Source organism: Nonomuraea harbinensis (genome assembly GCF_019396385.1).
In the GTDB taxonomy this organism is placed as follows: Bacteria; Actinomycetota; Actinomycetes; order Streptosporangiales; family Streptosporangiaceae; genus Nonomuraea; species Nonomuraea ferruginea.
Genome location: NZ_JAHKRN010000040.1, coordinates 1 through 81,949 on the forward strand (window position 1 = coordinate 1; position 81,949 = coordinate 81,949).

Sequence of the window (81,949 nt, forward strand, 5' to 3'; positions counted from 1 at the left end):
GGGGGGGGGGGGGGGGGCCCCCCCCGGCCCCCCCGTCGTGTCACGAGCAGCCCTCGAACTGCGGCACCGCGACCGTGCCGAAGTCCAGGCCGGTGCCGCCGAACCACTCGCGCAGCAGCTTGGCGGCGGTCCCGTCCTGGTACATGTCGGTGATCGCCCGGTTGACCTCTTCGCATCCGGCCACGTCTCCCCGGCGCATGCCGATGCCGGTCCGCTGCTCGTTGAACTGGGCGTTGGCCAGGCGCAGCCCGCCGCCGTCCTGCTTGGCCAGCCCGGCCAGGATGACGTCGTTGGTGGTGATGGCGTCCACCTGGTTCTGCTTCAGCGCCACCATGCACGCCTGGTAGTCGGGGAACGGCTTGACCTCCGCCGCCACCCCGCGCTCCTCGACCACCCGCTGGGCCGCGTTCGCGCCCTCCACCTCGCAGATGCGCCGGCCCCGCAGGTCGCGCACGTCCTTGATCCGGCTCTCGTCGGGCCGGATCAGGATGTCCTGGTAGGAGATGTGGTACGGGCCCGCGAACAGCACCTTCTGCTTGCGGTCCTCACTGATCGTGTACGTGGCCACGACCAGGTCGGCCTCGCCGGAGAGCACCGCGTCCTCACGCTCGGCGGCCAGCACCGGGATCAGCCGGTAGTCCTTGCCGAGCCGCTCGGCGACGTAGGCGGCCACGTCGACGTCGAAGCCCTCGAACCCGTTGCCCTTCCTGAACCCCACCGACGGCAGGTCGGGCCGGACGCCGATGACGATCTCGTCCTTGTCGAGCATGGACTCGGGCGTTCCGGCGCCGCATCCGGCGGCCACCAGCGCGACCGCCGCGAGCATCACGATCATCAGCCGCTTCAACGGTACTCCCTCAGTCGTGGCCACACGCCCAGGGCCAGCAGCACGCCGATGCCGCCCATGGCGAACGGCAGCACGGTCCACAGCTCGTCCAGCGCCCGCTCGCCGCGGTCGACCGCCGAGGCGAAGACGCTCTGCTTGCGCTCGGCCACCTTCACGAGCTCCTCGTCGTACGTCGCGAACGCCTGCCGCACCTCGCCGAGCCTGATCGCGACCGCCTCACCGGTGCGGCCCGTGGCCGCCCGCGCGCGCATCAGGCTGTCGGCCTCCTGGTAGCGGAGGTAGGCGTCGAGCACGGGCTCGGCGGTCGCGCCGGCGAGCTCGGGGCCCAGCATGCCCCGGAAGTCCTCGGCCCTCTGCACCGCGGTCTGGTACTTCGCCAGGCTCCCCGCCTCGACGTACATCAGCCGCTGCGACTTGTCCAGGAACCGGTGCTCGTAGGTGTCGGCCCGCTCCTTGTCCAGCAGGAAGCGGCTCTGGTCGCCCTGCATGCTGTTGCCGATGGCGCGGGCCCTGGCCAGCGTCACCACCGAGTCGAAGCCTTCGAACTTGGCCGTCCGCAGGAAGTCGATGTCCCGCTGGATCACGCTCAGCCCGGCCGCCATCGCGCCGGCGGTCGCCAGGGTGGCGCCGACGAGCGCGAGCCCGAGCACCCGGCGGAACCGCCGGGCCAGGTACACCTGCAGGTACAGCAGGCACCCGAGCGCGAGCAGCCCGGCCACGATCACCGCGGCCCGCACCAGCGGCAGCATCCCGGCCGTGTCGTCGTAGGTGCGGCGCACGATGGTGCCGCTCTCCAGCGTCAGGTTGTAGGCCTGCGGCAGCAGCACCTGGCGCATCAGGTCGGTGGCGTCCCGGTAGACCCCCAGGACCGAGGCCGGCGGGTCCCCGGCGGCGTGACTGGACTGGCTGTCGAGCAACAGCGCCCGCGCGACCAACTGCTCGTAGCGGCCCAGCCCGTCCAGCACGGACTGGATGGTACGGCGCTCCGCCTGGTCGTCGCCGGCCAGCTGGAACGCCTCCAGCAGCGCCAGGTTGGCGGCCGAGCGCTGCTGCTCGTACCGCGCGAGGGCCTTGGCCCTGAGTCCTCCGTCCTCGGGGCCCATCACCAGCACGTCGGCGATCAGCGCGTCCATGTCGCTCAGCCCGAAGTACAGGCCGGAGGTGGCGACCACCTGGGGGCCGGCGTCGCGGCCGATGACGCGCAGGCCGTCGCCCGCGGTGGTGCCGCCGGCGGCGACGGCGGCGAACAGCAGCGCGAGCGCCGCGGCCGCCACCCCGGTGAGCACCCGGACCCTGCCGGGCACGCTGCGCGCGGCCCGCCGCCTGACCGGAGGCGCGGCCTGGCGCGGGGCGGGCGGCGCGGGTGAGATCGGTGTCACCGTCAAGGCGTGCCCTCCCTGATCGTGATCACGGTCCACGCGCCGAGGTGGATGCGGTCGCCCGGCCCCACCGGGACCGGCACGTTCACCGTGACGGGCTTGCCGTTGACCTGGGTGCCGTTCGCCGAGCCCGGGTCGACCAGCATCCAGGTCCCGCCGGGCGTGGCCAGCAGCACCGCGTGCAGGCCCGACACGCCCGGATCGGTCGGCGGCCCGGCCAGATCGATCTCGGGCGTCAGGTCACGGCCCCTGCGGCTGCGCCCGATGCGCACCTGCTCGCCGATGAGCGGGAACGAGCGTTCCGGGCAGTACGGGGGGAAGGCCATGGCTGCGGCGTCCGGGCCGTTCTGGGCGATGACCTGGTCGTAGTAGGCGCGGTCGGCGGCGGTCACCGCCTCCCAGCGGGCCCCGGCCACCGAGGTCTGCGCGGGCAGCGCGCCGCCGTCGAAGGAGTGGCCGCACACCTCGCAGAACTGGCCGACGCGCGGGGTGGCGCAGATCGGGCAGCTCTCCGCCGGCCGCGACCCCTGGGGCTGGGACGGGGCCGGCTGCTGCGGGGCGGGCGCGGACATCTGCGTCCCGCACACGTCGCAGTAGTCGTCGGTGCTCGACGCGTGCCCCTGCGGGCAGGTCGCCATCAGCTGCCCTCCGTCCTGCGGAGCCTGCTCGTGCGTACGGAGCCGGTGTCCAGCTCCAGTTCGTCGGCCTTGTCGACGTTCGTGACCAGCCGGGCGGTGCCCTGGACGGGATCGACCTCGACCACCTTGTCCAGCAGCCGCGCGGTGTCCTCGCGGCCCGAGTCGGCGGCGATCTTCCTGGCCTTGGCCAGGCGGGCGGTGGCGGCCTCCACGTTGCCGGCCGCGCGGTCGCTCAGCCCGTCCTGGATCAGCTGGTGCAGCTCGGCCTGGCCGGTGTAGTGGATGACCTTGGGGTTGATCCGGGTGGACTGGGCCAGGTCGTCGGTCCACTGGGCGAGCACGTTGCCCGAGGCCAGCACCTCGTCCGTGTCGGGCCGCACCAGTTTCACCCATCCGGCCCTGATCTCCTGGCCGATCTGGCCGGGGGCGACCTCCACGCACAGGTGGTACTCGCGCTCCTCCTGACCCCACGAGCCGGTCGGGTAGTCGCCGGTCATCGGGTTGACGTCGGCGCGCTTGCCGGTCAGGTCGAGCAGCGTGGGCGAGACCTGCTTGACGAACTTGAGCGTGGCGGTCTGCGGCACCCACACGCGCAGCGACAGGTCGGGCACGGTCTTGGCCATCGCCGTCTGGGTGATCCGGCGGAAGAACTCGGCCAGCTCGTGCTGGTTCCTGACGAACTCGAAGCTGCCGAGCAGCGCCTCCGACACCATGCGGAGCTGGGCGGGCACCCAGTCCGCGCCGACGCCGAGGCTGTCGCAGACGAACTTGCCGCTCCAGGCCCGCAGCACCTGTTGGAACGTCTCCTCGCGCTCGTTGTTCTGGCCGTCGGTCATGAGGAGGGCGTGCCGGACCGCGTTCGGATGCGCCGACAGCAGGTGGCCGGCCAGGTTGAGCCACTCGCCCATCGCGGTGCCGCCGCGCGCGGTCAGCCTGGAGATGGCCTGCTGCGCCTCGGCCCGGGTCGCCGGGGTGGCCCGGACCAGGCCGTGGCCGTGCGGGTAGACCACCTTGGCCGTCGAGGTGCCGGAGACCACCGCGAAGTACGCTCCGTCGCGCAGCGTCTCCACGGCCGTGGCGGCGGCCGTCCGGGCGTCACGGATCTTGCTGCCGCTCATCGAGCCCGACGTGTCCACGATGATCACTTCGGCGGCCTCGGCGGCGGTCTCCGCCACGGCCTGGCCGGTGGAGCCGATCGTGAGGATGGCGTGCACCTCCCGGCCGTCCACCGAGAGGAATTTGTTCTGGTCGATCTGCAAGGTGAAGGTGGGCTGGTCACCCATGCGTGCCTCCTAGAGGGATCAAGGCGATGGTCACGTTGTCGTGGCCGCCGGAGTCGAGCGCGTGGCGCAGCATCTGGCGGGCCTGGTCGAGCGGGGTTCCCTCGGTGGGGAAGCGGTAGCCGGCGAGGTAGCGCCACAGCCCGTCGCTGCACACCAGCAGCAGGCCGGGTCCCGGCGGCGTGAAGACGCGCGTACGGGGGCGCACGTCGGGGTAGTCGGCCCCGAGCCAGGCGGTGATCTCCCCGGTGGGCGCGACGTCGTCCTCGGTGAGCAGCGTCCCCTCCCGCCGCACGCCCCCGTCGGCGGGGACGTCGGCGAGCCAGTACGCGCGGGTGTCGCCCGCCCAGCAGAGCGTGATCTCGCCGGGGCGCGCCACCGCGGCCACGTACGTACAGGCCGGAGCATGGTCGGGGGAGCCGGCGAGCTTGCCGACCGCCAGGCCGGCCAGCCCGAACGCCTCCTCATGCGGCCGCCCCTCCGCCAGCGCCGCCGCTGCCGCCGCCACAGCCGCTGCCGCCGCCTCATCAGCCCGCGGCGAACTCCCCACCCCATCACAGACCACAGCGATCGTCCCCGAACCGACCGCCCCCAACGGGACCGCCCCACCTGCTGGAGTCACGCTGGGAGGAAACGTCCCTGACGGGACTGTCCCCGCCGCGCCGGAAGTGGCCGTGCCCGACGGGACCGGCCTGCCTGCTGAGGTCGCGCCGGGAGGAGGGAAAGTGTCCGCCGGGTCTGCCGGGGTCGCGCCGGGAGGCGTCCCTAGCGGGACAGCCCTCGCCGCGCGGGGAGGGGGTGTCTCTGGCGGGATTGTCCCGCCTGTTCGGGGCGGGCCGGGTGGGGGTGTTCTTGGGGCTGATGTGGTTACCGGGATGGTGGTCGCTTCTGGTGGGATCGGGTTCGGCGGGGGTGGGGTGAGCGTTAGCAGGGTTACCGCGTCCTCGTTGCGGGCGCGGCGCAGGCCGCGGTCCGTGACGGCGGCGGCGCCGTGGGGGAGGACGGACTCGGCATGGTCCCTGGCCGTGGGCTGGCGCACGCCGCAGCGTTCGCAGTAGCCCTCCGCGTCCACGGCGGCGGCGCCGCAGGACACGCAGGAGGGGGAGGCGAGCGGGTGGCCGCAGGCTTCGCAGAAGGAGTCGCCCCGGGCCACGGGCGCCTCGCACAGCGGGCACATCACAGCCACGTCCGGGGCCGGACGGTGTTGGCCAGGTCGACCAGCGCGTACCGTTCCTGCCGCGAGGACGCCGCGCCGGCGAGCTCGCGGTAGATCGACTCCAGCCGCCCGCGCACGCCCCGCTCCGTGAAGGGGGTGTCCGCAACCCGCGCGCCGGGCGCCGGCTGGTTGCCGTCGAGCCAGGTGAGCGCGGCACGCAGGATCTCGGCCGTCAGTCGCTTGCGGCGGCGCGGGTCGAGGTCGGCCAGCTTGCCCAGGCGGTCGGCGGCGGCGGTCAGCTCGCTGGGGTGCAGCGCCCGCGGGTCCCGCCGGGCGGCGGCGGCCACCAGCGCGAGCTGCGCGGCCACCCGGTGACTGGAGGACGCCGGCACCTCGTCGAGCACCGCCGTCCGGCCCGTCCTGGCCAGCCCGAAGGCGGCGCTGACGTAGGCGTGGTCGGTCCGCCACACGCTCTCGTACCAGGGGACCGGATCGCGACCTGCGAGCTCCAGCGCGAAGCCGAGCGCGAGCTTGGGCGCCCGCTCTCCCGGCATCATCGACACGCACCGGTCGAACGACCTCACCGCGAGATCGGGGTCGCGGACGGCGAGCCCGGCCACGCCGCGGTACCAGGTGACGCGCCAGTCGCCCGGCAGTGCCCGGTCCAGGTCGTCGAGCATGTCCCGTACTCCCGCGAGGCCGTCCTCCGCCGCCAGTCTGGCCAGCGTCAGCCGGGTCTCCGGCGTCTCCGGCATGGCCCCCACCTGGGCGGCCAGCTCGTGCGGGTGGCTGCCGGCCAGCCCGGCCAGCGCCCCGGCCGCGGGGTCGGCGGGGTCGGCCAGCGGCACGGGCAGCGACGTCACCGCCGCCATCGGGTCCAGCGCGTCGAACACCCGCTGCGGGTCGTCGGACAGCGCCCTGCCCACCGCGTCCCGCTCGGGCCCGAACAGCGCGGACGGCGCCGGGTACGGCACGCCGTCCTCCAGCGCGGAGATCTCGCGCAGCACGCCGACGAGCTGCTCCTCCATCTCCTGCGCGCTGTGGAACCTGGCGGCCGGGTCCGGGTCGGTGGCGCGGCGCAGCAGCCGGGCGAACGACTCGTGGCCGCAGTCGTCCGGCAGCGGCGCGGCCACCCCGCCCCTGGTGGGGCTGAACCCGGGGACGGCCAGCGCCGCCAGGGTCCTGGCCACCGTGTAGAGGTCGGAGGCGACGGACGACGGCTGGGTGTCCAGCTCGGGCGCGTGGTAACCGGTCGTCACCCAGGAGGACCCGGGCGGCGAGCCGACGCGCTGCACCGCGCCCAGGTCGATGAGCTTGAGCCGCCTGCCGACCCGGATCACGTTGGCCGGCTTGAGATCGCAGTAGACCAGGTCGTGCTCGTGCAGGTAGGCGAACGCGCGCAGGATCTCACGCCCGTACATGAGCGTCTCCCGCAGCGGCAGCGGGCCCTGGCCGCGCAGCTCGTGCAGCGACTGGCCGCCGACGTACTCCATGACGATGTAGCCGAGGCCGCCGGAGCGCTGGAAGTTGAAGATCTTGACGATGTTCGGGTGGTCGACCATCGTCAGGAAGCGCCGCTCGGCCTCCGCCGCCGCGAGCGCCTCGGCGTCGGCGGTGTTGAGCAGGCCCTTCAGGACCATCCAGCGGCCGTCCAGGTTCTCGTCGGAGGCCAGGTAGATCCAGCCGAGGCCGCCGTGGGCCAGGCAGCCGAGCACCCGGTACTGGCCGCCCACCAGGTCGCCCTTGGCCAGCTTGGGAGAGAAGGAGTACGGCGTCCGGCAGTGCGGGCAGAACCCGTCGGTGCGGCCTGGCCGCCCGTCCACCGACCGGCCGACCGGCTTGCCGCAGTCGAGCTTGGCGCAGAACCGCTTGTTCTCCGGCACTTGAGGGTCGGACTGCACCGCGGTCGCGGGGTCGCGGTACGGCACGGACGGCAGATCGGCGATCTCCGCGAGCACACCGGCGCGCGACCGGCCGCTGCTCATCGGCCCCGACACGCCCCTGCTGGAGGGCCCCGTCCCGCGTACGGGCCGGGTGACGCCGGCGGGCTGCGACACGGCCGGGTGCCCGGTCCACACCCCGACCGAGCCCTCCGCCGGGCCGCTCGCCTGCGCGGCCACCGGGGGTGAGACGGCGGCGTGACCGCACAGGTCGCAGTAACCCTCGTCGATCGTGCCCGTGCAGCCGGGCTGCGCGCACGACGTCATCGCCCACCTCCGTTGATGGCCCGCTTGTACTCGTCGACGGCCGCGGCCGCCCTCGTCAGGTCGCACGGCGAGCTCCACAGCAGCAGCCGCGCCCGCTCGTACAGCCGCATCGCGGCCGGATCCTCGACCATGCCGGTGCGCGCGGCCTTGGCCTGGCAGGCGCCGAGCAGGCCGCGCAGCTCGTCGCGCCTGTTCAGCAGCCCGCGCAGCGCCCGCGCTGCCGCCCCCGCCTTCGCCTCGGCCTCCTCGGCCTGTCGCTCCAGCACCGTGAGCCGTCTGGCCCGCTCCAGCCACGAGCCGGCCGAGGCGTCCAACGCCGCCAGCGCGGCCTCCAGCTCCGGCACGCCGCTCCTGGGCTGCGCCTGCGGCGGCAGCGCTATCTTGACGACGACGGCGCCGTGCGCCAGCCGCGCCTCGCTCTCGGCCGCCCGTACGAGGTCGAGCGCCGCCTTCAGGTTCTCCCTGCGCGCGCCGTACTCGTCCTTGACCGTCAGCGCCTGCTCCAGGTCGGCGCGGACGTTCTCCAGGTGGCGGACCAGCGTGTCGAGCTCCTGCTTGACGTGTCCCGATCCGAGCGGGTCCGCCAGCACGGCGGCGCGCAGGCGGGTCAGGTCGGCGTCCTGGCGGGTCAGGTCGACCGGCTCGCCCAGCCGGCTGCCCAGCTCGCGCGCCCCGGCGAGCGCGGCGGCGGCCGAGTCCACCCGGGGGAGCAGCGCCGACCAGACGGAGTCGATCTCGGTGAGCGCGTCGGTGGCGAGCTGGAAGGCCGCGTCCATCCGCAGGACGGTCTCGTCCAGGGTCAGCCGCTCCTCCACCGGGGGAAGCAGGGAGCGCTGCTCGACGGGCTTGGCCGGCGCCTTCAGCAGCACCGACCGGCCCGACAGCAACGCGGTCAGCGCCTCCAGCTGCTCGCCGCCGAGCCGGGACCGCTCGGCCCTGACCTGCTCCGCGTCGCGCAGCACCCCCCGGTACGCGTCGTACAGGGACCAGAGCCTGGCCAGCGCGGCCTGCGCCTCCTCCCAGCGGAGCCGGGTCGCGTCGCGTAAGGAGGCGCCCTTGAGTAACTGGTAGGTCGTGTGCGACTCCAGATCGAGCAGGTCGCCCGAGATGCGGTCACGCTCGGCCGCCCTCGCGCGCAGCGCGTGCTCGGCGCCTTCTCTGCTCATGGGTGGGCCCTGGCTCATCACGCTCCCGATGCCATAGGGGGGACCCTGACTTGTCCCTGATTGAACCCTGTCTTACCTGCAATCCGCTTAAAAGATCTCGTACCGTTCAAGTTATGGGACGAATACTTCTGGTCATCGCAGCCATCATCGCGGCATTTATCCTGCTCGGGCCACTTGTCGGATTCATCTTCGACCTGCTCAAGTGGGCGCTCATCATCGGCGCCGTCGCGGCCGGCGTCATGCTGCTGACGAAGCGGAGCAGCGGGACGTAGCGTCCTCGGGCTTACCGGCGCATAGTGGGTGGATGGAAGCGCGGCCGGCGGTCGACGACGCCGCGCTCGGGCGCGAAGCACTGTCCGTGCTCGAGGCGAACTGGACGGGAAGCGCCACCGTGCCCGCGCCCGGCCTCTACCCGCACCAATGGAGCTGGGACTCGGCGTTCGTCGCGATCGGCCTGGCCAGGCACCGCCCCGACCGGGCCCGCGCCGAGCTGCTCGGCCTGCTGGACGGGCAGTGGGCGACCGGGATGATCCCGCACATCGTCTTCCACACGCCCGAGGCGTACTTCCCCGGCCCGGCCGTATGGCGCTCCGAGGACCACCCGGCGGCGCCCCGGGTGCTCACCTCGGGGCTGACCGCGCCGCCGCTGCACGGGCTGGCGCTGTGGTGGCTCTACCGGCACACCGGCGACGACGCCTTCGTCAGGCGGGCCTTCCCTGCCCTGGCCGCGCAGCACGCCTACCTCGCCGGCGCCCGCGACCTCGGCGGCGCGGGGCTGGCCGCGATCGTGCACCCCTGGGAGTCGGGCATGGACGACAGCCCGGCGTGGGACGGCGCGCTCGCCGCGCTCCCCGAGATCCGCTACGGCTACCGCAACGTCGACCTGGACGAGCGGCACCCCGACAGCGACCACGACCGGTACGTGTGGCTGGCGCTGCGCTACCGCAACGCCGGCTACCAGGCCGGATACCTGCGCGACGAGCACCCGTTCGCCATCGAGGACCCGCTGTTCAACGGCATCTGGCTCGCCTCGTGCCAGGCCCTGGCCGAGCTGGCCCCGATCGCGGGTGCCGACCCCGTGCCGCACGTCGAGCAGGCCGAGCGCATCAGGAGCGCCCTGCTCGACCGGCTGTGGGACGGCTGCTTCTACGCCCGCGACCTGCGCGACGAGCGTCTCGTCCGCATCTGCACCGTCGGCGGGTTCGGGCCGCTGCTCGACCCCGGGCTGCCCGCCCTGCAGGTGAACACGGCCGTCGAGGTGCTGGAGTCGGCCCGGTTCATGGGCGCCACCGGCTATCCGGTGCCCAGCTGCGAGATCCGCGCCGTCCAGTTCGACCGCACCCGTTACTGGCGGGGCCCGTCCTGGGTGAACACCAACTGGCTGCTGCGCCGCGCCGCCGCCGTGCACGGTCTGGAGTCGCTCGGCCGGCAGCTCACCAACGGCACGCTGCGCCTGGTCAGGCAGGCGGGGTTCCGCGAGTGCTTCGACCCGTTCGACGGCAGCGGCCGCGGCTGCCGGGACTTCTCCTGGAGCGCGGCGCTCACCCTGGACCTGCTCGCCGACACGACCGATGACACGGTGGATACGGTGGAGAGGTGAAAGTCTTCCGTCGCCTGCCCGCTAGCGTCCGCGAGTCCCTGACCACCGAGCCGGGGGAGCGCGTGCTCGCCTTCACCCCGTCAGACGACGGCCACCTCGTGGCGACCACACTGGCGCTGTTCCTGCCCGACGGCACGAGAGTGCCGTACGAGACCATCGACAAGGCCTCGTGGGACGAGGACGGCCTGCGGCTGGTCACCGGCGACGGCACGATCCACGCCGTGCGGGTGGCAGAGCCGCGGCTGCTGCCCGAGACCCTGCGCGAGCGCGTCAACGCCACCATCGTGGTCAACAAGCACGTGGAGCTGCCCGGCCGCGGCGGGGTGCGCCTGGTGGCCAGGCGCAGACCCGGCGGCGAGGTCGTCGGCTGGAAGCTCGTGTTCGACGAGGGCCTCGACCCCGACGACCCGGGCCTTCGGGCCCAGGCCGAGCAGGCGCTCGAAGGGATGCGACGCAGCATGGGCGTGTGACGAGTCACACGCCCATGCTCCCGTCAGTAGGGAATCCCCGTCCGGTCGGCCGTGGCCGGCTCGGTGACCTTCTCGTCCGGCCACCCGGTGCCCTGGTCGGCCTTGTGCTTCTTGCCGAACGGCATCTTGTCCTGCATGGACCCGCTCATCTTCGACCGGGCCATCTCGCCTACCTTGGACGCCTTCGCGCCCATCACCCCCGCGGCCTCCTGGACCCGGGGGTCGTCGGCGACACGCTGGGCCGTTCTCTTGATCTGTTCGTACCGTTCACGTCCGGCCCGGCTGCCGAGCACGTACCCGACGGCCAGTCCCATAACGAATGGCATTCGATACCGCATATTGCACCTCCGCTCTCACGGCACTACCCGGATCACGATGCGACACGCACTCCAGGAGTGCGCTAATCTATTCCTGCGCACGACGGGCGGCCCGACAGGCCCTCCGATCAGCGCGGATCCGATCGATCCCGCGTAGCTCAACGGCAGAGCAGCCGGCTGTTAACCGGCAGGTTAGAGGTTCGAGTCCTCTCGCGGGAGCTTCGGCAAGACGCAGATCAGGCCCCTCTCCTGGATCAAGGGAGAGGGGCCTGAGTTGTTTCCCGGAGCCGGTCAGGGATCACCGGCCCGAGGAGATCGGTGTTGGATCCGGGTGTTGGATCCGTGCCGGTATGTCATTTTCCTCGGCTCAGGGCCTGCACCTGATGTTGAGGCACTGGGCCGGGTTGCCGTTGCCGCTGGCACGGTTGCCGCCACCGTCGGTGACCCCTCGTTCGGCTCGGATGCCGAAGTCGTCGTTGTTGCGTGCGCGGTTGTCCCTGATCACGGTGGCCGCATCGGTCGCGGTGACGTTGATGCCGCTTCCCCCGTCGTTGCCCTGGCCATTGCCGTTGGCGTCGTTGTCGTCGATGAGGGTGGCGGTCGAACTGACCGTGACGAAGATGCCCGTGCCCCTGTTGTTCACCACGCTGTTGCGGTGGAGCACGGTCCTTGTGCTCGCCGTGACGACGATTCCTTCATCGCTGCTGTTGAGGGCGGCGTTGCGCTCGACGCGTGCGTTGGTGACGGACTCGATAAAAATCCCAAAACGGGCGCTGTCGGTGGCGCTGTCACTGATATGCGGGCGATCCACGTCCCGGGCGACGATCCCGGCGCCGCCGTTGTCGGTGGCGAGAATGTTCCGGACGTGGTTGCGGTCAGCCCCATCCCCGAGACTGACCCCCGCCCCGAATTCGGTGACGGTGCCGTTCTTGATGGTCACTCCGGAGTGACCGGTGCGGGACGATCCCTCCGGGGTGTTGTCGATCCCGCTGAAGGGCAGGGCGCTCCCGCTGCCGTCGATGGTGTGGCCGTTGAGATCGATGGTGATGTTGCGCGCGCCGACTTCCAGCCCTATGCCGCGGCAGTCGTGCAGGTCGTTGGCCAGCTTGATGGATCTGGTGATGACCTGTCCGCAGGTCACGGTGGTCTCGCCTCTGTGGTGGCCGTCCTGCGCCGCCCAAGCGGCCATCGGCAGGGCGCAGGCGAGCAGAATGCCCCCCAGGCCGCCGACGAGCAGAGTTTTTGCATACATGAGATTCCCCCATAAGGACACAGATTAGTTCTGTGGCACAAATATCCTCCCACTCGGGTGAAGGGCTCAAACTCTGGGTGAATTGCACAGCATTACGAGCTAGAGGAACGTAACGGCTTTAATTATTACAATAGAGATAATGTACGCTATATCGCTTCTAACAGAACAAATAGGGCATATGCGCCTCACGCTGCCCACTTTCCTGTTTTGCCGGACAGAACCGGTACCGACGGGTCAGGATGAAAGCTGCCGCGGACAAGCCGTCACGGCGGTGCGGAGAGGGCGCCGCCACCAGGACGTACTGCCGGCCCGGAACCGGCAGGGCGATCCGTGACCGGAAAAGTGCTGGTTACTGCGTTGCCTACCTGGATCAGAACGCTGCGACCCTTCGACGCCCTGCCCGTACCGACCCTCATCGAGCGCACCACCGACCATCGCGAGGCCGAGCGCTTCATCAGGCTCTTCCACGAGGAGCACCCGGAAGCCGGCGACCCGGCCGCGCGGCTGCGGGACGTGGCCAGGGAGATCGCCCGGCGCGGCTCGTACACGCACACCTCCGAGGAACTGGAGTTCGGCGCCCGGGTGGCCTGGCGCAACAGCAACCGCTGCATCGGCCGGCTGTACTGGAAGTCGCTGAAGGTGCGTGACCGCCGCCGGACCACCAGCGCCGAAGGGGTGGCCCTGGAGTGCGTGGAGCACCTGCGGGAGGCCACCAACGGCGGCAAGATCAGGCCGGTCATCACCGTGTTCCCGCCCGACCTGCCCGCCCGCAGGGCGCCCCGGGTGCTGAACGACCAGCTGATCCGCTACGCCGGATACCGCGAACCCGGCGGGTCCGTCGTCGGCGATCCCCGCCACGTCGGCCTCACCGAGCTGGCGACCTCGCTGGGCTGGCGGGGCGGGGGAGGCCGGTTCGACGTGCTGCCGCTGGTGATCCAGCCGGGGATGGGCGAGCCCCTGCTGTGCAACGTGCCGGGCGACGTGGTGCTGGAGGTGCCGATCGAGCATCCGGAGTTCCCGTGGTTCGCCGAGCTGGGGCTGCGCTGGCACGCCGTGCCGGCGATCTCCGGCATGTGCCTGGAGATCGGCGGCGTGTGCTACCCGTGCGCGCCGTTCAACGGCTGGTACATGGGGGCGGAGATCGGCGCCCGCAACCTGGCCGACGCCGACCGCTACGACCAGCTGCCCGTGGTGGCCGCGCGGCTCGGGCTGGACGTCTCGTCCGAGCGGTCGCTCTGGCGCGACCACGCGCTGGTGGAGCTGAACGTGGCCGTGCTGCACTCGTTCGAGAAGGCCGGGGTGACGATGACCGACCACCACACCGAGTCCCGCCGGTTCCTCACCCACCTGGCCAGGGAGGAGAAGGCGGGGCGGGTCTGCCCGGCCGACTGGTCCTGGATCGTGCCGCCCATCTCGGGCGGCGTCACCCCCGTCTTCCACCGCTACTACGACAACCCCCTGCTCACGCCGAACTTCGTGGCTCGTCACTGATGGGCGTTGCACCCCGCTCTAGAACATGTTTCTGTTGGCCCATGGCAGAACTCGTACTCTCCTCGCTCGACCGAGGCGTGCTCACGCTCACCTTCAACCGCCCGGACCGGCTCAACGCCTGGACCGACGCCCTCGGCCGCCGCTACTTCGACCTGCTGGCGGAGGCGGAGAAGGATCCGCGGGTGCGCGCCGTCGTCGTCACGGGAGCCGGCCGGGGCTTCTGCGCGGGGGCCGACTTCGAGGCGCTGGCGTCGATCCAGCAGGGCACCTACGAAGGGGAGCCGGACCCGCGGCCCAACACCTTCCCCGTCACGATCGCCAAGCCGGTGATCGCGGCGGTCAACGGCGCCTGCGCCGGGCTCGGGCTGGTCCACGCGCTCATGTGCGACCTGGTGTTCACCGCCGAGGACGCCAAGTGGACCACCGCCTTCGCGCGCCGCGGCCTGGTCGCCGAGTACGGGCTGGGATGGGTGCTGCCGCGCATCATGGGACAGCAGCGGGCCATGGACGTGCTGCTGTCGGGCCGGACGTTCACCGGGCGCGAGGCGTGCGAGATGGGCCTGGCCCTGCGGGCGGTGCCCGGGGACCGGCTGCTGGAGGAGGCGCGGGCGTACGCGGGGGAGCTGGCCGCCCTCAGCTCCCCGGCCTCGATGGCGGTGATCAAACGGCAGGTGTGGGGCGACTGGGTGGCGACGCTGGACGAGTCGTACCAGCGGGCGACGGAGGAGATGCTGGCGTCGTTCGGCCGTCCGGACTTCGCCGAGGGCGTCGCCAGCTTCGTGGAGCGCCGCGACCCCGACTTCCCCTCCCTCTGACCCGGCGCGCCCCGGGGGCCCGCGGCGTCAGGTGAGGGGGTGGGCGCCGGGGGCCGGGGTGGCGGGCAGGAAGCGGGGCGGCTGCCAGGAACGCTCCTCGTAGGCCGAGGACACCGCCTGCCGGACCGTGTCCAGCCGGTCCTCGGCCACCAGGGCGATGGCCGAGCCGCCGAAGCCGCCGCCCGTCATGCGGGCGCCCCGCGCCCCGCCGCGCACGGCCGCCTCCACCGCGACGTCCAGCTCGGGCGACGACACCTCGTACTTGTCGCGCAGCGACAGGTGGGAGGCGTTGAGCAGGGCGCCGATCTCCGCGGGCCGGCCGGCGCGCAGCAGGCCCACGACCGCCTCCACCCGGTGGCTCTCGGTCACCACGTGCTCGACCCGCTTGCGCTCCTCGCCCCGCAGCCGGGCCAGCGCCGCGCCCAGGTCGGTCACGTCCCGCAGCGCGTCGACGCCGAGCGCGCGGGCGGCGGACTCGCACTCGGCCCGCCGCTTGGCGTACTCGCCGCCCGCGTGCTCGTGGTGCACCCGGGTGTCGATGATCAGGATGCGCAGCCCGTGGGCGGCCAGGTCGAGCGGGACGTTGCGGGAGCCGAGGGTGCGGCAGTCGAGGAACAGCGCGTGGCCCTCCCGGCACAGCGCCGAGGCGGCCTGGTCCATGATGCCGCACGGCATGCCGACGAAGTCGTTCTCGGCCCGCTGGCCGAGCAGCGCCACCTCCATCGGGCTCATGCCGAGGCCGTGCAGCTCGTTGAGCGCGGAGGCCACCGACACCTCCAGCGCGGCGCTGGAGCTGAGCCCGGCGCCCTGGGGGACGTCCCCGTCGACGGCGATGTCGGCGCCGCGCACCCGGTCGCCCAGCATGGCGAGGACGCCGACCACGTAGCGGGTCCAGCCGCGGGCGTCGTCGCGGGCCGCGAGGACCACGGGCTCGGGCGAGGACGCCTGCAGCGACAGCAGGCGGATCGTCTGGTCGTCGCGCGGGCTGACCGCCGCGGTGACGCCCCACGGGACCGCGAACGGCAGCACGAAGCCGTCGTTGTAGTCGGTGTGCTCGCCGATCAGGTTGACCCGGCCGGGCGCGCGCCAGACGGTCGCCGGCTCGGCGCCGAAAGCGGCACGGAAAGCTTCAACAACCCGCATATTCCAACACCCTTCAACAAGGACCCGACCGTAGACTAGCGGCACGAGCGGTACGAGCGGCACCAGGAGGAGCGTGGAGGAGCTGCTGGATCCCGCGCTCGGTTCGGTGCGGGTCTTTCTCATGCACGACGACAACAAGGCGCGCAAGCTCCGCCACAACCTGGGCCACCCGCGCGTGCTCACCTTCGGCGGCGCCTACTCCAACCACATCAGGGCGGTGGCGGCCGCCGGGCACCGCCACGGGTTCAAGACCGTCGGCGTGATCCGCGGCGAGGAGCGACTCCCGCTGAACCCGTCACTGGCCTACGCCGTCGCCTGCGGGATGCGGCTCGACTACCTCGACCGCGACTCGTACCGGCGCAAGGACACCCCCGAGGTGGTGGCGCGGCTGCGCGAGCGCTGGGGCGACGTGGCGATCCTGCCCGAGGGCGGCAGCAACGCCGCCGCCGTCCGCGGCTGCGCCGAGCTGCCCGCCGACATCCCGGTCCCGTACGACGTGGTCTGCTGCCCGGTCGGGACCGGGGGCACGCTCGCCGGCATCGCGGCCGGGCTGCCCGAGGGCAAGCGGGCCCTCGGGTTCGCCGTGCTCAAGGGGGCCGCGTTCCTCGCCGGCGAGGTGGCGAGGCTGCAGCGCGAGGCGTACGGGCGAGTATGGGACAACTGGGCGATCGACCTCGGCCACCACTTCGGCGGCTACGCCCGCACCACGCCGGAGCTCACCGCGTTCGCCGCCGAGCACCGGGTGGAGCGGGTCTACGTCGCCAAGATGCTGCTCGGCATCGTCGGCCTGGCCCGCCGCGGCGTCTTCCCCGCCGGCGCCCGCGTCGTCGCCGTGGTCACCGGTCAGCCCTCGACGCCGGTGGCCGCGTGGGGCGCGCCGACCGGCTTCGACTCGGGCGAGCCGCGCTGACGCAGGTAGATCGAGAGCACCACCATCGACAGCACGGCGAGCAGCTCCGACTGCCAGTTCTGCAGGCTGCGGTTCCAGAAGTCGGGCGAGGTCACGTACGAGCCCCAGCCGACCGGGTCGCGCAGGTCGGTCAGCCGCTCGGCGTTGTACGACGCCAGTCCCGCCACCGACTGCGCCCCCCACGACAGCAGGAAGATCGAGCCCATCACCAGGCCCAGCGAGTTGCTGTAGAGCCACAGGCGCGCCCCCTTCGCCCTGGCCCAGGCGGGCGAGCCGGGACCGGCGTATCGGCCGATCAGCTGCTGCTCGTCGGACTCGGCGCCCGCCTGGCCCGGCTCCTTCGACTCAGGCGAGCCCCGCTGGACCAGCCAGACGGTGAGCATGATGAACATGAAGAACTGCAGGTACTCCGACTGCCAGTTCTCCGCGACGTCCACCGCGTAGTCGGAGGAGAACACGTACCGCAGGAAGGAGACCGGCTCGCCGCCGTCGACGAGCTGCCGCTCGTTGTAGTCCAGCATCCCGGCCAGGGCCTGCCCGGCCAGGCAGACGAGGAACAGGACGAGGAAGGCCGCGGACAGCGCGTTGTCCTTGAACCGCCTCAAAGGTGGGACCATCCGATCGCGTAGAAGAAGGCCAGCCCGGACCCGATGACGAGCAGGGTGAGCGTGAACATCACCTTCATCAGTTCTCCACCTCGCACTCGTACGGGAAGTCGCGGACCGGCGCGCAGCCCGCGGCGACGACCCGCCAGCCGTCGGCGAAGTGGTGCAGGAACAGGGTGTCGCCCTCCAGGCGCACCTGCGCCTCGTCACCCCAGACGCTCACCTCGATGACGCCGCCGCCCGGCCCGAGCGCCAGCTCGCGCAGCGCGTCGGCGCACGTCTGACCGGGATCGGGCAGCTTGTCGGCCGTCTTGGGGGCGAGCATGCCGCAGGCCGCCTCCAGTTGGCGGTCGGCGAGTGCGGCGTGGAAGCGCTCCGCGGCCCTGGAGGGCCCGGCGGTGTCGGCGACACAGCCGGTGGCGAGCACCGCGAGCATCACACTCACGACGAGTCTCATGACCGTGGGCTACCCGGAAGACCATCCGGCATGCTCAGGGGCCGAGCTGCTCCAGGATCGGCGCGACCAGCGCGTTCAGCTCTCGGGCGAGCACCGTCACGGCCCGCCGGGCGCTCTGCTCCACCTCGTCGTGCGGGCCCTCGGGCTCCGGCGGCAGGTCGTCGAGCGGCACCGGCGCCTCGACGAGCAGGCTCGCCCGCAGGAACGGGTGGCGGGCCAGGTCGGACTGCGAGGGCTCGACGTACTGGCCGAACGTCTCCTGCCAGCCGAGCCAGCCGCGGTCGCGCCACCAGGCGCGCGAGCGGGTCAGCTCCGCGGGCGGCGGCGAGGCGAGCCTGATGCGCGCGTTGAGCGTGCCGTCCCAGGTGTTGCGGACGCAGGCCGCCTCCAGCACCCGCCGGTCCCAGCGTACGTAGCCGGGCGACAGCGACGGCGGCGTGGCCAGCTCCCAGGCCGCGCACGCGAAGCGCACCGGCGCGATGTCGCCCCACTCGAACGCGTCGAGGTTCTTGCGCACGTGCACGGCGTAGCGCCCGTCACGGTCCCTGTCGAACTCCTGGTCGATCCAGAACGCCTTGCCCATGAGCTCTACCGTACGGCGCGGGCCGGGCGCCGAGTATCACCGAATGGCCTGTGACGCAGGTGACAGATGTGTAGTTTTTTCACTTCAGTGGTTAAACAGGGAGCGTAAATGACGTCAGAACAGCTCGGGCCGGCCATGGACCGCTGGGAAGCGGGAGATCTCGAAGGGGCCGCCGCGCTGTTCAGGGAGGTGGCCGCGACCGGGGACGCCCAGGCGTCGCACCTGCTGGCGTGCCTGCTGGAGGAGCAGGGTGACCTGGACGGCGCCGAGGCCGCGCACCGCGCGGTGATCCAGTCGGGCGACCCGGTGTACGGGCAGCGCTCGGCGATGGCCATGGGCATGATGCTGATCAACGCCAGGGAGTGGCCCGCGGCGCACCGGGTGCTGTCCATCGCGGCCGACGGGGCCGACTTCGAGGTGGCCGCTCTCGCCGAGACGGCGATGGTGCTGGTCTGCACAGAGCTGGGCGACGAGGCGGGCGCCGGCCAGGCGCTGGACCGGGCGCGCCGCTCCGGCAGCCCCGCGGTGGCCGAGCTCGCGGCCCGGCTGCGGCTGCCGGACTTCCCGCCGGCCGGCTCCGCCAGGGAGCTGTACGAGCAGGCGCGGGACGAGGACGACTACCGGGAGCTGCTCACCGGCGGCGACCCCGAGGTGGTGTCGCTGTCGGCGTTCCGGCTCTACCGGCAGTACGCGGACGAGGAGCGGTTCGAGGAGGCCAGGGCCGTCTGCGAGCACGCCGTCGCCGCCGGTCACCCCGACCACCTGTCCATGGCGTACAAGCTGCTCGGCGCCGTCCTGGTGGACCTGGGCGAGTACGCCGAGTCGGTGGCCGCCTACGCCCGCGCCGCCGAGGACCCGCGGCCGGAGATGCGGCTGCCCGCGCTGCTGGAGCAGGCCAAGGTCATCGGCCATCTCGGAGACGAGGACCGGACCAAGGCGATCTTCCGCCGGGTGATCGCCAGCGGGCAGCGCGAGTACGCGCTGGAGGCGCAGGCCTGCCTGGCCCAGCTGCATACCGAGGCCGGCGAGGTGGCCGAGGCGCTGGACGCGCTGCGGGTCGTGCTCACGGCGGGGGAGAGCGAGTGGGCCTCGGTGTCGGTGACGCTCCTCGCCATGCTGCTCGAACGGCACGCGGAGGCGTACGAGGAGATCATGGAGCTGGTGTGCGCGGCCTCCCGCCACCCCGACCCCGACGCCGCCTTCAAGGCGGCGCTGCTGCTCGACCACGACGCGCGGCGGGAGCCGCTGTCGGACCCCGTCGAGGAGCAGGCGCTGCAGGACGCCGACGAGGGGCTGGCCCAGCTGCGCGCCGGAGACCTGGCTGAGGCCAGGCGGCTGCTGCGGCGGGCCGCCGACTCCGGCGCGGGCGCCCAGGCGGTGCGGGCCATGATGGCGCTCGCCGAGCTGGAGCTGGGCGAGGGCGACCGGGAGCAGGCGGACGAGCTGCTCACCTACGTCGCCGAGGGTGAGGACGTGCCGCAGGGCTTCACCGCGGCGTTCCTGCTGTGCCTCCTGGAGCGCTCCGGCGACGAGCCGCACCCGGTGCTGCGGGCGGTCGTCGCCCATCAGCGGCTGGGGCGGGAGGAGGGGCTGGCCCGCTACCGGGAGGCCATGGACGCCGCCGACCCTGGCGTGGCGGCCGTCGGGACCGCCGTGTTCGCGCAGGTGGCGGGCTCGCTCGGGCTCGACCTGTCGGAGGCGGCCGGGCTGCTGCGGCGGGCCGCCGGCTCCGGCGACCCGCTGGCGCTGTCGTACGCGGCGGTGATCGGCAGGGACGTGCTGCGGGAGCGGGACGAGGCCGCGGACCTGCTGCGCCGCGCCCGGCTCGGCGGGCATCCCGCGCTGGCGCCGTGGGTCGCGCACGCGCTCGCGGGCATGACCGACGAGCTGGCCCTGGCCCGTGAGGCGTACACCGAGGCCCTGTCGTCCACGCACGAAGGGCTGCGGCGGGAGGCGGCGGCGGGGCTGGCGCGGGTGTACGAGGAGCAGGGTGACCTGCTCGCGGCCTGCCGTCTGCACGAGCGGGTCATCGCGCACGGCGGCCGGGACGCCGTCCGCGCCGCCTGGCTCCTGGGCCTCACCCGGGTGCGGCTGGACGACCTGGAGGGGGCACGGGCCGCCTTCGAACTGGTGCCGGACGGGGCGGGTGACCGTGCGTCCGGGGGTCGGGTCGCGTCCGAGGGCCAGACTGCGTCCGAGAGTCGCTCCACGTCCGGAGATCGGTCCGCGTCCGACAGTCGGTCCGTGTCCGACGTTCCGTCCGTGTCCGAGAGTCGGGTCGCGTCCGGGATGGTTTCGGAGGGGCGGGACTCGTACGGGGAACTGGGGTCGGACGCGGCTGAAGATCGGGCCGTCGGGTTCGAGGGGGCTGCTGCGTCTGGGGTGGTCTCGGACGGGCGGGACTCGTACGGGGAGTTCGGGCGGTACGGGAGGGCGCTGCTCGATCGGGAGTTCTCGGCGGCGGGGCGGGCGCTTGGCGGGATCGGCGGGGAGGTGCGTGGGCTCGCGGCGATGCTGGCGATGCAGAGCGCGCACGCCTGGCAGCGGCGTGGCGACCGTGAGGCGGCCGACAGTGCGCTGACGCTGGCGCTGGACTCCGGGCACGCCGGGGTCGTCCAGGAGGCGGCCTGCTATCTGGGGGCGCTCCGCCAGGAGTCCGGCGACCTGGCGGGGGCCGCCTCGGCATGGGAACTTGCCGCCGAAGGTGACGACGACAGGCTGGCCGCGATGGCGCTGCGCCACCTGGGCGCCGTGCGGCAGTCCGCCGGTCGCCACGACGACGCGGCCTCGGCGTACCGGCGCGCGCTCGACCGTGACCCCGCCGACGTCCGTGCGGCCACCCGCCTCGCGGACGCCCTGGTAGCCGCGGGCCGCCTGCCCGAGGCCCACGCCCTCCTGCCGGCGCACTCCCCGCACGACGCCGCCCTCCACCTCGCGCGCTCCCTCCGCACCCACGGCCACCTCACCGAAGCCATCACCACCCTCCAAGCCGCCCGTGCCCGAGGCGCCCAGCCGGACATCCCACTGGGTGCAGCGTCCGGGGAGGTGGGCACCGCTCTCGGCGGTGAGGACCCCACCCCAGGCGAGCACGTCGGCGCCGTTGGGGAGGCGGCCCCCGGCGAGCGCGCCGCCATCGTCGGTGAGGGGCGCACCGGTCTCGGGGGTGACCACGCCTTCGGTGAGCGCGCTGCCGTCGTTGGGGTGCTTGGGGGTGAGGGGGAGTTGTTGCTGGGGGAATTGCTGGCTCAGGGTGGGGACTCTCGGGGGGCGTGGGAGGCGTTCGAGCGGGCTGCCGGGGGTGCGGACGAGAGGGCGGCGGCGGTGGCCAGGGCTCGGCTGGGGAGGGCGAGTGCGGAGGAGTTGCCGTGGGCGCTGGCCGCGCTGGGGGAGCGGGAGGCGGCGTTGACGGCGCTGGCCGGGGTCGCCGGGTCGGCGGAGATGGCGGAGCTGCTGCTGGCGCTGCATGAGGACGACGTCGCCGAGGTGCGGCACCTGCTGGTGGAGCGGCCGGCCGCGGAGTCGTACGACGAGGTGCTGGCGGCGGCGCGGGGGCTGGACGGTGAGGAGCCCGCGGAGGAGCTGTACCGGATGCTGGTGGAGCTCGGCGAGCCGAGGGTGTCCGCGCAGGCGAGGCTGGGGCTGGGCGGGGTGCTGGCCGGGCGGGGCGAGCATTGCCGCGCCGAGCTGTGCCTGTTGCCCGCCACCGGGGACGAGGACGCCGCCGCCCACGCCTGGGAGGGCATCGGCCGGGCCAGGCGCGCCAGAGGTGACCTGGACGGCGCCGCCGAGGCGCTGCACGCCGCCATGCCGGGCTCCGCCGTACAGCTCGCCGAGCTGCGGCGGGAACGCGGCGACGGGGAGGGGGCGCGTGCGGCGCTCGCCGCCGGGGTCGCGGCCGGTGACCTGGAGAGCCTGCGCCACCTGCTCGTGGTGCTGCTGGAGCAGCAGGCGTACGAGGAAGTCAAGGAGCAGGCGGAGCGCGCGGCCGGCACCGGCGACCAGGAGACCGTCACGATGGGCTACTGGGCGTGGGGCGAGGCCTGCCGGAGCGGCGGCGACCTGGCGGGCGCGGTGCTGATGCTGCGCAAGGCCGTCGAGGCCGGATACCGGCGCGCCGTGCCCGCCGTCCGCGGCGACCTGGCCAGGGCGCTGCGCGCGCTCGGCGACGCGGCGGGCGCCGCCGAGGAGGCCCGGCTGGCGATCGAGTCCGAGGACGCGGACGCGGCCGCGCAGGCGGCCCTCGACCTGGGCTGCTGGCTGCACGAGGACGGCGACCCGCTGGGCGCGGCCGACGCGTTCGCCGTCGCCGTGGGGGCGGGCGGCGGGTCCGAGGCCGCCCGGCCCCACGGCGACGGGGCGGGCGGCGGGTCCGAGGCCGCCCGGCTGGCCGTCGGCAACCTGACCGTGCTGGCGCGGCAGGCGTGCGGCCGCGGCGAGCACCGGCTCGCCCTCCAGGTGCTGTCGCGGATGGGGGAGCACGCCGCCGCGGCCGGCCGGGAGATCGGCGAGGAGTGCGAGGACCCGGAGGCCGTGCGCGCCTACTACGCGCTGGCGGGCGACCCGTTCGCCGAGCTGGAGGCGGCCGCGCGGCTGGCCGCGCTGGGGGAGACCGGGCAGGCCAGGGAGGTCTACGAGCGGCTGAACGAGGACGACGACCCCGAGGTGCGGTTCGTGGCCGGGAGCAGGCTGCTGGAACTGCTCGACGCCCAGGGCGACGCCGACGCCTTCTACCGGCTGGCCGAACGGCGGGCGGGCGACGCGGACAGCCCGGCGCGGCCGGTGTTCGGCAGCCTGCTCGGCATGCTGCAGGAACGGCAGGGCGACACCGAGACGTCGCTGCGCACGCTGCGGGAGGCGGCGGAGAGCGGCGAGCCGACGGCGCTGACCGTGTACGCGCAGGCCCTGGTCGCCGCCGGCAAGGAGGCCGAAGGGCGGGCGGCCTACCGGCGGGTGCTGGAGGCCGGCGACCCCGAGGCGGCGGCGCGGGCGATGGTGGCGCTCGGCAACACCTACCACGACGAGGACGAGGCGGCCGCCCGTGCCTGGTACGTGCAGGCGGTGCACGCCACCGAGGGGCACGTGAGCGCGCTCGGCGCGATGTACCTGGGCGCGCTGGCCAAGCGGCGGCGCGACTTCCCCGAGGCGCTCGGCTGGTACCAGCGGGTGATCGACGCCGGCGATCCCGAGGCGGGGATGGCCGCGGCGCATCTGGGCGAGCTGGCGTACTGGCTGGGCGACCGCGACGGGACCGTGCGGTACTACGAGCTGACCCTGACGCTGACGGACCGGCCGGAGCTGGTGGCCGAGGCCGCCTGCCGGCTCGGCGAGGTCCGCATGGCCGACGGCGACCCGGACGCCGCCCGCCGCCTGCTGGAGCGGGCCGTGGCGAGCGGCGACGAGACGTTCACGCTGGAGGCCAAGACCTTGCTCGCCAAACTCCCCTAAAAACCGACATTTCGCCGTACGAGAGGAAACTTGTGGTGAATAAAATGACCGGATAAGCTCATCTGGTCAAACATTTGGGGGAACGGATGGCCAGACCAGGACGGCCGCCGCAGGACCCGGCCCGCCAGCTGGAGCGGGCGCACCGGATCCTCGACGCCGCCGCCGAGCTGATCCTGCGCTGGGGGTACGACAAGACGACCATCGAGGACGTGGCCCGCGCGGCGGGTGTCGCCAAGGGCACGATCTACCTGCACTGGAAGACCCGCGACGCGCTCTTCGTCGCGCTGCTCCGCCGCGACCGGGTGCGCATGGTGCGGCAGGTGCGCGCGGCGGCGCCCGGCACCCTGCCCGAGCTGATCGGCGCGCTGACCACGGCGCTGCTGCGCCGGCCGCTGACGCGGGCGGCCGTGGTCGGCGACTCCCAGATGCTCGGCAAGCTGACCCGGCAGAAGCTGGAGAGCGGCGGCGCCACCGAGGGCGCCGCCGCCTTCGACCGTTACCTGGACGAGCTGGCCGCGCTCGGCGCCGTCCGCTCCGACCTCGGCGCCGACGAAGGGCTCGCCCTGGTCACGGCGCTGTTGTACGGGTTCCTGGTCCCCCAGGGGATGCGGCCTGAGGAGTGGCGGCTGCCGGACGAGCGCGTCGCCGAGCTGGTCGCCGACGCCGTCGGCCGGACGCTCGGCACCGGCGCGCCTCCGGATCCGGGCGTCGCCCGCGCCACCCGCGCCTGCCTCGACGCCATCGAGGAGATCGCCTGCCGCAAGCTCGCCGGCTCCCTCGGCGTCGCGGCCCTCCCCGAGCCGAAGGAGACGTGATGAAGAAGACCGCCCGTCGCGGACTGACTGGCGCGGCCCTTCCCGAGCTGGCGAAGACCGCCCGGCGCGGGCTTCCTGAACCCAAGGAGGCGTGATGAAGGCTGTTATCCCGCTCGACGCCGCGGGTGATCTCGCCACGGCCGGGGGCAAGGGCGCCTCGCTGGCGCGGCTGGCCGGGGCGGGGCTGCCGGTGCCCGGCGGGTTCGTCGTCACCACAGAGGCCTACCGCGCGTTCACCGCCGGCTTCCGGGACGAGATCCTCGAAGCCGCCGAGGCCGGCGACGCCGAGCGCATCGCCGGACTGTTCGCCGCCCGGGACGTGCCGGGCGACCTGGCCGCCGAGATCCTGGCCGCCTACGAGGCGGTCGGGGCCCCGGTGGCGGTGCGCTCGTCGGCCACCGCCGAGGACCTGCCGGACATGTCGTTCGCCGGCCAGCAGGACACGTACCTGAACGTCCGGGCCGACACGCTCCTCGACGCGGTCAGGCGCTGCTGGGCTTCCCTCTGGAACGCCCGCGCCATCGCCTACCGCGACCACAACCGGGTCCCGCACGCCGAGGTGGCGCTCGCCGTGGTGGTGCAGGAGCTGGTGGACGCCGACGCGGCGGGCGTGATGTTCACCGCCGACCCCGTCACCGGGGCCCGGGACGAGACCGTGATCGACGCCGCCTGGGGTCTCGGCGAGGCGGTCGTCGGCGGCCAGGTCACCCCCGACACGGTGGTGGTCTCGCAGGGGCGGGTCACGCGCTCCCGTACCGGTGACAAGGCCGTCATGACCGTGCGCACCGGGGACGGCACCCGCGAGCGGCCCGTCCCCGCGGAGCTGCGCCGCGCGCCCGTGCTGGACGAGCGGCAGGCGGTCGAGCTCGCCGCGCTCGGCGCGCGCGTCGAGGAGTTGTACGGGACGCCGATGGACGTGGAGTGGGCCAGGCGCGACGGCGCGTTCGCCATCCTCCAGGCGCGCCCGATCACCGCGCTCGGGCAGCGCTACGAGGAGTGGAACGACGCGGCCGAGGGCGGCCACTTGTGGAGCGGGGGCAACCTGGGGGAGGCCATTCCCGACGTGATGACGCCCGCCACCTGGTCGTTCGTGCGGCTCTTCATCCGCGAGGCCATGTACGCGTCCACGCTGCCCGGGTTCCGCCTGGTGGGCAACATCGGCGGCCGGTTCTACATGAACCTGAGCATCGCCTACTCCGTGGCCCACGCCTTCGGGCTCCAGTCCCGGCTCAGCGCGCTGGAGGAGGTGTTCGGCAAGGTCCCGGCCGGGCTGGACGTGCCGTTGCTCGACGTGTCCCGCTGGGAGCTGTTCAGGCGGGTCCTGCCGGTGGCCGTCGAGGTGCGCAGGCGGGTGCGCCGCAACCTCAAGGGCATGCGGGCGTTCCTGGCCGAGGCGCCGGAGCGCGCCGGCGAGCTGCGCGCCCGGATCGCCGCCGTCGATTCCGGGCCCGAGCTGGCGGAGCTGGGGGAGCGCGAGATCCTGCCGTACCTCGTCACCGCCTGCCGGATGCTGGAGGCCGCCGGGCGGCAGGGCGGCGCGGCGCTGGTGCTCACCCGCGTGCGGCTGCGCAAGCTGGCGGGCGAGGTGGACGCCGACGCCATGCTCACCGGCGTGAACGCCGACGGCGAGCTGGCCAGCCTCGGCCTGCTCACCGGGCTCGGCAAGGTCGCCAGAGGCGAGATCACCCGCGAGGAGTTCGCCCGCCGCCACGGGCATCGGGGCCCGCACGAGTTCGAGATCTCGATGCCGCGTCCGGGCGAGGACCCGGCCTGGCTCGACGCCCAGCTCGCCGGGCTGCGCGACCTGCCCGAGGACACCGGGACGCTGCTGGAGCGCCAGCGCGAGGCGGCCGGCGCGGCGTGGGCCAGGTTCGCCCGGAGTCACCCGCGCAAGGTCGCCGGGATGTGGGAGAAGGTGCGGCGCTGGAACGCGGTGGTGCGCGACCGGGAGACCGCCCGCTCGGAGGTCGTCCGCGCGTTCTGGGTGGTGCGCGCGTACGTGCTGCGCGCCGGGGAGCTGACCGGGCGCGGCGACGAGCTGTTCTTCCTGGACCGGGAGGAGATCGCCGCGGTGCTGCGCGGCGACACCGGCCCGCTGGCCGAGGTGCCCGTGCGGCGCGCCACCTACGAGCGCTACGCCGCGCTGCCCGCCTACCCGGCGCTGATCGTCGGCCCGTTCGACCCGGTGCGCTGGGCAGCCGGCCCCGACCGGCGCGCCGACCTGTTCGACGCGCGCGGCGGCGTCCCGCCCCAGGACACGGTCACCGGCTTCCCCGGCGCCCCCGGGGTGGTCGAGGGCGTGGCCCGGCTGATCGGCGGGCCGGAGGACGGCGACCGGCTCAGGCCGGGCGAGATCCTGGTGACGACGCTGACCAACGTGGGCTGGACGCCGCTGTTCCCGAGGGCGGCGGCGGTGGTGACGGACATGGGGGCGCCGCTGTCGCACGCCTCGATCGTGGCCAGGGAGCTGGGCATCCCCGCCGTGGTGGGCACGGGCAACGCCACGATGCGGCTGCGCGACGGCGACCGCGTCCGCGTGGACGGCGAGCGCGGCACCGTCGAGGTCCTGACCTGACGGCCCGGCCCGCCGCGTCGCGGGAGCGCTCCCGCGACGCGGCGGCCGATGCCCTTGCTGATAGTGCCTACGACGCCGGGGAGGCCGCCTCGGCGGGGAGCGCGTTGGCCGCCACCACGTCGTGGTACCAGCGGGCGCTGTCCTTCCAGGTGCGCTCCATGGTGTCGCGGTCCACACGGACGATGCCGAAGCGCTTGCCGTACCCGTGGGCCCACTCGAAGTTGTCCATCAGCGACCACAGGAAGTAGCCGCGCACGTCCGCGCCGCCCTCGATCGCCTCGGCCACCGCCGTCAGGTGGCGGCGCAGGTAGTCGATCCGGTCGTCGTCGTGCACGCGGCCGTCGGCGGAGACCTCGTCGGGGAAGGCCGCGCCGTTCTCGGTGATCATGACGGGCAGCGACGGGTAGTCGCGGCGCAGCCGCAGCAGCAACTCCGTCAGGCCGGTCTCGTCGATGTTCCAGCCCATCTCGGTGTACGGTCCGGGCTGCTGGACGAACTCGACGTCCGCGCAGTTGATCCACGGTGAGGCCGCGCCGTCCGCGTGCCCGTCGGCCGTGTCGCGGGCGCTGGTCCCGTCCCACTGCCGCACCAGGATCGGGTTGTAGTAGTTGACGCCCAGCACCTCGATCGGCGCGGCGGCGGTCGCCTCGTCGCCGTCCTTGACGAACGACCAGTCGGTGACCGAGGCGGTGTCGTCGATGAGGTCGCGCGGGTAGGCGCCGTCCAGCATCGGGCCGAGGAAGGCCCGGTTGGCCAGCGCGTCCACCCGGCGCACCGCCTCCGCGTCCTGCTCGGAGACGCCGCGCGCGTGGTGCAGGTTGAGCGTGACCGACACCTGGGCGGCCGGGTCGACCACCTCGCGCAGCGCGCGGGCGGCCAGCCCGTGGCCCAGGTTCAGGTGGTGCACGGCGGCCAGCGCCGCGGCCGGATCGGTGCGGCCGGGGGCGTGCACGCCGGAGCCGTAGCCGAGGTAGGCCGAGCACCACGGCTCGTTGAGCGTGATCCAGGTGCGCACGCCGTCGCCGAGCGCCTCGCCCGTCTGCCGCGCGTACTCGGCGAACCGGTACGCGGTGTCGCGGTTCGGCCAGCCGCCCGCGTCCTCCAGCTCCTGCGGCAGGTCCCAGTGGTACAGGGTGGCCACCGGGGCGATGTTCCTGGTCAGCAGTCCGTCGACCAGCCGCCGGTAGAAGTCCAGCCCGGCCTGGTTCACCCGGTCGCCGCCGCCGGGCAGCACGCGCGGCCAGGAGATGGAGAAGCGGTAGGCGCCGACGCCCAGCGCCGCGAGGAGGTCCAGGTCCTCCTCCAGCCGGTGGTAGTGGTCGCACGCCAGGTCGCCGGTGTCGCCGCCGGTCACCAGGCCGGGCGTGTGGGAAAAGGTGTCCCAGATCGACGGCCCGCGGCCGTCCTCGTTCCAGGCGCCCTCGACCTGGTAGGCGGCCGTGGCCGTGCCCCACAGGAAGTCGTCGGGGAAGGTTGTCATCGGGGAGTCACTCCTCAGTGTTCGATGCTTCGTGCTCCGGGCTCTGCAGGGCGACGGCCTCCCGGGGGGCCAGGGTGACCGCGCCGTCCACGACGGCTCCGGTCAGCAGGTCCCGCGCGGGGCCGGGGATCGGCACGCGGGCGGTTCCGTCGCCGTGGTTGAGGAGGAAGAGCGCGGGGCCGCGCCGGACCGCCTCGACGCCGGGCGGCGGCGGGCCGGGCAGCGCGCCGGTGACGCCCGCGTCGGCGAGCAGGCGCCCGGCCAGCGTGGCGAGCGCGTCGTGCTCGGGCCGCGTGGCCACGTACCACGCGGTGCCCGCGCCGCAGGGGTGCCGCAGCACCGCCGGATCCCCGCTCCCGGCGAAGACGGCGACCGCTTCGGCGCCCTCGGCCCGTACCAGCTCGGTCCAGAGGCGGGCGGTGAACGCGCCGCCGTCCGTCCACGCGCAGGGCACCGCCCGGTCCTCCGGCACGGGCAGCCACTCCTCGCCGGACAGGCCCAGCACCTCACGCAGCGGCGCGGGGAACCGTCCCCGGTGGACGCGCGCGTCCCGGTCGGCGATCCCGGAGAAGGGGCCGACCGCGAGAGTCCCGCCGCCGCGCACGTACGAGGTCAGCGACGCCGCGTCGTCCTCGCCGAGCAGGAACAGGCTGGGGGCCACCACCAGCGCGTAGCCGGAGAGGTCGGCCGAGGGCGGGGCGAGGTCCACGCTCACCCCGCGCTCCCAGAACGGCCGGTAGTAGCGGAACAGCTCCTCCACCGGGTCGAGCCGGTCGCTGGGCAGGCCGCGCTCGGTCGCCGCCCACCAGCTCGGCCAGTCGAACACCAGCGCCACCCGCGCGGGCACCCGCGTGCCCGCCACCCCGGCGAGCGCGCGCAGCTCCGCGCCGTGCGCGAGCACCTCGCGATGCAGCCGCGTGTCCGGCCCGGCGTGCGGGACCATCGCCGAATGGAAGCGCTCGGAGCCGGAGCGGGAGGCCCGCCACTGGAAGTAGCAGAGCCCGTCCGCGCCGCGCGCCACGGCCTGGAAGGACTCCAGCCGCAGCTGTCCGGGTGGTTTGGGCAGGTTGTGCGGCCGCCAGTTCACGGCGGAGACCGCCTGCTCCATGAGCATCCACGGCCCGCCGGCGAGCGAGCGCATCAGGTCGTGCGTGAGCGCGGCCCGCACGTGGGACAGCGGGTCGGCCGGGTCCGGGTACCAGTCGTCGGAGACGACGTCCTCCTCGGGCGCCCACGACCAGTAGTCGACGAGGTTGAAGAACCCCATGAAGTTCGTGGTGACCGGGATGTCCGGGGTGTGGGCGCGCAGCACGTCGCGCTCGGCCCTGAAATGCGCGAGCAGCGCGTCGGAGCAGAACCGCCGGAAGTCGAGCCGCTGCGCCGGGTTGACCAGGTAAGGAGCGCGCCGGGGCGGCAGCACCTCCTCCCAGGCGCTGTAACGCTGGCTCCAGAAGGCCGTGCCCCACGCGTCGTTCAGCGCGCCGAGGTCGCCGTGCCGCTCCCGTAACCAGGTACGGAACGCCTCGGCGGTGGTGTCGCAGTGGCACACCTGCCCGTACTCGTTGCCCACGTGCCACATGGCCAGCGCCGGATGCCCGGCGTAGCGGCCGGCCAGGTCCTCCACCAGGGCCAGCGCCCGTTCCCGGTAGACCGGCGAGGACGGGCAGAACTGGTTGCGCGAGCCGTACCAGAGCCGGTGCCCCGACTCGTCCACCGGCAGCGTCTCCGGCCACCGGTGCCCCAGCCAGGGCGGCGGCGAGGCGGTGGGCGTGGCCAGGTCCACCGCGACGCCAGCCCCGGCGAGCAGGTCGAGCACCCGGTCCAGCCAGCCGAAGTCCCTGACGCCCGGCTCCGGCTCGATCCGCGCCCAGCTGAACACGCCGACCGTGACCAGGTTGACCCCGGCCTCCCGCATCAGCCGGACGTCCTCGGCCCAGACCTCCTCCGGCCACTGCTCGGGGTTGTAGTCGCCGCCGAACAGCAGCCCGTGCCGCCGGGTCAGGTCGCGCAGGCCGGGACTCACCGCGCGGCCCCGCTCCCGCGCGGCGGCGCCGAGCTGTCGCCGATCACCAGCCGGCACGGCACCAGGCGCTGCGCCGGCGGCGAGCCGGGGGACTCCAGCCGGTCGATGAGCATGCGGGCGCCCAGCCTGCCCAGCTCGGCCCCGGGCGGCTCCAGCGTGGTCAGCCGGGGCCGGAACATCTCCGCCACCCGGGCCGAGGCGCTGGCCAGCAGGAGCGACAGGTCACCGGGGACGCGCCAGCCGCGCTCCTCGACCGCCTGGAGCACGCCGACCGCCGCCTGGTCGCTCATCGCGGCCACCGCCGTCACCTCGGGGTGCTCGGCCATCAGCCGCTCGAAGGCGAGCCGGCCCTCGCCGGCCGTGTCGGCGCGCACGTCGCCCGCGTACCACAGGCCGGCCTCGCGCGCCGCGGCCGCGAACTCCTCGCCGGCCCGGACGGCGGGCCCGTACCCGGGGGAGTAGGCGCCGGTGGAGTGGTTCAGCAAGGCGATGGCCCGGTGGCCCAGCCCGGCCAGGTGCGCGACGGCGTCCCTGGCGGTGCGGGCGAAGTCGATGTCGGCGTAGTCGAGTGAGCCGGGCTCCCGGGTACGGCCGATCATGGCGAACGGCGTGCCCGACTCCAGCAGGAAGTCCGTCCGCTCGTCGGCCAGCCGGACCTCCATCAGCAGCACCCCGTCGACCAGGCCCATCCCGGTCAGGTAGCGCAGCTCCTCCACCGGGTCGGCGCTCTCGGGCGACAGCAGCAGGTGGTAGCCCAGCTCGGCGGCGGCCTCGGCGGCTCCGGTCGCGAACTGCATCTCGGTCAGCCCGAACCCGCTGCCGGGCGGGGGGAACAGCAGTGCCAGGATGCGGGTCCGCTTGGACACCAGGCCGCGGGCCAGCAGGTTGGGCCGGTAGCCCAGCTCGGCCGCGGCCCGCTCGATGCGGCGCTTGGTCTCCGCCTTCACCGGACGGGTCCCGTTGAGCGCGGCGGAGACCGTGCTGACGGCCACCTGGGCGCGCTCGGCCACGTCGCGCAACGAGGTCATGCCCCTCCGGTTCCTGCAGGACGCGGATCGAAACGTTTCGCAAAACGTATGGGGCGGTTTGTCGGGATGTCAACGGGCGGGAGCTCAGGGCTCTATGAGACCCGCTCTTATCGCGTACCGGGTCAGCTCCAGCCGGTCGCGCATGCCCAGTTTGGCCAGCACGTTGGCGCGGTGCCGGTCGACCGTCTTGATGCTGATCACCAGCATGTCCGCTATCGCTTTGGACGAGTGGCCCTCGGCTATGAGCTTGACGATCTCCTCCTCGCGCGGCGTGAGCAGGCTCCCCGGCAGCTCCTCGCCCCGGGTGTCGCGCTGCAGGAAGTCGCGGATGAGCGCGGTCACCGCGCCCGGGTAGAGAAAGGGCTCGCCGCGCATCGCCGCGCGGCACGCCTCCAACAGGTCGCGGTCGGCCACCGACTTGAGCACGTAGCCGGACGCCCCGGCCTTCAGCGACTCGAACAGGTACTGCTCGTTGTCGTACATGGACAGCATCAGCAGGCGCACCTCGGGGGCGCGCCGGGAGATCTCGCGCGCCGCCTGGATGCCGGTCATGCGCGGCATGGCGATGTCGAGGATGGCCAGGTCGACTCCCTCGCCGGCCAGCTCGACGGCCTCCGCGCCGTTGCCGGCCTCGGCGACCACGACGAGGTCGGGCTCGGCGTCCAGGATCATCCGCAGCCCACGCCGTACGAGGGCGTGGTCGTCGGCGAGCAGGATGCGGGTCCGTTCCAACCTGATCAGTTCCTTTCCGGCCGGACCGGTATGGCCAGCCGCACGGTCGTTCCGCCGCCCGGTGGGCTGGTGATGGTCAAGCGGGCGCCGATCAGCAGCGCGCGCTCACGCATGCCGCGTACGCCCGTGCCCTCGGTCATCGGGCCGCCCCGGCCGTTGTCGGCGATCTTCAGCACCACGCCGTCCGGCCGGCGGCAGAGCGAGAGCTCGACCTTGGTCGCCCTGGCGTGCCTGGCCACGTTGGTCAGCCCCTCCTGCGCGATGCGGTAGACCACCAGCTCGGCCTCCTCGCCCAGCTCCGGCAGGTGCGACTCCAGGCGGCGGGTGACGTGGGCGTCGGACATCTCGCCGAAGTCGGCGGCCAGCGCGTTCAGCGAGGCGATCAGCCCCAGGTCCTCCAGCATCCCCGGGCGCAGCCGCCTGGCGACCTGGCGCACCTCGTCCAGGCTGCCCCGTACCGTCTCCTGGATGTTGTGCAGCTCCTCGCGCAGCTCCTCCGGCGCGAGGTCGACGGCGCGCTTGAGGCCGAGCAGCACCACCGTCAGGCTCTGGCCGATCTCGTCGTGCAGCTCGCGGGCGATGCGCTGCCGCTCGCCCTCCTGGGCGGCCAGCGCGTGCGCGGCGGCGGTGCTGCGCTCGGCCTCCAGCCGGTCCAGCATCGCGTTGAAGGTCGCCACCACGTCGGTCAGGTCGCCGTTGCCGCTCTCGGCGAGCCGGTCGCGGGAGCGCAGCAGGTCGACCCGCTGCATGAGCGCGGTGAGCGCCACCAGCGGGGCCAGGCTGCGGCGCAGCAGCACCGCGTTGGCGCTCAGCATCAGCGCCAGGCCGATCGTCAGCACCGGGATCTCGGTGAGCAGCACCGGCGCGGACACCGTGGCGGGTGACACCGCCAGGACCAGCGTGCCGACCGTGAACACCAGGCCGTTGATCACGATGAGCCGCCGGAACAGCGCCTGCGCAGGTGAGCGGGCGGATACCGGACGTCGCTCTTTCATATCCTCAGAGTCGCCGCCGGACGGCGTGCGTGTCCATCCGTAGCAGCACCCATCTCCTTGTGCGTGCCTACATGGTTTCCCCCACCGGAGATGGGTGTCAGACCCGATGGCGTGGTTACCGGTCCGTTACCGAAACTGGAAACCATGAGACATCCCGCCATATCTGCACCGTATCTGTTGCCCGTTTGCCGTCCGGCTCGCACCGGCCCGCCGGGGCACGCCCGATGAGCGGTGTCATCGCCCTGACCGTCTTCGTGGTGGCCTACTACTTCATCGCCACCGAGAAGGTGAACAAGGTCAAGGTGGTGCTCGTGGCCGCCGGCATCATGGCGGTGCTCGGGCTGATCCCCGGCGCGGAAGTCTTCTACTCCGAGCATGAGGGCATCGACTGGAACGTCATCTTCCTGCTGCTCGGCATGATGATCATCGTGGGGATCATCAAACAGACGGGACTTTTCGACTTCCTGGCCATCTGGGCCGCGAAGAAGTCGCAGGGGAAGCCCTACCGGCTGATGGTGATGCTCATGGCCATCACCGCGATCGCCTCCCCCTTCCTTGACAACGTCACCACGATCATGCTGGTCGTGCCGGTGACGTTGATGGTGTGTGAACGTCTTGACATCCCAGCCCAGCCCTACATCATCGCCGAGGTGCTCGCCTCCAACATCGGCGGCGCGGCCACCCTCATCGGCGACCCGCCGAACATCATCATCGGCAGCCGCGCGGGCCTGACCTTCAACGACTTCCTCGTGCACATGTCGCCCATCGTCGTGGTGGTCTTCGTGGCCTTCCTGCTGCTGACGCGGGTGATGTTCAGGAAGTCGTTCCAGTACAACCCCGACCGGGTCGCCGAAGTGATGAAGCTGCAGGAGAAGCGGGCCATCACGGACCCGAAGCTCCTGGTCCGGTGCATGATCGTACTCGCCCTGGTGATCGTCGGGTTCGGGCTGCACGCCATCGTGCACGTCGAGCCGTCCATCGTGGCGCTGGTCGGCGCGGGCGTGATGATGCTGGTGGCGCGGGCCGAGACGTCCGAGGTCATGGCCGAGGTCGAGTGGCCGACGCTGGTCTTCTTCATCGGCCTGTTCGTCATGGTCGCCGGGCTCGTGCACACCGGGGTCATCGAGACCATCGGCGTCTGGGCGGTCGAGGCTGTCGGCGACAACTTCTTCGGCGCGGCGACCGCGCTGGTCTGGGGTTCGGCGATCCTCGGCGCGTTCTTCGACAACATCCCCTATGTGGCCACCATGGCACCTATCGTGGAAGGGCTGGTCGCGCAGGCTCCCGATCCTGACACCGGGCAGGCGTTGTGGTGGGCGTTCGCGCTGGGCGCGGACTTCGGCGGCAACGGCACCGCGGTGGCGGCCAGCGCGAACGTGGTCGCCATCGGCCTGGCTGCCCGCTCCGGCCACAAGATCACGTTCTGGCAGTTCACCAAGTACGGCATCCTCGTCACGGCGATCAGCACAGCAATGGCCTGGCTCTACGTCTGGCTGCGCTATTTCGTCTGAGTGAGGAGGGGCGACGATGACGTTGCCGCAGCTGTACATGGTGTTGCTGGTGGGCGGCCTGGTGCTGCTCGCCAGCATCGCCGCGGCGCGCACCGCAGCCCGCCTCGGCCTGCCCAGCCTCCTGCTGTTCCTCGGGCTGGGCGTCCTGGTCGGGGAGGACGTGCTGGGCATCCCCTTCGACGACGCCCAGCTCGCCCAGACCCTGGGAACGACGGCGCTGGCCGTCATCCTGGTCGAGGGCGGGCTGAGCACCCGGTGGGCCGACGTCCGCCGGCTGCTCGCCCCCTCGGCCATGCTGGCCACCGCCGGCGTGGTCATCAGCGTGCTCGTGACCGCCACGGGCGCGCACTACCTGCTGGGCATGGACTGGCAGCTCGCGCTGCTGCTCGGCGCCATCGTGTCGTCCACCGACGCGGCGGCGGTCTTCGCCGTGCTGCGGTCGCTGCCGCTGCCGCGCAAGCTGGCCAGCATGGTCGAGGCCGAGTCCGGCTTCAACGACGCGCCCACCGTGATCCTGGTGCTGGTCTTCAGCGCCTCCGGTGGACTGCCCGGCCCGTTCGCCATCGGCGGGCAGATGGTCTACCAGATCACCACGGGCGCGCTCATCGGTCTGGGCGTGGCCCTGGTCGGCGTGGTGACGCTGCGCTACGTGGCGCTGCCCGCCACCGGGCTGTACCCGCTGGCCTCCTTCGGTTTCGGCATCTGCGCCTTCGCCGCGGCGGGCGCGGCCAACGCCTCCGGCATCATCGCCGCCTACCTGTCGGGGATCGTGCTCGGCAACGCCGTGCTGCCGCACCGGGCCGCCACCCGGTCCTTCGCCGAGGGCGCGGGCTGGCTCGCGCAGATCGGGCTGTTCGTCATGCTCGGCCTGCTGGTCGACCCGAGCGAGCTGCTCCACGCGCTGCTGCCGGCGCTCGTCATCGGCGCCTTCCTGCTGCTGGTGGCCCGGCCGGTCTCGGTGCTCCTGTGCCTGGTGCCGTTCCGGGTGCCCTGGCGCGAGCAGGCGTTCATCTCCTGGGCGGGGCTGCGCGGGGCGGTGCCGATCGTGCTGACGACGTTCCCGATCGTGGCCCAGGTGCCCGGCGCGCTCGACCTGCTGCACATCGTCTTCGTGCTGGTCGTGGTGTTCACCCTGATCCAGGGGCCCGCCCTGCTCGGGATCACCCGCCTGCTCGGCCTGGTCAGGCCGGAGGAGGCCCGGGAGGTGGACATCGAGTCGGCGCCGCTCGACGTGCTCGACGCCGAGCTGCTCACGGTCTCCGTCCCCGAAGGATCGATGCTGCACGGGGTGGAGGTGTCGGAGCTGCGTCTGCCCCGTCCGGCGGTCATCAGCCTGGTCATCCGCGGCAGCTCCGCGCTCGTGCCCCTTCCAGAGTCCCGGCTGTACGAGGGCGACCAGCTGCTGATCGTCGCCACCTCCCGCACCCGCGACGAGGTCGAGCGGCGCCTGCGAGCCGTCGGCCGCCGCGGCCGGCTGGCCCGCTGGCACGGCGAGAGCGGCGATCCGGACCCCAGACCCGACCGACCCCACAAGAACAACGGAGGCAGAGGGAGATGGAGATCACACCGGCGACGGTCCCCGGAACCGGCCACATTTACCAGATCAGAACCAGAAGAGGTGACCGGCTCGCCTTCATCGATTACCACGACGGCCGACGCGCGCTGACCTTCTACGGCGAGAACGACTCCGACGACGTCGGCCGCACGGCCGAGCTGGAGCCCGACGAAGCCGACCGGCTCGCCGAGCTGCTGCACAGCCGGTCGCTCGACGACCGGCTGGCCGCGATCGAGCGCCGCCTGGCGGAGCTGGCCGCCGGCCGTTGACGGCGGCCGGTCCGGCCGGGAGGGCCCGGGTCAGGCGGGCCCTCCCGGCCGCGCATCCGCTGCGCGGCCGGTCACGCAGACCAGCGCGTGGCAGGTTTCAGCGGATGCGTCCCGCGCCCGCACCGGCGGGAACCAGGGCGCGCAGCGCCCGCGGCGGGTGGACGCGGGTGTACAGGGCCGGCGTCCAGCCGGCGTCACCGCCGAGGCTCGCGCCGGCGGCGGCGTTGTGGGCGGCGACCAGATCGACCGGCCGGCCGTCGACCAGGTTGTCCTTCGCGGTGATGGCGGTGCCCTTGAACACGGTCAGCACCTTCTCGGCGGCGATGCCGTCGAACGCGTTGGCGTTCGCGTACACCTGCGACTGGAAGCCGACGCCGATGCTGTACACGTACGGGCCGCCACCCGTGAAGTAGTTGTTGTAGACGTGCACCTGGCCGAAGCGCACCCGCGGGGTCCGCTGGCCGAGCCCTTCGAAGTAGTTGTGGTGCACGGTCACCTTCAGCTTGTCCGCCTCCTGGTACGAAGCGGGGTTGTCGGTGTTGCCGATCAGCGTCACCTTGTCGTGGTCGCTCAGGTGGTTCCACGACAGGGTCACGTAGTTCGAGCCGCGCACCACGTCGAGCAGCCCGTCGTGCACCTGGTACGGCCGGCCGAAGTACAGCGGCTGGTTCGCGTCCGGGTTGTCGCCGTCGTTCAGCGTGTTGTGGTCCAGCCACACGTGGGTCGAGCCGGAGATCTCGACGTTGTCGAAGGAGGCGTTCCAGTTGCCCTCCTCGCCGTCCGTCGGGTCCCATTGCGGGAAGCAGTCGGCCGTGTCGCTGATCGTGAGGTTGCGCACGATCACGTTGTCGGCGTTCCTGATCCGCAGGCCGAAGCTCTTCAGCGCGGCGTCGCGCCCCAGGCCGGCCAGGGTGACGTTGGAGCCGACCGCGATGCTCACGTACTCGCTCATGGCGTTGTACGAGGCGCGGCGCGCGTCCTCCAGCGGCCCTGACGGCGGGCTGGAGCGGCCCCACACGGCCGGGTCGTAGGCGGCCAGGTACGCCTCCAGGCTGTAGCCGCCGACGGCGTAGTCCGCACAGGTCAGCGGGTTGCCCGCGGCGTCGGTGTCGGCGTCTATCGCGCCCTTCACGTACACGATCCGCGGCCGGTTGTCGGCCGGCGCGCCGAGCGCGGCGATCAGCCCGGCCCTGGTGGAGACGACGTGCACGTCCTCCGGGCGGGCGGCGGAACCGCCCGTGGTGCCGGTGCCGGCCGCCGCCCAGCCGTCCTTCTCGCCGAGCGTCTCGCGGCCCAGCCGGTACGGGTCGGGCCGGTCGTGGTGGTGGCGGACGGGGTTCCAGCCGTCGCGGCCCCTCAGGTAGTGGTGAGGAGTGAGGCGGGCGGCGTCCCGGGTGGAGAGCTGCGGCCGGTCCTCGCCGGCGGTGGCGCCGGGGCCGTGGTTGCGGTACTCGGACAGGCGCGCGTCCCGCCAGCTCAGGCCCGACATGTCGGTCCACGGGGCGTCCTTGAACTGCTGGCCCAGCCACGACTCGCGGACGAGCACCTGCCCGCGCGCCGTCGGCGACCCGCCCGCCGGCCACGGCCGGCCCAGGTGGTACGTCCCGGCGGGGGCGTCGCTGACCAGGTGGCTGCGGTGGATCAGGAACCCGTACGGGTTGGCCACCTCGGTGCTCGCGGCGGTGACGTAGCCGTTGTTGGCGGCGTCGCCCCGGTCCAGTGCCTTGATGACGCACCGGTCGAAGACGGCGGTGGCCCGGCCGAAGATGAAGTCCACGTCGCCTTCCACGTAGCAGTCGTGGAAGTACTGCCGGGCGGTCGCGCCCGCGCTCTCGGTGTTGGCGTAGAGCGTGTCCTGGTTGCCGATGAACCGGACGTTGTCGTACACCTGCCGGTCGCCGGTGGTGCGGACGGCGACGGCCTGGCTGGGGCCGTGCGCGGCCTCGTCGTAGGAGTTCTCGAACGTGAGGTCGCGGGCGGTGAAGTCGGGCGCGCTGATCACGTACGAGGCGCTGCCCGAGGTGCCGTACGGCCCGGAGCCGTCGGGCCGCTGGATCGTGGCGGCGGCGTCGAAGGTCAGCACCACCTTGGCGGGGTCGTCGGTGTCTCCTGCGAGGGTGATGTGCGGCTTGTCGGCGGGGATGACGACCTGCTGCTTGTAGGTGCCCTCGCGGACGAGGACGGTCACCGGCCTGGCGTTGCCGGAGGGCACGGCGTCCACGGCGTCCTGCACGGTGGTGTGGTCGCCGGAGCCGTCGGCGGCGACCACGATGACGCTCCTGGGCGGGGGAGCGGCGGCGGCGGGGGCGGCCGCCGCGATGATCATGACGGCGATCACCGGGGGGAGTGACAGAAGTCGCATGCGCAACCTCTCGTGAGGGTGGCAATCGGTTGCACGAAACGTTGACGTAGCTCTCCTGAAACGTCAATGGTTCCTAGTAAAACTGCACTGTTGCTGCGGCAAGCGGTTGCAGTCAAGGCGCGACAAAGCCCCCGCGCGGACGCGGGGGCCGGTGACGCTAGGGCCGCGGGTAACCGAGGGCGGCGGACAGCTCCTGGGCCGACTCCGCCACCACCTTGCCCATCTCCTCCAGGCGCGACTCCGGGGGCACGCGGGTCAGCGACATGCTGATGGCCGCGACGATGAGGCGGCGGTGGTCGCGCACCGGGGCCGTGATGCCCCCGGGGAGGTCGTCCAGCTCGACCGCGCTCACCACGTACCCGAACTCCCGGACGTGCGCCAGGTCGGCGAGCCACTGCTCCTCGTCGGCGATCGCCGAGTCCAGGCCGCCCGGCAGGGAGGCGTGCAGCAGCTCGCGCACGTGGTCCTGGTGCCAGTCGGCGAGCAGCGCCCGCCCCGCGCCCGCCATGAGAACCGGCACCGCGACGCCTTCCCAGACCCGGTGGTACGCCCGTGACGAGGGGGCCGACAACAGGGTGAGCACCTGCTCGCCGCGGAGCACGCACAGGTGGGTGTCCTCGTCGAAGGTGGACGCCAGCCGCCGCAGGCACGGCGCCGCCATCTGTGCCAGCCGGGCCTGCTGGGTGCGGGCCGCGAGCGCGAACAGCCGCCAGCCGAGCCGGTAGCGACGGGTCAGCGGGTCGCGTTCGACCATGCCCTCGGCCTCCAGTGCGCGCAGCGCCCGTGACACCTGGCTCTTCTCCCGCCCCAGGCGTTGCGCGATCCAGCTCACGCCGAATCCCTCGGCGTCACGTTCAGCGCCGTGACCAGCGAGAACGTCAAGGATCTCCAGGTCTCGGCGGAGACCCGCCGACGACACTGCCGGCCTCTCGGTCATGCTCATCCGTTCATAACAATGGTGTTGCGCTAAGTGCAACAGATTTTGCAATCACCGCAACACGGTCATACGTTTACATGCCAGTGCAAGAGTAAGCGAAGGCGGTTCTTTCATGACTTTCGGCGAGTACGTGGTCTCTCGATGGGGGACTCTCTCGCTGGCCGCTGCCGAACACGCCCTGGTCGTCGCCATCGCGATCGGCATCGCGACCGTGGTGGGCGTCGGCATCGGACTCCTCGGTTTCCAGGCGCCCAAGGTGCGCGGAGCCTCGCTGGCGCTGTCCGCGGGCATCCTCACCATCCCCTCGCTGGCACTGCTCACTCTGCTCATCCCGATCACCGGACTCGGCTGGGGGCCCACGCTCGTCGCGCTCACCGGGTACGCCTTCCTGCCGATCATCAGGAACACGGTGACCGGGCTGGACGGCGTCGACGCCGCCACCGTCGAGGCGGGCCGCGGGATGGGCCTGAGCGCCGCGAGGGTGCTGCTGAAGGTGCGGCTCCCGCTGGCCTGGCCGCTGATCCTGACCGGCGTCCGGGTCTCGGCCCAGATGCTCATCGGCATCGCGGCCATCGCCGCCTACGTCGACGGCCCCGGCCTCGGCACCCAGATCTTCGAAGGACTGGCCAGGCTCGGCTCGGTGAACTCGCTGAACGCGACGCTCGCCGGAACGCTCGGCATCGTGGTCATCGCGGTGCTCTTCGACGCGTTCTTCTTCGCCGTCCGCCAGCTGACCACCCCTAGGGGGCTTCGTGTTCGACCGTGATCCCGCAGGCGTCCGCATCGAGTTGCGGGGGCTGACCAAGCACTACCCGGGGCAGCCGGCTCCAGCGGTCGACAACGTCAACCTCGACATCCCGGCCGGTGAGCTGGTCGTCTTCGTCGGGCCGTCCGGCTGCGGCAAGACCACCACGATGAAGATGATCAACCGGCTGGTGGAGCCCACCTCCGGGGAGATCCGCATCGGCGGCGAGGACGTGCTCAACCTGCACCCCGACGAGCTGCGCCGGCACATCGGGTACGCCATCCAGCAGGTGGGGCTGTTCCCCCACCTGACCGTGGGCGAGAACGTGGCCCTGGTGCCCAAGCTGCTCGGCTGGCCCGCGGCCAAGGTCGCGGACCGGGTCGAGGAGCTGCTCTCGCTGGTCAACCTGGAGCCCGGCGCGTACCACGACCGCTACCCGCGCCAGCTGTCCGGAGGGCAGCAGCAGCGGGTCGGCGTGGCCCGCGCGCTGGCCGCCGACCCGCCGGTGATGCTGATGGACGAGCCCTTCGGCGCCACCGACCCGATCACCCGCGAGCACCTGCAGAGCGAGTTCGCCAAGCTGCAGAAGAAGCTGCGCAAGACGATCATCTTCGTCACGCACGACTTCGAGGAGGCGATCACGCTCGGCGACCGCATCGCGGTGCTGCGCGAGCGCTCGCACATCGCCCAGTACGACACGCCCGCCAACATCCTGGCCGCGCCCGCCGACGACTACGTGGCCGGCTTCATCGGCCAGGACGCCACGCTGAAGCGGCTGGCGCTGCTGACGGTGGACGACGTGCCGGCCGTCGGGCCCGTACCGTCGAGCAACGGGCTGCCGCGGGTGGACGCGGGCACCAGCCTGCGCGAGGCGCTGGACACCATGGTCGCCCACGGCAGCGACAGGTGCGCCACCCCGTCCGGGGTGCTCACCTACACCGCGCTGTGCGAGGCCGTGGGCACGGACGGCGCGAAGACCGGCCACGAGGAGGTGGCGGCCGGTGACCGCTGACACGATCGCCATCGGCCGGTCCGGCGCGCCCGTCCGCGCCTCCGGACTGCGCCACGTGCTCACCCCGGCCGCGATCGCCGTCGTCCTGGTCGCCCTCTACGCCTGGGTGAGCACGCTGGAGCTCGACTCCATCGAGCGCCGCAGCCTCAACCGCGAGGTGATCGTCGCCAAGGTGGTCGAGCACCTGCAGATGACCGTGGCGGCCACCGCCCTCGTGGTGATCATCGCGGTCCCGCTGGGCATCGTCGCCTCGCGCTCCAGGAACCGGTTCATCACCCCGGTGATCCTCACCGCGGGCAACCTCGGGCAGGCCGTGCCGTGCATCGGGCTGCTCGTGCTGGCCACGTTCGTGCTGGGCGTGGGCTTCCAGACGGCGCTGGTCGGCCTGGTCATCTACGCCGTGCTGCCGGTGCTGCGCAACACCATGGTCGGGCTGCAGCAGATCGACCCCGCGCTCGTCGAGTCCGCCCGCGGCATGGGCATGACCAAGGGCCAGGTGCTGCGCCGGGTCGAGCTCAAGCTCGCCGTGCCCGCCATCCTCGCCGGTCTGCGCACCGCCCTGGTGCTGACCGTCGGCGTCGCCACGCTCGGCGCCTTCGTGGCCGCGGGCGGGCTGGGCGAACTGATCATCAACGGGCTCAAGCTCAACCGGATGCCCGTCACCATCGTCGGCGGCGTGCTGACCGCGTGCATCGCCTTCTTCATCGACTGGCTGGGCAGCCTCGCCGAGAAGCTGCTCAAGCCCCGGGGCATGTGACCCCGCCGACTTCCCATCCCTCGAATCCCGATTTTTCGTAAGGCCCCCACCGCGAGAGGTGTTTTCACGTGTTTTCCCGCCCCGTCCGCCGTAAGTTCGCCGTGCTAGCAGCAGCGGCCCTGACCCTGACAGCGGCCGCCGGGTGCGGTGGCGGCGGAAGCGCCGTCGAGGCGTCCAGCGCAGGCACCGAGCTGGAGGGCGCCTCGTTCGTCGTCGGCTCCAAGGACTTCACCGAGAACATCGTGCTCGGCAAGATCGCCGTGCAGCTGCTCAAGGCGCACGGCGCCGAGGTCGAGGACAAGACCAACCTGGGCGGCACGGTCACCAACCGCAAGGCGCTGCAGGCCGGTGAGATCGACCTCTACTGGGAGTACTCCGGCACCGGCTGGATCGAGCACCTGAAGAAGACCGAGCCGATCCAGGACTCCGCCGAGCAGTTCAAGGCCACCGCGGAGGCCGACCTGGAGCAGAACCAGATCCGCTGGATCGGCCCGACGCCGCTCAACAACACCTACGCCCTGGCCATCCGCTCGGAGAAGGCGCAGGAGCTGGGCGTCAAGACGGTCTCCGACGTGGCCGAGCTGGCGAAGACCAAGCCGGAGGAGGTCACGATGTGCATCGAGACCGAGTTCTCCACCCGCGACGACGGCCTGCCCGGCCTGACCAAGAAGTACGACTTCGAGATGCCCAAGGACCGGATCGCGCTGCTGGACACCGGCGTCGTCTACACCGAGACGGACAAGGGCGAGACATGTAACTTCGGCGAGGTGTTCACCACCGACGGCCGGATCGCCGCGCTCGACCTGACCGTGCTGGAGGACGACAAGAACTTCTTCCCGATCTACAACGCCGCGGTCACCGTCAAGGACGACCTGTACAAGAAGCACCCGGCCCTGGAGCAGGTGCTGAACCCGGTCATCGCCAAGCTGGACGACGCCACCATGCAGGCGCTCAACGCCCAGGTCGACGTGGACGGCAAGGAGCCCGGCACGGTCACCGCCGAATGGCTGGAGCAGAACGGCTTCCTGGGCAGCAGCAGCTGACCGGCCGACCGCACCGGACGTGAGCCGGGGCGGTCGTACGAGTGATCGTCTCACCGTGAAGGGCCCGGGCGCGCGCGTCCGGGCCTTCGGCGTTCCCTCCCGGCTCCGAAAGTTTCGGAGCCGCGGCGCATCCCTTACCCTCGTGAGTCGGCGTCGCGGAAGAGCCGGCCCGCATGGGCGTCGGCTCCGGCCGCGCCGCCGTGAGTCGGCGTCGCGGAAGAAGGGAGCCGGCCGAATGCCTCACGCGGCGAGACGTACGGTCACGCTGCGCGACGTGGCGGCGGCCGCCGGGGTCTCGGTGGCGACCGCGTCACGGGTGCTGGGCGGCAGCTCGCGCGCCGTCGCCCCTGAGTACGAGCGGCGTGTCCTGGCCGCGGCGGAGGCCCTGCGCTACACCGCCGACGCGGCGGCGCGCGCCATGCGGCGGGGGAGCGAGGCCATCACCCTCGTCACCGACGACCTGACCACCCCCGCCATGGGCGTCGTCGTGTCCGCGATGGAGCGCCAGGCCAGGATGACCGGCGTGTTCGTGACCGTCTCCGCCACCCACGGCGCCCTGGAGCGGCAGCTCGAAACGGTGCGCCTGCTGCGCGCGCTGCGGCCGCGCGCGCTCGTGCTGACCTCCTCCCGGTTCCGCGCGAACGCGCTCGGCGACCGCCTGACGGACGAGTTGCGCGCGTACGAGCGAGCGGGCGGACGGGTGGTGATCGTCGGCGTGACGGACCGGGCGTTCGACTCGATCGCCTTCGACGACCACGGCGCGGGCCGGGTGATGGGGACCCACCTGGCCATGACCGGCCACCGGCGGGTGGCGATCCTGGCCGGCCCCGAGGACCGGGCGAACTTCGCAGCCCGGGTCGCGGGCTGCGCCGAGGGCCTGCGCCGGGGCGGGGTGCCCGCCCGCCAGGTGCGCGTCGTGCCCTGCGAGGCCGGCAGGGACGGCGGGTACGCGGCGGTCCGGCGGCTGATCAGGAGCGGGCCGCCGGATGCGGTCGCGGCGGTCAGCGACGTCCTCGCGATCGGCGCCCTGGCGGCCCTCCGCGAGGCCGGGGTGCCCGTCCCCGCCGAGGTGTCGGTGGCGGGCATCGACGACATCCAGCTCGCGGAGGACGTGACGCCGAGGCTGACGACGGTCGCGCTCCCGCTGGCCCACGTCGGCGCCGAAGCCATCCGCCTGGCGCTCAGGGAGACCCCCGAACCCGAACACCTGACGGTCCAGGGCACTCTCGTCATCCGCGGAACCACCCGCCCCTGACCCGCGGGAACCGTTCCCCGCCGAGGCTTCCACCCGCCCCGAGGCGGGCGTCGCCGTCCGGCTGAAAGCCCCTTGACGGTGAAGTCCGGGAAAGGCAGACTGCGGAATGCGTTTTCCCGGCGCGCGCCCCCACGCCCCCGAAGGGTCACATGTCTCAACGCAGCTACCGGTCCGCGATCGTCGGCACCGGCGGGATCGCCACCGCCCACGCACAGGCCGTCGCCGGGTCCGGCGGGCGGGCCCGCCTCGTCGCGGCCGTCGACGTCGACCTCGGCAGGGCCGAGACCTTCGCCGCCACCTGGCAGGTTCCCCGCACCTTCACGACTCTGACCGAGCTGCTCCGCGAGGAGCGGGTCGATCTGGTCCACCTCTGCACCCCGCCCCTCCTGCACGCCCCGCTCGCGCTCGAATGCCTCGAAGCGGGCGTCACGGTGCTCGTCGAGAAGCCGCCCACCCTCTCCCTGGCGGAGCTCGACACGCTCGCCGAGGCCGAGAGCCGCTCGACGGCCCACATGGCGACCGTCTTCCAGCACCGCTTCGGCCCCGGCGCGGCCCGGCTGCGCCGCATGCTGGCCGGCGGCGAACTGGGCCGCCCGCTGCTCGCCACCTGCCTGACCCAGTGGTACCGCGGCGACGCCTACTTCGAGGTCCCCTGGCGCGGCACCTGGGCCTCGGAAGGCGGCGGCCCCACCATGGGCCACGGCATCCACCAGTTCGACCTGCTGTTCTCGGTGCTCGGCCCGTGGCGCGAGGTCAGCGGCCTGGCCGTCCGCCAGGCGCGCGACACCGAGACCGAGGACGTGTCGATGGCCATGGTCACGTTCGAGAGCGGCGCGGTCGCCTCGGTGGTCAACTCGGTGCTGTCGCCGCGCGAGACGTCCGTGCTCCGCTTCGACTTCGAGCGCGCCACCGTCGAGCTGGAGCACCTGTACGGCTACACCGACGCCGACTGGAGCGTCACCCCCGCCCCCGGCTGCGAGGACGTGGCCAAGCGCTGGTCGGCCGAGGGCCGCAGCGCCGATTCCAGCGGCCACCACGGCCAGCTCGCGGCGGTGCTCGACGCGCTCGACCGGGACGAGGCGCCGCCGGTCACGCTGGCGGACGCCCGCGTGACGATGGAGTTCGTGGCCGCCCTGTACGCCTCCGCCTTCACCGGCGAGCGGATCACGCGCGGGCAGGTCGGCCCCGGCAGCCCGTTCGCCCGGCGCATGGACGGCACCGGCGCCCCCTGGGAAGGAACGGACGGATGACCACCCTCCAGGCCGTCCACACGCTGGGCCGGTCCGTCGCCGTCACGGCCGGGGACGTCGAGCTGTTCGCCTACGTCTACCGTCCCGACACGCCCGTCCTGGAGTCGCCCAAGCCCTACCTGCACCCGGTGCGCACCCTGGGCGGCGACGTGGTCTCGCTCTACCGGCCGCACGACCACGTCTGGCACAAGGGCATCGCCTGGTCGCTGCCGCACGTGGGCGAGCACAACTTCTGGGGCGGGCCCACGTACGAACGCGGGCGCGGCTACGTACAGCTCGACAACAACGGCAGCGCCGTGCACCGCGAGATGACCGCGCTCGGCGCGGACGGCGGGCGCGCCGGCCTGGCGCACCGGCTCGACTGGATCTCCCAGGAGGGGCGGCCGGTGATCGAGGAGCGGCGCTCGCTCACGGCCACCGTGCTGGACGAGACGGCCTGGGCGCTGGTGTTCGGTACGGCCATGACGAACGTGTCAGGCGGGCCGCTCGACTTCGGCTCCCCGACCACCAAGGGACGCGAGAACGCCGGTTACGGCGGGCTGTTCTGGCGCGGCCCGCGCTCGTTCACCGGCGGGATCATCCAGTCGCCGTCCGGGGCGGGCGGCGACGAGCTGCGGGGGACGCGGGCCGAGTGGTTCGGCTTCCGCGGGCGTCACGACGAGACCGGCGGCTGGTCCACGATCGTCATGGTGGACGACGCGGCCAACCCTCAGCACCCGCCGCGGTGGTTCGCCCGCAGCGAGATGTTCGCCTGCCTGTGCCCGGCGCCGTTCTTCGACGAGGAACTGCGGGTGGAGCACGGCCGCACGCTCGGCTTCCGGTACGCGGTCGTGATCGCCGACGGAGACCGGGGCGACGAGGGCAGCGCGCTGCTGGCCGAGCGGGGCCGCGCGGTGCTGGCCGACGTGCCGGCCGACGTGCCGGCCGACGTGTCCGCCGCCTTGGCGCCGCCGGGCGGGGCCGTCGCATGACGGCGTTCCCCGGCGGCACCTCCGTCTCCCGGTTGTCGGTCTACACCGGCGCGTGCGCCGACGGGCTCGAAGGCGGCACCCCTCACTTGCACACCGCCTCCACCGAGGCCTACGTCGTCACCGGCGGGCGCGGCGCGCTGCAGACGCTCGACATGAACGGCCTGCGCGAAACGGAGCTGACCGCGGGGACGACCGTGTGGTTCACGCCGGGCACCATCCACCGGGCCGTCAACCGGGGCGGCCTGGAGGTGGTCGTCGTCATGCAGAACGCCGGGCTGCCCGAGGCGGGCGACGCCGTCATGACGTTCCCGCCGGAGGTGGTGTCCGACCGGGACGCCTACCAGGAGGCGGCCGGGCTGCCCGCTGGCGGGGAGGAAGCGGCCGTGGCGCGGCGGCGTGACCTCGCCGTCGAGGGGTTCCTCCGGCTGGCCGAGAGCGCCCGCGCGGGCGACTACGGGCCGCTGCTGCGCTTCTACGACAGCGCCGTCGCCCTGGTCCGGCCCAAGGTCGCGGGGTGGCGGCGCATCTGGGAGACCACGGTCGCCGCGGGGACCCGCGACACCGCCGAGGTGCTCGACGCCCTCGGCCGCGGCGACGGCATCCACCTGCGGCACGCCATGCTCCTGGAGGCGCCGCCGCAGGAACGCTGGGGCATGTGCGGCCACCTGCGCGCCCACGACGTCACCCGCCCCATCGTCCACGCCCCCGTCTCTCCCTCCGCGCGCCCGGCGTCCGGCCGTGATGCCTGACGGGGCCGAGGGGCCGGGCGCGGTGACCCTGCATGACGTGGCGCGGGAGGCGGGGGTCTCCGTCGCCACCGCGTCCCGCGCGCTCAACGGCAGCGCGCGCAACGTCCGCACCGAGAACGCCTCCCGGGTCCGGGCCGCCGCGGCCAAGCTCAACTACCGGCCGCACCTGTCGGCGCAGGCCATCGCCAGGGGCCAGACCAGGACCGCGGCCCTGGTCGTGGGCGACGTGGCCGACCCGTACTTCTCCGCCATCGCCGCCGGCGTCACCGAGGCCGCGGAGGCGGCCGGGCTGATCGTCACCATGGCGGTGGCCGGCCGTTCACCCGAACGCGAGCTGGAGATCATCCGCACGCTGCGCGGCCAGCGCCCCCGCCTGATCGCCGTCGCGGGCAGCCGCATCGACGGCGCCGCGACCAGGGCCGCGCTCTCCGGCGAGCTGGAGGCGTACCGGTCCGCCGGCGGCCGGGTCGTCATGATCAGCCAGCGCGACCTGCCGTTCGACACGGTGACCATCGACAACGCGGGCGGCGCGTACCAGCTCGCCCGCGCGCTGGCGGCGGCCGGTTACCGGCGGTTCGCGCTGTTCCGCGCGCCCGTCACCGTGCGCACCTCGCGTGACCGGTGCGCCGGCTTCCTGGCGGGACTGCGCGAGCTGGGCCTGGCCGTCGAGGACCGGTTCGTGGTCGAGACCGAGTTCACCCGCGCCGGCGGCTACGAGGCCGCGCGCCGCCTCGCCGAGCGCGGCCTGGACGGGGTGGAGGTGGTCTTCGCCGTCACCGACGTGATGGCGATCGGCGCCATGTCCGCCTTCCGCGACGCCGGCCTCGTCCCCGGCAGGGACATCGGCGTCGCGGGTTTCGACGACATCGACTCCGCCGTGGACGTGACGCCCGCGCTCACCACCGTGGCCGTGCCGCTGCGCGAGGTGGGGCTCACCGCGATGCGGGTCGCCCTGTCGGACGACCCGGGGCCGGTGAGCGTGCAGACCTCGACGACGGTGCTGCTCCGCGAGAGCACCCCGTTACGCCCCCGGACCCGCTGACGTCTCCGGCCGTGCTGCGAGAAATTGGGTACGGTGCCCTGACGGTGGCAGAAAGGCAGACATGCGGAAATTCGTGATCATGGGGGTGCAGGGGAGCGGTAAGGGGACGCAGGCGGCGATGCTCTGCGACGATCTCGACCTCGTGCACATCAACGTGGGCAACATCTTCCGCTGGCACGTCAAGAACCACACCAAGATCGGCGCCCAGGTCCGCCGCCTCGTCGCGGCCGGTGAGCTGGTCGGCGACGACCTGGTGGAGGACGTCGTGCGCGAGCGGCTCCAGCAGCACGACTGGAACTTCGGCTTCGTCGTCGACGGCTTCCCGCGCAACCGGCGGCAGACCGAGTTCTTCCTGGAGAGCTACGACATCGACGGCGTCATCCTGCTCGACCTGCCGGACGACGAGGTGCGCCGCCGGGTGCTGGCCCGCCGCCTGTGCTCGCGCTGCGGCATGGACTACAACCTCATCGCGCACCGCCCCGAGACCGAGGGCCGGTGCGACGTGTGCGGCGGCGAGCTGGTCACCCGAGCCGACGACACGCCGGAGGCCCTGGCCAGGCGGCTGCGCGACTACCACGGCAAGACCGACCCGGTGATCGACCTGTTCCGCCGTAAGGAGTACGTGGTGGTGGTCGACGCGCGCGACGACCAGGCGACGGTCCAGCAGACGATCAGGGACCGCCTCGGGCTGCCCGCCTACCGCGCCGGTTCGAGGACCTGAGCCGGGAACGTCATCAGGTGGCCGCGCCGGGCGCGCTCTCGTGCCCCGGGAGGCCGCGGGTGCGGCGGCGGGCCTTCATCTCGGCCTCGTAGACGTGCGTGCGCCCGCCCACCAGCCGGTCGCGGGCCTCCGCCTCCAGCCGCTGGAACGTCGCGTAGTAGCCGGCGTCGTACTCCTCGACGACCTGGAACGTCCACCGGCCTTCCAGCACGTTCAGCCCGATCAGCTCCCGTTCGATCCGCCCGGCCAGCTCGCCGTGCCCGGCGCCGCGCAGCAGCTCGGCCACCTCGTCGAGGGCGTTGTCGGCGCCGCCGGTGAGCTGGTGGAAGGCGTAGAGGTGGCCACGCGCCCGGTGGATCTTCTCCAGGGCCTCGCTGAACAGGCCGAGCGCCTCGACGACCTCGTCGGTCACGCCCGGCGGCCGCCGGTGCGCGGGGTCGGGATCTCCGCTGACGTGCTGATCTGCCATGTCCTGGCGCTACCCGCTAGAGGCCCGCCAGCACGTCCGGCCGGTTGGTGATGATGCCGTCCACCCGGTACGAGACGAGCCGCCGCATGATCTCCGGGTCGTCCACCGTCCAGGTGAAGACCTGCATGCCGAGCTCCTGGACCGCCTCCACGTAGCCGGGGGTGAGGTCCCGGTACGGCGGGTTGACCTGGCCGGCGAACTCGGCGAGCCCCGCCAGCTCGTCTGCCGTGGGCGTGCCGAGCAGGCCGACCGGCACGTCCGGCATCAGCCGGTGGAAGGTCCGCATCGAGTCCCAGTCGAACGACTCCACCACCACCGGGCCCGGCCACGAGCGGCGCAGCTCCAGCACCGTGCGGCGCTCGATGCCGGGATAGAGCTCCGGGGCCTTGATCTCCAGCAGCAGGCCGAGGCCGGTGCGGTTCATCGCCTTCAGCGCCTGCCGGAGGGTCGGCACCCGCGTGCCCGCGAACGAGGGACCGAACCACGAGCCGGCGTCCAGCCGGCGGATCTCGGCCAGGGTGAAGTCGCCCACCCGCCACGGCGACCGGTCGGGGAACACGGATTCCACGTCGGTGGTGCGGGTGAGCGTGGTGTCGTGCATGAGGATCAGCGCGCGGTCCTTGGTCTCCTGGACGTCGAGCTCGAACATGTCGGCGCCCTGCCGGGCAGCCAGCTTGAGAGCGCCGATCGTGTTCTCGGGAGCGTAGGCGGAGGCCCCGCGGTGGGCGACGTTGGAGACCCCGGCGGGCGGCGCGGCCCCGGCCGGGACGGTGAACGGGCTGGTGACCAGGCTGGTGACCATGGCCAGGGCCACCAGGACGGTCATGAGGACGGTGCGTGTGCTTCGGGACATGGGTCTCCTCGATAGCGGGGAGTCGCCTACGCACCGAACCTGACGTGCCGTCATGACGAAGTGTTGACGCGGAAGTGGACGTCCGATGGACCTTGCGGATCAGCTCTCCGTCAAGAGCGACCGCACCACGTACCTCATCGTGGCCCAGACCACGTACAGCAGGGGCGCGAGCGCCAGCAGCAGGCCGAGCACCGGCTTGAGCAGCACCACCGCGACCGCGAGCGCGAGCACCGCGAGCGTCGGCGCCGTCAGGTACCAGCGGCGGGCCACCAGGTACAGGCACGGCCGCACCAGCTCGCGCACCCGGCGCGGCGACTCCGCCACCACCACCAGCACCGCCACCGTCACGGCCACGACCAGCGCGGCCCCGGTGGCGAAGAACGGCACCAGGGCCGCACCCCACGAGGTGCCGGCGACCACCACCGCGTCGAGCGCGAGCACGCTCACCGCTACCGTGCCCGCCAGCCACGCGGCCAGCGCGCGCGTCGCGGCCCGCCGGTAGCCGGACCAGAAGGCGCGCAGCACCGCCGTCGAGCCGTCGTCCAGCAGGGCGAAGCACCGGAACGCGCCCGCCAGCGCCGGCGCGCACACCGCCGACAGCACCGCGAAGAACGGCCACGACAGCAGCGGGTCGCGCACCAGCGCCAGCGCGGCCAGCAGCGGCGCGCACGACAGCGCCAGCAGCACGTTCGTCATCAGCCCGACGTAGACGGTGCCGAAGACCTTCTCGTACGTCTCCTGCCGAGCCGGACGCAGCAGGCTGGTCCGATCAAGGCGCACCGCGCTCATCCCTTCAGCCCGCTCGTCGCGATGCCCTGGATGAAGTAGCGCTGCCCGAACAGGAAGATGACCATGACCGGCAGCACCGACAGCACCGCGCCCGTCATGATCATGGCGTAGTCGGCCTGGTACTGCCCGACGAAGGAGCGCAGGCCGAGCTGCACGGTCCACAGCTCGTTGCTCGTCAGGTAGATGAACGGCCCCATGTAGTCGTTCCAGGTGCTGACGAACGTGAGCAGGGCCAGGCTCGCCAGCGCCGGCTTGGAGAGCGGCAGGATGATCCGCCGGTAGATGCCGTACTCGCTGAGCCCGTCGATCCGCGCGGCCTGGCACAGCTCGTCCGGGATCGACATGTAGTACTGCCGCATCAGGAAGACGCCGAACGCGCCGAACGCCTGCAGCAGGATGATCGACAGGTGCGTGTTGATCAGGTCGGCCCGCTGCATCATGATGTACTGCGGCACCATGTAGGCCTGCCACGGCACCGCGATCGTGGCGATGTAGGCCAGGAAGAGCCCGTCCCGGCAGGGGAAGCTCACCTTGGAGAAGCCGTAGGCGGCGAAGCTGCCGGTCAGCACCTGAAGGAACGTGATGACGACCGACAGGTAGAGCGAGTTGCCCAGGTAGGTCGCCATCGGGATCTGCTCCCAGATCTCCACGTAGTTCGACCAGCGGAACTCCCGCGGGATCCACTCGATGGGGATCGTGAAGACCTCGTTGTTCCGCTTCAGCGACGAGGTGACCATCCACCCGAGCGGCAGCAGCACCAGCAGCGTCACCGCGACGAGCGACACGTACGCCAGCGTCCTGCGGAAGATCCGGGGCCCGCGCGGCGGCGGGCCGGCCTGGCTCGGGCCGGGGCCGGCGGCCGGGGGAGCCTCGCGCAGCGTGGTCATCAGGAGCTCCTCCGTTCGTTGATGCGGAACTGGACGACGGTCACGGTGAACACCAGGAGGAACAGCACCAGCGCGATCGCCGAGGAGTAGCCGAACTCGCCCTCCCTGATGCCCTCCCGGAAGATGAGCTGGGCCAGCACCAGCGTGCTGCGGCCCGGCCCGCCGTCGGTCATGACCACGATCAGGTCGAGCACCTTGAAGCTCTGGATGGTCAGCATGACCAGCACGAAGAACGTGGTCGGCCGCAGCGACGGGATCGTGATGCGCCAGAACCGCTGCCAGGCGTTGGCCCCGTCGACCATGGCGGCCTCGTAGTACTCCTTGGGGATCGTCTGCAGACCGGCCAGATAGAGCACCATGTAGTAGCCCATGTCACGCCACACGCTGGTGGCGATGACCGCGGGCATCGCCCAGTCGGTGCTCGCGACCCAGCGCGGCGGGTCCTGGACGCCGATCGCCTCCAGGAACAGGTTGACCGGCCCCGCCGTGGGGTTGAACAGCATGTTCCAGACCACGGCCACCGCGACCAGCGAGGTGACGTACGGGAAGAACGCCGCGGTGCGGAAGAACTCGACGCCGCGCAGCCTGCGGTTCAGCGCCATGGCCAGCCCGAGGGCGGCGGCGAGGGTCAGCGGGATGTGTCCGGCCGAGTAGTAGATGGTGTTGCGGAGCGCCACGTGGAAGTTCTCGTCGTTCCACAGCCGCGCGAAGTTCTCCAGCCCCACCCACTCGGGGTCGTTGGCGGAGTCCCATTCCATGAACGCCAGCGCGAACGCGGCGAGCACCGGGACGAGCGTGAACAGGGCGAAACCCAGGAAGTTCGGCAGGATGAAGCTCCACCCGATCAGGGTGTCGCGCCAGGCCCGCCGGCGGCGGGGCGTCTGCGATCCGCCCGGCGCCGGGTGCGTCATTACGTGCGCCATGGTGTCCCTCTGTGAATCCTTTCGCGAAAGACTCCTCGCGAACCTGATGCGGGAGCGGCGGGCGCCCCCCTGCGCCCGCCACGGCGTCCCTTAGTTGAGGACTTCGCTCTTGACGCGGTCGCTCATCGACTTGATCCCCTCGGTCACCGACTTGTCGCCGACCATGATCAGCTGGTGCTCCTCGTTGAGGATGGTGTCGACGTCGGAGGTCTTGTCGCTCACCGGCATCTCCAGCACGACCTTGTCCGGCTCGAACGCCTTCTTCGACAGGTCGTCGGCCGGCATGCCCTTGAGGCCGAAGTACGCCTCGGTGATCGCCGGGTCCTGCAGCGCGGGCACCACGCCCACCTTGGTGATCGCCTCCGCGCCGGCCTTGCTCGCGGCGAACTGGACGAACTTCCTGGCCAGGTCGGCGTTCTCGCTCCGCTTGTTCACCGCGAACGCCGTCGGCGAGCCGAACGTGGTGACGTCGGTGGCGCCCGGCCGCTGCGGCATCGGGGCCAGCGCCCAGTCGACCTGGCTCTCGCCCTTCTCCTTGGCCTCGAGGATGCCGGAGATGTACCAGGTGCCCATGGGCATCATGGCCGTCGCGGCGGTCTCGAACATGGTCCGGTAGTCGGCCTGCTGGGCCGTCGCGGTGCCGAAGTCCAGCGCGTTGCCGCCCTTCTGCAGCCCCAGCGCCATGTTGTACTGGTCGGCGAAGAAGTTGTAGTCGCCGCTGAGCTGGTCGCCGCCGGTCTGGGCCGCCGAGATCGCCTGGATCACCGACCGCCAGGTGTGGTGGTAGGTGCCGTAGACCTTCTGGTTGCCGTCGCCCTGGCTGAGCTGCTGGGCGTACTTGGCGTAGTCGTCCCAGGTGATGGGGCCGTCGAGCTTGATGTTCGCCTTGTCGAACATGGCCTTGTTGTAGTAGAGCAGCCAGAAGTCCTGGCGGTACGGCAGCGCGAAGTAGCTGTCGTTGACGTTGAAGGCGTCCAGGCCGGCGAGCTTGGAGGTGTCGGTCGACTTGACCATGTCCGTGATGTCGAGGAGCTGCCCGCGGGCGGAGTAGCGCGAGTAGTCCGTCACGTTCTTCATGGTGATCACATCGGTCTTGTCGCCACCGGCCAGCATCGTGGTGACCTTCTCGGGATAGTCGTCCGCGAGAATGTCGGCCGGCTTCACCGTGACCCCGGGGTTCGCCTTCTCGAAGGCGTCGAACAGGGCGGTGAACTCCGGCGTCTTGGCGAGGTTCCACACGGTGATCGTGAGGGTGGTGCTCCCGCCGCCTTCGGCGGTCTCACCGGAGCCGCCGCCACCGCACGCGGCGACCGCGAGGGCGAGCGCGGCGGCCACTCCCGCGGTCTTCACAAGATGGCGGCGCACTCTGGCCTTGGGGGGGTTCGAAGGGATCATTGATCCGGTCTCCTTCCATGAAGCCGGGCTCAGGCGCTCACGCTGATCTCGTCGGCTGTGACCGGCGCCCGTGGCGGCAGGCCGGACAGGTAGCGTTCGAGCTCGTCGAGGGCGCTCTCACTCATCCGCCGGGTCTCTGATCCCAGAGATCCGGCGACGTGGGGGGTGATCATGACGTTGTGCAGGTCGTACAACGGCGAGTCGGCGGGCAGCGGCTCCGGGTCGGTCACGTCGAGGATCGCGTCGAGCCGCCCCGTCACGCACTCGCTCTCCAGAGCGGCGGTGTCGAGCACGGACCCACGCGCCGTGTTGATGACGGTCGCGCCGTCCCTCAGCAGGGCGAGCTCCGCCGCCCCGATCAGGTGACGCGTCTCGGGCAGCGCGGGCACGTGCAGGGTGAGCACGTCGCAGCGCCGCAGCAGGTCGGGCAGCTCGACCAGCCTGCCGCCGGCCGCGCGCACCTCGGCCGGGTCGGCGTACGGGTCGGCCACCAGGATGTCGACCTCCAGGCCGCGCAGCCTTTCGGTGACCCTGCGGCCCACCCGCGAGAAGCCGACGACACCGATCGTGCGCCCGCGGTTGGACAGCTCGCCGCGCCCGGCCGCGTAGGACCAGTCGTCGCGATGTTTGCGCGCGTCGTGGGCCAGGAACGGGGCCTTCTTGCCCGCGAAGATGATCGCGGCGAGGGTGAACTCGGCGACCGGTATCGCGTTCTCGTCGGCGGCGTTGGTCACGAGTATCCCGCGCCGCCATACCTCGTCGGTGACGAAGGAGCGTACCGTGCCCGCGCAATGGAAGATCGCCCGGAGCTCCGGCGCACCGGCCAGCAGCTCCTTCGTCAGCGGGGGGCAGCCCCACGAGGTGACGAGCACCTCGACCTCGCGCAGCCTGCGCCGTACGAGCGGGTCGTCGAAGTTCATGGTCGAGATAGGATCGGTGAGTTCGACGAGTTCGTGCAACCGTCGTAACTGCGGCTCCTGAAACTGCACCCCGAAGTGCGCAGGATCCATGACCAGCAGGGCCTGTGGTCGACGACGGTCTCTCACCCGGATCCTTTCGGCAGCAAGCGCTTACCAGTGTCGCTGATCATGTCCGATCATTTCAATCACGTCAAGATCTCTTTAGGGCGCTATACGATCGTTATCGATCGTCAAGGTCAGGATTGGCGGCGCATTTCGGCGTGAAGGCTGATCGAAGTGAGCGCTTTTGATCAGTCTTTGCTTGACGTGTTCGCTCGGTGATGCCAGCATCGCCTGAACTCATCGCTGACTGGGGAGGCCCGATGCGCTGGCTGCGGGAGCTGGACGACCGGAAACTCTCGCCCCACACCGGCTGGACCCGCGACCACTGGGCGGCGCTGGCCGACCATCTCCTGCTGTCGGCGCGGCGCCACGCGTCCCCCTCGCACGCGCGGATCTCCTTCCCCGGCGAGCCGGGCGGCTACGGCCCCGACGTGGACGGGCTGGAAGGCTTCGCGCGCACGTTCCTGGCCGCCGGGTTCCGGGTGGCCGGCGAGGGCGGCCGCGACCCGCACGGCCACCTGGAGTGGTACGCGCGCGGCCTGGCCGCCGGCACCGACCCGGGCTCTCCCGAGCGGTGGGTGCGGCTGGACGAGCACGACCAGGCCAAGGTCGAGGCCGCCTCCATCGCGCTGGTGCTCCACCTGACCAGGCCGTGGCTGTGGGACCGGCTCGACGAGGGCGTCCGGGAGCGGGTGGTCGCCTATCTGGCCCCGGCGATCGGGTCCTGGTATCCGCCGATCAACTGGGTGTGGTTCCAGATCGTGGTCGAGCAGTTCCTCGCCTCCGTCGGCGGGCCGTGCTCTCCCTCCGACATCGAGGCCGGGCTCGCGCTCACCGACGGGTTCGCCCGCGAGCAGGGCTGGTACGCCGACGGCGACAAGCGCGCCTACGACCACTACGTCGGCTGGGCGCTGCACTTCTACCCGCTGCTGTGGACCGAGATGGCCGCCGGCGACCCGGCCGCCGACACCCGCCGCCCCGCCTACCTGTCCAGGCTGGAGCGCTTCCTGCGCGACGCCGTCCACCTCGTCGGCGCCGACGGGTCGCCGCTCATCCAGGGCCGCAGCCTCACCTACCGGTTCGCCGCCGCCGCCCCGTTCTGGGCGGGCGCCAGGGCCGGGGTCGGGTCGCCCGGCCTGCTGCGCCGCGCCGCCTCCGGCATCGTCCGCCACTTCGCCGAGCGCGGCGCCCCCGATGACGACGGCCTGCTGACGCTCGGCTGGCACGGCCCGTGGCGGTCGATCGCGCAGTCCTACTCCGGCACCGGCTCGCCCTACTGGGCCGCCAAGGGCCTGTACGGCCTGGCGCTGCCCGCCGACCACCCCGTGTGGACCGCCGTCGAGGAGCCGCTGCCGGTGGAGGAGGGCGACTTCCAGCTCGCGATCCGGTCACCCGGCTGGCTGGTCTCCGGCACCCGCGCCGACGGGGTCGTCCGCGTCGTCAACCACGGCACCGACCACGCGCTGCCCGGCGACCAGCTGTCCGACTCCCCGCTCTACGCCCGCCTGGGTTACTCCACCGCCACCTCGCCCGTCCTGGCCGGCCCGCACGCCGCCGACCCGCTCGACCAGTCGGTCACCCTCCTCGACCCGTCGGGCCGGCCCAGCCACCGCACCGGCTTCGACGCCCTCCTCGCCGACACCCTCCCCACCGGCACCGCGCTCGGCGCCTCCCGCTGGCGGGCCCACTGGGTCGAGCCCGGCCTGGACGCCCCCGACCACGGCTCGGGCCGCGCCGGCGCCGTCACCCCCGGCCCGACGCTCACAGTCGTGTCCGCGCTGCGCGGCCCCTGGGAGGTCCGGCTCGTCCAGGTGGCCGCCCCCTGCTCGTCCCCTCTGCGGATCGGCGGCTGGCCGGTCTCGTCGGCCTCCGACTCCCTGATCGTCCCCGGCCCCGGCCTCGACCTGGCGGACGTCACCCGCGCCGAGGACGCCACCCCGCTGTCCCCGGAGACCTTCATCCCCTGGTGCGGCACCACCGCCGCCGCCGAGCCCGGCCGCTGGTACGTCGCCGGCGTCCACCTCGGCACGGCCGCCTCCCCGGCCCCCGAGATCGCCTGGACCGCCACCACCGCCCGCATCACCTGGCCGGACGGCGTCACCGACACCCTCGACCTTCCCGCCCTCCTCCGCTGACGGGACGGCGGTCAGGCGGAGGAGGAACGCACGATCAGCCGGGGCTCGACGACCACGCGGTGGGCCGGGCGGTGCGGGTCCCGGTCGGCCAGGCGGGCCGCCAGCAGCGCGAACGCCGCGCGCCCGATGGCCGCCTTCGGCGGACGCACCGCCGACAGCGGCGGGTCGCACAGCTCGGCCACCTCGTCGTCGTACGTGACCACCCCCAGGTCTCCTGGCACCCGCAGGCCGCGTTCCTGGCAGCGCTCGACCAGGCCGATCGCCTCCGGATCCGGATGGACGAGCAGCGCCGTGGTGCCCGTGGCGAGGCAGGCGTCGAGGATCTGGTCCAGGGCCGCCGTCCAGCCGGGGTCGCGCCGGTCGACCACGGTCAGGTCGGGGGCGCCCTCCAGGCCGAGCTCCTCGCTCGCCTGCCGCCACCCGCGCCGCACGTGCGGCGCCGTCGGGCTCTGCTCGGTGGTGATGACGCCGATCCGGCGGTGCCCGAGCGCGGCCAGGTGGCGCACGGCCATCGCGGCCCCGAGCGCGTGGTCGCTGACGACGGACTCCATGGCCTCCTGGTAGGGACCGATGGTGGCGGCGCGTTCGACGAGCACGACCGGGACGGGCGCCTGGCGCAGCCACCGCACCAGCTCCTCGCCGTCGTCGCCGGTGGTCGTGGGCGCGACGAGCAGCCCGTCCACGCCTACGAACTCCACCAGCCACGACAGCTGCCGCCGCTCGTCGGCCGCCTGGTAGGAGGCGCCGCGCAGGACGATCCTGGCCCCGGCCGCCGCCGCGGCCTGCCGGACGCCGCGGATCACGTCGGGCCAGTAGTAGTCGAGCGACGGCACGACCATCCCGATCGTGAGCCGCCGCGCCTCGCCGCCGTTCTCCTCGGGGACGGGCTGCGGCGGCGCGGCCCCTTCCGGCTCGCCGACGAGCGCGCCGCCGTGCAGCACGGCCCCGCCGCGCACCCGCCGGATCACCCCCTGGGAGGCGAGCAGCGCGATGTCGCGGCGGATGGTGATGGCGGAGACGTCCAGCTCCTCGGCCAGGTCGGTGACGCGCACCACGCCGCGCTGCCGCAGCAGCTCGACCACCTGGGCGCGGCGCTCGTCCGGCAGCGGCGCCGGCGAACCGGTCCCGGTCATCCCCGCACCCCCACCCGCACCAGGACCGACCCTTCGGCGGTGCCGGGCAGGGCCAGCTCCAGCCGGGTCAGCCGGTCGCCCCACACCGAGGTGAGCATCGGGTCGTCCAGCTCGCGCACGGTCAGCGAACCGGCCGCCCGCTCCGGGTCCCACGTGAGGACCGCGGCCCGCCCGCCGCCGGGCGGCCGCACCTCCACCTCCCCGGGCCTGTCCTGCCGCACCTCGCCGGCCAGCAGGAACCGCAGCGCGCTCGGCTCCCCGTCGCCGGTGAAGCGCCAGGCGTCCTCGATCGTCACCTCGCCGGACGACCGGTCGAGGAGCGCCGTCCGCCACCACCGCTCCAGCCCGCCGACCGGGTAGGCGGCCGCGAGGTCCAGCCGTACCCGGAAGAGGCCGGGCTCGTCGGCCACCTCGACGTCCCTGGCCCGGTAGGACGCGCCCGCACGCTGCGGCGTGCCGCGGACCTCGGGCACGTTGTGCCAGTCACCGCGCATCGTCCAGATCGCGTAGCGGTCGGGCCCGAACGTCCGCGCCGTGTACGTGGGCCGCCCCGCGTCGACCACGGCCGGCACCCCGTCGACGGCCACGATCACGGAGCCGACGTCGTTGTGGTTGTGGTTCTCCGCGTTGTGCCCGCCCTTGACCACGAGCGCGAGCCCCCGGTCGGTGCCGCCGGCCGCGCGCGCGACGCCCACCTGGGTGCCCGGCAGCCACGCGGAGGCGACCAGCGGCGGCCCGGCGGCCTCGGCCTCCAGCCACGCCGGGTCGCCCAGCGCGGTCATGACCCGCCCCAGCTCGGCGGCGGGGGAGACGGCGGCGGCGCGCTGGGCGGCGGCGTGACGGACGCCGTCGGGATCGCCGACCCGCCGCGCCCACCGGTGGAGCACGTCCCAGGGCTGGCCGGCGGGCGGCCGCGCGCGGGCGTCGGCGACGTTCACGTACCACCCGCCGCCCAGATGCATCAGGTACGGGAAGCGCACGGTCGCGCGGACCACCGGCGCCCCGGCCGCGTCGAGCACCCCCGAGGTGGCGTGCGCCAGCACGTCGAGCGCCTCCAGCGCGCGGCAGGCGCCGTTCCACCAGTATTCGTAGCCCTCGTCCACCGACCCGTCGGGAGGCAGCGCCGCCAGATAGCGGTCGACGCCCTCGACGGCCAGCGCGACCTGCAGCGCCCGCTCTTCGCCCGGCTCGGCCAGGCGCAGCGCGGCGACCAGCACGTTGCCGCAGATCCACGGGCACCAGTTGTGGACCTGACCGTCGAGTCCGAGCCAGTGCCAGTCGCGCCGCCGGGTGAACGGCTCCAGCACCCGCGCCCGCACCTCGGCGCGCACCCGCTCGCGCACGCCGGGGAAGCGCTCGTCCAGCCGCTCGCCGATCGCCTGGTCGGCCCAGGCGAGCTGGGCGGCCACGTCGCCGGCGCCGAGGTCGAGGCAGGGGGCGGCCGGGTCCGGCAGCACGGCGCCGCGCGGCCGGCAGGACTCCTCGTGCGCCGGCCAGCACCACGAGCTCTGCTCGCACAGCAGCACGATCCCGTCGGCGGCCTCGGCCAGCCACCCGTCGTCGCCGGTGGCCGCCGCCATGAGCACGGCCCGGGTCAGCCGGTCCTGGCGTTCGAACACGTTGCGCTCGTAGACCGTGCGGTCGCCGTCCTGGAAGTAGCGCGCGTACTGCGAGGCGAGCGGTTGCGGCCACGGAGAGCCGCGCTCGGCCTCCGCCCGCTCGCGCACCGGCTCCAGCGCCCGCCGCGCCGGCTCGCCCGCCAGGTCGGGGGCGGGCAGCGCGCGGCCGGGATCCAGCAGGACGCGGGCCAGCGCGCCCGGAGAGGCGGCCGCTCCCCAGAGGCTGAGCAGTGGGCCGGGACGGGCGGTCTCCGCGGCCCGGAGGGGCGGGCCGGTCGCCGTGTTCGTCATAGTCCCTCCTCGGGAGCCACCTCATAGTACCGATCGAACCTGATCGAAGATGATTCACCCGCGAACCTCCATGGAGCAAGTGATCGAACCCTTACACTCCTCTGGATCATGAAAAGAAAACTGTGGGCCGCCGTGGCGGCGCTCGTCCTCGTAGCCGCGTGGGGCTGCTACGAGCTGGTCAACGCACGCACGTTCCAGCTCGCGGGGAAGCTGGTCGACCGGGTGGAGACGGCGGAGAAGGTCGTCGCGCTCACCTTCGACGACGGTCCCGACGAGCACACGCGGGAGATCATCGACGTGCTCGCGAAGGAGCGGGTGCGTGCCACGTTCTTCGTCGTCGGATCGGAGCTGCGCGCCCGCCCCGGGCACGCGGCCGCGCTGGTGCGGGCCGGCCACCAGCTCGGCAACCACACGTTCACGCACCGCAGGATGGTGTTCGTGTCCGGCTCGACCGTGGCCGAAGAGGTGGAGCCGACCGACGCGCTCATCCGCGCCGCCGGGCAGCGCGGCGACATCCCGTTCCGGCCGCCCACCGGCAAGAAGCTGCTCGCGCTCCCTCTCTACCTGGCCGAACGGGAGCGGGTCACGGTGATGTGGGACGTCGAGCCCGACTCGGGCCGCACCCCCAGCGCGGAGCGGATCGTGGCCGAGGTCCGCGAGCAGGTGCGGCCGGGCTCGATCGTGCTGCTCCATCCCTGGTACGAGAGCGGCGCCCGGACCCGCGAGGCCATCGGCGGCGTCGTCTCCGGGCTGCGGGCCGACGGGTACCGGTTCGTGACCGTGGCCGAACTGCTCGGCCAGGAGTGAAAACCGGGACCGAGGGGCAGAGGAGAGCCTTCGCGGACGGGAGGCCGGATGGGGACGAGCGCCGAGCGGCGGGTGGAACAGGTGGCCAGGGAGGCTCTCGGGCTGGACGAGCTGCGGCCAGGCCAGCCCGAGGCGATGGCGGCGCTGGCGGAGGGCCGCGACACGCTCGTGGTCATGCCGACGGGAGGCGGCAAGTCGGCCGTCTACCAGGTCCCCGCGCTGCTGCTGGACGGGCCGACGCTGGTGGTGTCGCCGCTGATCGCGCTCCAGCGCGACCAGGTGGAGGCGCTGCGCGAGCGTGACGAGCAGGCGGTCAGGCTGGACGCCGGCACCTCGAAGGGCGAGCGTGAGTCGTCGTTCGAGTCGCTGCGCGCGGGCGAGACCGAGTTCCTGTTCTGCGCGCCCGAGCAGCTCGCCAGGCCCGACGTGGTGCGCGAGCTGGCCGCGGCGAAGCCGTCCCTGCTGGTGGTGGACGAGGCCCACTGCGTCTCGGCCTGGGGCCACGACTTCCGGCCCGACTACCTGCGGCTGGGCGCCGTCGCCGACGCTCTCGGCCGGCCCGTCGTGGCCGCGCTGACCGCGACGGCCGCGCCCCCGGTGCGGGCCGAGATCGTCGAACGGCTCCGCATGCGCGACCCGCTGGAGGTGGTGTGCGGCTTCGACCGCCCCAACATCAGCCTGGAGGTACGGGGGACCACCGGCGACGGCGAGGACGTGGCCGAGGCCGTCGAGGCGCTGGCCAAGCCCGGACTCGTCTACACCGCCACCCGCAAGCGGGCCGCCGAGCTGGCCGGACGGCTGGGCGAGCGGGGCGTGCGGGCGGCCGCCTACCACGCCGGGATGCGGCGGGCCGACCGCGACGCCGTCCAGGAGGCGTTCATGGCCGGGGAACTCGACGTGGTGGTGGCCACCAACGCGTTCGGCATGGGCATCGACAAGCCGGACGTCCGGTTCGTGGTGCACGCCCAGGTGCCCGGCTCGCTGGACTCGTACTACCAGGAGATCGGCAGGGCGGGCCGGGACGGCGAGCCCGCCGCGGCGGTGCTCTTCTACCGGGCGGAGGATCTGGGGATGCAGCGGTTCTTCACCGGCGGGCTGCCGGACGAGGAGGCGCTGGCCGTGGTCGCCCGCGCCATCGGCGAGGAGGGCGGGCGGACCGACCGCAAGCATCTGCGCGAACGGCTCGGCATCACCGCGCGCCGCGTCACGTCGCTGCTGAACCTGCTGGAAAAGGCGGGCGCGGTCCGGCTCGGCACCCGCTCCGTCGCCGCCGCCGAGGACGCGCCCGCCCCGGAGGAGGCGGCACGGGCCGCTCGCGAGGTCGCCGAGCGGCACCGGGAGGTGGAGCGCACCCGGCTGGAGATGATGCGCCGTTACGCCGAGACCCGCGACTGCCGCCGCGGCTTCCTGCTCGGCTACTTCGGCGAGCGGCTGCCCGGCCCGTGCGGCGCCTGCGACACCTGCCTGGCCGGCACCGCGTCCGACCCGGAGCCGGCCGGCGACGTCCGGTTCCCGATGCACGCCCGCGTCGAGCACGTCGAGTGGGGGCCGGGCGAGGTCATCCGCCGTGAGGAGGACCGGCTGACCGTGCTGTTCCACGAGGGCGGCTACCGCGAGCTGCTGCTGTCGGCCGTCACAGAGGAGGGCCTGCTGCGCGAGGCCGGGTGACCGGGCATCCCGCCCGGTCGTGCACCATGGAGACGTGACCGTAGCAGAAGGCACCGCGCTCGGCCGGCTGGCCGGGCTGGTGGAGTGCGGCGGGGTGGTGGTGCTCAGCGGGGCGGGCCTGTCCACCGAGTCGGGCATCCCCGACTACCGCGGCCCGACCGGCCGGTCCCGCAACGCCCAGCCGATGACCTACCAGCGCTTCGTCGGCAGCGAGCAGGCGCGCCGCCGCTACTGGGCGCGCAGCCACGTCGGCTGGCGGCAGATCGGCGCCGCCCTCCCCAACGCCGGGCACCGGGCGGTCGCCGCGCTGGAGCGGCGCGGCCTCCTGTCAGGCATCGTCACCCAGAACGTCGACGGGCTCCACCAGGCGGCCGGGGCGCGGCAGGTGATCGAGCTGCACGGCGGCCTGGACCGGGTGGTCTGCCTGTCCTGCCGGGAGCGCACCCCTCGGGCCGAGCTCGACCTGCGGCTGCGCGCCGCCAACCCCGGCTGGGCGGCCGACGCGGGGCAGATCAACCCCGACGGCGACGCGGTGCTCACCGACGAACAGGTGGAGGGCTTCCGGCTGGTCGGCTGCCGCTCGTGCGACGGCGTGCTCAAGCCCGACGTGGTGTTCTTCGGCGAGAACGTGCCGCGCCCGCGCGTCGAGCGGTGCTTCGAGCTCGTCGGGTCGGCGCGGGCGCTGCTCGTGCTCGGCTCGTCGCTGGCCATCCGCTCCGGCCTGCGCTTCGTGGACCGGGCCGCCGCGCTCGGCCTGCCCATCGCGATCGTCAACCAGGGGGCCACGGGCGGCGACCACCACGCCACCCTCACCGTCGACGCCCCGCTCGGCGCCACCCTCACCGCTCTCACCGCGACCACTACGCCGCTGCGGGCACAATAGGGTCATGCCCGCCACCTGCCACTGCGGCCTGCCCGCCGCCTACGCCGACTGCTGCGGCCGGTTCCACCGCGGCGAGGCCGCCGCCGCGACGGCCGAGCAGCTGATGCGCTCGCGGTTCGCCGCGTTCAGCGTCCGCGACTCCGCCTACCTGATGCGCACCTGGCACCCGGCGAGCCGCCCGCCCGGCATCGACCTGGAGCGGAAGACGCGCTGGGTGCGGCTGGAGATCCTGGAGACCACCGGCGGCAGCGTCGTCCACACCGAGGGCACGGTCCGCTTCCGCGCCCACTACGTCCACCGCGGCAAGCCGGGCGAGATGGAGGAGCACAGCCGGTTCGTCCGCCACGAAGGCCGCTGGGTCTACTCCGGCGCCCTCTAGGAGGCCCGCCCCCGCCGCCCCGGCCGGTCCCGCCGGGTGAGCGCCGGCACCAGCCCCTGCGGCAGGAACAGCACGACCCCGATCAGCACCAGCGCGTACACCGCGTACGACAGCACGCTCGGCGCGTAGGTCGGCATCCCCGGCAGCGCGGCCAGCCGGTCGAGCCCCTGCACGAGCAGCGTGATCGCGCTCGCCCCCGCCAGCGCGCCCCACACCGTGCCCAGCCCGCCCACGACCGCCATGACGATGTACTGGATCGAGATCAGCACCGGGAACGACCCCGGCGCCACGTATCCGGTGTAGAAGCAGTAGATGCCGCCCGCCAGCCCCGCGAACGCGGCCGACAGCGCGAACACGACCAGCTTGTAGCGGCCCACCGGGATGCCGGAGGAGGCGGCGGCCGTCTCGCTGGTGGCCAGCGCGCGCAGCGCCCGTCCGGGCCGCGAGGCGATGACGTGGTGCGTGACCAGCATGACCAGCCCCAGCGCCGCCCACGTCAGCCAGGCGTACGCGGCCGCGCTGTCCATCTCCCACGACCCGATGCCGAACTGCGGGATGCCCTGCAGCCCGATGTCGCCTCCGGTGAACTCCAGCTGCCCCGCCAGCGACAGCAGGATGAGCTGCACCGCCAGCGTCGCGAACGCCAGATGGTGGCCGCGCAGCCGCAGCAGCGGCATCCCGATCAGCACCGCGAAGACGGCCGCCATCAGCGGCGCGGCCACCAGCCCCAGCAGCGGCGGGAACCCGTTCAGCGCCAGCAGCGCCGCCGTGTACGCGCCGACGCCGTAGAACGCGCCCTGCCCGAGCGAGACCTGCCCGGCGAACCCCATCAGCAGCGACACCCCGACGGTCACGATGGCCGCCAGCCCGAGCAGCACGTAGACGGCCAGCGCGCTGTCGTCGAGCACCAGCGGCAACCCCAGCGCGACGGCCACAGCCAGAGCCGCGGCGGCGATCCTCTTCACACCGCCTCCTCATGGATGGCCGACCGGCGGCTCGCCTGCACGATCATGACCACGAGCATGAGCCCGAGCGCCACCTCCAGCTGGTGGGAGCCGTACCCGTACCCGGCGGCCATCGTCTCGGCCACCCCCAGCAGCAGCGCCCCGCCGAGCGCGACGACCGGGCGGGTGAGCGCGCCGAACACGGCCGCGGCGAACGCGTTCACGATCAGCGTCACGTCCGTGTCGAACGAGATCGGCCGCAGCGGCGTGATCAGCACCCCGGCGAGCCCGCCGAGCAGCCCGCCGAGGGCGAACGCCAGCAGCCCCATCCGCCGGGTGTCGATGCCGACCACGCGGGCCGCGTACGGGTTGGAGGCGCACGCGGTGAGCGCCTTGCCCAGGTAGGTGCGCCCGAAGAAGAGCGCGAGCAGCACGAACGTGGCGGCGGTGACGGCGATGACGAGCAGGTGCTGCGTCTGGATCCGGGCCCCGGCGATCGTCACCGACCCGGCCAGCCCCGGCGCCGAGCGCGGCTGGTCGCCCCAGAGCACGATCTCGACCGCGTACGCGAGCACCCCGACCCCGAGCGTGATGATCAGCGACGACAGCGGCGTGGTGCCCGGCCGGCCGATCGCGGCCAGCCCGGTCAGCAGCCCGGCCACGCCGGCCAGCAGGACCGCCGCCGCCTCGCTCACCCCGTGCGGCACCCCGAGCCCGAGCAGCGAGGACGTGCACAGCCCCGCGACCACGGCGAACGTGCCCTGCGCGAAGTTGACCACCCCGGTCACCCGGTGGATGGCGACCAGCCCGCTGGCGATGAGCGCGATCGCGCACCCCACGGCCAGCCCGTTCAGCAGGTACGTCAGGAACGCGCTCATGTGATCGCTCCGCCCAGGTAGGCGCTGGCCACCCGCGGGTCGTCCGCCAGCTCCGCGCACGCCCCCTCCGCACGCACCTGCCCCGATTCGAGCACGTACGCGCGCGAGCACAGCTCGAACGCCAGCCGCGCGTTCTGCTCGATGAGCAGCACCGCCAGCCCCTGCTCCCGGTTGAGCGTGGCCAGGTGGGCGGCCAGGTCGGCGGTGATGTTCGGGGCCAGGCCGAGCGACAGCTCGTCCACCACGAGCACCTGCGGCCGGGACATCAGCGCTCGCCCGACGGCCACCATCTGCTGCTCGCCGCCGGACAGCACGCCCGCCCGCCGCCCGGCCAGCTCGGCCAGGCGCGGCAGCAGCTCGTAGACGGGGGCCGGGTCGCGCTGCCCGGAACGCCAGCCGCCCAGCGCCAGGTTGTCAGCGACCGACATATCCGGAAAAAGCTGGCGGCCCTCCGGCACCAGCGCCAGCCTGCCCTCCACCCGCACCGTGCCAGAAACCGTGCCCGACGCCGGAGTGAGCAGCCCAGCCAGCGTGTTGGCCAGCGTCGACTTGCCCGCCCCGTTCGGGCCGAGCAGCGCCACCATCTCGCCCTTGCCCACCGCGAGCGTGACGTGGTCGAGCGCGATGGCCGTGCCGTACGAGACCACCAGGTCGGTGACGTCGATCATGAGGCCTGTCCGAGGTAGGCGGCGAGCACGAGCGGATCCTCGCGGATCTCGGCCGGCGGGCCGTCGGCGATGACCCGCCCCAGGTCGAGCACCACGACGCGGTCGGCCAGCCGGGTCACGAACCCCACGTCGTGCTCGATGAGCAGGATCGTCAGCCCGTCCGCGCGCAGCTCCTCCACCAGCGCGGCCAGCCGCTCCCGCTCGTGCCCGCGCAGCCCTGAGGCGGGCTCGTCGAGCAGCAGCAGCCGGGGCCGCGCGCACAGCGCGCGGGCCAGCTGCAGCGCCCGCTGCTGGCCGATCGGCAGCCGGTCGGCCGGCCGTCCCGCCCACTCGGCCAGCCCCACCCGCGCCAGCGCGGCATCCGCCTCACGGCCGATCTCCCGCTCGTCGCGACGGTGGCGGGGCAGCCGCAGCGCCGCGGACACGAACCCCGACCGGGTACGGCCGTGCATGCCGACCATGACGTTCTCCCGGACCGTCATGGCGCGGAACACCCGCGCGCCCTGGAAGACGATCGACATGCCGAGCCGGGCCCGCCGGTGCGGCGCCAGCCGGTCCACCCGGTGCCCGAGGAAGGCGATCTCCCCGTGGTCGGCCGCCAGGTGGCCGGTGACGAGGTTGAACAGCGTCGACTTGCCCGCCCCGTTCGGCCCGATGATGGCGCACAGCTCACCCTCGGCCACGGCGAGCGAGACGTCCCGCACGGCGTAGACGCCGCCGAAGGAGCGCGACACCCCGGTGACCGCCAGCACCCGCTACCCCAGCCCGGCGACAGTCTTGGTCAGCTGCTCCCGCGCCCACTCGGTCGGCACGAACGCGCCGTCCCGCACCGTGTTGACCGAGATGTACTCGGGCGTCAGGCCGGAGTGGTCGGTGGGGGAGTAGCGGAAGCGGCCGTTCGGGGTGATCAGGTCCATCGTCTCCAGCGCCTGCTGGACCTTCTCCTTGTCGGTGCCGCCCGCCTTCCTGATCGCCTCGAACAGCAGCAGGCTCGCGCTGTAGCCGTCCTGCGCGAACTGCGGCGGCGGGTAGCCGTGCTTCTCCAGGTAGGGCTTCGCCATCTGCTCGATGACCTGCTTCTGCTTGCCGTCCGGCAGGTGCTCGCCCACCACGCCGATCGCGCTCTGCACCGTCATGCCCTCGGCGGCCTCGCCCATCGGCTCCAGCCACAGCTTGCTGGCCTGCGACGCGGTCAGGAACAGCGGCGTCTTCAGCCCGGACGCCGCGTACTGCTTGGCCGCGGTCACGCCCGGCGCGCCCGAGCCCCAGAACACCAGCGCCTCCGCCTCCGAGTCGCGCACGTGCTGGAACACCGGGCTGAAGTCGGCGGTGGTGGTCTCGTACGGCTCGTCCACCGCGATCGTGACCCCGTACTTCGGCGCCAGCGCGACCATGGACTCGTGCCCGGAGACCGAGTAGGCGCTCTTGGAGTCCCAGGCCACCGCGATCGTCTTGATGCCCTCGGCCTGGATGTACTGCAGGTAGCGCTCGGCGTACATGCTCGACAGCGCGGGCGTGACGAAGATGTACGACTTGATCGGCTCGACCTGCTCGACGGCCGGGGCCAGTGACAGGTAGGGCATCTTCTCGCGCTGCGCGAGCGGCTCGATGGCCAGCGCCGAGTTGGAGAACACCGGGCCGATGAGCGCGTCGATCTCGCCCTTGATCTGGTTGTAGGCCACGATGCCCTGGTCCGGCGCGGTCTTGTCGTCCCGCACGACCAGCTCGACCTGCCGCCCGAGCAGCCCGCCCTGCGCGTTGACCTGCTCGACGGCCAGCTCGACCGCCTTCTTGTCCTCGCTGCCGAGCGGGGTGTAGTTGCCGGTGAGCGAGACGATGAGGCCGACCCGGATCGGGTCCTGGGCGCCGGAGCCGCCGCCACCGCCGCCACCACCGCCGTTGCCGCCGCACGCGGCGAGCGCCACGGCGAGACTTGCCAGGAACGGTAGAAGCTTGCGCATCAAGACCTCCTGGTGGGAGTGGCCCGAATGTAGGCAGGTACATTACGGCTGTCAAGACAATGCCTAACATTGCGGCGGAGCGGGCTGTGGTGGAACGGGACGGCGGCGTGCGGCCGCAATCGGTGATCCTGACCTTTCTCGGCGATCACGTGTACGGCCGACGCTCCTGCGTGTTCTCCGGCAGCTTCATCGAGGCGTTCGGCCGGGTCGGCATCTCCGAGGAGGCCACCCGGTCCACCCTCACCCGGATGGTCCGGCGCGGCCTGCTGCGCCGCCAGCGCGCGGGGCGGCGCATGTACTTCGGGCTCACCCCGACCAGCGCCGAGGTGCTCAAGGACGGCGAGCGGCGGATCTGGCACACCGGCGTGGTCAACGACGCCGCCGGCGACCGGTGGACCCTGGTCGGCTTCTCGCTGCCGGAGTCGTGGCAGCGGCAGCGGCACGAACTGCGCTCGCGGCTGATCTGGGCCGGGTTCGGCCCGCTGCAGAACGGGCTGTGGATCGCTCCAGGCGAGGTCGACGCCTCCGGCCTGATCGACGACCTGGGCGGCGTGAAGGTGTTCTCCGCCGAGCCCCGGCATCCCACCGACATGCAGGCGCTGGTGGCCGACGCCTACGACCTGGCGGGGCTGGGCCGGCGCTACGAGGGGTTCCTGCGCCGGTGGGACCGGCCCGACCCGGTGCCGGCCGCGCCCGACGACCTGGCCCGCTCGCTGCTGCTGCTCACCGAGTGGCTGCAGATCATCAGGACCGACCCCCGGCTGCCGCTGCGCCACCTGCCGCCCGACTGGCCCGCCGAGAAGGCCCAGCGGCTCTGCCACGCGCTGCACCGGCGGTTCAAGCCGGAGGCGACGGCGATCGCCGACGAACTCCTCGACACCGTTCCCGATCTATGTTGGGCAGAACCGTGACAGCCGTTGCATAGTGGCCTAACTTGATGGCGAGAACGTCGAGGAGCGCGATGCGGAATCAGGGGCTGGGCTCGTGGCCGGCACGCAGGACCCGGATGACGCCCGACGGGGTGGCTCTCACGTACCGGGATGACCGGCGCACCTACCGCGAGCTGGCCACGCGGGTGGACCGGCTCGCGTCGGCGCTGCGCGCGCTCGGCGCGCGGCGCGGCGACCGGATCGCCTACCTGGGCGCCAACCACCCGGCGCTGGTCGAGACGTTCTTCGCGGCCGGGGCGCTGGGCGCGGTCTTCGTGCCGCTCAACACCCGCCTGGCCGCGCCCGAGCTGGACTACGTCCTGCGCGACGCGGGCGCGGAGATCCTGCTGCTCGGCGAGGGCCACGACGGCGCCGGGCTGCCCGGACGGCACATCGGGGCGGGGGAGTACGAGGACCTGGTGGCCTCGGGCGACCCCGCGCCGCTCGACGAGCCCGTGGCCCAGGACGACATGTGCCTGATCATGTACACCTCGGGCACCACCGGGCGGCCCAAGGGCGCCGTGCTCACCCACGCCAACCTCATCTGGAACACCTTCAACCTGCTCGTGGACGTGCCCTTCCGGCATGACGAGGTGACGCTGATCAGCGCCCCGATGTTCCACATCGCCGCGCTCGCCCAGACGCTCGTCCCCACCGTGCTCAAGGGCGGCCGGGTCGTCCTGGAGCCGTCCTTCGACGTCGGCCGCACCTTCGACCTCGTCGAGGCCGAACGCGTCACGGTCATGTTCGGCGTGCCCGCCATGTTCACCTTCCTCGCCCAGTCGGACCGCTGGCCGCACGCCGACCTGACGAGCCTGCGCCACCTGTTGTGCGGCGGTGCCCCGGTGCCCGAGCCGCTCATCCGCCTCTACCAGGACCGCGGGCTCACGTTCCTCCAGGGCTACGGCATGACCGAGACCGCGCCCGGCGCGCTGTTCCTGGCCGCCGAGCAGTCGATCGCCAAGGCGGGCACGGCCGGCGTCCCATGCTTCTTCTCCGACGTCAAGCTGGTCGCCCCCGACGGCTCTCCCGCCGCGCCCGGCAGTCCGGGCGAGGTGTACGTGCAGGGCCCGAACGTCACGCCCGGCTACTGGAAGCGGCCCGAGGAGACCGCCGAGGTGCTGTCGGACGACGGCTGGTTCCGCTCCGGCGACATCGGGGTCGCCGACGAGGACGGGTACGTGCGCATCTCCGACCGGATCGGCGACATGTTCATCTCCGGCGGCGAGAACGTCTACCCGGCCGAGGTGGAGAGCGCCCTTTACAGCCATCCCGCGGTCGCCGAGGTCGCCGTCATCGGCGTCCCCGACGACAAGTGGGGCGAGGTCGGCAAGGCCCTCGTCGTGCTCCGCCCCGGCGCGGGCGCGCGGGCCGACGAGCTGATCTCCCACCTGTACGGGCGGCTGGCCCGCTACAAGATCCCGAAACACGTGGAGTTCGTGCCCGAGCTGCCCAGGAACGCGGCCGGCAAGCTGCTCAAGACCCGGATCAGAGCCCTCTATGGCGAGGCCGGCTCCGGCCCGCCCGATCCCCGTGACACGAGGAGATGACCCCGCATGCGCACCTCACCGCCGTTCCGCGCGGACCACGTCGGCAGCCTGCTGCGACCCCAGCGGCTGCTCCAAGCCAGGGAGACCCTGTCCGGGGAGGCGCTGCGCGAGATCGAGGACGAGGCGATCCGCGAGGTCGTGCGCAGGCAGGAGGAGATCGGCCTGCAGTCGGCCACCGACGGCGAGTTCCGGCGCGCCTCCTGGCACATGGACTTCATCTACCGGCTCGGCGGCATCGGCCAGGCCTCCGACGAGCACATCACGGTCCGCTTCCACAACGAGCGGGGCGACATCGAGTTCACCCCCGCCGCCCTGCGCGTGCACGACAGGATCCGGCTGGAGGAGCCGATCTTCGCCGGAGACTTCGCGTTCCTGCGCGACACCGTCACCACCGCGGTGCCCAAGCTGACCATCCCTTCGCCCAGCATGGTCCACTACCGCGGCGGCCCCGCCGCCATCGACCCGGACGTCTACCCGGACGTGGAGGAGTTCTGGGCCGACCTCAGCGCCGCCTACGCCGAGCAGGTGCGCCGCATCGGCGAGCTGGGCTGCACCTACCTGCAGTTCGACGACACCAGCCTGGCCTACCTGAACGACCCCGCCCAGCGCGCCGAACTGGCCGGACGCGGCGACGACGCCGATCACATGCACCTGCGCTACATCAAGCAGATCAACGCCGCGCTCGCCGCCAAGCCCGAGGGCATGACCATCACCACCCACATGTGCCGCGGCAACTTCCGCTCCTCGTGGGCGGCCGCCGGGGGCTACGACTTCGTGGCCGAGGCGCTCTTCTCCGAGCTGGCCGTCGACGGGTTCTTCCTGGAGTTCGACGACGAGCGCTCGGGCGGCTTCGAGCCGCTGCGGTTCGTGCCGCCGGGCAAGATGGTGGTCCTCGGGCTCGTCACCACCAAGCGTGGCGAGCTGGAGTCGAAGGACACCCTCAAGCGCCGCATCGACGAGGCCGCCAAGTTCGTCGACCTCGACCAGATCTGCCTCTCGCCGCAGTGCGGCTTCTCCTCGACGGTGGAGGGCAACGTGCTCACCTCCGACCAGCAGTTCGCCAAGCTGGCGCTGATCGCGGAGACCGCCCGGGAGGTGTGGGGCTGACGGCCGGTCCGGACGCCCTCGTCGGCCCCTTTTTCGATGAGGGTACGGCTGGACGCCGTTATCTTCTCTGTGAACGAGAGGGTGTTCATTTATCCGTTTTTATTGTGATTAATTCTTGAGGTACTCCGCCGCCGGGCAATGGGCCGATCTGACCCGCACCCTCCCTGACCGGGCCCCGCCACCGAGGCCCGGTCTTCCCGCGTCCGTCAGAGGCGGGGCTCCGCGCGGTTGAGCACGACCACCACCACGGGGCGCCCGGCCTTCCCGGCGCAGGGGCCGGCGGCGTGTTCGGCGGGCGCGGCGAAAGGGCGGGCGTTGACGAGGCGCCCGCACTCGGGACCGCCGGACTGCCGGTCGCACGAGGGGCGGGCCGGGAGGCCGAGCGCGGTCATCAGCGCGTGGGCGCCGGTGTTGGTGAGGCTGACCGGAGGTCCTGCCACGGCCTCCGGGCGCGCACCGCGGGCGGCCTTGCCGCGCCGGGGCGGTGGCTCGCCCCTGGCCCTGAGCAGGCCGAGCATGGTGAGGAGCACGACGAAGCCGCCGATGACGCCGGAGACCTCGTCGGCCGCGTTCGTGCCGCGCACGAGGACGGTGACGCCCAGATACACCAGCCCGACCGAGGCCAGGAGGGCGGTGAAGACCTTTATCGCTCGATTCTTACGGTTTTTCGGCATCGGAATCGTGTCTCGGCTTTCCCTTTAAGCGGTCGTTTCACCGTGATCTGACGAGGGTCAGCCGAGTTTCGCCGAAGTGTGGTCGTCACGATTCCGCAACGTTGAAAGTTGTACGAGAAATGCTGGGCGACATTTCGAGAAATGTCAGGTTGTCGAGCAGGAAAGGGTGGGCGCGGTATTCGTGCCGCTCCATGACGCCAGGAAACCGAAACTCGTCGACGCGGCGGGGACGAGGAGGGCGTTCCAGCCGACGTGCGTCACGGTCACGTTCGCGCCGGAGGCCGCCAGGGTGCCGTTCCAGATCTGGGTGACGCGCTGCCCGTCGGCGAACGTCCACGACACCCGCCACCCGCTCGTCGCGGCGGCGCCGGTGTTGGTGACCGTCACCTCGCCCTGGAACCCGCCCTGCCACTGGTTCGTGTTCCGGTACACGGCGGTGCAGCCGCCCGGCGGCGTGACCGTGGGGGTGACCGTGGGGGTGACCGTGGGGGTAACAGTGGGCGTGACGGTGGGCGTGACCGTCGGCTGCGGGCCGGACAGGACGTCCACCAGCGCCGGGTACCACCGGTCGGCGATCTTCCGGTCGCCCGCCGCGTTCGGGTGCACCCCGTCGTAGGTGTCGGCGCTCGTGCTGAACCCCGTCCACTGGTCGACCACCACCACCGGAGACTGCGCGGTGGAGATGCCCGCGGCCCAGGCCGGGATGGCGTTGTTGAAGGCCACGACCCGCTGCGCGCACTCGCCGCAGGTGCTCGGGTTCATCGGGATGATCTGCGCGACCAGGATCCTCATCGCCGGGTTGCTCGCCCGCATCTGACCCACCAGCGTGGTGAACGCGCCGAGGATGGTGGCGGGCGCGACGTTGCTCCACACGTCGTTCGTGCCGAAGTGCATCAGCACGACGTCCGGCCTGGTGGCCGCCAGCCAGCCCGGCAGCTGGTTCTGGCGGGCCACGTTGGTGACGAGCGCGCCGCCGTGCCCCTCGTTGTCGCCGTCGTACGCGACCGAGCAGCCCTGCGGAGGGAGGGTGCCGACGAAGTCGACGTCCTGGTAACCGGTGTCCTGCAGCCGGTTCCACAGCAGCGCACGCCAGCAGCCGGGGGAGCCGGTGATCGAGTCGCCGAGAGGCATGATCCGGGTCGCGGCGGCGCCCGCCGCGGTCCCGTTCGCGGCCACGAGCATCGCCGCCACCAACGCCAGCACCGCCACCAGGATGACCCGCGCCCTCGCCATCGCCCGCTCCCGTCGTCGCCTCCGCAGATCGTAAGGAGCCCGATCCGCCCCGGAAAGGCGGCCGGCCACCGCAAGGGCGTGACCTGCGCGGATGGGCGGGGAAGCGCTGTAACTTTCAGGATCCGCGCCGGCGGGGGAGGCCGTTCCCTCGTCCGGTTGACGGGTAAGGGGACCCGGAGCCATCGGAAAGCACGGAGTCATCGGAAAGGGGGACTGATGATGAGCGGCATGGGCGACTGGGCCAAGAAGGCCGAAGACCTGGCCAAGGAGAACCCGGACAAGGCCGACGAGATCCTCGAGCGCGGCGAGCAGGCCGCCAGCGAGAAGACCGGCGGCAAGTACGACGAGCAGATAGGCAAGGGCGTGGACGCCGCGCAGCGCCGCTACGGCGGCGGCAAGGGCGAGGGCGAGGACCAGCCCGACCAGCAGCAGGGCTGACAACCCTCCGGGACCCGCCCTTTCCAGGTGGGTTCCGGCCCGTCCGGACCCCGGGCACGGGCCGTCACGGCGAGGAGAGCCGGTGAGCACGGTCACGGTCTTACCTGTATGCCTACAAGGCGGACGGCGCTTCCTCGCCGCCGTCGAGCGCGGAGATCACCGGCCCGCGAAGATGTCCTCCGGCAGCAGCGCCGACACCAGGAAACTGGGCACGTCCACGAGCTGGCTGACCCGCAGGTCCACCGCCACGCTGCAGATCGCGTACGCCTGCTGCCTGTCGAATCCCCGCTCCCCGAGGTGGTCGATCATCGCGTGTCCACCGGGATGTAGAGGCGGCTGCCCGCGCCGAGCTGCTTGATGTCGACGTTGCCCGCCTGCTCGCGGGGCGGGATGGTGCGCAGGGCGCGGGTGGCGATGGCCGGGTCGCGGGGGACGGCGCCGTCGGCCGACGGCGGGAGGACGAAGCCGCCGCGCTCCATCGACGCCTGCTCGCGGGCGGTGGTCCTGGCGAGGCTCTGGTGACCGGGGGACAGGCCGATGGTGCCCATGAAGGGCGCGGCGGGGATGCGGACGCCCGGCAGGCCGGGGGAGTACGCCCAGCCGTCCGACAGGTGCCAGCGCACGATGTACGGGTCGGGGAACACGTCGCGGAGGAAGCCGAAGCCGGGCACCTGCACCGTGTAGCCGTAGGTGCCGGGCACGACCTCCAGGATCTCGATCTCCAGCAGGTCGCCAGGCTGGGCGCCGTCGACGTAGACGGGGCCGGTGAGCGGGTGGACGACGTCGAGGTCGGGGGAGCCGACGGTCTTCAGGGTGGCGTCGGGGCCCATCTGGCCGTCGAAGGCGTCGCGGGTCTCCATGACGACCTCGTCGCCCGGCTGGACACGCAGGATGGGCGGGATGTCGGGATGCCACCGGTTGTGGCCGGTGGCCGGCTCCTCGGCGAGGGTGCGGTTCGGGTCGATGCGGAGCTCGTGGACGGCCATGTCAGGACCCCCTCAGGGTACGGGGACGGCGGGGATGGTCACCGGGCCGGGCAGCGGGTTCAGCACGTCGGCCTGGGAGACGCCCGCCGGCAGGACGACGTCGAGCGCCTTCGGCACCGCGCCAGGGGCGGACGAGCAGATGGGCTCGGCGCCGCCCGGCGCGCACACGCCGAACTGGAACGGCTGCGGCGTGGGGGCGAAGCCCCTGGCCTGGTCGGCGCTGAAGCCGTCCTGGCCGGTGAGCACGACGGCGAAGCGCCAGCCGGGGCCCGGCGTGCCGAACGACGCCCGGGGCAGCGCGACGGTGATCGTCCTGGTGGCGCCCGAGGCGCGCACCGCGGCGCCCGGCAGCGCGGTCCCGCCGGCCGTCACCCACACGGGCGCGGCGAACCCCTGCGCCTCCACCCGCTGCGTCCACGGGTCGGCGAGGCGGTGGTTGCGCTGCGGGAACGCGGCCTCGGCCGACCGCTCGGCCACCTGCGGGTCCTGGACGTAGACGTCGAGCAGCTGGGCGCCCATCTGGTTGCCGAAGGTCGGGGTGAGGTCGCGTACCTCGGCCCGGAGGTAGACGGTGGTCTCGTCGGTGATCACCTGGAAGCGGCGCAGGTCGAACGCGCCGTCGTGGAAGTCGGGCGAGGTCGGGTAGGCGTACGTGCCGGGCCCGTGGTCGTCGCCGTCCGGGTCGGTCACGTCGAGCACGGTCGTGGCCCCGGTGATGTCGCCGACGACCGAGCGGCGGGCGTAGGCGGTGCGGTCGTCCGCGGTCGCCGTGACGACCAGCGCGACCTCGCCGAACGAGACCGGCGCCGCGGCGGTGAACGAGCCGTCGGTACGGGCCCGTACCGACACCAGGCGGGCTGGGGCGCCCGTGTCGACCGGGGTGGCGGCGACGTCGACCCGTGCTCCCGGCGCGGTGGTGCCGGTGACGGTGACGGAGGTGCCGGAGGGGGTCGCGCCGTCCTCGGGGGCGGTGACCGTGAGGGGGACGGTTCCCGGCATGCCGTGGTCGGCGTAGCGGCGGCGGACCACCTCGGGCTGCTCCAGCGGGCGGCCCTCGGCCAGCGACAGGATCAGCCGCAGCTCCTGGGCCTGCGCCCAGGTCAGCGGCGAGGCCGAACCCGCGGGCCCGCCGGTCGTGAAGCCGATGGAGGCGGTCGCCGGGTCGGACCCGTACGGGGAGGCGGGCAGCGCGGGGTTCTCCCACGTCTGCTCGGGGACGAGGCCGGTGCCGGAGGACATGGCGTGCATGGCGTCCAGCAGCGATCCGGCGGTGGCCCGGTCGCCGGTCTGCAGCGCGTGCTCGGCGCGCTCGCCGGACAGGACGGGCCACAGGTGGCCGGAGCCGGTGTTCGTGGTGGGCCACGGGCTGCCGGTGGGCGCGCAGGCGGTCGGGTCGGGTTCGTAGCAGTCGCCGTAGCCGTCCTCGGTGCCCTCGGTGCCGGAGCCGTACCGGTACCAGCCGGGGCCGTTCGGCGTGGTCCGCCGGATGACCCGGTCCACCACCTGGAGACTGGCCAGCACGTCCGGGTCGCCGGGCGGCAGGACGCCGAGCCTGGTCAGCTCCAGGAAGCCCGCGTCGACGACCCGCCGCTGGTCCTCGGTCGGCGCGCCGTTGCCCAGGTTGTAGGAGTCGGCGGCGTCCGGGTCGCCGTGGCGCGACAGCCGCAGGAAGTAGCGGTCCGCGTACGGGCCCGTCGTGGTCACGGTCCAGCCCTTGACCGAGCGGGCGAAGTGGTCGGCGGTCGCCCGGTAGAGCCTGGCCCTGGCCGGGTCGTCCTGCCGGGAGGCGATCTCCCCGGCGGCGACCAGCCCGGCGATCTGGGAGGCGATCGTGGACGGCGAGTGGCCCGACTGCTCCTCCCACCGCTCCACGCCGAACGCCGGCCCGTGCGCGACCACGAAGTCCGCCGCCGCCCGCACCCGGGGCCACAGCTTCCGGTCGCCGGAGAGCCCCGCCTGGTAGGCCATGAGGATCGGGAACGCCGTCTCGTCGAGCTGGTCGCCGCCCGAGTCGGGGGCGAGCCTCCCGTTGATCAGCGAGTTGCGCGGCATCCGGCCGTCGGGCAGCTGCTGGCGCTCGAACAGGAAGCGGGTCACGGCCCGCGCCGTGGCCAGGTCCCCGGCGGTGAGGAACCCGGTGAACGTCTCGTACGCGTCGCGGGCGAACACCTGGCGGTACGAGCCGAAGTAGACGGCCCGGCCGCCCACCACGGTGCCCGCGTCGACGGCCTGCCCCCACGGGCTGCCCAGCGAGGCGACGACCGCGCCGGGGAACGTCTTGTCCTCGCTGGCCTTGAGCACGTTCGCCGACAGCCGGTAGCGGTCGGCCAGCGGTCCCGGCGGGCGCCGCAGCCCGGCGTCGTAGACCGTCCAGCCCGCCTCGTACCGGGCCAGCGTGGCCGCGAAGGGACGCCCGGCCGCGTCGCCCGCGGTGCGCAGCGCGGCGGCCTTGGTGCGGCCGAAGCCGAGCGCGAACGTCACCTCGCCCGACCGGTCGAGCGGCAGCCGGGCCGCGGCCACCACGTTGCCGTCCGGGGCGGTGGTGTACTGGGTGAGCGAGCGTGCGCCGTCGAGCTGGACGGCGCCGTCGCTCCCGGTGCCCGCGTAGCCGACGCTCGCCTCCGGCAGCCGCCGCTCGGCGCGCAGGGCCAGGTGGGTGGGCACGGCGTAGTCGCGGCCGGGCGCGGACGTCACCGTGTTCAGGTCGGAGACCACCGGCGCGCCGGTGGCGGCGTCGACCGTGCCGCTGTCGGCGCCGCCGTTCGCGGTCCCGCCGCCGCCGTTGCCGTTCACGCTCGCGTCCAGCAGCGCGTACAGCCGCAGGTTCGCGGGCCGCAGCCGGGCGCTGACCACGACGGCGTCCCGGTCCGGGTCGGTGACGTACGTGGTGGTCAGCCGGTAGCGGCCGGCCCTGCTCGTGGCGGTGACGGTGCAGGCCATGCCGGAACGGCTGGTGGTCACCTCATAAGTCGTGTCGCGGGACTGCAGCTCGGTGAACGTGCGGCCGTCGGTGACCGCGAACCGCATGGTCTCCACGTTCGTGTTGTCGATGGCGGGCTCGTACACGTCGGACAGCACGCCGCCCGCCACCGTGAACCAGACCTTGGACTCGCGGCCCGCGGACGTGCCGACGCAGTCCTTGCGCGCGAGCCCGAAGTGGGACGCCGAGCCGGGTCCGCCGGGCGCGGGGGCGGCGTGCGCGGGCAGCGGCGGCAACCCGGCCAGCGAGGCGGCGACGACCAGGGCGAGCGCGAACCGGCGGACAGCAGCCATGCGAAGCTCCCTCTGGAACCGCACGCGCCCCGCCCCGTGCCTGGTAATCCCCTTTGCAGACAAGACCGTCACCGCCCGCGTGTCAACCCCGCGGGTGAGCCGCCACGCTGACGGGGCAGGGGCGACCGTCATGAAGAAGACACTGCTGGCCACGGCGCTCGGCACCGCCGCCGCGGCCGCCCTGGGCGGGATCGCCACCAGATCGGGGCGGCCCTGGTTCCAGAAGCTCGACAAGCCCTCCTGGCAGCCGCCACCGGCCGCCTTCCCGCTGGTGTGGAACCCGCTGTACGCGCTCATCGCCTACGGCGGCGCCCGCGCCCTGGACCGGGCGGGCGACGAGCGCGCCGCCCTCGGCCGCACGCTGGCCGCCAACCTGGCGCTGAACGCCGCCTGGCCGGCGCTGTTCTTCGGCGTCCGCTCGCCGCGCCTGGCGCTGGCGGAGATCGTCGCGCTCAACACCGCCAACGTGCTGCTCGTGCGCAAGGCCATGCGCGCCGACCGCACCGCGGGGCTGCTCCTGGTCCCGTACGCGACGTGGACGGCGTTCGCCACCGCCCTGAACGCGGAGATCGTCCGGAAGAACCCCGAGTAAAGATCAGTAGATTCAAACATTAAGTAGCCAATCCCTCACTATGGGTACTGATCACTTCGGATGATCACATCACCGCCCTCAGGGGGATGCATGTACAAGTACGCCATGACCGCACTAGCCACCGCCGCCACCAGCGTGCTGCTGGTCGCGGGTCCCGCGGCAGCCGAGGACGCCGGCCAGTGCGCGCCGGCCGCGGCGGGCTCCGTCCCGAAATCCGGCTCCGTGGGCGGCGTGACCGCTCCGGCCCACACCGCGGAGACCCAGCGGTTCGTCGAGAAGCTGGTCCAGGTGGTCCAGCCGGGCCCGGCGGCACCAGTGCTGGACGAGTCGGGCGCCAAGGCGCTGCTCGGTCAGCTCGCCTGCCAGTCGGGCGCCGACGGCCACGTCGCGCGGACGGCCGACAACGAGGAGGAGAACTGCATCAGGTACCGGGTGGGCCCCGGCTGGTCGCCGAACTGGCCGATGCTCGACGCGCTCGGCGTCAGGGAGCTCATCGAGCGGTCGTCGGGCACCGCCTCGGTCTGCGTCGGCGACCCGTCGATGCTGCCCGGCACCACGGCCGTCCAGCCGCAGCCCGGCCCGCAGGCCGGGTCCGCTTCGCAGGCCCTGTCCGACGACCCGACCCCGGCCCCGGCCGCGCCGGGCACCGACGCCCAGCCGCAGCCCGAGCCCCAGGCCCAGCCGCGGCCTGAAATTCAGCAGCAGGTCCAGATCCAGCCGCAGGTCCAGTGGCAGGGCCGGGGGCAGCAGCGGGCCCAGGCTCAGGTGCAGCCGTACCAGTACTCGCAGGTCTACGTGCAGCCGAACGGGCAGTCGCTGATGGAGAGCCTCGGCATCGGCCTGCTGCTGCGCGGCATGGTCGACGACGACTGACGGCCGCGGCCGGGCGCCGGGTTCGGCGCACCCGGCGCCTGACACCGTACGGGTGACAAGGTCAGGCGACAGGTGAAGAGAACCGGCGCCCGCTGAGGCCGTACGCTGCTGCGCATGGTGAATCGGGTGATCGACGGCCGATTCGAGCTCGTGGAGCGGCTCGGCGGCGGGGGCATGGGGCTGGTGTGGCGGGCCTGGGACCAGGCGCTGCACCGGGAGGTCGCGCTCAAGGAAGTGCGGCCGCCCGACCCCGCCCTGGGCGACCCCGACCCCGCCCGGGACCGCGAGCTGCGCGCCAGGGTGCTGCGCGAGGCCCGCGCCCTGGCCCGGCTCAACCACCCGCACGTCGTCACCATCCACCACATCGTCGACACCGGCGAAGACGGCTTCCCCTGGCTGGTCATGGAGCTGGTGACCGGCGGCTCGCTGCAGGACCGGCTGTCCGACGGGCCGATGGCCCCGGCGGAGACGGCCCGGCTGGGGCGTGAGGTGCTGTCCGCGTTACGCGCCGCGCACGCCGTCGGCATCCTGCACCGTGACGTCAAGCCGGGAAACGTCCTGCTCCGCCCCGACGGGCGCTCGGTCCTCACCGACTTCGGCATCGCCGCCGTGCGGGAGTCGCCCGGGCTGACCGCGACCGGCTCGTTCATCGGCTCGCCCGAGTACATGGCGCCCGAGCGCATCAACGGCCACGAGGGCGACCCCGCCTCCGACCTGTGGTCGCTCGGCATGCTCCTGTACGTGGCCGTCGAGGGTCGCCACCCCCTGCGGCGCGCCACTCCGCTGGCCACCCTGGCGGCGGTGCTCAACCAGGAGGTGCCGGCGCCGGAGCGGGCGGGCGGCCTGACCCCGGTGCTGTTCGCCCTGCTCAACCGCGACCCCGCCGCCAGACCTGGCCCCGACGCCCTGGACCGCATGCTCGCCGCCGCCCACGACGCCCCGCCCCAGAACTTCTCCCCCCACCCAGGCCCGCCCTTGGCCCACCCACCCCACCCCCCCCAA

At 72.8% G+C, this 81,949-nt stretch carries 73 protein-coding genes and 1 tRNA gene; 35 read left to right on the forward strand and 39 right to left on the reverse strand.

What is annotated here, in order from left to right; all coding sequences use genetic code 11:
- Window positions 1–40: 40 nt before the first annotated feature.
- From KME79_RS31965 to KME79_RS31995, 7 genes are read right to left on the reverse strand one after another with little or no spacing between them, the layout of a single operon-like run.
- Window positions 41–847 carry a transporter substrate-binding domain-containing protein gene (locus KME79_RS31965; protein WP_246640775.1) on the reverse strand — a complete coding sequence of 269 codons (807 nt, stop codon included), beginning with the start codon at window positions 845–847 and terminating at the stop codon, window positions 41–43.
- On the reverse strand, window positions 844–2,226 hold the full coding sequence (locus KME79_RS31970; protein WP_308249129.1) for a GlnX family signal transduction membrane protein: 1,383 nt from the start codon (window positions 2,224–2,226) through the stop codon (window positions 844–846). The genes KME79_RS31965 and KME79_RS31970 overlap by 4 nt, the downstream gene beginning before the upstream one ends.
- A gap of 2 nt (window positions 2,227–2,228) precedes the next feature.
- Window positions 2,229–2,864 carry an FHA domain-containing protein gene (locus KME79_RS31975; protein ID WP_219548467.1) on the reverse strand — a complete coding sequence of 212 codons (636 nt, stop codon included), beginning with the start codon at window positions 2,862–2,864 and terminating at the stop codon, window positions 2,229–2,231.
- Window positions 2,864–4,147, reverse strand: a complete 1,284-nt coding sequence (locus KME79_RS31980) for a vWA domain-containing protein (protein WP_219548469.1) — start codon at window positions 4,145–4,147, stop codon at window positions 2,864–2,866. The genes KME79_RS31975 and KME79_RS31980 overlap by 1 nt, the downstream gene beginning before the upstream one ends.
- On the reverse strand, window positions 4,140–5,321 hold the full coding sequence (locus tag KME79_RS45555; protein ID WP_246640780.1) for a PP2C family protein-serine/threonine phosphatase: 1,182 nt from the start codon (window positions 5,319–5,321) through the stop codon (window positions 4,140–4,142). The genes KME79_RS31980 and KME79_RS45555 overlap by 8 nt, the downstream gene beginning before the upstream one ends.
- On the reverse strand, window positions 5,321–7,507 hold the full coding sequence (locus KME79_RS31990) for a serine/threonine-protein kinase (RefSeq protein ID WP_219548473.1): 2,187 nt from the start codon (window positions 7,505–7,507) through the stop codon (window positions 5,321–5,323). Before KME79_RS31990 ends, KME79_RS45555 begins: the two co-directional genes overlap by 1 nt.
- On the reverse strand, window positions 7,504–8,673 hold the full coding sequence (locus KME79_RS31995; protein ID WP_219548475.1) for a hypothetical protein: 1,170 nt from the start codon (window positions 8,671–8,673) through the stop codon (window positions 7,504–7,506). The genes KME79_RS31990 and KME79_RS31995 overlap by 4 nt, the downstream gene beginning before the upstream one ends.
- Before the next feature lie 113 nt (window positions 8,674–8,786).
- Between KME79_RS31995 and KME79_RS32000 the strand changes: the two genes are divergently transcribed.
- Genes KME79_RS32000 through KME79_RS32010 form a run of 3 tightly spaced genes read left to right on the forward strand, consistent with a single transcriptional unit; the run spans window position 8,787 to window position 10,743 of the window.
- Window positions 8,787–8,945 (forward strand): hypothetical protein, encoded by a 159-nt coding sequence (locus KME79_RS32000; RefSeq protein ID WP_187281303.1) that lies wholly within the window; start codon window positions 8,787–8,789, stop codon window positions 8,943–8,945.
- Window positions 8,946–8,977: 32 nt separating this feature from the next.
- Window positions 8,978–10,273, forward strand: coding sequence for an amylo-alpha-1,6-glucosidase (locus tag KME79_RS32005; protein ID WP_219548477.1), 1,296 nt, complete (start codon window positions 8,978–8,980; stop codon window positions 10,271–10,273).
- Window positions 10,270–10,743: a hypothetical protein gene (locus tag KME79_RS32010; protein WP_219548479.1), complete on the forward strand. Its 474-nt coding sequence runs from the start codon at window positions 10,270–10,272 to the stop codon at window positions 10,741–10,743. Before KME79_RS32005 ends, KME79_RS32010 begins: the two co-directional genes overlap by 4 nt.
- 23 nt (window positions 10,744–10,766) lie before the next feature.
- Here the strand turns inward: KME79_RS32010 and KME79_RS32015 are convergent, their stop codons facing one another.
- Complete coding sequence (locus tag KME79_RS32015) at window positions 10,767–11,081, reverse strand: YtxH domain-containing protein (RefSeq protein ID WP_219548481.1); 315 nt, start codon at window positions 11,079–11,081, stop codon at window positions 10,767–10,769.
- Between the two features lie 126 nt (window positions 11,082–11,207).
- Between KME79_RS32015 and KME79_RS32020 the strand changes: the two genes are divergently transcribed.
- A tRNA-Asn gene (locus KME79_RS32020) sits at window positions 11,208–11,279 on the forward strand.
- A gap of 148 nt (window positions 11,280–11,427) precedes the next feature.
- Here the strand turns inward: KME79_RS32020 and KME79_RS32025 are convergent.
- The gene (locus tag KME79_RS32025) at window positions 11,428–12,312 is read right to left on the reverse strand and encodes a right-handed parallel beta-helix repeat-containing protein (RefSeq protein WP_219548483.1); all 885 of its coding nucleotides are present in this window, start codon (window positions 12,310–12,312) and stop codon (window positions 11,428–11,430) included.
- 357 nt (window positions 12,313–12,669) lie between these two features.
- Here KME79_RS32025 and KME79_RS32030 point away from each other — a divergent pair, with 357 nt between their 5' ends.
- Complete coding sequence (locus KME79_RS32030; protein ID WP_219548485.1) at window positions 12,670–13,803, forward strand: nitric oxide synthase oxygenase; 1,134 nt, start codon at window positions 12,670–12,672, stop codon at window positions 13,801–13,803.
- Window positions 13,804–13,844: 41 nt separating this feature from the next.
- Window positions 13,845–14,618 (forward strand): enoyl-CoA hydratase-related protein, encoded by a 774-nt coding sequence (locus KME79_RS32035; RefSeq protein WP_219548487.1) that lies wholly within the window; start codon window positions 13,845–13,847, stop codon window positions 14,616–14,618.
- Window positions 14,619–14,645: 27 nt separating this feature from the next.
- On the opposite strand, the gene galK is transcribed toward KME79_RS32035, so the two are convergent.
- Complete coding sequence (gene galK / locus KME79_RS32040) at window positions 14,646–15,761, reverse strand: galactokinase (RefSeq protein WP_219548489.1); 1,116 nt, start codon at window positions 15,759–15,761, stop codon at window positions 14,646–14,648.
- A 73-nt stretch (window positions 15,762–15,834) separates the two neighbouring features.
- On the opposite strand from galK, the gene KME79_RS32045 reads away from it, so the two are divergent.
- Window positions 15,835–16,671, forward strand: a complete 837-nt coding sequence (locus KME79_RS32045) for a 1-aminocyclopropane-1-carboxylate deaminase/D-cysteine desulfhydrase (protein WP_219548491.1) — start codon at window positions 15,835–15,837, stop codon at window positions 16,669–16,671.
- Here the strand turns inward: KME79_RS32045 and KME79_RS32050 are convergent.
- From KME79_RS32050 to KME79_RS32060, 3 genes are all read right to left on the reverse strand, one after another.
- Window positions 16,605–17,276: a DUF6766 family protein gene (locus KME79_RS32050; RefSeq protein WP_148033328.1), complete on the reverse strand. Its 672-nt coding sequence runs from the start codon at window positions 17,274–17,276 to the stop codon at window positions 16,605–16,607. The two genes, KME79_RS32045 and KME79_RS32050, sit on opposite strands and share 67 nt — an antisense overlap.
- 79 nt (window positions 17,277–17,355) lie before the next feature.
- Window positions 17,356–17,733: a hypothetical protein gene (locus KME79_RS32055; RefSeq protein ID WP_219548493.1), complete on the reverse strand. Its 378-nt coding sequence runs from the start codon at window positions 17,731–17,733 to the stop codon at window positions 17,356–17,358.
- Between the two features lie 34 nt (window positions 17,734–17,767).
- Complete coding sequence (locus KME79_RS32060) at window positions 17,768–18,316, reverse strand: hypothetical protein (RefSeq protein ID WP_219548495.1); 549 nt, start codon at window positions 18,314–18,316, stop codon at window positions 17,768–17,770.
- Window positions 18,317–18,424: 108 nt separating this feature from the next.
- Between KME79_RS32060 and KME79_RS32065 the strand changes: the two genes are divergently transcribed.
- The 3 genes from KME79_RS32065 (at window position 18,425) to KME79_RS32075 (ending at window position 27,151) form a co-directional block, all read left to right on the forward strand.
- Window positions 18,425–23,761, forward strand: a complete 5,337-nt coding sequence (locus tag KME79_RS32065) for a tetratricopeptide repeat protein (protein ID WP_219548497.1) — start codon at window positions 18,425–18,427, stop codon at window positions 23,759–23,761.
- Between the two features lie 86 nt (window positions 23,762–23,847).
- Window positions 23,848–24,576, forward strand: coding sequence for a TetR/AcrR family transcriptional regulator (locus KME79_RS32070; RefSeq protein ID WP_219548499.1), 729 nt, complete (start codon window positions 23,848–23,850; stop codon window positions 24,574–24,576).
- 94 nt (window positions 24,577–24,670) lie between these two features.
- Window positions 24,671–27,151: a PEP/pyruvate-binding domain-containing protein gene (locus KME79_RS32075; RefSeq protein ID WP_219548501.1), complete on the forward strand. Its 2,481-nt coding sequence runs from the start codon at window positions 24,671–24,673 to the stop codon at window positions 27,149–27,151.
- A 67-nt stretch (window positions 27,152–27,218) separates the two neighbouring features.
- Here the strand turns inward: KME79_RS32075 and KME79_RS32080 are convergent, their stop codons facing one another.
- The 5 genes from KME79_RS32080 to KME79_RS32100 all read right to left on the reverse strand — a co-directional run bounded on the left by KME79_RS32080 (window position 27,219) and on the right by KME79_RS32100 (window position 33,409).
- Window positions 27,219–28,631 carry a GH1 family beta-glucosidase gene (locus KME79_RS32080; protein ID WP_148033322.1) on the reverse strand — a complete coding sequence of 471 codons (1,413 nt, stop codon included), beginning with the start codon at window positions 28,629–28,631 and terminating at the stop codon, window positions 27,219–27,221.
- A 7-nt stretch (window positions 28,632–28,638) separates the two neighbouring features.
- Entirely contained in the window at window positions 28,639–30,711 is a 2,073-nt protein-coding gene (locus KME79_RS32085; protein WP_308249127.1) for a beta-galactosidase, read from the reverse strand.
- A complete protein-coding gene (locus KME79_RS32090) occupies window positions 30,651–31,682 on the reverse strand; it encodes a LacI family DNA-binding transcriptional regulator (RefSeq protein WP_219548503.1) in 1,032 nt (343 codons plus the stop codon). Before KME79_RS32090 ends, KME79_RS32085 begins: the two co-directional genes overlap by 61 nt.
- 84 nt (window positions 31,683–31,766) lie before the next feature.
- Window positions 31,767–32,414 (reverse strand): response regulator, encoded by a 648-nt coding sequence (locus KME79_RS32095; RefSeq protein WP_246640777.1) that lies wholly within the window; start codon window positions 32,412–32,414, stop codon window positions 31,767–31,769.
- Window positions 32,415–32,419: 5 nt separating this feature from the next.
- A complete protein-coding gene (locus tag KME79_RS32100; RefSeq protein ID WP_219548505.1) occupies window positions 32,420–33,409 on the reverse strand; it encodes a HAMP domain-containing sensor histidine kinase in 990 nt (329 codons plus the stop codon).
- A gap of 224 nt (window positions 33,410–33,633) precedes the next feature.
- Here KME79_RS32100 and KME79_RS32105 point away from each other — a divergent pair, with 224 nt between their 5' ends.
- Genes KME79_RS32105 through KME79_RS32115 form a run of 3 tightly spaced genes read left to right on the forward strand, consistent with a single transcriptional unit; the run spans window position 33,634 to window position 36,744 of the window.
- The gene (locus KME79_RS32105) at window positions 33,634–34,920 is read left to right on the forward strand and encodes an ArsB/NhaD family transporter (RefSeq protein WP_219548507.1); all 1,287 of its coding nucleotides are present in this window, start codon (window positions 33,634–33,636) and stop codon (window positions 34,918–34,920) included.
- Window positions 34,921–34,936: 16 nt separating this feature from the next.
- Window positions 34,937–36,586 (forward strand): potassium/proton antiporter, encoded by a 1,650-nt coding sequence (locus KME79_RS32110; RefSeq protein WP_219548509.1) that lies wholly within the window; start codon window positions 34,937–34,939, stop codon window positions 36,584–36,586.
- Window positions 36,475–36,744 carry a cation:proton antiporter regulatory subunit gene (locus KME79_RS32115; RefSeq protein WP_219548511.1) on the forward strand — a complete coding sequence of 90 codons (270 nt, stop codon included), beginning with the start codon at window positions 36,475–36,477 and terminating at the stop codon, window positions 36,742–36,744. Before KME79_RS32110 ends, KME79_RS32115 begins: the two co-directional genes overlap by 112 nt.
- Before the next feature lie 97 nt (window positions 36,745–36,841).
- On the opposite strand, the gene KME79_RS45560 is transcribed toward KME79_RS32115, so the two are convergent.
- On the reverse strand, window positions 36,842–39,106 hold the full coding sequence (locus KME79_RS45560) for a pectinesterase family protein (RefSeq protein WP_246640778.1): 2,265 nt from the start codon (window positions 39,104–39,106) through the stop codon (window positions 36,842–36,844).
- Window positions 39,107–39,263: 157 nt separating this feature from the next.
- Window positions 39,264–40,049 carry an IclR family transcriptional regulator gene (locus tag KME79_RS32125; RefSeq protein ID WP_219548513.1) on the reverse strand — a complete coding sequence of 262 codons (786 nt, stop codon included), beginning with the start codon at window positions 40,047–40,049 and terminating at the stop codon, window positions 39,264–39,266.
- Window positions 40,050–40,155: 106 nt separating this feature from the next.
- Here KME79_RS32125 and KME79_RS32130 point away from each other — a divergent pair, with 106 nt between their 5' ends.
- The 10 genes from KME79_RS32130 (at window position 40,156) to KME79_RS32175 (ending at window position 49,588) form a co-directional block, all read left to right on the forward strand.
- Window positions 40,156–40,809: an ABC transporter permease gene (locus KME79_RS32130; RefSeq protein ID WP_219548515.1), complete on the forward strand. Its 654-nt coding sequence runs from the start codon at window positions 40,156–40,158 to the stop codon at window positions 40,807–40,809.
- A complete protein-coding gene (locus tag KME79_RS32135) occupies window positions 40,796–41,800 on the forward strand; it encodes an ABC transporter ATP-binding protein (protein ID WP_308249128.1) in 1,005 nt (334 codons plus the stop codon). The genes KME79_RS32130 and KME79_RS32135 overlap by 14 nt, the downstream gene beginning before the upstream one ends.
- Window positions 41,790–42,557 (forward strand): ABC transporter permease, encoded by a 768-nt coding sequence (locus tag KME79_RS32140; protein WP_219548517.1) that lies wholly within the window; start codon window positions 41,790–41,792, stop codon window positions 42,555–42,557. The genes KME79_RS32135 and KME79_RS32140 overlap by 11 nt, the downstream gene beginning before the upstream one ends.
- Before the next feature lie 68 nt (window positions 42,558–42,625).
- Entirely contained in the window at window positions 42,626–43,600 is a 975-nt protein-coding gene (locus KME79_RS32145; protein ID WP_219548519.1) for a glycine betaine ABC transporter substrate-binding protein, read from the forward strand.
- A gap of 235 nt (window positions 43,601–43,835) precedes the next feature.
- The gene (locus tag KME79_RS32150) at window positions 43,836–44,855 is read left to right on the forward strand and encodes a LacI family DNA-binding transcriptional regulator (protein WP_219548521.1); all 1,020 of its coding nucleotides are present in this window, start codon (window positions 43,836–43,838) and stop codon (window positions 44,853–44,855) included.
- Between the two features lie 149 nt (window positions 44,856–45,004).
- Window positions 45,005–46,105, forward strand: coding sequence for a Gfo/Idh/MocA family protein (locus KME79_RS32155; protein ID WP_219548523.1), 1,101 nt, complete (start codon window positions 45,005–45,007; stop codon window positions 46,103–46,105).
- Entirely contained in the window at window positions 46,102–47,076 is a 975-nt protein-coding gene (locus KME79_RS32160; RefSeq protein ID WP_219548525.1) for a DUF6807 domain-containing protein, read from the forward strand. The genes KME79_RS32155 and KME79_RS32160 overlap by 4 nt, the downstream gene beginning before the upstream one ends.
- A complete protein-coding gene (locus KME79_RS32165) occupies window positions 47,073–47,825 on the forward strand; it encodes a cupin domain-containing protein (RefSeq protein ID WP_219548527.1) in 753 nt (250 codons plus the stop codon). Before KME79_RS32160 ends, KME79_RS32165 begins: the two co-directional genes overlap by 4 nt.
- Window positions 47,818–48,867, forward strand: coding sequence for a LacI family DNA-binding transcriptional regulator (locus tag KME79_RS32170; RefSeq protein ID WP_246640787.1), 1,050 nt, complete (start codon window positions 47,818–47,820; stop codon window positions 48,865–48,867). The genes KME79_RS32165 and KME79_RS32170 overlap by 8 nt, the downstream gene beginning before the upstream one ends.
- A gap of 61 nt (window positions 48,868–48,928) precedes the next feature.
- Window positions 48,929–49,588: an adenylate kinase family protein gene (locus KME79_RS32175; protein WP_148033305.1), complete on the forward strand. Its 660-nt coding sequence runs from the start codon at window positions 48,929–48,931 to the stop codon at window positions 49,586–49,588.
- 13 nt (window positions 49,589–49,601) lie between these two features.
- Here KME79_RS32175 and KME79_RS32180 read toward each other — a convergent pair whose 3' ends face one another.
- From KME79_RS32180 to KME79_RS32210, 7 genes are all read right to left on the reverse strand, one after another.
- Window positions 49,602–50,057: a hypothetical protein gene (locus KME79_RS32180; protein WP_148033304.1), complete on the reverse strand. Its 456-nt coding sequence runs from the start codon at window positions 50,055–50,057 to the stop codon at window positions 49,602–49,604.
- A 16-nt stretch (window positions 50,058–50,073) separates the two neighbouring features.
- Window positions 50,074–50,910: a glycerophosphodiester phosphodiesterase gene (locus KME79_RS32185; protein WP_219548531.1), complete on the reverse strand. Its 837-nt coding sequence runs from the start codon at window positions 50,908–50,910 to the stop codon at window positions 50,074–50,076.
- Between the two features lie 99 nt (window positions 50,911–51,009).
- Window positions 51,010–51,690 (reverse strand): hypothetical protein, encoded by a 681-nt coding sequence (locus tag KME79_RS32190; protein WP_219548533.1) that lies wholly within the window; start codon window positions 51,688–51,690, stop codon window positions 51,010–51,012.
- Window positions 51,691–51,695: 5 nt separating this feature from the next.
- On the reverse strand, window positions 51,696–52,586 hold the full coding sequence (locus tag KME79_RS32195) for a carbohydrate ABC transporter permease (protein ID WP_219548535.1): 891 nt from the start codon (window positions 52,584–52,586) through the stop codon (window positions 51,696–51,698).
- A complete protein-coding gene (locus KME79_RS32200) occupies window positions 52,586–53,509 on the reverse strand; it encodes a carbohydrate ABC transporter permease (RefSeq protein WP_219548537.1) in 924 nt (307 codons plus the stop codon). Before KME79_RS32200 ends, KME79_RS32195 begins: the two co-directional genes overlap by 1 nt.
- 90 nt (window positions 53,510–53,599) lie before the next feature.
- Window positions 53,600–54,904, reverse strand: a complete 1,305-nt coding sequence (locus KME79_RS32205; RefSeq protein ID WP_219548539.1) for an ABC transporter substrate-binding protein — start codon at window positions 54,902–54,904, stop codon at window positions 53,600–53,602.
- A gap of 29 nt (window positions 54,905–54,933) precedes the next feature.
- A complete protein-coding gene (locus KME79_RS32210; RefSeq protein ID WP_246640779.1) occupies window positions 54,934–55,824 on the reverse strand; it encodes a hydroxyacid dehydrogenase in 891 nt (296 codons plus the stop codon).
- Window positions 55,825–56,186: 362 nt separating this feature from the next.
- Between KME79_RS32210 and KME79_RS32215 the strand changes: the two genes are divergently transcribed.
- A complete protein-coding gene (locus tag KME79_RS32215; protein ID WP_219548541.1) occupies window positions 56,187–58,061 on the forward strand; it encodes a DUF2264 domain-containing protein in 1,875 nt (624 codons plus the stop codon).
- Window positions 58,062–58,072: 11 nt separating this feature from the next.
- On the opposite strand, the gene KME79_RS32220 is transcribed toward KME79_RS32215, so the two are convergent.
- Entirely contained in the window at window positions 58,073–59,194 is a 1,122-nt protein-coding gene (locus KME79_RS32220; RefSeq protein WP_148033297.1) for a substrate-binding domain-containing protein, read from the reverse strand.
- Window positions 59,191–61,104, reverse strand: coding sequence for a heparinase II/III family protein (locus KME79_RS32225; protein WP_219548543.1), 1,914 nt, complete (start codon window positions 61,102–61,104; stop codon window positions 59,191–59,193). The genes KME79_RS32220 and KME79_RS32225 overlap by 4 nt, the downstream gene beginning before the upstream one ends.
- A 108-nt stretch (window positions 61,105–61,212) precedes the next feature.
- Here KME79_RS32225 and KME79_RS32230 point away from each other — a divergent pair, with 108 nt between their 5' ends.
- The 4 genes from KME79_RS32230 to KME79_RS32245 are packed head-to-tail and all read left to right on the forward strand — an operon-like array spanning window position 61,213 to window position 64,841.
- The gene (locus KME79_RS32230; protein ID WP_219548545.1) at window positions 61,213–61,911 is read left to right on the forward strand and encodes a polysaccharide deacetylase family protein; all 699 of its coding nucleotides are present in this window, start codon (window positions 61,213–61,215) and stop codon (window positions 61,909–61,911) included.
- A gap of 48 nt (window positions 61,912–61,959) precedes the next feature.
- Window positions 61,960–63,579, forward strand: a complete 1,620-nt coding sequence (locus tag KME79_RS32235; protein WP_219548547.1) for a RecQ family ATP-dependent DNA helicase — start codon at window positions 61,960–61,962, stop codon at window positions 63,577–63,579.
- A 34-nt stretch (window positions 63,580–63,613) separates the two neighbouring features.
- Entirely contained in the window at window positions 63,614–64,462 is an 849-nt protein-coding gene (locus tag KME79_RS32240; RefSeq protein ID WP_219548549.1) for an NAD-dependent protein deacetylase, read from the forward strand.
- Between the two features lie 4 nt (window positions 64,463–64,466).
- The gene (locus KME79_RS32245) at window positions 64,467–64,841 is read left to right on the forward strand and encodes a YchJ family protein (protein WP_148033292.1); all 375 of its coding nucleotides are present in this window, start codon (window positions 64,467–64,469) and stop codon (window positions 64,839–64,841) included.
- On the opposite strand, the gene KME79_RS32250 is transcribed toward KME79_RS32245, so the two are convergent.
- The 5 genes from KME79_RS32250 to KME79_RS32270 are packed head-to-tail and all read right to left on the reverse strand — an operon-like array spanning window position 64,838 to window position 69,292.
- The gene (locus KME79_RS32250) at window positions 64,838–65,806 is read right to left on the reverse strand and encodes a branched-chain amino acid ABC transporter permease (protein WP_219548551.1); all 969 of its coding nucleotides are present in this window, start codon (window positions 65,804–65,806) and stop codon (window positions 64,838–64,840) included. The two genes, KME79_RS32245 and KME79_RS32250, sit on opposite strands and share 4 nt — an antisense overlap.
- Window positions 65,803–66,663, reverse strand: a complete 861-nt coding sequence (locus KME79_RS32255; protein ID WP_148033291.1) for a branched-chain amino acid ABC transporter permease — start codon at window positions 66,661–66,663, stop codon at window positions 65,803–65,805. Before KME79_RS32255 ends, KME79_RS32250 begins: the two co-directional genes overlap by 4 nt.
- Window positions 66,660–67,331, reverse strand: coding sequence for an ABC transporter ATP-binding protein (locus tag KME79_RS32260; RefSeq protein ID WP_219548553.1), 672 nt, complete (start codon window positions 67,329–67,331; stop codon window positions 66,660–66,662). The genes KME79_RS32255 and KME79_RS32260 overlap by 4 nt, the downstream gene beginning before the upstream one ends.
- Window positions 67,328–68,083, reverse strand: coding sequence for an ABC transporter ATP-binding protein (locus KME79_RS32265; RefSeq protein WP_219548555.1), 756 nt, complete (start codon window positions 68,081–68,083; stop codon window positions 67,328–67,330). The genes KME79_RS32260 and KME79_RS32265 overlap by 4 nt, the downstream gene beginning before the upstream one ends.
- Before the next feature lie 3 nt (window positions 68,084–68,086).
- Window positions 68,087–69,292, reverse strand: a complete 1,206-nt coding sequence (locus KME79_RS32270; RefSeq protein ID WP_219548557.1) for an ABC transporter substrate-binding protein — start codon at window positions 69,290–69,292, stop codon at window positions 68,087–68,089.
- Window positions 69,293–69,378: 86 nt separating this feature from the next.
- Between KME79_RS32270 and KME79_RS32275 the strand changes: the two genes are divergently transcribed.
- The 3 genes from KME79_RS32275 to KME79_RS32285 are packed head-to-tail and all read left to right on the forward strand — an operon-like array spanning window position 69,379 to window position 72,878.
- Window positions 69,379–70,203: a PaaX family transcriptional regulator gene (locus KME79_RS32275; protein ID WP_261808743.1), complete on the forward strand. Its 825-nt coding sequence runs from the start codon at window positions 69,379–69,381 to the stop codon at window positions 70,201–70,203.
- Between the two features lie 50 nt (window positions 70,204–70,253).
- Window positions 70,254–71,771 carry an acyl-CoA synthetase gene (locus KME79_RS32280; RefSeq protein WP_219548559.1) on the forward strand — a complete coding sequence of 506 codons (1,518 nt, stop codon included), beginning with the start codon at window positions 70,254–70,256 and terminating at the stop codon, window positions 71,769–71,771.
- Between the two features lie 6 nt (window positions 71,772–71,777).
- Window positions 71,778–72,878, forward strand: a complete 1,101-nt coding sequence (locus KME79_RS32285) for a 5-methyltetrahydropteroyltriglutamate--homocysteine S-methyltransferase (RefSeq protein WP_148033286.1) — start codon at window positions 71,778–71,780, stop codon at window positions 72,876–72,878.
- Window positions 72,879–73,084: 206 nt separating this feature from the next.
- On the opposite strand, the gene KME79_RS32290 is transcribed toward KME79_RS32285, so the two are convergent.
- Both KME79_RS32290 and KME79_RS32295 read right to left on the reverse strand, forming a co-directional pair.
- A complete protein-coding gene (locus KME79_RS32290; protein WP_219548560.1) occupies window positions 73,085–73,552 on the reverse strand; it encodes a hypothetical protein in 468 nt (155 codons plus the stop codon).
- Between the two features lie 144 nt (window positions 73,553–73,696).
- The gene (locus KME79_RS32295; protein WP_219548562.1) at window positions 73,697–74,785 is read right to left on the reverse strand and encodes a cellulose binding domain-containing protein; all 1,089 of its coding nucleotides are present in this window, start codon (window positions 74,783–74,785) and stop codon (window positions 73,697–73,699) included.
- A 216-nt stretch (window positions 74,786–75,001) separates the two neighbouring features.
- Between KME79_RS32295 and KME79_RS32300 the strand changes: the two genes are divergently transcribed.
- Window positions 75,002–75,223, forward strand: coding sequence for an antitoxin (locus KME79_RS32300; RefSeq protein ID WP_219548564.1), 222 nt, complete (start codon window positions 75,002–75,004; stop codon window positions 75,221–75,223).
- Between the two features lie 156 nt (window positions 75,224–75,379).
- Here KME79_RS32300 and KME79_RS32305 read toward each other — a convergent pair whose 3' ends face one another.
- Genes KME79_RS32305 through KME79_RS32315 form a run of 3 tightly spaced genes read right to left on the reverse strand, consistent with a single transcriptional unit; the run spans window position 75,380 to window position 79,482 of the window.
- Window positions 75,380–75,532: an acetamidase/formamidase family protein gene (locus tag KME79_RS32305; RefSeq protein WP_219548566.1), complete on the reverse strand. Its 153-nt coding sequence runs from the start codon at window positions 75,530–75,532 to the stop codon at window positions 75,380–75,382.
- On the reverse strand, window positions 75,529–76,209 hold the full coding sequence (locus KME79_RS32310; protein ID WP_219548568.1) for an acetamidase/formamidase family protein: 681 nt from the start codon (window positions 76,207–76,209) through the stop codon (window positions 75,529–75,531). Before KME79_RS32310 ends, KME79_RS32305 begins: the two co-directional genes overlap by 4 nt.
- A 12-nt stretch (window positions 76,210–76,221) precedes the next feature.
- Window positions 76,222–79,482 carry a glucodextranase DOMON-like domain-containing protein gene (locus KME79_RS32315; protein ID WP_219548570.1) on the reverse strand — a complete coding sequence of 1,087 codons (3,261 nt, stop codon included), beginning with the start codon at window positions 79,480–79,482 and terminating at the stop codon, window positions 76,222–76,224.
- Window positions 79,483–79,612: 130 nt separating this feature from the next.
- Between KME79_RS32315 and KME79_RS32320 the strand changes: the two genes are divergently transcribed.
- The 3 genes from KME79_RS32320 to KME79_RS32330 form a co-directional block, all read left to right on the forward strand.
- Window positions 79,613–80,074 (forward strand): TspO/MBR family protein, encoded by a 462-nt coding sequence (locus tag KME79_RS32320; protein ID WP_219548571.1) that lies wholly within the window; start codon window positions 79,613–79,615, stop codon window positions 80,072–80,074.
- A 105-nt stretch (window positions 80,075–80,179) separates the two neighbouring features.
- Entirely contained in the window at window positions 80,180–80,947 is a 768-nt protein-coding gene (locus KME79_RS32325; protein ID WP_219548573.1) for a hypothetical protein, read from the forward strand.
- 114 nt (window positions 80,948–81,061) lie between these two features.
- Window positions 81,062–81,949 (forward strand): serine/threonine-protein kinase (locus KME79_RS32330; protein ID WP_219548575.1); only part of this gene is annotated, 888 nt, incomplete at its 3' end.

What these genes read in the sequence shown, in the direction of transcription:
- KME79_RS32305 (WP_219548566.1), bottom strand. Translation starts at nt 75,532, where the DNA reads ATGATCGACCACCTCGGGGAGCGGGGATTCGACAGGCAGCAGGCGTAC.
- KME79_RS32000 (WP_187281303.1), top strand. Translation starts at nt 8,787, where the DNA reads ATGGGACGAATACTTCTGGTCATCGCAGCCATCATCGCGGCATTTATC.
- KME79_RS32235 (WP_219548547.1), top strand. Translation starts at nt 61,960, where the DNA reads ATGGGGACGAGCGCCGAGCGGCGGGTGGAACAGGTGGCCAGGGAGGCT.
- KME79_RS32125 (WP_219548513.1), bottom strand. Translation starts at nt 40,049, where the DNA reads ATGAGCATGACCGAGAGGCCGGCAGTGTCGTCGGCGGGTCTCCGCCGA.
- KME79_RS32115 (WP_219548511.1), top strand. Translation starts at nt 36,475, where the DNA reads ATGGAGATCACACCGGCGACGGTCCCCGGAACCGGCCACATTTACCAG.
- KME79_RS32295 (WP_219548562.1), bottom strand. Translation starts at nt 74,785, where the DNA reads ATGGCGAGGGCGCGGGTCATCCTGGTGGCGGTGCTGGCGTTGGTGGCG.
- KME79_RS32130 (WP_219548515.1), top strand. Translation starts at nt 40,156, where the DNA reads ATGACTTTCGGCGAGTACGTGGTCTCTCGATGGGGGACTCTCTCGCTG.
- KME79_RS32225 (WP_219548543.1), bottom strand. Translation starts at nt 61,104, where the DNA reads ATGACGAACACGGCGACCGGCCCGCCCCTCCGGGCCGCGGAGACCGCC.
- KME79_RS32060 (WP_219548495.1), bottom strand. Translation starts at nt 18,316, where the DNA reads ATGGGCAAGGCGTTCTGGATCGACCAGGAGTTCGACAGGGACCGTGAC.
- KME79_RS32315 (WP_219548570.1), bottom strand. Translation starts at nt 79,482, where the DNA reads ATGGCTGCTGTCCGCCGGTTCGCGCTCGCCCTGGTCGTCGCCGCCTCG.
- KME79_RS32215 (WP_219548541.1), top strand. Translation starts at nt 56,187, where the DNA reads ATGCGCTGGCTGCGGGAGCTGGACGACCGGAAACTCTCGCCCCACACC.
- KME79_RS32325 (WP_219548573.1), top strand. Translation starts at nt 80,180, where the DNA reads ATGACCGCACTAGCCACCGCCGCCACCAGCGTGCTGCTGGTCGCGGGT.
- KME79_RS32160 (WP_219548525.1), top strand. Translation starts at nt 46,102, where the DNA reads ATGACCACCCTCCAGGCCGTCCACACGCTGGGCCGGTCCGTCGCCGTC.
- KME79_RS32270 (WP_219548557.1), bottom strand. Translation starts at nt 69,292, where the DNA reads ATGCGCAAGCTTCTACCGTTCCTGGCAAGTCTCGCCGTGGCGCTCGCC.
- KME79_RS32310 (WP_219548568.1), bottom strand. Translation starts at nt 76,209, where the DNA reads ATGGCCGTCCACGAGCTCCGCATCGACCCGAACCGCACCCTCGCCGAG.
- KME79_RS45555 (WP_246640780.1), bottom strand. Translation starts at nt 5,321, where the DNA reads ATGTGCCCGCTGTGCGAGGCGCCCGTGGCCCGGGGCGACTCCTTCTGC.
- galK (WP_219548489.1), bottom strand. Translation starts at nt 15,761, where the DNA reads ATGCGGGTTGTTGAAGCTTTCCGTGCCGCTTTCGGCGCCGAGCCGGCG.
- KME79_RS32245 (WP_148033292.1), top strand. Translation starts at nt 64,467, where the DNA reads ATGCCCGCCACCTGCCACTGCGGCCTGCCCGCCGCCTACGCCGACTGC.
- KME79_RS31995 (WP_219548475.1), bottom strand. Translation starts at nt 8,673, where the DNA reads ATGAGCAGAGAAGGCGCCGAGCACGCGCTGCGCGCGAGGGCGGCCGAG.
- KME79_RS32005 (WP_219548477.1), top strand. Translation starts at nt 8,978, where the DNA reads ATGGAAGCGCGGCCGGCGGTCGACGACGCCGCGCTCGGGCGCGAAGCA.
- KME79_RS32035 (WP_219548487.1), top strand. Translation starts at nt 13,845, where the DNA reads ATGGCAGAACTCGTACTCTCCTCGCTCGACCGAGGCGTGCTCACGCTC.
- KME79_RS32200 (WP_219548537.1), bottom strand. Translation starts at nt 53,509, where the DNA reads ATGGCGCACGTAATGACGCACCCGGCGCCGGGCGGATCGCAGACGCCC.
- KME79_RS32155 (WP_219548523.1), top strand. Translation starts at nt 45,005, where the DNA reads ATGTCTCAACGCAGCTACCGGTCCGCGATCGTCGGCACCGGCGGGATC.
- KME79_RS32105 (WP_219548507.1), top strand. Translation starts at nt 33,634, where the DNA reads ATGAGCGGTGTCATCGCCCTGACCGTCTTCGTGGTGGCCTACTACTTC.
- KME79_RS32065 (WP_219548497.1), top strand. Translation starts at nt 18,425, where the DNA reads ATGACGTCAGAACAGCTCGGGCCGGCCATGGACCGCTGGGAAGCGGGA.
- KME79_RS32070 (WP_219548499.1), top strand. Translation starts at nt 23,848, where the DNA reads ATGGCCAGACCAGGACGGCCGCCGCAGGACCCGGCCCGCCAGCTGGAG.
- KME79_RS32320 (WP_219548571.1), top strand. Translation starts at nt 79,613, where the DNA reads ATGAAGAAGACACTGCTGGCCACGGCGCTCGGCACCGCCGCCGCGGCC.
- KME79_RS45560 (WP_246640778.1), bottom strand. Translation starts at nt 39,106, where the DNA reads ATGCGACTTCTGTCACTCCCCCCGGTGATCGCCGTCATGATCATCGCG.
- KME79_RS32300 (WP_219548564.1), top strand. Translation starts at nt 75,002, where the DNA reads ATGATGAGCGGCATGGGCGACTGGGCCAAGAAGGCCGAAGACCTGGCC.
- KME79_RS32150 (WP_219548521.1), top strand. Translation starts at nt 43,836, where the DNA reads ATGCCTCACGCGGCGAGACGTACGGTCACGCTGCGCGACGTGGCGGCG.
- KME79_RS32015 (WP_219548481.1), bottom strand. Translation starts at nt 11,081, where the DNA reads ATGCGGTATCGAATGCCATTCGTTATGGGACTGGCCGTCGGGTACGTG.
- KME79_RS32100 (WP_219548505.1), bottom strand. Translation starts at nt 33,409, where the DNA reads ATGAAAGAGCGACGTCCGGTATCCGCCCGCTCACCTGCGCAGGCGCTG.
- KME79_RS32055 (WP_219548493.1), bottom strand. Translation starts at nt 17,733, where the DNA reads ATGAGACTCGTCGTGAGTGTGATGCTCGCGGTGCTCGCCACCGGCTGT.
- KME79_RS31990 (WP_219548473.1), bottom strand. Translation starts at nt 7,507, where the DNA reads ATGACGTCGTGCGCGCAGCCCGGCTGCACGGGCACGATCGACGAGGGT.
- KME79_RS32175 (WP_148033305.1), top strand. Translation starts at nt 48,929, where the DNA reads ATGCGGAAATTCGTGATCATGGGGGTGCAGGGGAGCGGTAAGGGGACG.
- KME79_RS31975 (WP_219548467.1), bottom strand. Translation starts at nt 2,864, where the DNA reads ATGGCGACCTGCCCGCAGGGGCACGCGTCGAGCACCGACGACTACTGC.
- KME79_RS32165 (WP_219548527.1), top strand. Translation starts at nt 47,073, where the DNA reads ATGACGGCGTTCCCCGGCGGCACCTCCGTCTCCCGGTTGTCGGTCTAC.
- KME79_RS32205 (WP_219548539.1), bottom strand. Translation starts at nt 54,904, where the DNA reads ATGATCCCTTCGAACCCCCCCAAGGCCAGAGTGCGCCGCCATCTTGTG.
- KME79_RS32210 (WP_246640779.1), bottom strand. Translation starts at nt 55,824, where the DNA reads ATGAACTTCGACGACCCGCTCGTACGGCGCAGGCTGCGCGAGGTCGAG.
- KME79_RS32290 (WP_219548560.1), bottom strand. Translation starts at nt 73,552, where the DNA reads ATGCCGAAAAACCGTAAGAATCGAGCGATAAAGGTCTTCACCGCCCTC.
- KME79_RS32170 (WP_246640787.1), top strand. Translation starts at nt 47,818, where the DNA reads ATGCCTGACGGGGCCGAGGGGCCGGGCGCGGTGACCCTGCATGACGTG.
- KME79_RS32285 (WP_148033286.1), top strand. Translation starts at nt 71,778, where the DNA reads ATGCGCACCTCACCGCCGTTCCGCGCGGACCACGTCGGCAGCCTGCTG.
- KME79_RS32080 (WP_148033322.1), bottom strand. Translation starts at nt 28,631, where the DNA reads ATGACAACCTTCCCCGACGACTTCCTGTGGGGCACGGCCACGGCCGCC.
- KME79_RS31980 (WP_219548469.1), bottom strand. Translation starts at nt 4,147, where the DNA reads ATGGGTGACCAGCCCACCTTCACCTTGCAGATCGACCAGAACAAATTC.
- KME79_RS32220 (WP_148033297.1), bottom strand. Translation starts at nt 59,194, where the DNA reads ATGACCGGGACCGGTTCGCCGGCGCCGCTGCCGGACGAGCGCCGCGCC.
- KME79_RS32280 (WP_219548559.1), top strand. Translation starts at nt 70,254, where the DNA reads ATGCGGAATCAGGGGCTGGGCTCGTGGCCGGCACGCAGGACCCGGATG.
- KME79_RS32230 (WP_219548545.1), top strand. Translation starts at nt 61,213, where the DNA reads ATGAAAAGAAAACTGTGGGCCGCCGTGGCGGCGCTCGTCCTCGTAGCC.
- KME79_RS32025 (WP_219548483.1), bottom strand. Translation starts at nt 12,312, where the DNA reads ATGTATGCAAAAACTCTGCTCGTCGGCGGCCTGGGGGGCATTCTGCTC.
- KME79_RS32110 (WP_219548509.1), top strand. Translation starts at nt 34,937, where the DNA reads ATGACGTTGCCGCAGCTGTACATGGTGTTGCTGGTGGGCGGCCTGGTG.
- KME79_RS32180 (WP_148033304.1), bottom strand. Translation starts at nt 50,057, where the DNA reads ATGGCAGATCAGCACGTCAGCGGAGATCCCGACCCCGCGCACCGGCGG.
- KME79_RS32185 (WP_219548531.1), bottom strand. Translation starts at nt 50,910, where the DNA reads ATGTCCCGAAGCACACGCACCGTCCTCATGACCGTCCTGGTGGCCCTG.
- KME79_RS32075 (WP_219548501.1), top strand. Translation starts at nt 24,671, where the DNA reads ATGAAGGCTGTTATCCCGCTCGACGCCGCGGGTGATCTCGCCACGGCC.
- KME79_RS32090 (WP_219548503.1), bottom strand. Translation starts at nt 31,682, where the DNA reads ATGACCTCGTTGCGCGACGTGGCCGAGCGCGCCCAGGTGGCCGTCAGC.
- KME79_RS32195 (WP_219548535.1), bottom strand. Translation starts at nt 52,586, where the DNA reads ATGACCACGCTGCGCGAGGCTCCCCCGGCCGCCGGCCCCGGCCCGAGC.
- KME79_RS32255 (WP_148033291.1), bottom strand. Translation starts at nt 66,663, where the DNA reads ATGAGCGCGTTCCTGACGTACCTGCTGAACGGGCTGGCCGTGGGGTGC.
- KME79_RS32260 (WP_219548553.1), bottom strand. Translation starts at nt 67,331, where the DNA reads ATGATCGACGTCACCGACCTGGTGGTCTCGTACGGCACGGCCATCGCG.